The sequence below is a fragment of the Actinoplanes ianthinogenes genome (genome assembly GCF_018324205.1).
Classification (GTDB): Bacteria; Actinomycetota; Actinomycetes; order Mycobacteriales; family Micromonosporaceae; genus Actinoplanes; species Actinoplanes ianthinogenes.
This window is the reverse complement of the sequence record NZ_AP023356.1, coordinates 5,557,854-5,673,196: the sequence shown is the minus strand read 5'-3', so window position 1 is coordinate 5,673,196 and position 115,343 is coordinate 5,557,854. Positions and strand designations below refer to the sequence as shown.

General features: G+C 71.1%; 95 protein-coding genes and 1 tRNA gene (1 of these 96 only partly in view). 42 read left to right on the top strand and 54 right to left on the bottom strand.

Annotated features, from left to right (window positions below):
• The 4 genes from Aiant_RS25685 to Aiant_RS25670 form a co-directional block, all read right to left on the bottom strand.
• Positions 1-3,027: the 5' portion of a non-ribosomal peptide synthetase gene (locus Aiant_RS25685; protein ID WP_189329393.1), read on the bottom strand. The gene continues 738 nt to the left of window position 1, outside the view; the window shows 3,027 of its 3,765 coding nt (coding positions 1-3,027); its start codon is at positions 3,025-3,027; the stop codon falls past the left edge of the window.
• Between the two features lie 112 nt (positions 3,028-3,139).
• Positions 3,140-3,352, bottom strand: coding sequence for a phosphopantetheine-binding protein (locus tag Aiant_RS25680; protein WP_212846520.1), 213 nt, complete (start codon positions 3,350-3,352; stop codon positions 3,140-3,142).
• A 47-nt stretch (positions 3,353-3,399) separates the two neighbouring features.
• The gene (locus Aiant_RS25675) at positions 3,400-4,941 is read right to left on the bottom strand and encodes an NAD(P)/FAD-dependent oxidoreductase (RefSeq protein ID WP_189329391.1); all 1,542 of its coding nucleotides are present in this window, start codon (positions 4,939-4,941) and stop codon (positions 3,400-3,402) included.
• Positions 4,942-4,982: 41 nt separating this feature from the next.
• Positions 4,983-6,860, bottom strand: coding sequence for a hypothetical protein (locus tag Aiant_RS25670; protein ID WP_189329390.1), 1,878 nt, complete (start codon positions 6,858-6,860; stop codon positions 4,983-4,985).
• A 117-nt stretch (positions 6,861-6,977) separates the two neighbouring features.
• Between Aiant_RS25670 and Aiant_RS25665 the strand changes: the two genes are divergently transcribed.
• From Aiant_RS25665 to Aiant_RS25655, 3 genes are read left to right on the top strand one after another with little or no spacing between them, the layout of a single operon-like run.
• Positions 6,978-8,264 carry a cation:proton antiporter domain-containing protein gene (locus Aiant_RS25665; RefSeq protein WP_189329389.1) on the top strand — a complete coding sequence of 429 codons (1,287 nt, stop codon included), beginning with the start codon at positions 6,978-6,980 and terminating at the stop codon, positions 8,262-8,264.
• A complete protein-coding gene (locus tag Aiant_RS25660) occupies positions 8,261-8,482 on the top strand; it encodes an MbtH family protein (RefSeq protein ID WP_189329388.1) in 222 nt (73 codons plus the stop codon). Before Aiant_RS25665 ends, Aiant_RS25660 begins: the two co-directional genes overlap by 4 nt.
• A gap of 36 nt (positions 8,483-8,518) precedes the next feature.
• Positions 8,519-11,845, top strand: coding sequence for a non-ribosomal peptide synthetase (locus tag Aiant_RS25655; RefSeq protein ID WP_189329387.1), 3,327 nt, complete (start codon positions 8,519-8,521; stop codon positions 11,843-11,845).
• 71 nt (positions 11,846-11,916) lie between these two features.
• Here Aiant_RS25655 and Aiant_RS25650 read toward each other — a convergent pair whose 3' ends face one another.
• Positions 11,917-12,789, bottom strand: a complete 873-nt coding sequence (locus Aiant_RS25650; protein ID WP_229829889.1) for a ParB/RepB/Spo0J family partition protein — start codon at positions 12,787-12,789, stop codon at positions 11,917-11,919.
• A gap of 269 nt (positions 12,790-13,058) precedes the next feature.
• Positions 13,059-13,814: a leucyl/phenylalanyl-tRNA--protein transferase gene (locus Aiant_RS25645; RefSeq protein WP_189329386.1), complete on the bottom strand. Its 756-nt coding sequence runs from the start codon at positions 13,812-13,814 to the stop codon at positions 13,059-13,061.
• Between the two features lie 81 nt (positions 13,815-13,895).
• On the opposite strand from Aiant_RS25645, the gene Aiant_RS25640 reads away from it, so the two are divergent.
• Both Aiant_RS25640 and Aiant_RS25635 read left to right on the top strand, forming a co-directional pair.
• Positions 13,896-14,660 carry a thioesterase II family protein gene (locus tag Aiant_RS25640; protein WP_189329385.1) on the top strand — a complete coding sequence of 255 codons (765 nt, stop codon included), beginning with the start codon at positions 13,896-13,898 and terminating at the stop codon, positions 14,658-14,660.
• Positions 14,661-14,705: 45 nt separating this feature from the next.
• Entirely contained in the window at positions 14,706-15,716 is a 1,011-nt protein-coding gene (locus Aiant_RS25635; protein WP_189329384.1) for a fatty acid desaturase, read from the top strand.
• 124 nt (positions 15,717-15,840) lie between these two features.
• Here Aiant_RS25635 and Aiant_RS25630 read toward each other — a convergent pair whose 3' ends face one another.
• Positions 15,841-16,926 carry a branched-chain amino acid aminotransferase gene (locus Aiant_RS25630; protein ID WP_189329383.1) on the bottom strand — a complete coding sequence of 362 codons (1,086 nt, stop codon included), beginning with the start codon at positions 16,924-16,926 and terminating at the stop codon, positions 15,841-15,843.
• 339 nt (positions 16,927-17,265) lie between these two features.
• Between Aiant_RS25630 and Aiant_RS25625 the strand changes: the two genes are divergently transcribed.
• The 13 genes from Aiant_RS25625 to Aiant_RS25565 all read left to right on the top strand — a co-directional run bounded on the left by Aiant_RS25625 (position 17,266) and on the right by Aiant_RS25565 (position 29,980).
• A complete protein-coding gene (locus tag Aiant_RS25625; protein WP_189329382.1) occupies positions 17,266-17,862 on the top strand; it encodes a helix-turn-helix transcriptional regulator in 597 nt (198 codons plus the stop codon).
• 226 nt (positions 17,863-18,088) lie between these two features.
• Positions 18,089-19,018 carry a chlorinating enzyme gene (locus Aiant_RS25620; protein WP_189329381.1) on the top strand — a complete coding sequence of 310 codons (930 nt, stop codon included), beginning with the start codon at positions 18,089-18,091 and terminating at the stop codon, positions 19,016-19,018.
• A complete protein-coding gene (locus tag Aiant_RS25615) occupies positions 19,008-19,289 on the top strand; it encodes a hypothetical protein (RefSeq protein ID WP_189329380.1) in 282 nt (93 codons plus the stop codon). The genes Aiant_RS25620 and Aiant_RS25615 overlap by 11 nt, the downstream gene beginning before the upstream one ends.
• A gap of 56 nt (positions 19,290-19,345) precedes the next feature.
• Positions 19,346-20,275: a beta-ketoacyl-[acyl-carrier-protein] synthase family protein gene (locus Aiant_RS25610; protein WP_189329379.1), complete on the top strand. Its 930-nt coding sequence runs from the start codon at positions 19,346-19,348 to the stop codon at positions 20,273-20,275.
• Complete coding sequence (locus Aiant_RS25605) at positions 20,272-22,605, top strand: non-ribosomal peptide synthetase (RefSeq protein WP_212846518.1); 2,334 nt, start codon at positions 20,272-20,274, stop codon at positions 22,603-22,605. Before Aiant_RS25610 ends, Aiant_RS25605 begins: the two co-directional genes overlap by 4 nt.
• A 9-nt stretch (positions 22,606-22,614) precedes the next feature.
• Positions 22,615-23,505 (top strand): LLM class flavin-dependent oxidoreductase, encoded by an 891-nt coding sequence (locus Aiant_RS25600; protein WP_189329378.1) that lies wholly within the window; start codon positions 22,615-22,617, stop codon positions 23,503-23,505.
• A 75-nt stretch (positions 23,506-23,580) separates the two neighbouring features.
• Complete coding sequence (locus tag Aiant_RS25595) at positions 23,581-24,444, top strand: aspartyl/asparaginyl beta-hydroxylase domain-containing protein (protein ID WP_189329377.1); 864 nt, start codon at positions 23,581-23,583, stop codon at positions 24,442-24,444.
• A gap of 59 nt (positions 24,445-24,503) precedes the next feature.
• Entirely contained in the window at positions 24,504-25,049 is a 546-nt protein-coding gene (locus Aiant_RS25590; RefSeq protein ID WP_212846517.1) for a VOC family protein, read from the top strand.
• A 115-nt stretch (positions 25,050-25,164) separates the two neighbouring features.
• A complete protein-coding gene (locus Aiant_RS25585; protein WP_189329376.1) occupies positions 25,165-26,016 on the top strand; it encodes an L-tyrosine 3-hydroxylase in 852 nt (283 codons plus the stop codon).
• A 14-nt stretch (positions 26,017-26,030) separates the two neighbouring features.
• A complete protein-coding gene (locus tag Aiant_RS25580) occupies positions 26,031-27,044 on the top strand; it encodes a class I SAM-dependent methyltransferase (RefSeq protein WP_189329375.1) in 1,014 nt (337 codons plus the stop codon).
• 37 nt (positions 27,045-27,081) lie between these two features.
• Positions 27,082-27,492: a cupin domain-containing protein gene (locus Aiant_RS25575; RefSeq protein ID WP_189329374.1), complete on the top strand. Its 411-nt coding sequence runs from the start codon at positions 27,082-27,084 to the stop codon at positions 27,490-27,492.
• Positions 27,489-29,294 carry a gamma-glutamyltransferase family protein gene (locus Aiant_RS25570; RefSeq protein WP_189329373.1) on the top strand — a complete coding sequence of 602 codons (1,806 nt, stop codon included), beginning with the start codon at positions 27,489-27,491 and terminating at the stop codon, positions 29,292-29,294. Before Aiant_RS25575 ends, Aiant_RS25570 begins: the two co-directional genes overlap by 4 nt.
• A gap of 2 nt (positions 29,295-29,296) precedes the next feature.
• Positions 29,297-29,980, top strand: a complete 684-nt coding sequence (locus Aiant_RS25565; protein ID WP_189329372.1) for an FMN-binding negative transcriptional regulator — start codon at positions 29,297-29,299, stop codon at positions 29,978-29,980.
• Between the two features lie 366 nt (positions 29,981-30,346).
• Here the strand turns inward: Aiant_RS25565 and Aiant_RS25560 are convergent, their stop codons facing one another.
• Positions 30,347-31,114 (bottom strand): DinB family protein, encoded by a 768-nt coding sequence (locus Aiant_RS25560; RefSeq protein WP_189329371.1) that lies wholly within the window; start codon positions 31,112-31,114, stop codon positions 30,347-30,349.
• 204 nt (positions 31,115-31,318) lie between these two features.
• Between Aiant_RS25560 and Aiant_RS25555 the strand changes: the two genes are divergently transcribed.
• Complete coding sequence (locus Aiant_RS25555) at positions 31,319-32,050, top strand: phytanoyl-CoA dioxygenase family protein (protein WP_189329370.1); 732 nt, start codon at positions 31,319-31,321, stop codon at positions 32,048-32,050.
• Positions 32,051-32,398: 348 nt separating this feature from the next.
• On the opposite strand, the gene Aiant_RS25550 is transcribed toward Aiant_RS25555, so the two are convergent.
• From Aiant_RS25550 to Aiant_RS25520, 7 genes are all read right to left on the bottom strand, one after another.
• On the bottom strand, positions 32,399-36,187 hold the full coding sequence (locus tag Aiant_RS25550) for a non-ribosomal peptide synthetase (protein WP_189329369.1): 3,789 nt from the start codon (positions 36,185-36,187) through the stop codon (positions 32,399-32,401).
• Positions 36,184-41,178, bottom strand: coding sequence for a non-ribosomal peptide synthetase (locus tag Aiant_RS25545; RefSeq protein WP_189329368.1), 4,995 nt, complete (start codon positions 41,176-41,178; stop codon positions 36,184-36,186). The genes Aiant_RS25550 and Aiant_RS25545 overlap by 4 nt, the downstream gene beginning before the upstream one ends.
• Before the next feature lie 46 nt (positions 41,179-41,224).
• Complete coding sequence (locus Aiant_RS25540) at positions 41,225-43,018, bottom strand: ABC transporter ATP-binding protein (protein WP_189329367.1); 1,794 nt, start codon at positions 43,016-43,018, stop codon at positions 41,225-41,227.
• Complete coding sequence (locus Aiant_RS25535) at positions 43,015-44,817, bottom strand: ABC transporter ATP-binding protein (protein WP_212846516.1); 1,803 nt, start codon at positions 44,815-44,817, stop codon at positions 43,015-43,017. The genes Aiant_RS25540 and Aiant_RS25535 overlap by 4 nt, the downstream gene beginning before the upstream one ends.
• A 110-nt stretch (positions 44,818-44,927) precedes the next feature.
• The gene (locus Aiant_RS25530) at positions 44,928-45,155 is read right to left on the bottom strand and encodes an MbtH family protein (RefSeq protein WP_189329365.1); all 228 of its coding nucleotides are present in this window, start codon (positions 45,153-45,155) and stop codon (positions 44,928-44,930) included.
• Positions 45,152-46,918 carry a SidA/IucD/PvdA family monooxygenase gene (locus tag Aiant_RS25525; protein ID WP_189329364.1) on the bottom strand — a complete coding sequence of 589 codons (1,767 nt, stop codon included), beginning with the start codon at positions 46,916-46,918 and terminating at the stop codon, positions 45,152-45,154. The genes Aiant_RS25530 and Aiant_RS25525 overlap by 4 nt, the downstream gene beginning before the upstream one ends.
• A gap of 35 nt (positions 46,919-46,953) precedes the next feature.
• Positions 46,954-47,928, bottom strand: coding sequence for a fatty acid desaturase family protein (locus Aiant_RS25520; RefSeq protein ID WP_189329363.1), 975 nt, complete (start codon positions 47,926-47,928; stop codon positions 46,954-46,956).
• Positions 47,929-48,264: 336 nt separating this feature from the next.
• On the opposite strand from Aiant_RS25520, the gene Aiant_RS25515 reads away from it, so the two are divergent.
• Positions 48,265-50,472 carry an iron-containing redox enzyme family protein gene (locus Aiant_RS25515; protein ID WP_189329362.1) on the top strand — a complete coding sequence of 736 codons (2,208 nt, stop codon included), beginning with the start codon at positions 48,265-48,267 and terminating at the stop codon, positions 50,470-50,472.
• Between the two features lie 163 nt (positions 50,473-50,635).
• Here the strand turns inward: Aiant_RS25515 and Aiant_RS25510 are convergent, their stop codons facing one another.
• Complete coding sequence (locus Aiant_RS25510; protein WP_212846515.1) at positions 50,636-51,178, bottom strand: VOC family protein; 543 nt, start codon at positions 51,176-51,178, stop codon at positions 50,636-50,638.
• On the opposite strand from Aiant_RS25510, the gene Aiant_RS25505 reads away from it, so the two are divergent.
• Positions 51,168-51,329 (top strand): hypothetical protein, encoded by a 162-nt coding sequence (locus tag Aiant_RS25505; RefSeq protein WP_189329361.1) that lies wholly within the window; start codon positions 51,168-51,170, stop codon positions 51,327-51,329. The two genes, Aiant_RS25510 and Aiant_RS25505, sit on opposite strands and share 11 nt — an antisense overlap.
• Positions 51,326-51,733 (top strand): nuclear transport factor 2 family protein, encoded by a 408-nt coding sequence (locus Aiant_RS25500; protein WP_189329360.1) that lies wholly within the window; start codon positions 51,326-51,328, stop codon positions 51,731-51,733. The genes Aiant_RS25505 and Aiant_RS25500 overlap by 4 nt, the downstream gene beginning before the upstream one ends.
• Positions 51,734-51,867: 134 nt before the next feature.
• On the opposite strand, the gene Aiant_RS25495 is transcribed toward Aiant_RS25500, so the two are convergent.
• Positions 51,868-53,022 (bottom strand): acyl-CoA dehydrogenase family protein, encoded by a 1,155-nt coding sequence (locus tag Aiant_RS25495; RefSeq protein ID WP_189329359.1) that lies wholly within the window; start codon positions 53,020-53,022, stop codon positions 51,868-51,870.
• A gap of 207 nt (positions 53,023-53,229) precedes the next feature.
• Here Aiant_RS25495 and Aiant_RS25490 point away from each other — a divergent pair, with 207 nt between their 5' ends.
• Positions 53,230-58,149, top strand: coding sequence for an SCO7613 C-terminal domain-containing membrane protein (locus tag Aiant_RS25490; protein WP_189329358.1), 4,920 nt, complete (start codon positions 53,230-53,232; stop codon positions 58,147-58,149).
• A 10-nt stretch (positions 58,150-58,159) separates the two neighbouring features.
• Here the strand turns inward: Aiant_RS25490 and Aiant_RS25485 are convergent, their stop codons facing one another.
• The 3 genes from Aiant_RS25485 to Aiant_RS25475 are packed head-to-tail and all read right to left on the bottom strand — an operon-like array spanning position 58,160 to position 61,283.
• The gene (locus Aiant_RS25485) at positions 58,160-59,617 is read right to left on the bottom strand and encodes a cryptochrome/photolyase family protein (RefSeq protein ID WP_212846514.1); all 1,458 of its coding nucleotides are present in this window, start codon (positions 59,615-59,617) and stop codon (positions 58,160-58,162) included.
• 26 nt (positions 59,618-59,643) lie between these two features.
• Positions 59,644-60,141 (bottom strand): 5-(carboxyamino)imidazole ribonucleotide mutase, encoded by a 498-nt coding sequence (gene purE / locus Aiant_RS25480; protein ID WP_189329356.1) that lies wholly within the window; start codon positions 60,139-60,141, stop codon positions 59,644-59,646.
• On the bottom strand, positions 60,141-61,283 hold the full coding sequence (locus Aiant_RS25475; protein ID WP_189329355.1) for a 5-(carboxyamino)imidazole ribonucleotide synthase: 1,143 nt from the start codon (positions 61,281-61,283) through the stop codon (positions 60,141-60,143). Before Aiant_RS25475 ends, purE begins: the two co-directional genes overlap by 1 nt.
• A 192-nt stretch (positions 61,284-61,475) precedes the next feature.
• Here Aiant_RS25475 and Aiant_RS25470 point away from each other — a divergent pair, with 192 nt between their 5' ends.
• Positions 61,476-62,036, top strand: coding sequence for a Uma2 family endonuclease (locus tag Aiant_RS25470; protein WP_189329354.1), 561 nt, complete (start codon positions 61,476-61,478; stop codon positions 62,034-62,036).
• 3 nt (positions 62,037-62,039) lie between these two features.
• On the opposite strand, the gene Aiant_RS25465 is transcribed toward Aiant_RS25470, so the two are convergent.
• The 4 genes from Aiant_RS25465 to mca form a co-directional block, all read right to left on the bottom strand.
• On the bottom strand, positions 62,040-64,031 hold the full coding sequence (locus tag Aiant_RS25465) for a thioredoxin domain-containing protein (RefSeq protein ID WP_189329353.1): 1,992 nt from the start codon (positions 64,029-64,031) through the stop codon (positions 62,040-62,042).
• A gap of 98 nt (positions 64,032-64,129) precedes the next feature.
• The gene (locus Aiant_RS25460; protein ID WP_189329352.1) at positions 64,130-66,640 is read right to left on the bottom strand and encodes a putative bifunctional diguanylate cyclase/phosphodiesterase; all 2,511 of its coding nucleotides are present in this window, start codon (positions 66,638-66,640) and stop codon (positions 64,130-64,132) included.
• A 236-nt stretch (positions 66,641-66,876) separates the two neighbouring features.
• The gene (locus Aiant_RS25455; protein WP_189329351.1) at positions 66,877-67,227 is read right to left on the bottom strand and encodes a hypothetical protein; all 351 of its coding nucleotides are present in this window, start codon (positions 67,225-67,227) and stop codon (positions 66,877-66,879) included.
• A 17-nt stretch (positions 67,228-67,244) separates the two neighbouring features.
• Entirely contained in the window at positions 67,245-68,129 is an 885-nt protein-coding gene (mca, locus tag Aiant_RS25450; RefSeq protein ID WP_189329350.1) for a mycothiol conjugate amidase Mca, read from the bottom strand.
• Between the two features lie 111 nt (positions 68,130-68,240).
• Between mca and Aiant_RS25445 the strand changes: the two genes are divergently transcribed.
• A complete protein-coding gene (locus Aiant_RS25445; RefSeq protein WP_189329349.1) occupies positions 68,241-68,663 on the top strand; it encodes a DUF4307 domain-containing protein in 423 nt (140 codons plus the stop codon).
• Between the two features lie 136 nt (positions 68,664-68,799).
• Entirely contained in the window at positions 68,800-69,294 is a 495-nt protein-coding gene (gene greA, locus Aiant_RS25440; RefSeq protein WP_014687938.1) for a transcription elongation factor GreA, read from the top strand.
• Between the two features lie 9 nt (positions 69,295-69,303).
• Here greA and Aiant_RS25435 read toward each other — a convergent pair whose 3' ends face one another.
• From Aiant_RS25435 to Aiant_RS25415, 5 genes are read right to left on the bottom strand one after another with little or no spacing between them, the layout of a single operon-like run.
• Positions 69,304-69,681, bottom strand: coding sequence for a hypothetical protein (locus Aiant_RS25435; protein ID WP_189329348.1), 378 nt, complete (start codon positions 69,679-69,681; stop codon positions 69,304-69,306).
• Between the two features lie 11 nt (positions 69,682-69,692).
• Entirely contained in the window at positions 69,693-69,917 is a 225-nt protein-coding gene (locus tag Aiant_RS25430; protein WP_189329347.1) for a M48 family metalloprotease, read from the bottom strand.
• A 36-nt stretch (positions 69,918-69,953) separates the two neighbouring features.
• Positions 69,954-71,189 (bottom strand): threonine ammonia-lyase, encoded by a 1,236-nt coding sequence (gene ilvA / locus Aiant_RS25425; RefSeq protein WP_189329346.1) that lies wholly within the window; start codon positions 71,187-71,189, stop codon positions 69,954-69,956.
• Positions 71,190-71,221: 32 nt separating this feature from the next.
• Positions 71,222-72,580, bottom strand: coding sequence for an amidase (locus Aiant_RS25420; protein ID WP_189329345.1), 1,359 nt, complete (start codon positions 72,578-72,580; stop codon positions 71,222-71,224).
• A gap of 26 nt (positions 72,581-72,606) precedes the next feature.
• On the bottom strand, positions 72,607-73,758 hold the full coding sequence (locus Aiant_RS25415) for a cystathionine gamma-synthase (RefSeq protein ID WP_189329344.1): 1,152 nt from the start codon (positions 73,756-73,758) through the stop codon (positions 72,607-72,609).
• A 24-nt stretch (positions 73,759-73,782) separates the two neighbouring features.
• Here Aiant_RS25415 and Aiant_RS25410 point away from each other — a divergent pair, with 24 nt between their 5' ends.
• The 3 genes from Aiant_RS25410 (at position 73,783) to Aiant_RS25400 (ending at position 75,377) form a co-directional block, all read left to right on the top strand.
• Positions 73,783-74,229: an HIT family protein gene (locus Aiant_RS25410; protein WP_189329343.1), complete on the top strand. Its 447-nt coding sequence runs from the start codon at positions 73,783-73,785 to the stop codon at positions 74,227-74,229.
• Positions 74,230-74,231: 2 nt separating this feature from the next.
• Positions 74,232-74,894, top strand: coding sequence for a peptide-methionine (S)-S-oxide reductase MsrA (msrA, locus tag Aiant_RS25405; RefSeq protein WP_189329342.1), 663 nt, complete (start codon positions 74,232-74,234; stop codon positions 74,892-74,894).
• Positions 74,895-75,029: 135 nt separating this feature from the next.
• Positions 75,030-75,377, top strand: a complete 348-nt coding sequence (locus Aiant_RS25400; protein WP_189329341.1) for a hypothetical protein — start codon at positions 75,030-75,032, stop codon at positions 75,375-75,377.
• 10 nt (positions 75,378-75,387) lie between these two features.
• Here the strand turns inward: Aiant_RS25400 and Aiant_RS25395 are convergent, their stop codons facing one another.
• Positions 75,388-75,558, bottom strand: coding sequence for a hypothetical protein (locus Aiant_RS25395; RefSeq protein ID WP_189329340.1), 171 nt, complete (start codon positions 75,556-75,558; stop codon positions 75,388-75,390).
• A gap of 155 nt (positions 75,559-75,713) precedes the next feature.
• On the opposite strand from Aiant_RS25395, the gene Aiant_RS25390 reads away from it, so the two are divergent.
• From Aiant_RS25390 to Aiant_RS25375, 4 genes are all read left to right on the top strand, one after another.
• On the top strand, positions 75,714-77,147 hold the full coding sequence (locus Aiant_RS25390) for a CYTH and CHAD domain-containing protein (RefSeq protein WP_189329339.1): 1,434 nt from the start codon (positions 75,714-75,716) through the stop codon (positions 77,145-77,147).
• Between the two features lie 3 nt (positions 77,148-77,150).
• Entirely contained in the window at positions 77,151-78,104 is a 954-nt protein-coding gene (gene ppk2, locus Aiant_RS25385) for a polyphosphate kinase 2 (RefSeq protein WP_189329338.1), read from the top strand.
• A 286-nt stretch (positions 78,105-78,390) separates the two neighbouring features.
• On the top strand, positions 78,391-79,284 hold the full coding sequence (locus Aiant_RS25380; RefSeq protein ID WP_189329337.1) for a ribonuclease Z: 894 nt from the start codon (positions 78,391-78,393) through the stop codon (positions 79,282-79,284).
• A 210-nt stretch (positions 79,285-79,494) separates the two neighbouring features.
• Entirely contained in the window at positions 79,495-79,998 is a 504-nt protein-coding gene (locus tag Aiant_RS25375) for a GNAT family N-acetyltransferase (protein WP_189329336.1), read from the top strand.
• A gap of 529 nt (positions 79,999-80,527) precedes the next feature.
• Here the strand turns inward: Aiant_RS25375 and Aiant_RS25370 are convergent.
• Positions 80,528-80,821, bottom strand: a complete 294-nt coding sequence (locus Aiant_RS25370; protein ID WP_189329335.1) for a hypothetical protein — start codon at positions 80,819-80,821, stop codon at positions 80,528-80,530.
• A 201-nt stretch (positions 80,822-81,022) separates the two neighbouring features.
• Here Aiant_RS25370 and Aiant_RS25365 point away from each other — a divergent pair, with 201 nt between their 5' ends.
• Complete coding sequence (locus Aiant_RS25365) at positions 81,023-81,952, top strand: S1C family serine protease (RefSeq protein WP_189329334.1); 930 nt, start codon at positions 81,023-81,025, stop codon at positions 81,950-81,952.
• A 252-nt stretch (positions 81,953-82,204) separates the two neighbouring features.
• On the opposite strand, the gene Aiant_RS25360 is transcribed toward Aiant_RS25365, so the two are convergent.
• Positions 82,205-83,563 (bottom strand): cystathionine beta-synthase, encoded by a 1,359-nt coding sequence (locus Aiant_RS25360; protein ID WP_189329333.1) that lies wholly within the window; start codon positions 83,561-83,563, stop codon positions 82,205-82,207.
• 3 nt (positions 83,564-83,566) lie between these two features.
• A complete protein-coding gene (locus tag Aiant_RS25355) occupies positions 83,567-83,911 on the bottom strand; it encodes a YkvA family protein (protein WP_189329332.1) in 345 nt (114 codons plus the stop codon).
• A 183-nt stretch (positions 83,912-84,094) separates the two neighbouring features.
• On the opposite strand from Aiant_RS25355, the gene Aiant_RS25350 reads away from it, so the two are divergent.
• From Aiant_RS25350 to Aiant_RS25335, 4 genes are all read left to right on the top strand, one after another.
• Entirely contained in the window at positions 84,095-85,096 is a 1,002-nt protein-coding gene (locus Aiant_RS25350) for an SGNH/GDSL hydrolase family protein (protein WP_189329331.1), read from the top strand.
• 32 nt (positions 85,097-85,128) lie between these two features.
• Positions 85,129-85,917, top strand: a complete 789-nt coding sequence (locus tag Aiant_RS25345) for an SGNH/GDSL hydrolase family protein (RefSeq protein ID WP_189329330.1) — start codon at positions 85,129-85,131, stop codon at positions 85,915-85,917.
• Between the two features lie 45 nt (positions 85,918-85,962).
• On the top strand, positions 85,963-87,207 hold the full coding sequence (locus Aiant_RS25340) for an acetyl-CoA C-acetyltransferase (protein ID WP_189329329.1): 1,245 nt from the start codon (positions 85,963-85,965) through the stop codon (positions 87,205-87,207).
• A 130-nt stretch (positions 87,208-87,337) separates the two neighbouring features.
• Positions 87,338-87,799, top strand: coding sequence for a GNAT family N-acetyltransferase (locus Aiant_RS25335; protein WP_189329328.1), 462 nt, complete (start codon positions 87,338-87,340; stop codon positions 87,797-87,799).
• 292 nt (positions 87,800-88,091) lie between these two features.
• Here the strand turns inward: Aiant_RS25335 and Aiant_RS25330 are convergent, their stop codons facing one another.
• From Aiant_RS25330 to eno, 16 genes are all read right to left on the bottom strand, one after another.
• A complete protein-coding gene (locus Aiant_RS25330; RefSeq protein WP_189329327.1) occupies positions 88,092-88,397 on the bottom strand; it encodes a hypothetical protein in 306 nt (101 codons plus the stop codon).
• A 377-nt stretch (positions 88,398-88,774) separates the two neighbouring features.
• The gene (locus tag Aiant_RS25325; protein ID WP_189329326.1) at positions 88,775-89,653 is read right to left on the bottom strand and encodes a Bax inhibitor-1/YccA family protein; all 879 of its coding nucleotides are present in this window, start codon (positions 89,651-89,653) and stop codon (positions 88,775-88,777) included.
• 212 nt (positions 89,654-89,865) lie between these two features.
• A tRNA-Leu gene (locus tag Aiant_RS25320) sits at positions 89,866-89,948 on the bottom strand.
• A 55-nt stretch (positions 89,949-90,003) separates the two neighbouring features.
• The gene (locus Aiant_RS25315) at positions 90,004-91,374 is read right to left on the bottom strand and encodes an NAD(P)/FAD-dependent oxidoreductase (RefSeq protein WP_189329325.1); all 1,371 of its coding nucleotides are present in this window, start codon (positions 91,372-91,374) and stop codon (positions 90,004-90,006) included.
• Between the two features lie 98 nt (positions 91,375-91,472).
• On the bottom strand, positions 91,473-92,036 hold the full coding sequence (locus Aiant_RS25310; protein WP_189329324.1) for a hypothetical protein: 564 nt from the start codon (positions 92,034-92,036) through the stop codon (positions 91,473-91,475).
• A gap of 1 nt (position 92,037) precedes the next feature.
• Entirely contained in the window at positions 92,038-93,342 is a 1,305-nt protein-coding gene (locus tag Aiant_RS25305; protein WP_189329323.1) for a DUF58 domain-containing protein, read from the bottom strand.
• On the bottom strand, positions 93,335-94,336 hold the full coding sequence (locus tag Aiant_RS25300) for an AAA family ATPase (protein WP_189329322.1): 1,002 nt from the start codon (positions 94,334-94,336) through the stop codon (positions 93,335-93,337). Before Aiant_RS25300 ends, Aiant_RS25305 begins: the two co-directional genes overlap by 8 nt.
• Positions 94,337-94,349: 13 nt before the next feature.
• Positions 94,350-94,925 carry a hypothetical protein gene (locus Aiant_RS25295; RefSeq protein ID WP_189329321.1) on the bottom strand — a complete coding sequence of 192 codons (576 nt, stop codon included), beginning with the start codon at positions 94,923-94,925 and terminating at the stop codon, positions 94,350-94,352.
• Positions 94,922-95,614 carry a DUF4129 domain-containing protein gene (locus Aiant_RS25290; protein ID WP_189329320.1) on the bottom strand — a complete coding sequence of 231 codons (693 nt, stop codon included), beginning with the start codon at positions 95,612-95,614 and terminating at the stop codon, positions 94,922-94,924. Before Aiant_RS25290 ends, Aiant_RS25295 begins: the two co-directional genes overlap by 4 nt.
• Positions 95,615-95,665: 51 nt before the next feature.
• A complete protein-coding gene (locus Aiant_RS25285; RefSeq protein ID WP_189329319.1) occupies positions 95,666-96,418 on the bottom strand; it encodes a uracil-DNA glycosylase in 753 nt (250 codons plus the stop codon).
• A 70-nt stretch (positions 96,419-96,488) separates the two neighbouring features.
• Positions 96,489-96,896, bottom strand: a complete 408-nt coding sequence (locus tag Aiant_RS25280) for an LppU/SCO3897 family protein (RefSeq protein WP_189329318.1) — start codon at positions 96,894-96,896, stop codon at positions 96,489-96,491.
• A gap of 364 nt (positions 96,897-97,260) precedes the next feature.
• The gene (locus Aiant_RS25275) at positions 97,261-98,190 is read right to left on the bottom strand and encodes a Ppx/GppA phosphatase family protein (protein WP_189329317.1); all 930 of its coding nucleotides are present in this window, start codon (positions 98,188-98,190) and stop codon (positions 97,261-97,263) included.
• On the bottom strand, positions 98,187-98,681 hold the full coding sequence (locus tag Aiant_RS25270; protein WP_189329316.1) for an amino-acid N-acetyltransferase: 495 nt from the start codon (positions 98,679-98,681) through the stop codon (positions 98,187-98,189). The genes Aiant_RS25275 and Aiant_RS25270 overlap by 4 nt, the downstream gene beginning before the upstream one ends.
• The gene (locus Aiant_RS25265) at positions 98,675-99,175 is read right to left on the bottom strand and encodes a DUF501 domain-containing protein (protein ID WP_189329315.1); all 501 of its coding nucleotides are present in this window, start codon (positions 99,173-99,175) and stop codon (positions 98,675-98,677) included. The genes Aiant_RS25270 and Aiant_RS25265 overlap by 7 nt, the downstream gene beginning before the upstream one ends.
• A complete protein-coding gene (locus Aiant_RS25260) occupies positions 99,175-99,771 on the bottom strand; it encodes an FtsB family cell division protein (protein WP_189329314.1) in 597 nt (198 codons plus the stop codon). Before Aiant_RS25260 ends, Aiant_RS25265 begins: the two co-directional genes overlap by 1 nt.
• Positions 99,772-99,861: 90 nt before the next feature.
• Positions 99,862-101,145 (bottom strand): phosphopyruvate hydratase, encoded by a 1,284-nt coding sequence (gene eno, locus Aiant_RS25255; RefSeq protein ID WP_189329313.1) that lies wholly within the window; start codon positions 101,143-101,145, stop codon positions 99,862-99,864.
• Positions 101,146-101,362: 217 nt separating this feature from the next.
• Here eno and Aiant_RS25250 point away from each other — a divergent pair, with 217 nt between their 5' ends.
• The gene (locus tag Aiant_RS25250; protein ID WP_189329312.1) at positions 101,363-101,992 is read left to right on the top strand and encodes a hypothetical protein; all 630 of its coding nucleotides are present in this window, start codon (positions 101,363-101,365) and stop codon (positions 101,990-101,992) included.
• Positions 101,993-102,042: 50 nt separating this feature from the next.
• The gene (locus Aiant_RS25245) at positions 102,043-102,714 is read left to right on the top strand and encodes a hypothetical protein (protein ID WP_189329311.1); all 672 of its coding nucleotides are present in this window, start codon (positions 102,043-102,045) and stop codon (positions 102,712-102,714) included.
• A 118-nt stretch (positions 102,715-102,832) separates the two neighbouring features.
• On the opposite strand, the gene Aiant_RS25240 is transcribed toward Aiant_RS25245, so the two are convergent.
• The 4 genes from Aiant_RS25240 to mfd are packed head-to-tail and all read right to left on the bottom strand — an operon-like array spanning position 102,833 to position 109,887.
• Positions 102,833-104,449, bottom strand: coding sequence for a DUF885 domain-containing protein (locus tag Aiant_RS25240; RefSeq protein ID WP_189329310.1), 1,617 nt, complete (start codon positions 104,447-104,449; stop codon positions 102,833-102,835).
• Between the two features lie 10 nt (positions 104,450-104,459).
• Entirely contained in the window at positions 104,460-105,419 is a 960-nt protein-coding gene (locus Aiant_RS25235; RefSeq protein WP_189329309.1) for a nucleoside triphosphate pyrophosphohydrolase, read from the bottom strand.
• The gene (locus Aiant_RS25230) at positions 105,416-106,246 is read right to left on the bottom strand and encodes a hypothetical protein (RefSeq protein ID WP_189329308.1); all 831 of its coding nucleotides are present in this window, start codon (positions 106,244-106,246) and stop codon (positions 105,416-105,418) included. Before Aiant_RS25230 ends, Aiant_RS25235 begins: the two co-directional genes overlap by 4 nt.
• 32 nt (positions 106,247-106,278) lie before the next feature.
• Entirely contained in the window at positions 106,279-109,887 is a 3,609-nt protein-coding gene (gene mfd, locus Aiant_RS25225) for a transcription-repair coupling factor (RefSeq protein ID WP_189329307.1), read from the bottom strand.
• A gap of 179 nt (positions 109,888-110,066) precedes the next feature.
• Here mfd and Aiant_RS25220 point away from each other — a divergent pair, with 179 nt between their 5' ends.
• Complete coding sequence (locus Aiant_RS25220; RefSeq protein WP_189329306.1) at positions 110,067-111,851, top strand: enoyl-CoA hydratase-related protein; 1,785 nt, start codon at positions 110,067-110,069, stop codon at positions 111,849-111,851.
• Between the two features lie 173 nt (positions 111,852-112,024).
• A complete protein-coding gene (gene ppc, locus Aiant_RS25215) occupies positions 112,025-114,823 on the top strand; it encodes a phosphoenolpyruvate carboxylase (protein ID WP_189329305.1) in 2,799 nt (932 codons plus the stop codon).
• 114 nt (positions 114,824-114,937) lie between these two features.
• Here ppc and Aiant_RS25210 read toward each other — a convergent pair whose 3' ends face one another.
• The gene (locus tag Aiant_RS25210; RefSeq protein ID WP_189329304.1) at positions 114,938-115,180 is read right to left on the bottom strand and encodes an SMI1/KNR4 family protein; all 243 of its coding nucleotides are present in this window, start codon (positions 115,178-115,180) and stop codon (positions 114,938-114,940) included.
• Between the last annotated feature and the right edge of the window lie 163 nt (positions 115,181-115,343).

Sequence of the window (115,343 nt, the reverse complement as noted above, 5' to 3'; positions counted from 1 at the left end):
ACGCAGGATCGCGGTCGCGTAGCTCGCCGGCGTCCGATATTCCAGCATCAGCTGCAACGGCACCTCGCGGCCGAGTTCGCGGCGGAGGGTCGCGGTCGCACGCGGCACCAGCAGGGAGTGCCCGCCCTGGTCGAAGAAGTCGTCGGAGGCCGACAGCGGCCTGCCGAGCACGGCGGACCATGCCGCGACGACCCGTGCTTCGAGCCCGGTCGCGGGCGGCAGGTCCACTCCGGCGGGCGTGGTGGCGGTGGTGACCGGTGGCAGCGCGGCGCGGTCGATCTTGTTGTGCGCGGTCAGGGTGAATCGGGGCATCGTGACGAAGTGGTCCGGGCGCATGTACGCGGGCAGTGTCTCGCGGAGCATGTCGCGCAGCGCCCCCATGTCCACCGACCTGGCCGCCACGATGTAGGCGACCAGCGCGGGGCCGGTCGCCAGGGTGGCCCGGACGACCGCCGCCGCGGTGATGTCGGGATGGCGCAGCAGGGCGTGTTCGACCTCGCTGGTCTCGATCCGGAAGCCACGGATCTTGACCTGGTGGTCGGTGCGGCCGAGGAAGTCGATGGCTCCGTTCGGTAGGTAGCGGCCCAGGTCTCCGGTGCGGTACATGCGCGACCCGGGCGGCCCGAACGGATCGGGGACGAACGACGCCGCGGTCAGGCCGGGGCGGGCATGGTATCCCCTGGCCAATCCGTCGCCGGCCAGGAAGATCTCGCCGCGCATGCCGACCGAGACCGGCTGGAGGTCCTCGTCGAGGATGTAGGCACTCGTGTGCGGGATGGGGCGGCCGATCGGAACTCTGCCCGACCACGGCCCGCCTTCGAACACGGTGGCCAGCACCGTGCACTCGGTCGGACCGTACGACGCCACCACCCGGCAGCCGGGCAGGAGTCCCTCCACCAGGGCGAAGCTCCTCGGATTGACGACGTCGCCGCCGACGACGAGCTGGCGCAGCCCGGACAGGATGTGCGGATCCTGCTCGACGAGGATGTCGAGCTGCGGAGAGACCAGCTTGAGCGTGGTGACCTGGTGTTCGCACAGGACATCCCGCAGGCCGTCGAGGAGGGACCCGGGATCGGCGACCACCACCCGGCCGCCGTGGGCCAGCGGTGCCCATTCGAGCACGGCGACATCGAATGTCAGCGGACCGGTCTGGAGGAACACCGATCCCGGGCCTACCTCGAGATAGTGCGGTGCGCCTTCCACCAGCCGGCTCAGGGCTCGATGTGAGATCGCCACCGACTTGGGGTTTCCGGTCGATCCGGATGTCGATATCAGGTAGGCCAGACTGTCCGGAGCCGGGAGAGTCGGAAGATTGTCGGTGGCGTATCCGGTCAGGTCCGGGCTGCCGTCACCGATGGTGAGAACCGGCGTCTCCATCGAGGGCAGGCGGCCCAGAAGCGGCGAGCCGACGATCATCAAGACGGCGGCGGCATCCGACATCAGCAGACGGATCCGGTCGGCGGGGAAGTCGGGGTCGACGGGCAGGTACGGTGCGCCGCATTTGGCCAGCGCGAGCAGCACCACGAATCGTTCGACGGTGCGTTCCAGGCAGACGCCGACCACCTTCTCCGGTCCGACGCCCAGGGTCAGCAGGTGTCGGGCCAGCCGGTTCGCGCGTTCGTTCAGCTGCCCGTAGGACAGCGGGCCGCCGTCACCGACCACCGCCGGCGCGTCCGGCGTGCGGGCGGCCCGGGTCTGCAGACGTTCGACAACGGTGATCCCGGACGCCGGAGTCCGATCGTTGCCGCGCCGCAGCAGCGTGCGGTCGGCCCGGGTGAGCAGGTCGAAGTCGCGCATCGGCGCGTCCGGCGTCGCCACGCCCTGTTCGAGCGTGCGGAGGTAGCGATCCGCGAGCGTGGCGATCGTGGCCCGGTTGAACAGCGCGGTCGGGTACACGAACGTCGCCCGCAGCCGCCCCTCGACGATCCGGGTGGTGAGCGAGAGGTCGAACCTGGCAGTCACCGGCAGGTCGGGTTCCCACCACACCGGCGCGTCCGGATCCTCGGCCAGGTCATCCCGGTCGCCGGCGTGATTCACGACGACGTCGAAGATCGGGTTCCGGTGCGCCTCCGACCCGGCGTTGAGCGCACCCACGATCTGCTCGAGCCGCGCGTCCTGGTGCGCGTCCGCGGCCATCCAGGCGTCCCGGGTCCGGGTGATCGCCTCGCGAAAGGTCAGCTCCGTCGTGGTCAGGTCGACCCGCAGGATCATGGTGTTGATGAAGAACCCGATCAGATCTCGCAGGTCCGGGTGTGTCCGGTCGGACACGATGGCGCCGATGACGACGTCGGACTGGCCGCAGAAGGCCCGGAGCGTCGCGACGAACGCGGCACTGACCACCATCGCCGGGCTCGCGCGCGTACGCCAGGCCAGGGCGGTCATGGCCGCCGTGGCCTCCCTCGACAGCTCGAGCACGACCGTCTCGCCGACCGCGTCGACCGTCGTGGGCCGAGGCCGATCCAGGGGCAGTTCCAACGGTTCGTAGCCGGCCAGCGCCTCGGTCCAGTAGTTCAGCTGGGATCGGAGCAGGTCGTCGGTCAGGAAGTCGCGCTGCCACCTGGCGTAGTCGCCGTACTGGACGGGCAGCTCCGGAAGGCGCGGTGTCCTGGCCGTCAAGGCCGCCTCGTACAGCTCGAACAGATCCCTGGCGAAGACGTCCATCGACCACCTGTCGGTGATGATGTGGTGCATCGTCACCAACAGGCCGGGCCCGTCGGCCAACTCCGCGGCCACCGCTCGAACCAGCGGAGGCCGCGCCAGGTCGAACGGCCGCACGGCGGCCTGCTCGACGGCTTCCCGCCAGTCGGGGCCGGCCCAGACGAGCGGGATCTCGACATGGTCGACGATCTCCTGGGTGACCGTCCCGTCCGGCGACATGACGAACTTCGTCCGCAGGATCTCGTGGCGCCGCACCAGGGCGTCGAGAGCGGCGAGCAATGCCTCGCGGTTCACCTCCGCCGGAAACCGCCAGCCACAGCTGATGTGGTACTGGTCGTGCGACGAGTCCAGTTGGCGCAGCCACCACATTCGCTCCTGTCCCGCCGACAGCGGGAATGCGCTCGCCGTGCTGTCGCGAAACGGTGGGACCGGGTTCCTCGGGCGCGACTGGCGTGCCGGCATTGCTACCCCAAACTCGTGCCTATTTGCGCGAACTCTCAACCGCCGCGGAAATCGTGTTGATGCTGCGGAAGGTTGCCTCCTTGAGCGCCTCGTCCGGCAGCTCGATCTCGAACGTGTCCTCGATGGACAACATCAGGCCCAGGCACGTCAGGGATGTCATGCCCAGGTTCCAGAGATCATCGTCAGGGCGAAGATCCTGGCTGTACCCATTCAGGTTGAGCTGCTTCGTCACGAGGCTGCGAACGGTTTCCGCGACAGACGGTTGATGAGCCGGCATTGCTACCGCGTCCCCCCGGTGCCGGTTGTGGCCCCAGCCGGTTGGGTCACGTCGCCATCGCCCTTGAAGGTACGCAGATAGCGCGCGACACGACGTGCACCATGCAGGTTCCCCTGGGCGTACCAGAGAATGTCGGGGCCCAGGCCGTAATCGACGCCGAGCTGCTCATAGGTCTGCACGGCCATGGTGCGGTAGTAGTCGGTGAGCTGCGAGGTCGTCATCTGCGGTGCGGCCTGCGCGCCGGTCTCGAACCAGGCGGCGAGGCTGTGGGTGACATATTCATCGATCGACCATTCCACGGTCCTGGTCGCCACCGGCTTGCGCATCGGCTGGAAGATCGCGTCGATGATTCCGGACTTTCCCTGTAGTTCATTGGCGACGTGCTCGGCCAGCAGGGGCGCACAGTGGAAGCCGTCACGGTAGGTGCCCGTCATCAGATACAGGCCCGAGGGTGGCATCCAGCCGACCAACGGGAATCCGTCGAGCGTGACGGGACGGTTGCCGGAGCACCATTTCGTGACCTCGTGGATGGCTGCCCGCTCGTCGAGCTGTTGCATCGAGTACTGGGCCAAGAAACGGACGTCGGCCATCCAGGTGACACTGGAGATGGTGTTCACCAGGCGGTTGGTCGCGCCGTAGTACTCCAGCCCGCCGCCTTGCGGCACCACGTGCAGTCCGCAGGCGAACCCGCGATTCGGCGTCCGAACCACGCTGGTGAACGGTTCGCCTCCCGTCCGCTTGGCGATCATCGCGAAGCCGAGCCCCGGAAAGGTCGGCATCAGGTCGGGCACGTCGAACACGGTGCGCACCAGCGACTCGCTGTGGATGCCGGCGGCCACGACGACAGCGCCGGCTTCGATGAGATGGCCGTCGTCCAGCTCGACCCCGGTCACCGCCTCGTCGCTGCCGACCAGCTTCCGTACCGTCTGATCGAGAAGGATCGCTCCGCCGTGCCGCAATCGGCGTTCCAGCGCCGCCAGCACCCCGCGAGCATCCACGGCCCCCTCCGTCGGCAGATGAATGGCACGCAATGCGCGCGACTCCGTCCGGGGGTTGTAACCGGGGATGTCGGTCGGGTCGATCTCCGTCCACGGCTTGTCGTACTCGTCGAGGGCGTCGATGATCGCGGCGAAGTTCACCGTGTCCAGTTCGGCTCCGACGGCGTTCAGGATGATGTGCGATTCCGTCGTCGTCTGCAACGGCCGGTCGGACGGCGCGAACTCACCGAGCCGCCGCAGCGCCTCGGGCCATTTGTCATGGGCGGAGATGCCGAGCTCGAACCTCGTCCGCGCGGCGCCGGTCCGCAGCGATTCGGTCGTGGTCTCACCGAAACAGCCGAGCATCGCACCGGCCGCCTGGCTGGCGCCCGTGTCGCGATGGCTCGGACCCACCACCACCACTGATCCGACCTGGCGCTCGATCAACTCGTCGGCAAGAAACATGCCGAGCGCGCCGTTGCCGATGATCACCACATCAGCCTTGGTCGGCCTCTTGGCGCCGGCGGCGAATGCGAGATCAGGAGACTTCATGGTCGGATTGGACACCCCGGGCTCCTCAGATTTGGATGATGCCACTCAGCGCGTGATCAGAAGTCGAAGATGTAGAGGCCGAAGTTCCGGTCGGAGACCAGGACGTAGTTCTTTTCACCGATCTTGTGGACTTTGACGCCCCAGAAGTCGACGCCGGGCTCGCGGAAGGCGCCGACCTCCCGCAGGCCGTCGCTGCCGTAGCTCAGCACCCGGAGGCCGCCCGCGAAGAAGGTCGCGTACACCAGCCGGCGATCGGGGTCGATCGCCACGTGCGACGCCGAGAAGTCGCCGAAGCCGGTGCCGTACCTCGGGTCCTGTGACTCGGGGATGGCGTACGTGTCGATCTGGGTGACCGAGCCGGCGCCGCTGCCCGGGATGTCCGTCTTGAACAGCCGGAGGTAGCCCCAGCCGACGAACTCCGACTTGACATCGGTCGCGCAGACCACGGGATCGGCCGGTGTCGGGGTGGTGCCGGCGGTCTCCTCGGTCACGTCAGGCACACCGAGAAGCCGCAGACCCGTCAGGCGGTTGACGAACATCAGCGGGATCGTTCCCGTGGCCGCCGTGGGGAACTGCTGCATGGCGTCCGGCCCCTGGTGGTTGAAGATGATGCCCGCGCTGTAGCCGGCCGCGGTGATGGCATCGAGCTTCTCCTGGAACGCGCATCCCGGGGCCGACCCGCCGGTCAGGATCGAGGCGTCACGTTCGATGAGCGCGATCCCGCGCCCGGGCGGCACAGTGCCGGGGCAGCCGGAGCCGACAAAGGTGGGCGTACCGGAGATGGGGTGGTCGGCATCGACCGGTGCCGAACCCGGGCTCCAGGCCGCGATGTAATCGGTGCCGGCGTGCGGACCCGATGTGATCGTGCCGAGCAGGCGATAGGCTTCGATGTTCTCGTCGGCGCCCACCAGGTACTCGGCGTCGGGCGAGAGGTCGTGATGGTTGGCGTTGCCCTCCGGCCAGATCTGCTGCCCGCGCTTGGCACGCTCCTCGTCGAATTCGGCGTACTCGGTCCGGGCAATCAGCGAGACGTTGCCCGGCGTCGGGTCGGTGACGTCGAGCAGCACGTACCCGCCGTCCCAGTACGTCGCGGTCATGACGTACCGGTCGCCGACCTGGCGTACGTCGACGGCGTGCCCGAACACCGAGATGAGGCCCTTCGAAGGGTCTCCGGTCACATGGAACGGTGCAACCCTCAGGTCAAGGGCGTTGACCGTCACCGGGTTACGGGGATCAGTGATCTCCATGATGACGATGTCGGTGGTGGGCTTGTCGGTGACGAAACTGACGTAGGTGCGGTTGGTGGAGCTGTCCGTCCAGGCGCAGGTGTAGTACGCCGCCAGGGCCTGGTCCGCAGGCTCATTGTGCGCATCCGTGTAGTCGCCGGCGTGGGCGGCGAGGAGCTGGGCATTCTCCGGGTCGGAAATGTCCCAGATGCTGATGCCACCCCGCTGGCGCGGCTCGGTCGGATCGGGTGCATCGGCCAGGATGTAGTGCTCTTGGGGGTGGATCAACAGCGCACCACTGAAGTACTCGTTGGCGATCTCGATCACGCACGGACCCTCGCCGACGTAGTTGCCGTTCGTGGTCTCGACGAACGCGCTCTCGACCTCGAAGGGCGCTTTCGGGTCGCTGATGTTGATGACGTAGGCGCCTGTCCGCACACACGTCGGATGCCGGTATACCGTGAGGAACGCGTAATCGCCGTGGGCGGCCACGTCCGCGATGTGACGCGCGAGGCCCGCACCCGACGGGTTGGTGACCGTGGCCTTACCCACCAGCGTCACCCCGTACGAGACGGACGGCAGGTGCCCGTCAGGCTCCCGAGCGCGCCAGACGAAGCCCTCGCCCTGGACCACATCCGTGTCGGTCATGTGTGCCTCCCATGTATGCCTTCCGACCACGCGTGCCTTCCGACCACGCGTGCCGTCCAACGGAAGGATGCCGTCGGCGACCTTGGGCTGTCCCGTCGCCGGTTCACGTGACTGCGATGCCCCGGGTGGCGCGCCCTAGGGTCCATCTCAAACGGAGGCGGATGGGGAGACGGACGCGTGGACATCGGTACGCTCGCGACGCTCGTCCGCGCTGTACTCGTGATCATTGTGGTGGCCCGGCTGCTCGGGCTCCTGTGCCGGCGGTTCGGGCAGCCGGAGGTGATCGGCGAGATCGTCGGTGGCATCCTGCTCGGTCCGACCCTGTTCCACGGCGCGATCACCCAGGAGCTGTTCCCGGCCGACATCCGCCCGGCGCTCAAGATGCTCTCCACCGTCGGGATCTGCGTCTTCATGTTCCTCGTGGGGCTGCACCTGGCCCACGGCGGCCTGCGCGTGCAGGGCCGGATCGCCGTCGCGCTGTCGCTCGGCTCGATGGTCGTGCCGTTCGTGCTCGGCACCCTGTTCGCGATCGGCATCGCCGGCGACCGGTCCGGCCGGTCCGCGGTTCTCTTCTGCCTCTTCGTCGGTACGGCGGTGTCGGTCACCGCGTTCCCCGTCCTGGCCCGGATCCTGACCGACCGCGACCTGATCGACACTCCCATCGGCGGGTTGGCGCTCGCTACGGCCGCGGTCGGTGACGTCCTCGCCTGGTCGATGCTCGCGGTCCTGGTGGCCCTCTCTCACGCAAGCACGCTGCCGTGGCAGGTGCTGCTGGTCCTGCCATTCGTGGCGATCCTCGTCGGGGTGGTGCGACCGCTGCTGGCCAGGCTGGCGCAGCGCACCCCCCGGACCCCGGTACGGAGCCGGGCGGCCAGGGTGAGCCTCGATGCCGGACTGGCGATCGCGATCGCCGCAGCCCTGGTGCTGTCGTGCGCGGCGACCTCGTGGATGGGGCTGCACGCGATCTTCGGTGCCTTCCTGCTCGGTGCGGTCATGCCCCGCACGGGCGCGGCTGCCCTGCGCGCGTACGTGCTGCCGTGGATCGAGCGCATCGACCGAGTGGTGTTGCTGCCCCTGTTCTTCGTGGTCGCCGGTTTCGCGGTCAACCTGTCCGGGATGGACTCCCGCGAGGTGGGCCTGCTGCTGTTGATCCTGCTGGTCGCCATCGGCGGCAAGATGGCCGGCGTCTTCGGGGCCGCTCGGCTGTGCCGGGTGTCCGCCCGGCACAGCGCCGGGCTCGCCCTGCTGATCAACACTCGCGGCCTCACGGAGCTGATCGTGCTGGCGGTCGGCCTTCAAATCGGCCTGCTCGACCAGCGGCTGTACTCGCTGATGGTCGTCATGGCGTTGGTCACCACGTTGATGCCGGGCCTGCTGCTGCCCTTCGTCTACCCGAAGCAGGGGACACGGGAGCGCGAGTCCCGGGCGGTCACACCACTGCTGGAAAGGGAGTCGATGCCATGAATCCGTCCATTGAGGAGGTCGATGCCATGAACCCGTTCGACGACCCGGAGGGCCGATTCCTGGTGCTCGTCAACGACGAGGAGCAGCACTCGCTGTGGCCGAGCCGCCGGGCGGTACCCGCCGGCTGGCGCATCGTGTACGGCGAGGACAGCCGGCAGGCGTGTCTGGACTACGTCGAGCAGCACTGGACCGACCTGCGTCCGCTGAGCGTGCGCTGAGTGGACCCCGCGCCGCTCGCAGAGAAGGGACAGCCCGTGCGTGCGATTTCCGATCTCCTGGAGGAACTGCGCTCGGCCGGCATCCAGCTGTGGCTGCAGGACGGCAGGCTGCGATACCGGCCGGCCGGCGCACTGGACGGCGAGCGGTTGGCGGTGCTCCGTGAGCGGCGCGACGAGCTGATCTCCGCGATACGTGCCGACCCGGCGCCGGCGGCTCGGCCGGACAGCATTCCGCTGTCCGAGCACCAGCAGGGCATGTGGTTCCTCGATCAGATGGGCCTGCTGGGGCCGGCGTACAACCAGACGTCCCTGCACCGCATCGCTGGTGATCTGGACGTGGCGGCCCTGCGTGCGGCGATCACGGAGATCATGCGGCGACACGAGATCCTGCGGACCGCGTTTCCCGCGCGCGACGGGATCGGGGTACAGGTGGTGGAGCCGGCCGACGACCCCCGCTTCACCTTCCTGGACGTGTCCGGCCTGTCCGCCGCCGAGCAGGACCGGTGGTGGGACGACCGGAAGCGGATGTACGCGGAGTACCGGTTCGACATCTCCGTGGCGCGCAACTTCTGCACCGAGCTGATCCGCTTCGGCCCGGCCGAGCACGTGCTGGTCTTCCGCTCCTACCACCTGGTCATCGACGGGTCTTCGTACGCCCACCTCTTCCACGAGCTGCGCACGCTCTACGCGGCGTACCGGACCGGGATCCCGTCCCCGCTGCCCGAGCTGACCATGCAGAACGCCGATTACGCACTGTGGCAGCAGAGCCGGGACGGTGCCGAGGCGGAGCGGCACCTGGACTACTGGAAGGAGCGGCTGGCCGACGCGCCGCACGTCTTCGACCTGCCGACGGACCGGCCCCGGACGGCGGTCGCCGACCTCGCCGGTGGCATGGTCGAGCTGCCGGTGCCCGCCGAGGTGGCCGACGGGCTGCGCCGGCTGGCTCGGAGCGAGGACACCACGATGTTCATGGTGCTGCTCGTGGCGTTTCACACGCTGCTGTATCGGTGGAGCGGGCAGACCGACGTCAGCATCGGGATGATCACCGACGGGCGGGCGCACCCCGACGTCGCCGCCAACATCGGCCACTTCGTCAACCCGGTGGTGCTGCGGGCCGACCTGGCCGGGCATCCGACCTTCGCCGGGCTGCTCGGCCAGCTCCGGCCTCGGCTGGTCGAGGCCCTGGAGCACCGGCACGTGCCGTTCGACCGGCTGGTGGCCGAGCTCCAGCCGCAGCGGGACCTGGCGGTACATCCGCTTTTCCAGGTGCTGTTCACCTACCTGGCGGCAGAGCCGTTCGACCTCCTCGACGGGCTGACCGTCACGGAGATCGAGCCGGGCGAGCCGAAGGCGATGTTCGACCTCACGCTCTCGGTCTCGGAGACCGAGGCGGGGGACATGTCCGTCGGCATGGCGTACCGGACCGCGCTGTTCGATCGCTCCACCGTGCAGCGCCTGGCCGACTACCTGATCAACCTCCTCACCGCGGTCGTCGCCGCACCCGACGTGTCGATCGACGACCTGCCTCTGATGTCCGCCGCGCAGCGGCACGAGGTCCTCGAGGTCTGGAACGACACCGCCCACCGGTTCGACGACGGCAGCTGCCTGCACCAGGTGATCGAGCGGCAGGTCGCCGCCACGCCGGACGCCACCGCGGTGGTGTTCGAGGGCCGGTCGTTGACCTACCGCGAGTTGGACCAGCGAGCGAACGCCCTGGCCCGGCACCTGCGCGAGCTGGGCGTCGGCCCCGACGAACGGGTCGGCATCGCGCTACACCGATCGCTGGACATGGTGGTCGCCAACCTGGCGGTGCTCAAGGCCGGCGGAGCCTGTGTGCCGATCGACCCGACCTACCCGATGGCCCGCCAGCAGCTGATCGTCGAGGACGCGGCCCTGCGACTGCTGATCCGCGATCAGGACGGACCGGACAGGGCCGCCGACCCGCAGCCGGTGCTGGCGCTCGACGTGTTCGGCACACCGTGCGACGCGACCGGGCCGCCCAACCTGGCCGACCCGGCCAACATCGCCTGGGTGCTCTACACCTCGGGGTCCACCGGCCGGCCCAAGGGCGTGGCCATGTCACACCGGGCCCTGCACAACCAGGCGCAGTGGCAGCGGCGCCAGGGCCCCGGCGGACGCGGACGCACGCTGCAGTGGGCCGCGCTCAGCTTCGACATCTTCTACCAGGAGATGGTGACCACGCTGTCGGTCGGCGACACGCTCGTCCTGGTCAGCGAGGAGGTCCGGCACGACTTCGAACGGCTGCTCGACGTGATCTCCGAGCAGCGGATCGAGCGGATATTCATGCCGTTCGTGGCCCTGCGCGGGCTGGCCGAACTGGCCGTGCGCCTGGGCCGGATCCCGCGGTCGCTGCGCGCGGTGCTCACGGCCGGCGAGCAGCTCCAGGCCACCCCGGCGATTCGAGCCTTCTTCGCACAGATGCCCGACTGCACCCTGTACAACCAGTACGGACCGATCGAGGTGCACCTGGCCACCTCCCACCAGCTCGACCCCGATCCGACGACGTGGCCGGAGCTGCCGCCCATCGGCCGGCCCTTCGACAACGTGCGAGCGTACGTGCTCGACGCCGAGCTGCGGCTGGTGCCGCCCGGCGTGGCCGGCGAGCTGTTCGTCGGCGGCCTCGCGCTGGCCCGCGGCTACCTCGGCCGCCCGGAGATGACGGCGGAGCGGTTCCTGCCCGACCCGTTCGGCACGGGGGCCCGGATGTACCGCACCGGCGACCGAGTCCGCTGGAACGCCGTGGGCCAACTGGAGTTCATCGGCCGCTTCGACGACCAGGTGAAGATCCGCGGGTTCCGGGTGGAGGTCGCCGAGATCGAGGCCGTCCTCACCGGCTGCCCGGGCGTGCGGGAGTGCGCCGTCTCCGCCCACCGCCACGGCGCCGGCGACGTACGCCTGGTCGCCTATGTCGTGCCGAACTCGGACGCCCCGCCGACCGCCGCCGAGCTCCGCGCCTTCCTCGCCGACCGCCTGCCCGACTACATGGTGCCGGCCGCCTACCAGCCGGTGACCGAGCTGCCGCGTACGCCCAGCGGGAAGCTGAGCCGGCGGCTGTTGCCGCAGCTGTACGACGGGCCGGAGTGGGCCGGAGCGGCCCAGTACGAGTCGCCGAGCACGCCGATGGAGGAGCACATCGCCGCGATCTGGGCCGAGGTGCTGGCCGTGCCCCGGGTCGGCCGGCGCGACAACTTCTTCGAACTGGGCGGGCATTCGCTGCTGGCGGTCACCGTCGTCACCCGGCTCAGCGAGGTTGTCGGGCGCACGGTCGCCCTGCGCGTCCTCTTCGAGGCGCCGACGGTGGCCGCCCTCGCCAGCCGCCTAAGCGACGCCGAAGAGCGATGAGCGGCTCGGGCATCCGCGAGCCCCGGCACGCCGCTGGCATATCCGCGGCGGCTCCGGCTGAGGATCCGTGATCAGCCGTGCTGACCGCCCGCCTGGTCGTCCTCGAGCCCCATGGCGAGCTGGATCCAGGCCGCCGCACAGGCTCTCGCCAGCGCGCCGAGGTTGATCCGGGAGTGCGGCGGGATCTGGCGCAGCGGGAGCGGGATCTCGTCGGTCAGCAGCACCCGCGGACCGAGCCAGCGCAGCAGCATCCGGCCGGACTCGGTGTAACGCAGCGACGGATCGCTCTGCATGGTCTTGAGCAGCGACCGCAGCTCGTCGGAGGGGTCCGCCTCCGGCAGCTTCACGGTCATCTGCCGGTCCTCCGCCCGGTCGGCGCGGTCCGGCCGGGTCCGCCGGTCCAGTACCGGGTCCTCGCCGGCCCGCAGGCGCGCTCGGACGCTCCGCGCGGTCTCCACGGAGATGCCGGCGTCCTTCGCGATCTGGCGCAGGGTCGCGTCCGGGTGGCTGGCGATCAGCTCGGCCGCGATCCCCCGCCCGGCCGCGCCGTTGATCGGCCGGACCCGGCCGTCCCGGCCGATCCGCGCCTGTGCCTGCGGGCCGTCGATCTTGCGGCGCAGCGATCCGATGGTCTTCGCCGCCAGACCGGCGGTGAGGGCGATGGTCCGGTCCGACAGCCGCGGCTGAGCGCGGATGATCCGGACGGCCGCTGCACGCCGATCGGCCGTCGAGAGGGGCATGCCGTGTGACACGTTGAGCCGGACGGCGAGCAGGAACGCCTCGTTGTCGTCGCCGTCGAACAGCTTCGCGGAGATCTCCCGCTCGCCGCGCAGCCGGGCGGCGGTGAGCCGGTGCGCCCCGTCGATCACCCGCATCGTCCTGCGGTGCACCACGATCGGTGGCAGGTTCGCTTCCGTCTGCGCCAGTGATCTCGCGTGAGCCATGTCCACGCCCGCGGAGCGCGGCGAGTCGGCGTCGCGGACCGCGGAGATCGGCAGCCGTACGACGCCGTTGTCCCGGGCCGGGACCGGCTCGGCGGACCTCTGGCCATCGGCGGACGATCGGGGTTCGACTGGGGATCGAGAGGTGTCGACCGACACTGAGGAGCCCCCGTTCTTTGTCACGGCCACGGCAGTCGAGCGAAGACACGGCCTTCACTCATCCTGACCCTGCGGCCGGACGTAGGGGATTCACCTATTTTGGGGTCAACGACTCACTCGGCGGGCGTGCGCAGGAAGCCCAGGCGGCGTACCTCCTCCACGCCGCCGGCCAGCGGGACCGGATCGCCGCCGCGCGACAGGGCAGCGAGGAACTCCCGGCGCGGCACCGGCCCGGCATTGAGCCGCCGGCTCTGCTCGCTGTCCCACTCGACGTCCAGCAGCGTCACGCCGGTGCCGGCCAGCCGGCACTCCATGTCGAGCAGCGCCACCTTCGAGGCGTTGGTCTGCCGGTGGAAGCAGGTGTCCAGGGTGAACACCGTGCCGACGCCGATACCGGCGGCGCCCCCTACCAGCTCGTCGCCGTCCCAGACCTCGACGCTGTGGGCCCAACCCAGCTTGTGCAGCTCCACCATGCACTCGCACAGCTCGTCGGTGAGCCACTCGGGAGTGCGGTTCGCGCGGCACTCGGCGAGCACCCGGTCGAAGTGCTGGTTCGCGGTGGTGGTCCAGCGCAGCCGGTTACGCAACAGCTTCATCAGGCTGCGTGGCTTGGCGAGCCGCCCGTACGGGATGACCGGGCGCGGGTCCGGTGACCACCAGGTCAACGCGAACGGATCGGGGAGCGGCGAGTCGAGCACCGCGGTCGTCCCGGCCGCCACCGAATCCTCGTACAGGAAGTGGTTCACCTCGGCCTCGGCCGCGGACACCACCGGCATCGGAAAGACGCCGTGCCGGTAGCCGGCGAGGACGGTCGCCGGGTCGAGGCGGCCACCGATCGCGGCCGGCGCATCGCCCGGGGCACTATCCATCGCAAGTCCGTCCCACACGCATCCCTCGCAGCGAAACACATGTCGATTCTGGCCCCCGGCCACCGACCGACGGGACCCCTCATGACCGCACCCTCGACAGAGAGCACCTTCGAGGCATCGGCGCGGTGGCTGCGCCGGCCGCGTCCCTGCCACGACCCGGCGACCCGTCTGGTCTGTCTGCCGCACGCCGGCGGCACCGCCAGCGCGTACGCTTCCTGGGCCGCCCGGCTGCCGGCCCGGATCGAGCTGATCGCCGTGCAGTACCCCGGCCGGCAGGACCGGCTGGCCGAGCCCTGCGCGCGGTCCGTCCAGGAGATCGCCGACGCGCTCGTCGCGGCGCTGGCCCCCTACGCCGACCGGCCGCTGTACCTGTTCGGGCACAGCATGGGCGGCCTGGTCGCCTACGAGGTCGCGGCCCGGCTGGAGGCCGGCGCCGGGCCGGGTCCGGCGGGCCTGTTCGTCTCCGGCACGCTCGCCCCGCACCGGTTCCTGCCGCCCCGGGAGGTGCTCGACGACGCGATCATCGAGGCGGAGCTCCGGGCGTCCGGCTGGACCGATCCGATGGTGTTCGAGCACCCGGAGCTGCGCGAGCTCGTGCTACCGGCGCTGCTGGCCGACTTCCGGGCGGTGCTGTCCTACCGCCGCCGCGATCCGGCGCGGCTGCGGTGCCCGATCGTCGCTTACGCGGGCAGCGACGGTGCCGCCGACGTGCCTGCCCAGCTGGCCTCCTGGGGCGAGCTGACCTCTGGCCCGGCCGCCTGGCGGCGCTTCGACGGCGATCACTTCTACCTCCAGCCCCGGGAGGCCGAGCTGATTGCCGACATCCTGACCCGGATGTCTAAATGAGGAAACGCCTCAGTTAGACGCCTGTGAGCGAAGGAGGAGGGAACCGTGGCCGATTCGGATCTCGCCGAGCGGTACCGCTTCGCGCCGGACATCCTCGCCGAGGTCCGGGCGGCGTCCCGGCCGGACAACTGGCACGGCCCGCTGGAGGCCGTCGAGCATTGGACCTGGATCGCCGTCTGGTGCGCGGCGTCGGTGCTGGCGTGGCGGCACACCCCCTGGTGGCTGGCGGTGCCGGTGTGCATCGTGGCGATATTCTTCATCGGCGGCCGGCAGCGGGGCATCGCCGGCATGCTGCACATGGCCACGCACCGGGCGTTCATGGCCAACCATCGGGTCGGCAGCGTGATCGGGGCGGTCCTCGGCGGATACCCCGTGCTGCAGAGCTACACCGGATACCGGGCCTCACATCTCGGCGAGCACCACGGCCGACTGGGTGACCCCGATCGGGACCCGGACTACCGTCAGTACCGGGACAACGGGCTGTGCGGGGACGACCTGAGCCGCCGGGCGCTGCGCCGGTACCTGTGGCGCGTCATAACGCCGCGGGCGACCGCCTCGTACGTGCTGTACCTGCTGCGGCACCGCATCATGACAGCCAGCGAGCACCCGACCGAGCGAGTGCTCCGGGTGACCCTGCTGGCGGCGGTGCTCGCCTGGGCCGTCCTGGGCGGCTGGTGGCCCTGGTTGCTGCTGCTCTGGTTCGTGCCGCTCGTCACCACGCAGGTGTGGATCGGCGCGGTGTCGGAGCTGATGGAGCACTTTCCGCTCATCGAGACGGCTCCCCGGGTCGACATCTACATGTCCTGGAACCGGGTCTACGGACTGGGCACCCGGTTCCTGCTGGGTGAGAAGGACGGCGAAGGCTTCCACCTGGTCCACCACCTGTACCCCCGGACGCCGATGTGGCGGCTGCGCGAGGTCGACGCGATCCTGCGCCGCGACCCGGTGTACGCGGCCCTGCCCCGGCTCGGCGGCGCCCTGGGCGGCCTGGAGCAGATCTACCGATCGCTGCCCCCGCGGCGGGACCACACCGGTCCCGCGGTCGCCCGCACCTGACCAGCACAGTGGTCGCGGTCTACCCGGCATCGGCGCCACGCCGATCGAGCTTGCCGCCGATGGCCTGGTAGGGACCGTCAAGCCCCCGGAGACTCCCCACATGACCGTCGCCGGCAGCGTGGGGTCAGACGATGCGATGGACCCAGCCGAACTCGTCCTCGGCGCGGCAGTACTGGATGTCCAGCAGGGCGGAGCGCAGCGACATCGTCACCCGCCCCGACCCACCGTCACCCACGACGATCTCGCCGTCAGCGGACAGCAGCCGGGCGATCGGCGTGATCACCGCCGCCGTACCGCAGGCGAACATCTCCGTCAGCGCACCGCTCGCGGCGTCGGACCGGAACTCGTCGATCGAGTACAACCGCTCCTGGACGGTGAGCCCGCGGTGCCGGGCCAGGGTGATGACCGAGTCCCGGGTGATACCCGGCAGGATCGTGTCGGTCAGAGGCGGGGTGACCAGCGTGTCCCCGAGCACGAAGAAGACATTCATGCCGCCGAGCTCCTCGAAGTACCGGTGCTCCTTGGCGTCGAGGAAGACCACCTGCTCGCAGCCGTGCCGCATGGCCTCAGCCTGGGCCAGCAGACTGGAGGCGTAGTTGCCCCCGCATTTGGCTGCCCCGGTGCCGCCGGGGCCCGACCGGTTGTACTCCCGCTCCAGCCAGATCGAGCACGGCTTGGGCCCACCGGCGAAGATCGCCCCGACCGGCGAGGCCAGCACCAGGAACTGGTACTCCAACGCCGGCCGCACTCCCAGGTACACCTCGGAGGCGTACTGGATCGGCCGTAGGTAGAGGCTGGACTCCCCGCTGCCCGGAACCCAATCCCGGTCCTGCTCGATGAGAACTCGCAGCGAGTGGAGGAACAGCTCCGGCGGCAGCGGCGGCATCGCCATGCGCTCGGCGGACCTGGTGAACCGCGCGGCGTTGGCGTCGGGCCGGAACATCACGACCCCGCCGTCGGGCGCGCGGTATGCCTTCAGTCCCTCGAAGACTGACTGGGCGTAGTGCAGCACCGCGGTGGCCGGGTCCATCCGCAGCGGGGCATAGGGCTCGAGTCGGGCGTCGTACCAGCCCTTGCCGTCGGCATAACTGATCGACACCATGTGGTCGGTGAAGGTCCGCCCGAAGCCCAGGTTCGCCAGCAGCGCCTCCCGTTCGGCCACGGCGACGGGGGTGGGGTTCTGTCGAGTTTCGAACTCAAGGCTGCTCATGAGCTTCACCCTCAGGATGTGTCAAGGTGCGATCGCGCCTGGCCGGGAGCTTACCGTTCGCTCAGGCGGCCGCCAACGCCGTGGCACCAGGCAGTTCTACCGTGACTGGTCCCCGAAAGCAGCGACAAGCGTCGACAGATTCGCTTTGCTAGCGTCGGTACCTATCTTTGATCAACTTCTCCATTTGCCGTACGCGGGTTGCTATGTTCGACCACTATGGACGGCGGTAGAAGAAGTTGCTGACCGACCAAGAAGACGGCTGCCGGCGGTTGTGCCAGCAGCGACCGGCGCAGAGACCCAGTCGCCGAATAGGGACAGAATGTAAACCGGGGGGGCGAAATGATCCGCACCGACATTCTCGGCAATTCACCCATCTTCGTCATCGGCCTAGTCGACACCCTGACCAAGGCCGGCATCAAGGTCGTCGCCATGCGAACCTCACCCACAGTGGACGCCTCCTCCCTCGCGGATGCGGCTGTGATCGACCTCGACGCGCTTCGGATACCCCACGACCTGACGCATATCACCGAGGTGGCCAAGAGCGCGGCGGTCCTGGTCCTCAGCAACTCGGACTGCATCGAGGCCGAGATGTACCTACGGGCCGGAGCGTCGGGCGTCGTGAGCAAATTGGAGTCCTGTGAGGGCATCATCGGCGCGATCCGGGCGGTGACGTCCGGAAGCCGCGTCTGGCCGACCGAGTCCGGTGGCGAGCACACCGCGCTGCACGCCGACACAGCGGGCGCCCACCTGTCCAAGCGCGAGGCGCAGGTGCTGCGGCAGATCTCCCGTGGCCTGACCCACGGTCAGATCGCCACCCGGTTGGACATCAGCCCGCATACGGTCGACACCTATGTCAAGCGCATCCGGGCCAAGCTCGGCGTTGGCAACAAGGCGGAACTCACCCGGGCCGCGCTGCTCGGCCAACCTGCCGCCTAGAGCCGCAACACCCGGTCGCCCCCACGATCGGAGACCGTGTCGCTCATCGGGCAGGTTGCACGACGCCGCCCGGTGACGCGCACGGCATCCATCCCGGGGCGGCGGCTCGACCCTGGTTCCGGTGACAAGACGGCTCCAGCCGCCGAACCCTACGGTGTGCTCAACGCGTCCGCTGAGCTCAGACACGTCCGACCAGCGATCACGGTCAGTACGAGGAGGAATCACGGTGACTGAAAGCGTTGTCCAAAAGGCGACCCAGGGTCTGACGGCCGAACAAGTCCAGTTCTTCACGGAGAACGGGTTCATCGGCCCCTTCGACCTCTACTCCGAGGAAGAGGCTTCGCTGGTCTGGAGCCAGGCCATGATCGATATGGTCACGTCCGAGAACAAGCCGCACGACTCGACCATCATCAACTACGACCGCCATCTCGACTGTGAAGCGCTGTCCCGGCACATCGCCCAGCCGGCGATCGTCCACAAGCTGCGGAGCCTCATGGGCGACGACATCATGTGCTGGAAGACGCACATCTTCGAGAAGGAGCCCGGCGACTCGGGAACAGGCTGGCACCAGGTCGAGGCGTTCACTGTGTACAACGAGGCGGAAACCGTCTCGTATCCCTCGCTGCGTTACACCGAGGAGTCCACGGCCGCCACGCAGGAGCTGACCGTCTGGACGGCCTTCTCCGAGGCGGACAAGGAGCACGGCTGCCTGCGCTTCCTGCCCGGCAGCCACAAACAGTGGTACTACGACGAGTCGAAGCCGATGACGTACAACGTCGAGAACAAGGCCCACGACTTCTTCGGCTACGACTACGCGGAGCTCAAGCTCGACAAGGACTGGGATCCGAACAGTCACGAGATCGTCGACATGGAGTTGAAGCCCGGCCAGTTCGTCATCTTCCTGGCCAAGTGCGTCCACGGCTCGCGCCCCAACACGAGTACCACCAGGCGCGTGGGGTTGGCGTCGCGTTACGTCGCACCGTCCGTGCGGGTCTACGAGCACATCGACCGCCTCAGCGGGTTCGGCGACTCGATCGACCTCGACTACCACGGATGCGTCCTGGTGTCCGGCGAGGACAAGTACGGGCACAACCGGATGTACCAGGAGAACCTCAACGGCTTCCCCTTCCCGAAGGTCGAGTCCGATGACCACTGACGACCACCGGCAGAGGTTCGCCGAGATCCTCGCGACTCAACCTGTCGGCGACGGCATCACCTACGAGCAGGTCCTCCGGGCGCAATCGCGGCAGGACCTGGGCATCAGCTCGCTGAACATGATCATCGTGCTGATGAACTACATCAAGAAGTACACGGACGGCACCATCGCAGTCCGCCCGGAATGGGTCCCCCGGCTCAACGACATCGACGACATCGTCGCCGTACTCCGAGAGATCGATGCGATCGGCGTCGAACCGGCCCGGTCCTGACGTCGCCACCTCGCCGGGCCCGGCAATTCCCAACCCTCTGCCGATCGAAGGGAACCATGATCTCGGATCACGACGACATCGGCATCGGCTCGTTCGCGTGCGCCTTCGGCGATGTGGAATGCAAGCCGGAGAACATCCCTGATTTCGGCGCCCTCTGGGAGACCGTGTCGTTCGGCACCGACTTCCATGAGATGGGATGTACGACATACCGGAAAATGTCCGGACCGGTCGAAGACTATGTCGTGGACGCCGTGCGCCGAACCCTCCGGGACGCCGGCGTCGCCGCCGCGGACATCGACCACCTTGTGTTCGCGACCAGCGACCCGACCTTGGCTCTGTTGCCGTCCGACTTCGCAAGCCGAGTGCTACTCGCCCTGGGAATGGACAGCTGCGTCCCTCATGTCATCTCCTATCAGCGGTGCTGCAGCTCGCTGACCGCGCTTCGGCACGGTCAGCGGCTGTTGGCCGATCCGGAGGCGGCCCACGTGGTGGTCGTCGCCGTGGACTTCATTCCGCACGACCGCGACCGGGTGCTCCCCTACGCGATGTTCGGTGACGCGGCCGCGAGCTGCCTGCTGTCCCGCCGGCCGGGACTCGTGCGGCTGGTCTCGTCCGCGGTAAAGATCGACCCGGAGGGATTGCGCGGCCGCGACACGTTCATCTCGCGCCAGGCTGTCGCCGAACGGACGCTGTCCGCGGTGCTCCGGGCCGGTGGCCGGCAGCAGGCACAGATATCCAAGGTGTTCGCGGCCAACCTGCACAAGCCGCTGACGCTGTTCAACGCGACATCCGTCGGTCTGCGCCCGGACACCCTGCACTTCGCCGACACGCTCGCCGCCTACGGGCACTGCGGAAACGCCGACTGGATGATCAACCTGGCCGATTACCACGAGCGGTTCGGCATTCAGCCCGGACAGACGTATATGGCGCAGTCCCTGGCGCCGGGCTTCTACGCCTGCGGACTCCTCGAAGGAAGCGCGCAGTGACCGGGTATCTGTCCACAACGGATTGCATCGGACCGATCGCCCTGCCGGACGGCGTGCTGGAAACCCTGCACTCCCTCGCTCGGGCGGCCGGCGTGGACAACTTCGACCCGCTGTCCCTCTGCGCCGCTGTACTGGCCGAGCGGTTGCCACGCCCGGGCACCCGTTGCCGCATCCTGGTCACCTGGGGGCCGGTCGAGGCGATCGTTGGGACGACCGGCGCCCCGGACCTGTCCCTGACCTTCCGCGAGGCGCTCCGGCAGGCCCGCCGGCCGCGACCGGGGGGCGACGACGAACCGGTTGCCGTGACGATCCTGCTCGACCGGGCCGGCGAGCAGCTGTACGTCGAGACCATGACGGACTTGTCCGACCTGCCCACCGCGCAGGCCTGGGCGCGCTCCTTCCTGCAACTGCTGACCAGCATGGCGAACGAACCTGATCGGCCGATGCGCGACCATCCGCTGGTCGGCGCCGAGGAACGCGAGCGGATCCTGCACGGCCTCAACCCACAGCGCGACCCGGACATCCGATACCGCACGATGGCCGAACCGTTCCAGGAGCAGGCGGAGCGAACCCCGGATTCGGTCGCGTTGCAGGACGAGAACGGGGACACGGTCAGCTACCGGGAGCTGAACGAGCGCGCGAACCGGCTGGCCCACCACCTGCGCGAGTGCGGTGCCCGCCCGGGTACCCGGATAGGCGTCTTCCTCCTGCGCGGCATCCACCAGGTTGTCGCGTTCTACGCCGCGGTCAAGACCGGCGCCACCTACGTTCCCCTGGACGCCGACCTGCCGGACCAGCGCATCGCCCTGATGCTGGCGGACTCGGCGCCAAGCCACGTGCTGACCGATCCGGCCTGCCGCGCTCGCCTGCCCGGCGGCGCGTGGGAGATCCACGACGTCCACGCGGAGCGCACATGGTCCGGCCGGCCCGCGACGAATCCGGATCTCGACGGCGGCCCGGGTGACGTGGCCTCCGAGCCGGTCCACATCCTCTACACGTCGGGGACGACCGGCCGCCCCAAGGGCGTGGCCTCCCGCACGGCCGGCACCCTGGCCAACGTCTTCTGGATGCAGCGCCAGTACCCGTACGGTCTCGGCGACACGGCTCTGTACAAGACCTACACCGGGTTCGACGTGCACATCTGGGAGATCTTCTGGCCGCTCTACCAGGGGGCGCGGCTGGTGATCTGCCGGCCCGGCGGCGAGCGCGACCCGCGGCACCTCGCCGGACTCATCCGGGACCACAACGTGTCGATGATCTTCCTGGTGACGACGCTGGTGCCGGCTTTCCTGGACGAGATGTCCCGGGTCGGGGCCCACGCGCTGCGGTGGTTGGTGTGCGGCGGCGAGTCGATGAGCCCGCGGATCCCGGCGGCCTTCCACGCCGCGCTGCCCGGCAGCACCCTCGTCAACGCCTTCGGTCCCACCGAGGCCGGTTCGGTCACCGACAACGTCATCGAGCCCGGCTGGGACGGCGTCGTCGTTCCGGTCGGCCGTCCCGCGGACAACTTCCGGGTAACCGTCCTGGACACCAATCTCGATCTTGTCCCGGTCGGCACGCCCGGGGAGGTGTACATCAGCGGTGTCGTCGGCCTGGCGGACGGCTACTGGCGGCAGCCGGGCAGGACCGCGGAGCGGTTCGTCGCGGATCCCCACGGGCCGCCGGGGTCGCGGATGTACCGCACCGGTGACCTCTGCCGGCTTCGCGAGGACGGCGCGCTGGAGCACCTCGGCCGGATCGACCGGCAGGTCAAGATCCGTGGCCTGCGGATCGAACCCGGTGAGGTCGAGGCGGTGCTGGCCGCTCACCCCACGGTCGGCGACTGCGCGGTGATCGCCCACGGGCCGCCGCCCGTCCTGCTCGCCTTCGTCGTCCCCGCCGGCGGGCGCACCACCGCCGACCTGGACCCCGCGGCGATCCTCGAACTCGCGGCCGGACTGCCCCGCCAGATGCGGCCCGCGCAGGTCGTGCCCGTGGACCATCTTCCGGCGACGGTGAACGGAAAGCTGGACCACAACGAGCTGATCAAGATCTGGCAGGCGTCGACCGAGCCCGAGCGTACGGTCGTGCCCCCCGCCGACGAGCTGGAAGCCACTCTCGTCGAGATCTACCGGCGGGTCCTGGGGCGGTCGCAGATCAGCGTCCTGGACAGGTTCGTCGATCTCGGCGGCCACTCGATCCTCACGTTCCGGCTGCGCGACGAGTGCCAGGCGATCCTGCGAACCGCGCCCGACCTGACGAAACTCCTCGACGGGACGTTGCGCGACGTGGCCGCGACGATCCGCGGCGGAGGGCGCCCACCCGAGACGAGATCCGGGTTGGCCGGATGAGGGAAACACATGAGATTCGGCATCCAGATCGTCCCGGAGGACCGTTGGCAGACGGCGCGCGTGAAGTGGCGCCGGGCCGAGGAGATGGGATTCGATCACGCGTGGACCTATGACCACCTGAACTGGCGGGCGTTCCGCGCGAAGGACTGGTTCACCTTCGTCCCGACGCTGACCGCGGCGGCCGTGGAGACCGAACGGATCGGGCTGGGCGTCCTGGTCGCCTCGCCCAACCTGCGACATCCGGTGTACCTGGCCAAGGAAGTCGCCGCCATCGAGGACATCTCCGGCGGCCGCCTCATCCTCGGTCTCGGCGCCGGCGCCGAGGGCTTCGACGCCACCATGACCCGCCGGACCGCGTGGAGCCGGCGGGAGCGGACCGAGCGGTTCGTGGAATACGTACGGCTCACCGACTCGCTCCTGCGCCAGCCGGTCACTACCTTCGACGGCCGCTACTACGTCGCCGACGAGGTTCATTCGTACCCGCTGTGCCAGCAGCGGCCCCGCGTCCCGTTCGCCGTCGCCGCCGGCGGCGCCCGCGGCATGCGCTTGGCGGCCGAGTACGGCTCGTACTGGGTGACGACGGGCGAGCCCAACCGGGTCGAGAGCGCGCCGTACGAACAGGCGCTCCCCGTCGTCCGCCGGCAGGTGGAGGCGCTCGAGAAGGCCTGCGTGGAGGCCGGCCGTGACCCGGCCACGGTGGCCCGGTTGCTGGTCTGCGGCCCGTCCGTGGGCGGTGTCCTCGAGTCGCCGGCGGCGTTCTCCGATGCGGTGGGCCGATTCGCCGAAGCCGGCATCACGGATATCGTCGTGCATTGGCCTCGGCCCAGCGAACCCTATTCGGGAAAGGTGGAGATCTTGGAGAAAGTGGCCGAGGACCTGGATCGTCACCGGAACACGTGACCTGCGTACCGAAGCGGGAGTCGCCTAGCGTACCGAAGGAGCCCCGAATTCGGCTGAGAGGGATTGCGTGATCCGATGCGAACCCACTATGTAGCGGACACCCCACTCGATGACGTCCGCCTCGCCAAAGACCTCGAGCACAGCGATTCACTTCCGTGGTCCGAAGCGCACAGCGACTACCTTTCCCGCGGCGCCTACAAGAGCTGCATGCTCTGGACCCCGGGCGGAGCCGATGGCGACGGAGTGGTCACCAAATACGATCACCACCAGCCCGGCGCGTTCACGGAGTACGGCAACCAGCTTCCCTATCTCCGCGAGCTGATCAGCACGGTCGTCGATCTGGATCGGCTGAACTTCGTGCGGCTGGCGAAGGTACAGAACAGCGTGGCCTTGCCGCACCGGGACCTGCTCGAGCTCAGCGACATCCCGGACGACACCCGCAACGCCCACCGGGCGCACATCCCCCTCGTCACCAACGAGAACTGCTTGTTCAGCGAGGGCAACACCGTGTACCGGATGCGCCGGGGCGAGATCTGGTTCCTCGACGCCTCAGTGATCCACTCGCTGGCGGTGCTCTCCACCGAGGCGCGGATCCACCTCATGCTCGACTTCGTGAACGCGCCGTCCGAAAAGCCATTGATCACGATCCCTGGCCACAGCGTCGACGCCGGCATTCCGGAGGACCGGATAGTCAAACGACCACCGGTCACCGATGCCGACCGCGCCAGCCTATTGCGGCTCGCCGACGTCATGACAATGGAAACGGTCGACGAGATATTCAGCATCGTCATCAAAAAGCATTACCGGTACGACGGTGGCGACGACTTCGTGTGGCGAACGATGCTTGACATCGCGCGCGCTTGCGAGGACACCGAAATCCTCCCGCACATCGAGGAGCTGCGTCGCTACTTCACCATCGAACGGTCCCCCTACACATAACCACGCGAGCCGCCGGCTGCCCGAGAACTGCGGAACTCCTCCGAAGACAGGAAAGAACCTTGGCCCCAACCACATCTGACGTGGCCGCGCCGGGCAAGGCCTCGGCCCGCCCGGTTCCGCTGACCGGGGCGATCGACCACGTGGGCATCCAGACGATGGACCTGGAGAACGCCGTCCTCTGGTACCGGGAGTTTCTCGGCTGCACGGTCTCCTGGGAGATGAGCAGCGGCTTCTCCGACCTGAGTCGGCGGCGGCTCCCCGGCCTGACCCGCCTGGTCGAGGTGGCCGTGGGCGACATCCGCCTGCACCTGTTCACCCGCGACCGTGGTACGCACGGACCGCCGGCCGGCGAGGTGAACCAGTTCCAGCACCTGTGCATCCGGGTCGACACGCCGGAACAGCTGCGACTGTGGCGCGGCCGGTATCGGGAGCTGTACGAATCGGGCCGCTTCACCTTCGCTCGCGCCGAGCCGGCCACCGAGATCGACATCGACGGTCAGGGCATGCAGAGCTTCTACGCGTACGACGTGAACGGCCTGGAGCTCGAATTCACCTACCTTCCGGACACCTCCGAGGGAACGGATGCCGCCGATGCATCCGCTTGAGGCACCGGCCGTCGTCACCACCCTCCCGTCCGGCGCGGAATGGGAGTTCGGGGGTCATCCTTACGGGCTCGAGCCGCTGGCCCTGCCCTCCCGATGGGTATCCCCAACAGTGCCCGTGGACCCGACGCGGATCGAGGACCTGCGGGAACGGCTGGCGCACGCGTCACCCGCCTCGATCCACAACCTGCGTCCGGACAATGCCGAGGACATCGACCGTCTGTTCTGGTTCCGGTGGATCACCGCCCACCAGACCACCTTCCTGCTGTGGCAGATGCTCGGGGCCATCCTGCGGGAGAGTGAGGCGGAGCGGGTCGACCACGAGGAGCTCGCCACGCAGGCGCGATTGCTGGTGTGCGGCTATTCGCTGATGCTGATGTACGGAAGCTCCGCTCCCCGGCACATCTACGGACCGGTCATCCGGATGCCGATGGCCCGCCAGCACGTCAATCTCACCGGCGCCTGGGCCCGCGACTATCCAGCGGTCCGGCCGCTGATCCGGGGCAAGGTGACGATCGGCTCCGGCACCGTCGCGGAAGCCCTGCGCCACGAGTGCGAACTCAACGAGCAGGTTCACGAGGGGATCGCGGACAAGGTCCTGTCCACGGGAGAGGTGTCCTTGCTGCAGAGTCCCAAACCGAAGGGCCGGCAGCAGATCCCCCGGGACACCTTGATGTGGCTGTACGACGGCATCTTCCTGACCAACCGTACGGCGGCCGTCTCCCCGCTCGCTGTCACCAGCCAGCTGGTCCGCCGACTGCACGCCATCTTTCTCGACGTCACCGCGAACGGCCTGTACCCCTCCTTCGCGCCGAGCGCGCACGAGGAACCGCCCCGCCTGCGGACCCCGGAGGTGATGCGACGCAAGGCGGGACTGACGGACTGCGTCCTGGAGATCCTGAGCCTCGTGAGCGCGCCGGCTACCCAGGCCCACCCATCGAGAACGGTCCGGACCAGCTCCACGATGTGAAAGTTGAGGAAGACATGACCGCCGCGACAACCCCTCTGTCCAAGGAAGCGCGATACTGTGCGGACACCTTCAACGGTGCCGTGGCCGCAGCCGCTCTCGGCGCGGCCTGGGACATCGGCTTGTTGGACGAGCTCGCCGACCGGGACGCCGTCGACGTACCCGAATTCACCGCCCGCACCCGCACCCACCCGCAGGCGGTTGACCGGATCCTTGTCGCGCTGTCCAGCCGCAGGATCGTGGTCGTCGACGCCGAGACGAACCTGGCCCGGCGCGGACCGGGATTCGACGAGGCGTTCCGTACCCGGGGCTTCTTCTACTGGCTGACCAGGGGCTGTGGCGAGCTCTTCACCAATCTCACCACCCTGGTTCGCACCGATGAAGGCTCCGACCGCCAGATGCGCCGCGACTCGCGGGCGATCAGCGTGGCCTGCCGGAGCATCGCCCGCAATTTCTTCGACCCGCCGCTGCGGGATCTCCTCGACGGTATCGACTACACGACCGTCGCCGATCTCGGCTGTGGCAGCGGCGATCGGATCATCATGTTGGCCGAGCGGCAACCCGCGATCCGGGCCATCGGGGTCGATATCGCCCCGGGGGCGTTGGCGGTCGCGGGAGAGGCGATCCGGGATGCGAACCTGACGGACCGGATCACGCTGCACCGGGATGATGTGCTGAACATGTCGCCGAGGCCGGAGTACGCCGACGCCGAGCTGGTCACCTGTTTCCTCATGGGGCACGACTTCTGGCCACGGGACAACTGCGTGAAGACACTGCAGAAGCTCCGGGAGACCTTCCCCAACGCACGCAACCTCCTCCTCGGCGACACCTGCCGGTCCGTCGGCGTCGAAGGCCCGGACCTGCCCATGTTCACGCTCGGCTTCGAGACCGTGCACGCGATCATGGACCAGTACCTGCCCACGCTCGACGAGTGGTACTCGGTGATCGATGAGAGCGGCTGGCGTCTCGCTGATCAGCGGCTCATCGAACTTCCCGCGTTCAGCTTCATCTTCCACCTGACCCCGGCCTGATCCGTCCTCGACGCCGCCGTACCCGGAGGAACACCCCATGGACGCCCCTTCCGCAAGCTCCGCAGTCGCGGCCGCCACCCCGGCCTCCCGCATGGATCTTCCGCTGTTCCGTGAGATTCCCGGACATCACGCACCCACACCGTTCTACCTGACCGACGACATGTACGGCGGGCTGTGCCTGGAACTGGCCGGCGGCGAGCTCAGCGACAAGGTGGGAAAGCCGGTGGCCGATCCGCACACCCACGAGTGTCCCGAGATCTATCTGCTGCTGTCACCGAATCCGGGCGGTGGCGTGATCGAGGTGGTCGCCGACGGACAGCACCACACGCTGACCTCGCCGGCGACATTCTTCATCCCGGCCGGTACGGTGCACCACTTCGTCACCCGCAAGGCCGAACCGGGCACGTATTGTCTGGGCCTGCTGCTCACCGGGTCAACCCAGCGATGACCGTCCTGCGACCCCAGCTCACCGGTACCTCCGGCGCCGTGGCCTCGACGCACTGGTTGGCGTCCGCCGTCGGCATGAGCATCCTCGACCAGGGTGGTAACGCCTTCGACGCGGCCGCGGCCGCCGGCTTCGCCCTCCAGGTGGTCGAGCCGCACTCGAACGGGCCCGGCGGCGACGTCGTGATCTCGGTCTACCCGCGCTCGGCCGGCACGGTACGCGTCATCTGCGGACAGGGCCCGATGCCGCAGGCGGCGACCATCGAGCGGTTCGGCGCGCTCGGCATCGAGCAGATGCCCGCGGCGGGCCTGCTCCCCGCGACCGCGCCGGGCGCGTTCGGCGCCTGGATGCGCCTGCTCGCCGAGTTCGGCACGATGCCACTGGCCACCGTCCTGGAACCGGCGATCGGATACGCCTCCGGCGGCTACCCGCTGCTGCCCGGCGCCGCGGCGACGGTCGAGGCGATGGCTCCGCTGTTCCGGACGGAGTGGACCGCGTCCGCGCACACCTACCTGCCCGGCGACGCGGTACCGGCGGCCGGCGCCCGGATGCGCAACGCCGCGCTGGCCGGCACCTACGAGCGGCTGCTGCGCGAGGCGCAGGCCGCGTCGACCGACCGGGAGGGCCAGATCGAGGCGGCCCGGGCGGCCTTCTACGAGGGCTTCATCGCCGACGCGATCGACAGCTTCGCGCGTACCACCGAGGTGCTCGACTCCACCGGCGGCCGGCACCGCGGCCTGCTCACCGGCGACGATCTGGCGGCCTGGCAGCCTGCCGTCGAGGAACCGTGCGCGCTGCCGTACGGCGACTTCACCGTCTACAAGCCGGGGCCGTGGTCGCAGGGCCCGGTCTTCCTCCAGCAGCTGGCGATCCTGTCCGGCTGCGACCTGCGCGGCATGGGGCTCGGCACCGTCGACTACGTCCACACCCTCGCGGAGGCGGCCAAGCTCGCGTTCGCCGACCGCGAGGCCTGGTACGGGGACCCGGCGCACACACCGGTGCCGATGGCCGAGCTCCTGGCGCCGGAGTACACAGCGCTGCGGCGCTCGCTGATCGGCGACCGTGCGGCCCTCGACCCCCAACCCGGCCGGGTGGGCCCCGGCCAGCCCTGGATCCCGCAGGCCAAACCGGAGCAGCCGGGCGCCGACGAGCCGGACTGGATGACCCAGCTGCGCAGCGGCATACCCACCGTGACCGTCGGGGCGCCGCAGGCCGGCGCCGGGAACACCTGCACCGTCGCGGTCGCGGACCGGTGGGGAAACCTGGCCGTGGCCGTGCCCAGCGGCGGCTGGCTCAAGAGCTCACCCGTGATCCCCGATCTCGGCTTCCCGCTCGGCACCCGTGGCCAGACCGCCTGGCTCGTCGACGGCCACCCGAACTCGCTGGCGCCCGGCCGGCGTCCGCGCACGACGCTGAGCCCCAGTATCGTGCTGCGCGACGGCGAGCCGTTCCTGGCGTTCGGCACGCCGGGCGGTGACCAGCAGGACCAGTGGACGCTCCAGGTGTTCCTCGCGATCGCGGAGTTCGGGCTGGAACCGCAGGCCGCGACCGAGCTCCCCGCCGTCAACATCGACCACTTCGCGCAGTCGTTCGCGCCGCGCGCCTCCCGGCCGGGCGTGCTGGTCGCGGAGCGCTCGCTCGGGCCCGAGGTGCTCGCCGGCCTGGAGCGCAAGGGCCACCGGCTCGACGTGGTGCCGGCGTCCACCCTCGGCAAGGTCTGCGCCGCCGGTGTCGACCCGGATACCGGCTTCCTTCGGGCCGCGACCGGCCCGCGCGGCCGCCAGGCCTACGGAGTGTGTCGGTAGCCATGTTCGTGCCGAGCCACTACCGGATCAAGGACGAGGTCTGGCACCGCCGGATCATCGACGGCCACCCCCTCGCGACGCTCACCACGAACGGAACGACCGTTCCCCTGGCCACCCGCCTGCCGGCCCTGGTCGCGCCGGGTGAGCCCGAGTCCGGCCCGCTGGTCGGCACCGAGATCCTCGGCCACCTCAACCGCGCCAACCCGCACTGGAAGGCGCTCACGGACGGCACGTACGCCCGGCTGATGTTCGACGGGCCGGGCGGCTTCGTCACGCCGGCCGTCTACCCCGGCGACCCCTCCGCGCCGACGTGGAACTTCGCGGCCGTGCACGTCTGCGGCCGCCTCCGGTTGATCCGCGGGCAGGAGGAGACCCTCGAGGTCGTCCGGTGGACGGCCGCTCGCCTGGAGGATCGCTTCGGCGCGGGCTGGGACCAGACCTCCTCGGTCGACTACTTCCGCCGGATCGTGCACGGCGTCGGTGCCTTCCGGCTGACGATCGAGTCGGTGGAGGCGCTGTTCAAACTCAGCCAGGAGAAGCCGGCGGACGTGCAGGAGTCGGTGATCCGCCGCTACGAGGCGGATCCCAGCGGCGCCGGCTGGCCGATCGCCCGGCTGATGCGGGAGGCCGGGATGGGCGGCTCCGCCGGATCACCGGACGACACCGTGTCCTCCTGCCCCTTCTGACCTGCCCCACCGCACAAGACATCGAGCACCGGCTGGCCCGCGCCGGCGGCTCGGTGCCGCGCCGCGAGTTCCTCGCCACCCTCACCCGCCCAGGTGACCCGGTCCCGCCGGCCGGCGGCGTCGAGGTGCGCCGCCTGGATTCCTGCCAGCCGTGGTCGATCCGGTCGGCTCGCCGACAACAGATCAGAGCGGATGCCAGGCACAGGATTCCGGTGCAGTGGAAAGCGGCGGGCCAGCCGACGGAACCGGCTGGCCCGCTCCAGGCAGCGTTCGATGGCACTCACCGAGTAGTTGGCCGTGTTCGTGGCAGCCGCACTGCGGCGGGAAGTCGCCCGGCCGGTCAGCGCTCCTGCTCGGTGGGCGCCTTCACTCGGTTCGGGTATCGGCCTCGAGCACCGTGAGGTCGCGCACCGCGTACCGGTGATGCTCGGCCTCTTCCTTGAGCACGACGCTGAGGCAGCGGCGTACGACGTAGTCCTTGTCCGGGTAGTACTCGGCCGGCTTGCGACCACATACCCGGTCGAGCTCGGCCTCGGTGAGCTCGTCGACGACCCGGCGCACCGTGGCCATGCGGGCGAGCCGCGGCGCGAGTACCTCGTCAAGCGTCGGGGTGGCATCGAGGGTGAGCCCGAGCTTCGCCGACGCTTCGTCGGCCGGTATCCCGCCGCCAGGAATGCCCAGCGGGTGGTACGGCGCATCCTCCTCGAGCACGGCGCTGCCGATCCAGGCATCGCCGGCCATCAGCAGATGCCGCTGCGTCTCGACGAACGACCACTCGCCGTCGACCTGCTCGTGCAGCTTCGCCTCGGGTAGGCGCCTGGCGCGGTCGAACGTCTCCCCCCATTGCTTCTCGATGGCATCCCAAGCGGCCCGGTATTCGGCGGCGGACGCGGCCTCACGGGCCAGCACCCGGTTGGGATGCAGCCGGTCGAGCTCGGCCTCGACATAGGCGGTCACGTCGACGTCATTGACAACGACACGCTCGAAGCCGCCACCGAGGGAGACAGAACCCCCATAGCAGTCCACGATCTTCAGGCCGGTGACGTCGCAATCGCGAATCTCGAGGCTGGAGAGATCGCATTGGTAGATGCGGCCACCACGGAACTGATCACTTTCGGTGTACTCAGCAGGCATCGGGACATTTTCCCGTATCAATCCCGCCCCCGCAAGTGAATGGCACGACGTGAGGGTTGGGGTGTCGCACCGATGCAGACCCCCGTTTCAGTGACAAGACCCGTCCGTCCGCGCCGCCTACGGTTGGCACGACCGGCCCGCCCCGCATTCCTCGTTCCAGGCTTGTCCGGCTGGCGGATACCTCATCGAAAGAAGGGGGTCAAGGTGGCGGAAAGAACGAACGACCCGGCGATCCGAGGGCTGACGGCCGAACAGGTGGAATCCTTCAATCAGAACGGGTTCCTTGGGCCGTTCGACCTCTATGCCGAGGACGAGGCTCCGCAGGTCTGGAGCCAGGCCATGATCGAGATGGTTACGTCGGCGAACAAGCCGCACGACTCGACCACCATCAACTGCAACCGGCACCTGGACTGCGATACGTTGTCGCGGAACATTGCTCAGCCGGCGATTGTCCATAAGCTTCGCAGCCTTATGGGCGACGACATCATGTGCTGGAAGACGCACATTTTCGAGAAGGAGCCCGGCAGCCCGGGAACGGGCTGGCACCAGGTCGATGCATTCACTGCGTACAACGAGTCGGAAACCGTCTCGTATCCCGCGCTGCGCGACACCGAGGAGTCCCCGGCCGCCGCGCAGGAGCTGTTCGTCTGGACGGCCTTCTCCGAGACGGACAAGGAGCACGGCTGCCTACGTTTCCTGCCCGGCAGCCACAAGCAGTCCTACAACGTGGAGAACAAGTCCCACAACGGCTACGACTACGCAGAGGTCAAGCTTGACAGGGACCCGAACGATCACGAGATCGTCGACATGGAGTTGAAGGCCGGCCAGTTCGTCATCTTCCTGGACAAGTGCGTCCACAGCTCGTACCCCAACACGAGTACCACCAGGCGCGTGGGGTTGGTGTCGCGTTACGTCTCACCGTCCGTGCGGGTCTAGGAGCACATCGACCGCCTCAGCGGGTCCGGCGACTCGATCGACCTCGACCACCACGGATGCGTCCTGGTGTCCGGCGAGGACAAGTACCGGCACAACCGGATCCCCGGCTCAACGACATCGTCTCCGTGATCCGAGAGATCGATGCGATCGGCGTCGAACCGGCTCGGTCCTGACGTCGCCACCTCGCCGGGCCCGGCAATTCCCCACCCTCTGCCGATCGGCTCGTTCACGTGCGCCTTCGGCGAGCCCGTTGATTGGTCTGGGCCGCGAGGCCGGGGGTCAACGGCTCGCAGGAATCCCGGCGGCGGTACCTTCCGCGCACCGCCGCCCGCCCGCCGCCCGTCGCGCTCAGATTTCCTCGTAGCCCATCCGCCGGGCGATCGCGGCGCTGATCGCCTCCGCCAGTTGGTCGGCGTGCTCCTGGTCGAAGAGGCTCAGGTGGTTTCCCTTGATCTCGACGGTCGTCACCTCGGCGGCGACGGCGGACCAGCCGCGGTCGCCGTCCATGTAGCCGGCCGGGAACGGCGGCGCGTCGGCGGGCAGCGGGTCGCTCGCGCGCAGGAGGTCCACCTCGGCCGGGTAGTACTCCGGCCGGTAGTCGAGGAACGCCGCGCGGTTGCGTTCGACGGTCTCGGCCAGCTCGGCCTGCGTCGCCGGGGTGGCGTCGGCCCCCTCCAGGCGCAGCACGTCCAGTGCCCGGACCGAAGCCCGGACCCGGGCCGCGTCCTCCGCCGCGGACATGAACGCGGGCGGCGCCCAGGTGTCCAGCAGCAGGGTCGCGGCGACCCGTTCGTTGCGATGCAACCAGCGGCGGGCCATCTCCAGCGCCACGGCGCCGCCCATCGACCAGCCGGCGACCACGACCGGGGCGACGCCGCGTACCGCGTCGACCTCGTCCACGTAGCGGGCCGCGATCTCCTCGATCGACGCCGGCGGAACGTCCGGCGGCGACTGAAGCGCGTACACCGCGAACTCCCGCCCCAGCCGCTTGGCCACCTGGTAGAACGGCAGCACCGAACCGCTCGCGGCGTGCACGAAGACCACCAGCGGCGCGCCCGGGTGCTCGACCAGGCTCACCAGCGGCTCCACGCCCGCTGCGGGTCGCATCGCGCCCAGCGTCGCCGCCAGCGCGCGGACCGTCGGGCCGGTGAACACGTCCAGGACGCTCGGCTTCAGCCCGAACTCGCTCGCGCATTCCTCGATCAGCTTGAAGACCAGCAGCGAATGGCCACCCATGTTGAAGAAGCTCTCGGTGACCGAGACCGAGTCCCGGCGCAGGAGCCGGCAGAAGATCCCGGCCAGCCGCGCCTCCAGCTCGGTCTCGGGTGCGTCGGTGCGGTCAGCTTCCGTGTCGCGGTCCCGGAGGTCGAGCAGCGCGGCCACGTCGATCTCGCCGCTGCTTCTGCGGGGAATCTCCTCCACGACCGTGACGGTTGCCGGCATCAGGTACTCCGGCAGCCGCGCAGCGGCGCCGTCGACGAGTCCTCCCCCGGTCAGCTCACGTTCCCCGTTCGGCACCACGAAGGCGGCGAGGCCGCCGTCCGGCGCCGCGGTCACGACGGCGCGCCACACGCCGTCCTGGTCGGTGAAGGCCGCCTCGATCTCGGCCGGCTCGACGCGCAGGCCGTGGATCCGGACCTGCCGGTCGATCGGGCCGAGGTGCTCCAGCACGCCGTCCTCCCGGCGCCGGCAGAGCTCGCCGGTGCGGAACATGCGGGCGCCGGGGGCAGCGAACGGGTCGGCCACGAACCGGTGCGCGGTCAGCGCCGGCCGCCGGTGGTACCCGCGGGCGAGGCCGATCTCGCCGCCGACGTAGAGCTCGCCGGCCACGCCGATCGGCACCGGCGCCAGCGCCTCGTCCAGTACGTAGAGGGCACGGTCGCCGACCGGCCGACCCTGGTCGGTGACCCGTCCGGTCTCGGCCGGCCCGTAGCCGGCGACGAGGTCGCCCGTGAACCCGGCCACGTCCGGCACCATCGACGGTACGACCGAAAGCGTCGTGACGCCGTGTGCCTCCACATGGTCCGCCAGCCGCCGCGGGTCCCGGTACACCGCCGGCGGCGCCAACGCGACCGTCGCGCCCTGCGACAGCGGCCAGAAGCAGTCCTCGGGCGTCGTCAGGAGCGCCACGTCGCCGGCGCCGAGGGGATGGTCGTGCTTGAGTTGCGCCAGCTCGGCCAGCGCCCCCTCGACCGGGTACGCGATCGCGGCCGGCCGGTCGGTGGCGTGCGCGGCGTAGCGCAGGCACAGCAGGTCGTACCCCGTCGCCTCGACCGGCAGGTCGTCGGCGGGCGCCTCGGCCCACCCGCCGGACTCCGCAAACGAGTGCACCTGCCACGGCCCTGCCGGCACGCGGCCCGCCGTCGACCCGTCAACGATCACCGCAGCCGGGGCGGCATCGTCCAGCAGCGCCCGGAGCCGGTCCTCCTCCGGATCGAGCCTTACGTACGGGGCACCGACCTTAGCCGCGGCAAGCAGCGCGACCGTCTGGTCGACCCCGGGGGAAAGGTACAGCGCCACGACGTTTCCCGGACCGACCCCGGTGTCGCGCAGGAACCACGCCAGCCGGTTGGCCCGGGCGTTCAACTCGGCGTAGCTGAACTGGCCCTCGGCACCGCGCACCGCGATCGCGTCCGGGGCCCGCTGGACCTGCTCCTCGAACGGCTGCGCCAGCGTGCGGTACGCGACGTCCGGCCGGACGTCCCGGTCGGGCCCGTGCAGAACGCGCTCTCGTTCTGCCTGCGACAGCAGCGGCAGCTCGAACGCTCGCGCGTCCGGCCGCTCGGCGGCCGCGGCCAGCAGACCCTCGAGGACACCTGCGTATCGGAGCGCGGTCCCCCGGTCGAACAGGTCGCCCGAGTACAGCATGATGCCGTCGATCGCGTCGCCGTCCGGGTGCATGATCAGGGCCAGGTCTACCGGCATGGCGTTGGTGTTCAGCGCCACACTTTTCGCGGACGCCCGGCCCGAGCCGCCGACCGGATGCTGCAGAGTGACTATGGTCTGGAACACCTGGTGCACCCCGGACAGCCGGGGCAACCCCAGTGCGGCCACCACCCGGGCGTACGGTACGGCCTGATGGTCGTGGGCCTCCAGGAATGCCTCGTGCACCCGGCGGACGACCTCGCGGAACGTCGGGTCACCGGACAAGTCGGTGCGCAGTGGCACCGACCTCACGAAGCAGCCCACCATCGACTCGGCGACCTCGTGGTCCCGGCCGGCCAGCGGGACGCCGACGAGGATGTCCCGCTGCCCCGCCATCCGGGCCAGAAACAGCTTGTACGCGGCCAGGACGACAACGAACAGGGTGACCCCGTCGTCTGCCGCCAGCCGCTGCAGCCGAGTCAGCAACGGACCGGGAATCGTGACCGGCACGGTGGATGCGGCCCGGCTGGCCCGGGCCGGCCGGGGACGGTCCCTCGGCAGGTCCAGCACCGGCAGGTCACCGGTCAAATTCTGGGTCCAGTAGTCCAGGTCGCGCTGGACCCTCGCCTCGTCGGTGTTCTCGCGTTCCCAGGCCACGTAGTCGAGGAAGCCAACCGGCGGGGGCGGGTCGAGTGTCCGGCCGGCCAGCAACGCGTCCAGCTCCCGGACGACCTGCTCCCGGGAGATTCCGTCGGCGACCAGGTGGTGGAAGTTGGTCGCCAGCATGGTGCGCTCGCCGGGCAACGCGAATCCGATGATCGTGAAGAAGCACGGCTCGTCGAGCGGGATCGGACGCTGGGCGGCCTGGCTGCTGATCTCGGTGGCGCGCGCCGCCGCCTCGTCCGCCGGCAGGTGCCGCAGGTCGTGCCAGGTCACTGGCGGCTCGATCAGGCCGCAGTCCTGCTGCATCGGGACACCGTCGCGCTCGAACATCCGCACTCGCAGGATGTCGTGCCGGGCCATCAGCTCCGCCGTGGCGGCGCGCAGTGTCGCATGGTCCAGCGCCCGCTCCAGGACCTGCAGGTCCGGAATGCTGTACTCGCTGCTGTCCGGGTACTGCCGGCAGGTGAACCAGATCCCCGCCTGCGGCGGGTTGAGCGGAACAGCGGTCCCCGGCGGCACCGGGGTGATGCGCGGCACTTCGACCGCGGTGGCCCGCTCGCGCAGCAACTTCATGAGCAGCCGCTGCTTGTTCGCGTCCAACGTGGTCATCGGCTTACCTCTCCCGTATCGCCGAGCCGCTCGGCGACGTCGTCGTCGGACATCGTGGCCACCTCGGCGGCCAACGCCGTCTCCAGGCACCCGGCCACGCCTGCGATCGTCGGTGCGTCGAAGAACTGCCGGACGGTGATTGATATCCCGAACCGGGTCTTGATCCGGTGCAGCATCTGCAGGGCCGACAGTGAGGTGCCGCCGACGGAGAAGAAGTTCTGGTTGCGACCGACCTGGTTGACCTGCAGCAGGTCGCACCACACCTCGGCGACTTCCGCCTCGATCGCCGAGGTGACCTCCGAGACACCGGTCCGAGCCTCCCGGTCCCGGATGGTGGGAACGGGCAGCGCCTGCCGGTCCACCTTGCCGGACGGGGTCAGCGGCAGGGCATCCAGCTTCACGTACACCGCCGGCAGCAGATACTGGGACAGGTATCCGCCCAGGTACTCGGCGACCTCGGGGATGAAGGCGTCCGGCCCGACCACATAGGCCACGATCTCCTTGACGCCGGGCTCGTCCTCCCGGATCGCCACCACGGCCCGCTCGACCGCCGGGTGGCTCTCCAGCACCGCCTCGATCTCGCCGGGCTCCACCCGTACGCCCCTGACCTTGGCCTGGTTGTCCGCCCGGCCGGCGTAGTGCAGCAGGCCGTCGTCGTCCAGGCTGGCGAGGTCACCGGTACGGTACAGCCGCTCCCCCGGCACCACCGGGCAGGGGTGCGGCAGGAACCGTTGCGCCGTCAGCTCCGGCTGTCCGAGGTAGCCGCGGGCCAGGCCGTCCACGCCGGCGACGTACAGCTCGCCGACCACGCCCGGCGGGATCGGCCGGAGCGCTTCGTCCAGCACGTACAGCCGGTAGCCGTTGACCGCACGGCCCATCGGGACGCCGCCGCCGGCCGGCCAGGAGCGCCCGGTCCAGAGCGCGACCTCCGAGGTCTCCGTCTGGCCGTACGCGTTGTGCAGGTCGAGATCGAAGTGGGCGACGAACCGCTCCAGAAGCGCCGCCGGCACCGCCTCGCCGGAGGTCTGCACGCAGCCGAGGTCCGGGTACTTGGTGGCCGGAACGGTGGCCAGGTACATGTCCAGCATCGACGGTACGAAGTGGGCCAGCACCGTGCCCGGCTCGGCGAGCAGCTCGGCCAGGTACGGCACGTCCGTCTCCGAGCCCGCCTCGGCCAGCTCGATGGTGGCGCCGGCGGCGAGCGTCGCGAAGATCTCCCAGATCGCGACGTCGAAGATCAACGGCGTCTTGTGCACGACTCGCCGGCCGGGCTCGAGCTCGTACCGCCGGGCGATCCACTCCACTCGGGACGCCGCGCAGCCGTGGTCGATGACGACGCCCTTGGGCCGGCCCGTGGACCCGGACGTGTAGTAGACGAAGGCCGTGTTCCGCGGGTGGATCCGACGGTGACTCCGGTCCGGCGCGGCCGCGTCGACGACCGGCGCGGCCGCGTCGACGATCGGCAGGCCCTCCAGCCCGGCCGGCGGCGGCCCCGTGGCGATCACCGCCGCCATCTCGCAGTCGGCGGCTATCCAGCGCAGGCGGTCGGCCGGGTAGCCGGCATCCAGCGGTACGAAGCCGGCACCCGCGCGGAGTACCCCGAGAAGCGCCACGATCGACTCCACCGAGCGCGGGACGCACACCCCGACCAGGGACTCCGGCCCGATGCCGGCGGCCGCCAGCGCGGTCGCCACCGCCTCGGCGCGGGCGTCCAGGTCGGCGTAGCTGACCGAGCTCGTCCACGCCTGCACGGCCACCGCGTCCGGGTCCCGGGCCAGCGCGGCATGGAAACCGTCGTGCAGCAGCGTCCGGGCGGCGCCGCGGTCCTCGTGGCCGGCGTTGATCGCGGCCAGCTGGGCGGTGGCCGAGGCGGCCGGCATCAGCGGCAGCTCGGCCAGCTGGGCCGACGGGTCCGCCAGTGCCGATTCGAGGAGCGTCAGCAAGGCTTCCTGCCAGCGGCCGGCGGACGGGCGGTCGAAGCGGCGGGTGGCGTACTCCACCTCGCCGACCAGCGTCCCGCCGCCCAGCCGCATCGTGCAGGTCAGCGCGACCTTGGCGGTACCGGAGTGGATCAGCTGCTCGGTGATCTGAAGGCCGTCGATCTCGCCGCCGCCGTCCATCGGGGTGGACTCGAAGACGAACATGGTCTGGAAGACGGGGTTGTCGGCCCCGCCGGGGGACATACCGCCGACCATCTCCACGAACGGCAGGTCCTGCCGGGACAGCGCCTCGGCCAGCGCCGCGTCGGTGCGCTCCACCAGGTCCCGGAAGCGCATGCCGGGGGTGAATCGCATCCGCAGCGGCACGGTGTTGACCAGGTAGCCGATCAGGTCCTCGGTACCGGGCCGGACCCGGCCGGCCATCGGGACCCCGACCACCACGTCGTCGGCGCCGCCGGTCATCCGGTGCAGCGTGCCGAGGAAACCGGCCAGCAACACGCCGAACGGAGTAGATCCATGAGCGCGGGCCACCCGCTCCACCGCGGCCAGGCCGACGCCGGCGAGCTCGAGCGGTATCGAGAACCCGTCCTGCCCCTCCGCCCCGGTCGGCCGGCCGGGTTCCAGCACCGGCGGGTCGCCGGCGAGCTGCTCCTCCCAGTACCGCCGTTGCTCGGCCGCCTCCTCCGAGCCCAGCCAGCGCTCCTGCCAGGCCACGTAGTCGGCGAACCGCACGGACGGCGTAGGCAGCGGGCGGTCCTGGTACAGCGCGGCGAACTCTCGCCAGAACACTCCCAGCGACCATGCGTCAAAGACGCTGTGGTGCACATCGAGCAACCACAGGTGCTGCTCGTCGTCGACCCGGTAGCAGCAGGACCGCACCAGCGGTCCGGCGGACAGGTCGAACGGCCGGGCCGCCTCGGCCTCGGCCAGGCGCGCCGCGGCCGCCCGGTCGGCGACGGATCTCACCTCGGTACGGACCGGCTCTGGCGGCTGGAGCCGGGACCAGACACGGCCGTCCCGTTCCGCGAGGGTGGTCCGCAACGCCTCGTGCCGCTCCACCAGCGCGGTGAGCGCGGCATCCATCCGCTCGATGTCGAGCGGTCCGGAAATCCAGTATCCGAGGGGTACGGCGTAGGTCGCGACACCCTGCTGCAGCCGGTCCAGGTACCACAGCGCTGCCTGGCCGCGCGAGGCCGGCCGCCATTCGTCGTGCTCGCCGGACGCCGCGACGACTCCGCCGCCGGTGTCTCGCCGGCTGGTCCCCTTGACCAGCGCGGCGAGGGCGGTCACGGTCGGGGCGGAGCGCAGCTCGTTGAACGACAGAGCCGCACCGGTGGCCCGGGCGATGCCGCTGAGCAGTTGCAGACCGCGCAGGGAGTCGCCGCCGGCCGCGAAGAAGTCCTCGTCGGCGCCGGCCGGCCGGCCCAGCACGTCGGCGACGAGTCGCGCGACGACGCCTTCCACACCGGAGGACGTGGCCGCGTCGGGCTCGCCCGCGCCGTCCAAGGGGAGGTCGGCGGGTGGTGGCGGCGGCAGCTCGGACGGCAGCACCTTTCTGTTCAGCGGGGACCGCGGAATCCGGTCCAGCCAGACGATGGTCCGCGGGAGCATGACGGCGGGCAGCCGGTCGGCCAGTTCGGCGCGGAGCGCCGCATCCGCGGCCGGCGTGTGTTCCCCCTCGACATATGCGATCAGCCGGGCGCCGGAGACCGGGTCGTCGGCCGCGACCACGACGGCGTCGCGGACGCCGGCACAGGCCCGCACCGCGTTCTCCACCTGGCCGGGCTCGACCCGGAACCCGCGAATCTTGACCTGGCGGTCGGACCGGCCGAGGAACTGCAGGTTCCCGTCCGGCATCCGGTTGGCCCGGTCACCGGTCCGGTACATCCGGGTGCCGGGCGGCCCGAACGGGTCCGGCCAGAACCGGTCGGCGGTGGTGGACGGCGCACCCAGATAGCCGCGGGCCAGCCCGAAGCCGGCGATCCACACGTCCCCCGGTTCCCCGTCGGCCACCGGCGCCAGCTCGTCGTCGAGCAGGTGCACGGTCACCCCGGGCAGTGGCCGGCCGATCGGCACGAGTCCCACGTCGGGCAGGTTCGCCGGGTCCGGCCGGTAGGTGGTGCAGCTGATCGTGGTCTCGGTGGGCCCGTAGTCGGCGACGAAGTCCACGGGTCGCGAGCCGACAGCCTCCATCCAGAGGGCGAGCCGGTCCATCCGCAGCTTGTCCCCGCCGACGAACACGGTGCGCAGGCTGTCGGGCAGCGACACGATCCCGGCGACGAGGTCGTCCGCCCACTGGTGCCAGTAGTTGCTGGGGAGGCTCACCATGGTCGCCCCGCGGGCCTTCATCACGTCGGTCAGCTCGACGCTCGTCGGACGGGGCGTATCCGGCAGCACGACCGCGGCGCCGGCCAGCCACGCCGGCAGCACCTCCTCCAGCGAGGCGTCGATGTGCATCGAGGTGAACTGCAGGAACCGGTCGGACGACCGCAGGCCCAGCTCCGCCCGAATCGCGGCGGCGTGTTCGGCCAGGCTGGCATGCGAGACCCCGACGGCCTTCGGCCGGCCGGTCGAGCCGGAGGTGAAGGCACAGTACGCGAGATTGCCGGGCCACAGCGCCGGCCGGGCACCGGTCGGGCCCGGTTCGGCCGAGCCGGCCGGTTCGTCCAGGAGGTCGGCCAGGTCGACCACCGAGAACCCGGCACCGTCGAACGTTCTCTCCGGTCCACCGCGGAGCACCAGCTCGACCTCGGCGTCGGCAAGCATCCCCGCCACCAGCCCGGCGGGCAGCGCGGCGTCCAGCGGAACGTAGACGCCACCGGCCTTCCACACCGCGAGCACCGTCACCAGCCAGCGGGCGGACTGTTCGACGGCGACCCCGACCCGGACCTCCGGCCGCACACCGCGCACAGCGAGCCGGTCGGCCAGCTCGCCGGCCCGCTCGTCGAGCTGGCGGAAGCTCAGGACACCGTCACCGGACATGATCGCGGGCGCGTCCGGGGTGCGCGCCGCCTGGGCCTCGATCAACTGATGTACGCAGAGATCGGACATCGATCGCCTACCTCCTTCCGTGCTGTACAGATGAAATGCGTCGGGGTCAGGCGACCGTGCCGGCGGCCGTGGAACGCCGCCAGCTGTCGTACAAGCCGGTGTAGACACCGCCCGCCGCGAGCAGCTCGTCGTGCCGGCCGCGTTCCACCAGCCGGCCGCCGTCGAGCACGATCACCTCGTCGGCCCGTTCGGCGGTGGCCAGCCGGTGTGCGACGGTCAACGACGTGCGGCCCGCGGTGAGCCGGCGCAACGCCTCGATGAGCGTCAGCTCGATCCGCGGGTCCACGGCCGAGGTCGCCTCGTCGAGGATCAGGCAGGCCGGGTCGGCCAGGTGTGCGCGGGCCAGCGCGACCAGCTGCCGCTCGCCGGCGGACAGGCTCTCGCCGCGCTGCCCGACCGGGGTGTCCAGGCCGCGCGGCAGGCCGGCGAGAAACGCTCCCGCACCCAGATCGTGGAAGGCCCGCTCGACGTCGGCACGGGTGGCGGACGGTCGCCCGTACCGGACGTTCTCCTCGACCGTGGTGTCGAAGAGGAACGGTTCCTGCGGCACGACCACCACGCGCGAGCGCAGCGACTCGGTCGCGATTTCCCGTGTGTCCACGCCGCCGATCAGGATGTGGCCGCGGTCAGGGTCGGCCAGCCGGGCGATCAGCTTCGTCAGCGTCGTCTTGCCCGATCCGGTGGCGCCGACCAGCACGACCTGGCGACCGGCCGGCACCTCGAACGACACGTCGGTCAGGGCCGTGCCGGCGTTCGGGTAGCCGAAGGTGACATTCTGTACGACCACCGCCGGCGGGCTGGCCGGCAGCTGCCGGCCGTCGACCGGCTCGGTGACGTCCTCGACGATGTCCAGCAGTGCCAGCACCCGTCGCCAGCCGGCCACGGCATTCTGCGTGAAGTCGATGACCTGGGTGAACTGCCCCACCGGCCCCAGGAACAGGGTCACCAGCAGGAGGAACGCGACCAGATCGCCGGCGGTGTGCCCGGTCGACGGGCCGATCGCCAGGCCCACCGCGACGACGCCGACCACCACGATCGCGGCGAACAGCTCGGCGAGGGAGAACAGCACGCTGCCCAGATAACCGGCGCGGGCCTTCGCGTCCCGCCAGCGGTGGATGGTCGCCGTGGTCCGCCGCAGGCTCGGCTTCGTGATGCCGTAGGCGCGGATGACGGCCGCGCCCTGGATCGTCTCCGAGGTCACCGTGAGCAGATCGGCGACGCGGCCCCGGACCGCGGAGTGCGCGGGCCCGAGGCGCCCGGTCAGCACGTGGATGAGGACGACCATCGGCACGATCAGCGCAACCGTGACCAGCGTCAGCCAGACGTCGTAGTACAGCATGCCGATGAGGGCAGCCAGCATGGCGGCGCCGTTCACCACCCAGGCGATGCCGCCCCACTGCAGGAACTGGCTGAGGGTCCCGACGTCGGAGGTCACCCGGGACACCAGCTTCCCGCGCGTCTCGGCCGAGTGGTACGCCACGCTGAGCCGGTGCACGTGGCCGAAGGCGCGGATCCGCAGCCCGCACAGTGCGCGCTCGCTGGCGATCGCAAGGCGCAGCAGGCTCACCCAGTTGACCACGGCGGTGCCCACCACCGCCACGCCCGCCAGCGCGCCCAGGCGAACCAGGTGGCCGACGTCGATGTGTCCGGTGCTGAGTCCCCGGTCGAGGAGTTGCTGGACGAGGACCGGTATGGCCAGCCGGCCGAACCCGCCGACCAGTGCGAGGACGAGCGTCAGGGCCAGGCCGTCGCGGATCTCCGGGATGGCGGCGAAGCCGCGCCGAAGCACCGCGGGCGTCGACCCGGCAACACCGTCGGGGTCGACCGCGAACGCACTCATGCCACTACCTGCTCTCGCTGGAATCCCCGGATCAGCCGGTCGTAGTCGTCGATCCGGAGCAAGTCCCCATGGGCGCCGACACCGGCCACGCGGCCGCCGTCGAGGTACACGACCGCGTCGGCCCGGGCCAGCGTCGCGGCGCTGGTGGTGACGACGATCGTGGTGGTGGATGGCAGGCTGGTGGCCAGCCCGCTCATGATCTCCTGCCGGGTGGTCGCGTCGACCGCGGACGTGGCCTCGTCCAGCAACAGCACCCGGGGCCGACGGACCAGGGCCCGGGCCAGCGCGAGGCGTTGTCGTTCGCCGCCGGACAGCCTCGCCCCACGCTCGCCGACCCGAGTCGCCAACCCGTCCGGCTGGCGCTCGACGATGGCGGTGGCCCGGGCGAGGCGGAGCGCCTCGTCCAGCCGCTCCCGGTCAGCGTCCGCGGGTGCTTCCGACGGGGTGTCGTCGAAGTCGAGTCGGACGTTCTGGGCCAGCGTGCCGGCGAACAGGAACGGCTCCTGGAAAACCGCCGCACAGGCCGCCGCCCGGTCGGCTGCGGCGACCCGGTACAGGTCGACCCCGTTCAGCAGCACCGTGCCGCCGGTCGGGGGCAGCAGGCCGGCCAGCGTCAGCAGCAGCGTGCTCTTACCCGACCCGGTGCTCCCGGTGATCGCGACGGTCGCACCGGCCGGGACGTCGAAGCTCACATCGGAAAGGACCGCCGGGCCGTCCGGGTAGGCGAAGCCGAGACCGCGGACGCTGAGGCCGAGCGGACCGTTCGGCAGCGGTTGCGGATCCACCACATCCGGCGGTGGCGTCTCGCCGAGCACCTTCTGAACCCGGTCGTATCCCGCCAGCACGTGCGGCACGTGGGCCAGCACGTTGCCGATCACGCTCAGAGGCACCGCCAGCAGGGCGAACAGGTTGACGAAGCTGACCAGTTGGCCGACCGTGATCGCGCCACTGTTCACCCGCCACGCCCCGACCACCAGGATGACCAGCGACGTGACGGCCGGGATCAGATCGAACAGCTCGTTCATCAGCCATTCCCGACCGGCCAGCTTGATGTTCGCATCGCGGAGCCGGGCCGATTCGGCGCCGAACCTGTCCTGCTCGGCACGGTCCCGGCCGAGCGTCTTCACCAGGAACGCGCCGTCGAAACTCTCGTGGGCGACTGCGGTCACCCGCCCCAGCTGCTGCTGGGCCTCCACGGCGAGCCCTTCGACCCGTTTCTGGTACACGGAGTTGACCAGCAACAGCGCCGGGATCGAGGCACCGCCGATCACTGCCAGGATCGGGTCCACCGCCAGCATCCAGCCGGCGGTGACCAGGAACATCAGGAACATGCCGAGCACCTGCGGCATGCGGGCCGGCAGGTCCGCGGCCGCCTCCGGATCGGTGGTCACGTGCGCCAGCTTCTCGCCGGTCGGGTGGGCCTGATGGTAGGCAATCGGCAGCGCGTCGTACCGCTCGACCACGGCCTCGCGCAGGGTGGCATCGAACCGGGCCCGGGTCGCGGTGGCGGTCCATCGCAGGATCAGCCCTGCCGTGCCCTTGACCACGCCGATCGCGAGCACGACCAGGACCACGGCGAGGACGGTGCCGGTGGCCACCTGGCCGCCCTCGAACCTCGGTATCACCACGTGGTTGACCAGCTCGCCGAGCGCGACGGACCAGACGGTCAGTCCCGCTCCGTACAGCATCGCGGCGGCCAGCCCCCAGCTCATCGGACCCGGATGGGCGCGGAAGGCGGCGAGCAGCAACGTGCCCGACCGGCGCAGGAGTTTGGGCCGTGCGGCTGGTTCCTGATCCACTATCGCCACTTCCTCATCATTCGCTGTCGTCATTGCTGCTCAGCGGTACGAGTGGAGACCGACCCGGTGGGATGGAGGAGCTGACCGGAGACCCGGACGCGTACTCGGGCTCAGCCACTGTGCGTCCCTTGCTCCTCAGCGGAGGCGCTCATGGCGGCCCGCAGGCTGGCCGGGCGCATGTCCGTCCACAACTCGCCGATGCGCGCGAGACAGTCGTCCCGGGACGCCGGCTCGCCGACCGGCTCCCACCCGGCCGGTACCGGCCGACCCGACCGCCAGATCGAGTACTGCTCCTCGTGGTTGCGGACAATCACGTACATCTCGTCGGTGTCGGTCATGACTGCCTCTCGCTCTCGGCCGGGACCGCACGCGGCTCCGATGACAGGGGGAACCGGCTGGAAAGGGTCTCGATCTCGATCTCGATCCGGACCGAACCCCCGGTGGGTGCGGCCGTCCCGGAATCCGCCGGGTCAACGGGAGCAAGATGCGCCACCAGCCGGTCCCGGTCGGTCACCACCCGGGCGCATCCGCGAACGTCGATCACCATCGAGTCCCCGTCCGGCTGGAATATCACCAGCACCTTGGCGCCGTCCGGCAGCTGCGGATCGGTCCGGTCGAGCACCCCGAAGAGGACGCCGTTGCGACCACGGTCGCGATCCAGCACCAGCGGCAGCCGGGTCGCCACCGGGAACTCCCCCGCACCGGTGCTCACCAGCGTTCCGGAGCCGCATCGCTCGATCAGCTCCACCAGCGTCGCGGCGGCCGGCCCGGCGTCGTGCCCCGCCGGCGGGAACGCGCGAGCCAGCGAACCACCGTCCTTGGCGATGGCTGTGATGATCTGCTTGGACCGGAAGGGCAGCAGCGACAACAGCGTGTCGCCGAGCCCGTGCGTCGCCTCGGCGAAGCCCTGCACGTACAGGCCACAGGTCAGCTCGTCGGTCGTGCGCACGCGGTGTTCACGGGAAACCGCCAGTCGGCCGTCGGCGTCGGTGTCCAGGTAGGGAAGAACGTCGCGGTACATCACCGAGTCCAGTTCGCGCCGGTACCCGGTGGCCAGCACCAGGCCGTCAACTCGGAGCACACGGCTCCCGCCGCCGAAGCGGGCGTCGACCCCGATCCGGATGCCCGTGCCGTCGGCCCCGGCCTCCACCCCGGTCAGCCGGGAGCCGTCGTGCACCACGAGGCGGGTGCGGCCGCGGACCTCGTCGGCGTAGACCAGCCGGTACAGCTCGTCGAGAAAACTCGCCTCCACCACGCCGTAGTTGGTGGTTCGCAGGCCGGCGAAGTAGTCGCGCCGGTTCGCCTCGTTGCGGGAGTAGAAGTCGGCGGCGTTGGCCTCGAAGAACTGCTCGTTCGCGAACGGGTTGTTGTCGGTGGCACGCAGCGAGTACCCCGGCAGGATCAGGTGCACGCGGGCGTTGCGGTACCGATCCAGCAGGTAGTGGGTGATCTCGCCGGCGCTTTGCCCGTCGCCGGCGACCGCGAACTCCCACTCGCGGTCGTGGTCGGTGAACGTCTCGGGGACCGTTGGCAGGAACGCGCTGGAGTGCACCACGGTCGGGCCGAGCGTCACTCCCTCCGGCACGCGGGGTACGCCGCCGAGCGCGTGCACGATGTTGCGGGCGTGGTACTCGACGACGCCGCCGGTCGCGGTGTCGGTCGCGGTCACCCGGAACAGCGACAGCGTGCCGTCATCGTCGCGGACCGCGGTCACCTCGCGGACCGCGGAGCGGTAGCGCACCACGTCGGCGAACTGTGCGGCGACCCACCTCAGGTAGTCCTGGAACTCCAGGCGGGTCGGCCGGAACTCGGCGAGGTTCACGAACCTCTCCAGCCGGCCCTTGGCCTTCTCGTACTGGAGGAAGGTGAATGGGCTGGTCAGGTTCCGCAGGGACACCAGGTCCTTGAGGAAGGAGATCTGCATCCGGGCGCCGTCGATGAGCATGCCCTCGTGCCAGCGCGTGTCGCCGGAGCGCTCCAGGAACAGGCAGCTGCGATCCGGCGCGATCTCCTGGGCAGCGATCGCGAGTGCGATGTTCGACGGTCCGAAGCCCAGCCCCATCACGTCGTACGGATCATCCGGCGTGCCGAGATTCCGCACCTACCGCTCCCCTCCTCGACGTCTGCCCGGCTGGTTCATTGGGTGGCTCGGGTCGCTGAGGAGCGTTGGGCGATCCGGTCAATGCGACCGGTGTCCAGGAAGCCGACCACGGGTGGCACCGTGGACACGACACGACCGGCCTCGTCGAGCCGCTCCTGATACTGCGACGCGACCTCGGGAAGCCGGGTCCAGTGCGTCGTGGGGCGCAGATGGTGTTCCTGGTGGTACCCGTCGTTGAAGGTCAGCCGGTTGTACAGCCGGCTGTAGTAGCTCACGGAGTTCGCGTACCGGCTGTCCGGCTCCGCCCCGAAGTGCCGGTAGTAGTTCTGGACGTTGACCCAGGTGAACGCGGCCGCTACCGCCGGCAGGTAGCACAGCAGCAGCCACTGCCACGAGAGGACGGCGAGCAGCACGATGAAACTCAGGTGTGCCAAGCGGTCATAGCGGACCTGGGCGAGCTCGGCCGCGCGCCGGTCCGGATGCCGGGCGGCCCACCCAAGCAACGTGGTCTCCGCCGGGCCGACGCCGCACAACCGGCGCAAGGACGCCCAGGTGCCCACGAACTCCCGGGCCGAGGCGGCGAGGCTGAAGGCCAGGTACCGCCAGAGCGGGGCGTGGTCGTCGTCCCGGCTGTATCGGTACGTGGAGCTGAGGTCGGCGGTGACCCCGTCGCGCTTGCGGTCGTTGTTGTACCGGTGGTGGTTGCGGACGTGACTCAACTGGTACGCCTGTACCGACTGCGCGATGTTCGCCGAGTTCATCAACGACACGAGCGCGTTCAGCCGTTGGTCGGTGAACCAGGGCTGGTGCACGAACATGTGGTTAACGATGAGCACCGAGTAGGTGATCATGGCGGTGACCAGGATCGCCGAGCCGAGCCGCGGCCACAGCCCGTCCGGCGTCAGCACGGCCAGCGCAATCGTCCCTGCGAACTGCACGATGCAAATCCCGAGCAGGATGGCGTCGACCGGGCTGTTGCGCCATATCCGTCCGGGCTCGCGGTCGATCATCTCACCGTCCCCTTTCCCGAGTCCTCTTCGACGTCGACGAAGCCCGGGCACGCCTGCCGGCTGACCTCGGCGGGCCCGACCCGTGAGGCGGTTCGACCCGGGTGAATGCCGCTCGTCGCTCATGAACTCTGACCGACCGTACGCAGCTCCGGCTGTCCAGCGCAGTCACGTGAACCGGCGACGCGGCGCCCGGCCCGCTTCGCGGACCATGGGCGCGGGCGGGGGGCTGTTTTACGGGACACAGTCCCCCACTGGCCCGGCGTTAGATTTCTTGGCAGGAGGTTCGGCCGGCTTCTTGCCGCAATGCCGTGCACCATTCCCCGCTGTGCGAGGGCGGTGGCTCGCGGTGGTCCTTCTGCGTGCGAGTGCCAGGTTTTCGACGTAGGAAGAGGAAGAAGCGCGATGCGTCCATCTACCCGAGGTTCTGATCAGGCGGTGGACGACCCGACGGCGCTGCCGATCCAGACGGTGTTCGCCCGCGCGTGTGACCCCGAGAGCACGCCACTGCCCGACACCCTGCGGGACGCGATCGTTGCGGAGTTGGACCGCGGCTGCGCCGACGATCGCGGTTCGCGGGTCCCGCCGGCCGACCTCGGGCCGTCGGTCGCCGCCTGGGCCGCCACGCAACGCTTGCGCTTCGAGGCACTGTTCGCCGCGGCGGAACGCGAGGGCCGCGCCGACGTGCTCGTCCGCCGGGCGGTCCTCGCGTGTGCTCCCTTGGCCTCGCTGTCCGGTGCCTGGCTGCAGTGGATGAGCGAGCCGGGCAACGCCGAGGAAGCAGTCACCATGCGGGTGCTCTCCCTGTTCGCGGGCGACGTCGGCGCCGGGCATCCGCGGGCGTCCCGAGGCAGCGTCTACCTCTCTCTCATGCAACACCTCCGGGTGGCCGTGCATGCGCATCCGGCGAGCCAGCTGGCGCAGGACCGCCGAATCGCCGACCAGTCCTTCTACCTACCGGCCGTCGCGTTGACGATGAGCCGGCGCCCGGACGCATACCGGGGCGAGATCATTGGACTTGACCTTTGCCTGCGTGAGGTCGGCCTGCTCCCGCCGCTCGACGGTGTTCAGACCCGGCTTCCGCACGCGATCGGATGGGACGCGCTGGATCCGAGCCGCGCGCGCACGCCGGACGGGCCGCCGCCGGTCGAGGATGCTCGGGCCGTGGCGGCCGCGTTCGTCGAATTAGCCGGTGCGGCCGGCGCGACCGCGGTCGAGCGCGGCTTCGCCTGGGCGTTCGGCGCGCTGCGACGGTGGTGCGACGAGGTGGCCGAGGAGCTGGACGCCGCTCGCGACCCGGGTTTCGAGATGGCGGAGCTGGTGCGGTCCCGGGCCAGGGAGGCGTCCGTCTATCACGACCGGTTCAACGTGCAGGGCCGGCCGCTGCAGGAGTGGCTCTCCGAGGCGCGCACCGACCCGATCCCGTTCCTGACCGCGCTGGCGAACAGCCGCCTCATCCGGCCGGGCAATTCCGACGCCAGCCGCCTGACCGGCACGCTCGTGTCGGAGAAGGGCCGGATGTTCCGGATATTCCCGGACAACGAACTGGACACGATCAAGCGATGGATCGACGCGCTGCCGGCGGATCCCGCACAGCGGGCAGGGTGGCGACCGCCCGCCCATCAGCCCCGGCGGATCACGCTCCGGCCGGCCTCGGAAAGCTCCCACGATGACGGCGACGCTCCCGCGGACATCCGGCAGGCATACATCCGTCTGTTGCGGCGCACGATCACACCGGCGACCCGCCGGTATGCCCTGCGATACGTGGAGAAGCGGCTCGCCAGATCCCGCCAGGGCATGGAGTCGTCCGCCCAGTCACTGCCGGACGAGCACCCGGTGGACGGTCTGCGGTCGTGGCTGCTCGACCAGCACGACCTCCACAACAGGGAGTTCCACAACGGCCTGGGCGATCCCTTGCCGGACCGCGCCGAATTGATCGACTCGAGCGTGCAACTGGCGCCGCTCACCCTGATCGACGGTGCCTGGCTGACCGGCTACACCGACTATCAGCTCGCCTCCACCGAGCGCGGGCACTTCCTGTTCGACACCTACTGGGACGAGCTCGGCAACAGCGACCTGAGCCTGAACCATCCGCTGATCTACCGTGCCGTGTTGCGGGAGATGGGCATCGACCTCCCACCGACTCGCTCGCCGGAGTTCGCGACCTGGTCCGGGTTCCGGGACCAGTCGTTCGATACTCCGGTCTACTGGCTGGCGATCGGCCGGTTTCCGCGCACGTTCGAGCCGGAGATTCTCGGCCTGAACCTGGCGATGGAGCTGTCAGGGGTCGGCGGCAACTATCGCCGCGGCCGGCAGACGCTCCAGAAGCACGGCTTCAGTACCGCGTTCGTCGACATCCACAACACCATCGACAACGTCGCGACCGGCCACTCCGCCTGGGCGGCCGACGCCATCGACGGATACCTGGCCGAGCAGGCGCCGACGGCTAGCGCCGACGCATGGGACCGGATCCGGGCCGGATACCGATCGCTGAACGCACCATCCGGACTCCTGGCAGGCAACGGGGCCCGCCAAGCCGAAACCTGAGCGACGGTCGCACGTCTGAGCCGTCTGCGACAGCCGCCTCGATCATGCTGACCGCCGTCGGCTCGGGCCCACTCGTCTGTGTTGCCGAGCAGTTGACGCCAGGCCGAAGCGGTGCGGTGTCCCCGCACAACGCTCCGCACCGCTTACCGATCCGTTGGTCGCCCTACGGCCAGGCGAGACAGAAGGTGTGGCCGGCCGGATCCGCGTAGACCCGGAACCCCTTCCGTGCGGCCGGATCATCGACCGCCTTCAACAGCCGCCCGCCCAACTTGAGCGTCTTCTCGTGCGCGGCCTCGAGGTCCTCGAGGTAGAAGTCGAGGTGGACCTGCTGTGACGGTCCGCCTTCGGGCCACACGGGTGGCACATGATCGGGCACGAGCTGGACCGCCAGGTGCCAGTCGCCGTCGACCCAGACGTTGTGCCAGCCGTCCTTCGCCTCGACGGAGCCGTCCAGGAGTCCCGCCCAGAATGCGCTCTCCGCCTCGATATCGGCCGCCTCGAAAACGATCGTCCGACGCTTGAAATTCACAAGGCCACACCCTTTCTGGCTGATTTGTACGTCCATCCGCCTGATGTCGAATTCCGCCCGCTCATTCTCGCCGCTCCGGCGGCAGCGTGATGGCCCCCTGTTCAGGTGACTGCGCCGGTCCGGCCGACGTTGCCTACGTTCGACCGGACGCTCGTGGAGGTGAATCGTGACCAGCACCGGCCACACCCCGGTTCGGGTCGCCGGCGGCCGCCGCACCCACAAGATCGGCTACACGAAGCACATCCTGTTCACGGACCGGAGCTTCGGTCTCCACGTCTTCGACATCGGATCACGCACCGACCACCGCACCCGCCAGGAGCCCGCATGAGCACCACCGTTCAGCCGCCCGACGAGCAGGTGACCACGGACCTGCACGCCATCGAGCAACGCCGGCAACGAGCGCTCGTCGACGTGGATCTGGAGACACTCGATGACCTCTTCGACGACACGCTCGTACACACCCACGCGCACGGCATCACCCACACCAAGACGCAGTTGCTGGAGCACACCGCCAACCGCCGGCCCTACCTCCGCATCACCCGCGGCGAGCTCACCATCCGGCTCATCGGCGACGTCGCGGTCATGACCGGCCCGCTCACCAACCTGATACGAACACCCGACGGCGGTCAACGCACCCTCGCCGGCGTGGCCACCCAGGTCCTGCGCCGCGACAACCACCGCGGCTGGCGGTTCGTCAGCTTCCAGATGACGCCCTACAGCGAGCAGACCTGACCCGAGCTGCCCTCAGGGCCAACGCCGCCGCCTGACCTTCAGCTGTCCACATCGGATCAACGTGGACGGACACAGAAAGTGGCCGGGCGCGCACGCCCGGCCACAAAATATCTGAGCTGCTCAAACAGCCGCTTTCAGCCCTTCAGAAGCTGCCGCGCCATCACGATCCGCTGCACCTGGTTGGTGCCCTCGTAGATCTGGGTGATCTTCGCGTCCCGCATCATCCGCTCGACCGGGTAGTCGCGGGTGTACCCGTACCCACCCAGGATCTGCACCGCGTCCGTGGTGATCTCCATGGCCACGTCCGAGGCGAAACACTTCGCGGCCGCGCCGAAGTAGGTCAGGTCCGCGTCGCCGCGCTCGCTCTTGCCGGCCGCGGCATAGGTGAGCTGCCGGGCCGCCTCCAGCTTCATGCCCATGTCGGCGAGCATGAACTGCAAGCCCTGGAACTCGGCGATCGACTTGCCGAACTGCTTACGGTCCTTCGCGTACTGCAGGGCGAAGTCCAGCGCGCCCTGCGCGATCCCGATCGCCTGCGCCGCGATCGTCACCCGGGTGTGGTCCAGGGTCTTCATCGCCGTGGCGAACCCGGTGCCCTCCGCGCCGATCATCCGGTCCGCCGGGATCCGCACGTTGTCGAAGTACACCTCGCGGGTCGGCGACCCCTTGATCCCCAGCTTCTTCTCCGGCGCCCCGAAGCTCACGCCCGGGTCGGACTTCTCCACCACGAACGCCGAGATGCCCCGCGACCGCGCGGCCGGGTCGGTGACCGCGAACACCGTGTAGAACTCCGACACCCCGGCGTTGGTGATCCACCGCTTCACGCCGTTGAGGACCCAGAAGTCGCCGTCACGCACGGCCCGGGTGGTCATCGACGCGGCGTCGGAACCGGCCTCCGGCTCGGACAGGCAGTAGGAGAACATCCCCTCGCCGGCCGCCACCTTCGACAGGTACTTCTGCTTGAGCTCCTCGGAGGCCGACAGGATCAGCGGCAGCGAGCCGAGCTTGTTGACCGCCGGGATCAGCGACGACGAGGCACAGGCCCGCGCCACCTCCTCGATCACGATGGCGGTGGCCAGGGCGTCCGCGCCGGCCCCGCCGTACTCGACCGGGATGTGCGGTGCGTGGAAGTCGGAGGAGCGCAACGCGTCGTACGACGCCTTGGGGAACTCCCCGGTCTCGTCGGCCTCGGCGGCATTCGGAGCCACCCGGGCGTCACAGACCTCGCGCACCGCGGCGCGGATGGTCTCGTGATCCTCCGGCAGCCGGTAGACATCGAAATCAGTCATGCTCGCCTTAACCTTCCCTCAGCAACGGACCCGGCCGCAATGTTACTGGCGCGTAGCGTGCCGTGGGCAAGGGAACCGGCTCTGTGCCGAATATCGCTGCCGGGTTCGGGGTCGTTTCAGTAGCTCTCCACCCGCTTGAGACTGTTCTAATGGTGTCGCAACCGGGCATGCTCTAACTACGGAGCGAAGCGCTGGCGAGGAGGTCCCGTGGCCAAGGCTGACGAGCCCGACTATCAGGACGAACTGGCTCGGATCGACGCCTCGATCGCGGCGCTCAAGGTGCAGGACATGGACGCCGCCGCCACCCGCACCAAGATCGCCAGCAAGATCCAGGCCGCTCAGTTCCAGCGCGACATCCTGGCGCACGCGCAGAAGCAGAAGGCGGGGAAAACCCGCCGGCCGCGACCGGACACCGGTGACTACCCGCCACCGCCGCCACCCGGCACCCGTGCGACCGGCCCGGAGGAGCCGCCACCGCCCCCGCCGCGGACCGGCCCGCCCCGCCGTCCGGCCACCCCGCCCGGCGGCGAGCGCCGCCCGCCCCGCGAGCCGCTCGCGCCGATGGAGCACCCGCCGGAGGCGTCCACCCAGTCCGTGCAGAACCTGCTGCTCGGCCTCGGCGCGCTGCTGATCGGCGTGGCCGCCGTGGTCTTCGCCGGGGTGGCGTTCTCCAACCCGGTCGCCCGGGCCGTGATCCTGGCCCTGTTCACCGCGATCGCGCTGACCGTCGCGCCCGGCGTGGCCCGCCGCACGCTGACCTCGACCGCCGAGACGATCGCCGCGATCGGCCTGATCCTGCTGCCGATGACGCTGTACACGCTGCACGGCAGCGCGCTGGCCGGCGGGCCGGACGTGGCCACCCCGCTCTATCTGGGGATCACCTTCGCGGTCGCCGCGATCGCCAGCTTCGTCTACGCCGGCGCCACCCGCCTGGCCATCCCGCGGTACGCCACGGTGATCTTCACCCAGCCGGTGGCGCCCCTGCTGGCGTACCCGTTGATCGAGAGCCCGGCCGGCTGGGGCATGGCGCTGACCGTGGTGGCCGTCCTCGACCTGCTGCTGCTCACCCGGGTGATCCGCCGGGGCCGGCTGGTGCCGCGCTGGCCGCTGGGCCGGCCGACCACCGCCGACCGGCTCCCCGAGTCCGGGACGGAGGCCCGCCCGGATAGCGCCACCCGGCCGGAGTCCCTGCCGGAGGAGCCGGACCTGGTCATCCCCGGCCTCCAGCCGAAACGCCGCCGCTGGATCCCGACCCGGATCTTCCCCGGCCCGCGGCCGGAGGGCGCCGAGGCGGCCGGGTCCGTCCCACTCGCCCCGCCGGCCGTCCCACCGTCCGCGAACTGGCTGCGCGAGCTGACCTTCGCCCTGCTCTGCCTCGCCTCGGCGGCCGCCCTGTTCTTCTCCTCGGTGGCCCTGCTCCAGGCGCAAGCGGTGCCGGACGCGCTGCGCTCCGGCCTGATCCTGATCGCCGCGGCGGGCACCGTGGTGGCCGCCGCCCAGCTGCTCGACCACCCGCTGGCCCGGCACATCGCCGGCGGCGTGCTCACCCTCGCGGTGATCGGCGCGGCGGCCCGGGTGGCCGCGGTGATCGACCCCCGCTGGACACTGGTGATCGCGGCCGCCGCGGTGGCGCTCACCGGCGCCGTGGTCGGCCTGCTCCCGGCGAACGTGCGCAGCGGCCCGCAGTATGCCTCCACCGCCGCCCTGGGCCTGATCGGCCTGCTGGTGGCGCTCGACGCGATCCGCGCCGCGATCGCCCCGGTGGCCGCGGCCCGCCCGATCTGGCACGCCGACGCCGCCGAGTACACCCGGACGATGGCCGAGGCGGTCGGCCCGGCCGGCTGGCTGCTCGCGTTCAGCGCGCTGCTGGTGACGATCGCCGCGGCCCTCGCGCTGCCGGCATCCATCCGGCACGAGGGCGCCGTGATCGGCATCGCGATGACCGCCCTGGCGCTGCCCGTCTCGCTCGGGCTGAACTGGTCCGAGGCCCCCTGGCCGCTGGTGCTGGCGTCGATCGGGCTGGGCGGGGCCGGCCTCTGGGCCAGCACCCACCGGATCGCGATCACGCACGTCGCCGCGGCCGGCGTGGTCGGCCTGTTCGGGGCCGGTGCCGCGCTCGCCGCCACCTGGCTGACCGCCGCGGTGCTGACCGCGCTGGCCGGCGCCGGCGTGATGGTGACCATCGCGGCCCGGCAGATCCCGGTCCGGTTGTTCGCCTGGGTGGTCGGGGACTGGGCTTCCGGAGCGGCCGCGCTGGCCATCCCGGGCGCCGCGGTGACCGCCGCCCTGGCCATCTCGGACACCGGGCAGGGTCCGCCGCCCACCGCCGCGGCCACCGTCCCGGCGCTGGCCGCCGGGTTCCTCGCGGTGGCCGGCACGCTCAGCTACGCCGCGGTGTTCCAGGTGGCCCGCCGGGAGATCAGCTTCCCGCTGACCGTGGGCACCGGCGTCGGCGCGCTCGCGATGGCGGCGGCCGCGCTGTTCGCGCCCGGCCGGACGATTCCCGACGTGTGTGTCGGCGCGCTGCTGCTCGGCGCGGCGGTGCTGCTGTTCCTCGCCAAGACGATCGACAACCGGGGTCGTACCGATCGGGACCTGGACGGCCCGGACCTGGCCGCCGCGGCCGCCACCGTGGCGATCTGCGGCGCGCTGGCGCGGGTCGCCGCGCTCGCCTTCCCGAACGCTCCGCTGGCCGTGGCCGGCGTGGTCGTGCTGCTGGTCGGCATGGGCGTGACCGTGCTGATGGACGACTGGAAACGCGGTCCGTCCCGCGGCCTGGCGATCGCCACGCTGGTGGTCGCCGGGCTGGCCGGCTGGCAGGCGGTCGGCGGCAGTCTGCGGATCCTGTCCGCGCCCGGCCCGCTGTGGGACTTCGACGTCGACACCTTCGTCACCAACCCGCCGGCGGGCGCCTGGCAGGCCCCGTTCGCGCTGGTCATGGTCGCCATCACGGCCGCCATCGCGCTGCCCAAGCCATGGTCGCACTACGCCTCCGGGATCTGCGCCGCGCTGGCCGCGATGGGCACCCCCTGGGCGCTCGGCCTGCCCTGGTGGTCCCCGCTGCTGATCGGCGCCGCGGTGGCCACCGCGTACGCGATGGCCGCCCTGGCCACCACCGACCCGCACGCGGCCCGGGCCCGTGCCACGGTCGCCGGCGTGGTCTTGCTGCACGCCGCCGCGGTCGGCCTGGCCCGCCCCTGGTCGACCGGGATGGCCCTGCTCACCGTGGTGCTGCTCGGCTCGCTGGTCGCGGTCACCGCCCGGATCCCCCAGGTCCGCGACGCGGAATACGGCCTGCTCCCCGACCACCGGGCCCAGATCGGCGGGGCCGCCACCGGGGCCGTGCTGCTCGCCCTGCCCGGCGTGTTCGCCGCGTTCGCCGCCGACCGGAGCCCCGACGCCCAGGTGGTGCTGACCGCTGCGCTGGCCGGTTCGGCCCTCGGGCTGGCGCTGCTCGCCCTGTTCGGCCGGCACGTCCCGCAATACCTGCCCTGGGCCACCATCGGCCTGGTGCTCGGCTCGACGGTGACCGCACTGGTGTCGGTCGGGACGGACTACCCGACGGCGCTCTACGCGGCGGCTGCCGCCCTGCTCGGCGTGCTCGCCGAGATGCTGCGCGGCGCCGTCCCGATGCCGCTGCGGCCGTCGGTGGTCGACGAGTTCCCGGCCGGCGACATCCGCTACCACCGGGCCCGCCGGTTCCGTGGCGGCGGTCTGTACCAGCGCTGGCTCCAGGACCCGGCCACCGGCGCGGTGATGCTCGCCCTGCTGCCCACCGTGCTGGCGCTCTTCTCGCTCGCCCCGGCCCTGCGCGCGGCGCTGCTCGACCCGATGAAACAGCTCAGCGCCATCTGGCAGGGCCCGGTCCCGGCACTGGTCACCCCGGACGCGGGGAACGTCGACGCGACCAGCGCCCTGGCCGCGGTGCTGCTCACCGGCGCGGCCGCGTTGGCCGCGCTCGGCTTCGGCGGCCGCCCGGCCGAGACCGTCCCGGTGATCCTGCCCGGGGTGGCGCTCACCCTGCTGATCACCCCGATCGCGCTGCACGCCGGCTTCCCGGCGGCGACCGGCGCGGCGCTGGTGGTCTTCACCATCTCGATGCTCGGCCTGGCGCTCACCCTGCCACCCGCCGCGAGCCGGGCGCCGCTGCTGCGCGGCACCCGCACCGTGGTGTTCGTGATCGGCCTGCTCGCCGGTGGCGCCGGGCTGGCCGGCAGTCTGGCCACCGACGAGCTGACGCTGTTCACGCTGGGCAGCGCGGTCGGTGTCGGCCTGGTCGGCGCCATCGCCGGACGCACCTCGACGGCCCGCCTGCTCGGCTGGTTGTTCGCCGCGCTGATGGGCCAGATGTTCGTGCTGGCCGGCGCGATGGCACTGGGCCTGGACCGGCACTGGGCGGCATTCGGGGTGCTCGCCGTGGGCGCCGGGTTGCTCGCCCTGGAGGCGCTGCTCCCCCGCCTCGGCCTGGCGCAGTACCGCGCCGAGGCGGTCACCGTGGAGTGGAGCGGTTACGCCTCGGCCGCGATCGCCGGCGCGCTCGCCTTCGACTCACCGGCGCACCTGGCCGCGCTGCTGGCCGCCTGGGGCGCCGTGCTCGGCCTGACCGCGTCCCGCCCGGACCGCACGCCGAGCCAGCGCCGCTTCATGTTCTGGCTGGCGGTGGGCTTCGAGATCGTCGGCTGGTGGCTGTTCATCGCGCTCGCCGAGGTGGCGCTGCCGGAGGCGTACACGCTGCCGTTCGCGGCCCTGGCCCTCGCGGTCGGGATCGTCGAGGCGCACCACCGCCCCGAGCTGAGCAGCTGGGCGGCGTACGGCCCGGCCCTGCTGGCCGCGTTCGTCCCGACCATCGGCATCGTCCTGGCCGGCGGCGACCAGGACATCCGGGCGCTGCTCCTGCTGCTCGGCGGCGTGGCCACCCTGATCATCGGCTCCCGCACCCGCCAGCAGGCCCCGGTCGTGATCGGCACCCTCGCCACCGTGGTCGCGGCCCTGAAGTTCGTCTTCAGCCTGGGCGGCCCGTGGGTGACGCTGGTCCCGGTCGGCGTGATCCTGATCTTCCTGGGCGCGACCAGCGAGAGCCGCCGCCGCACCCAGGAACTCCGCACCCGCGTCTCCCAGATGCGCTGACCGGCGAGGCTCAGGGGGCCCGCGATCCGCGGGCCCTCTCCTGCTCCAGCACCGCCTCCAGGTCGCCGAGGCGGCGCAGGCCCTGCAGCGGCCGGCGCAGCCGATGGTTGCCGGCCAGCTCCGGCTCGTGCCGGGCCAGGAAGGTCCAGTACCCGGCCGTGTACGGGCAGGCGTCCGCGCCCACCCGGACCTTCGGGTCGTACCGGCAGCCGCCGCAGTAATCGCTCATCCGGTGCAGGTAGGCGCCACCGGCCGCGTACGGCTTCGTGCTCATCCGGCCGCCGTCGGCGTACTGGCTCATCCCGACCACGTTCGCGGTCATCACCCACTCGTACCCGTCGACGAAACTGCGGTGGAACCAGTCAGCGACCGCGCCGGGCCGCCAGCCGCGCTGCATCGCGTAGTTGCCGAGCACCATCAGCCGCGGGATGTGGTGCACCCAGCCGCGATCCCGGACCCCGGCCAGCACATCGGCCAGGCAGCGCGCCTGCACCGCGTCGGCGTTCAGCTCGGCGAACCACTTCGGCAGCTGTCCGCGGGCGGCCAGCTCGTTGGCCGCCCGGTACTCCGGCTCGAAATACCAGTAGAGGTGCCAGACGAAATCGCGCCAGCCGAGAATCTGCCGGATGAACCCTTCGGCACCGGCCAGCGGCGCGTCCCCGGCCCGGTACGCCCGCTCGGCGGCGTCGATCACCTCGACCGGATCGAGCAGGCCCAGGTTGATCGCCGGGCTGAGCATGCTGTGCGCCATCCAAGGGTCGCCGGCCAGCATCGCGTCCTCGTACGGCCCGAACGCCGGCAGCCGGTGCTCGACGAAGTGCCGCAGCCGGGCCAGCGCCTCCGCCCGGGTCGCCGGGAACAGGCGCGGCCCGTCCCGGCCGACGAAGGTGATCCCGTCGTCCCGCGCCCACCGGTCCAGATCGGTCCGGACCTGCTCGTCGATCTCGTCCTCGACGATCGGGGGCGGCGGCGGGACGTCCAGCCGGCCGGCGCCGCGCGGCGGCGGTTCCCGGTTCTCCTCGTCCAGGTTCCACCGGCCGCCGGCCGGTTCACCGCCGTCCATCAGCACCTCGTGGCGCCGCCGGGCGAACCGGTAGAAGTCCTCCAGCCGCAGATGGTCCCGCTCGCCCGCCCAGCGCACGAAGTCCGGCGGGGCGGTGACGAAGCCACGCGGCGGCAGCATTTCCACGTCCGGCAGCCGCCGGACCAGACCGCGGGCGGCCCGGGAGGTGGGATGGCACACGGTGAGCGGTTCGGACACCGCCTCGGCGTACGTCTCCGCGCGCACCAGCCGCACGTCGCCGTCCCGGGCCCGGTGCCGCAACGCGGAGAGCACCAGATGAGCCTTCTGCCGGTGGAAGGCCCGGCGCCGGAACACCGCCTTGGACTCGATCAGCAGCACCGGCTGATCCGGCGCGTCCAGGAAGTGCGGCCCGAGCTGATCGGCGAACAGCCAGCGACGTCTCACCGGCACCATGCTGCCGGATCGGCGGCCTAGTCGAGCAGTTTGTCGCGCAGCGCGGCGTCCTTCTCGGCGACCAGTTTCTCCAGCCCGGACTGGAAATCGATCATCTTCTGCCGCAGTGTCGCGTCGGACGCCCCGAGGATCCGGACCGCGAGCAGCCCGGCGTTCCGCGCGCCGCCGATCGACACGGTCGCTACCGGCACGCCGGCCGGCATCTGCACGATCGACAGCAGCGAGTCCATCCCGTCCAGGTGCTTCAACGGCACCGGAACCCCGATCACCGGCAGCGGGGTGAGCGCCGCGACCATGCCCGGCAGGTGCGCCGCGCCGCCGGCCCCGGCGATGATCGCCTTGATGCCGCGCCCGGCCGCCGACTCCGCGTAGTCCACCATCTTGCGCACGGTCCGGTGCGCGGAGACCACGCCGACCTCGAACGGCACCTCGAACTCGGCCAGCGCCAGCGCCGCCGCCTCCATGGTCGGCCAGTCCGAGTCGCTGCCCATGATGATGCCGACGGAGGGAGCCATCACTTGCCTTCCTGAAGCCACTGAGCGGCCCGCGCGGCCCGCGCACGCACCGATGCCAAGTCGTCGCCGAGCACCGTGACGTGCCCGATCTTGCGGCCCGGACGGACCTGCTTGCCGTACAGGTGCACCCGCGCGTCCGGAACCTCGGCGAACAGGTGGTGCAGCCGCTCGTCGATGGAGATCCCACCGGGCCGGCCGCCCAGCACGTTCGCCATCACCACGACCGGGGCGGTCAGCGTGGTGGCACCCATCGGATAGTCCAGGACGGCCCGCAGGTGCTGCTCGAACTGCGAGGTCCGGGCCCCCTCGATGGTCCAGTGCCCGGAGTTGTGCGGGCGCATCGCCAGCTCGTTCACCACGATGCCGGCGTCGGTCTCGAACAGCTCGACGGCCAGCAGGCCGACCACGCCGAGCTCGTTGGCCAGGTCGATGGCGAGCTGCTGGGCGTCGAGCGCACGCTCCTCGGCCAGGTCCGGCGCCGGGGCGATCACCTCCACGCAGATCCCGTCCCGCTGCACGGTCTCCACCACCGGGTACGCCGCGACCTGCCCGAACGGCGACCGGGCCACGAGCGCCGCGAGCTCCCGCCGCAGCGGCACCCGCTCCTCCACGATCAGCGAGATCCCGGTCGACACCAGGTCCTCGGCCGCCTCGCGGGAGCCGACCATCCAGACGCCACGACCGTCGTACCCGCCGCGGGTCGCCTTGGCCACGACCGGCCAGGACCCGCCGGCGAACGCCTCGATCTCGTCCGCGGTGCTGACCCGGGCCCAGCGCGGCACCGGCGCGCCGAGCGCCGCCAGCCGCTCCCGCATCATGCCCTTGTCCTGCGCGAAGACCAGCGCTTTCGACCCGGGGAAGATCTTCACACCCTCGGCCTCGAGCGTCTCGATGTGCTCGGTCGGCACGTGCTCGTGGTCAAACGTGACCGCGTCGCACCCCTTGGCGAACTCACGCAGAGCGGCAAGATCGGTATGCGTGCCGATCGGCACGTCCGCGGCGACCAGCGCGGCGGAGTCGTCAGGCTTCTCACTGAGCACGCGCAGTGACTGACCGAGAGAAATCGCGGCCTGGTGGGTCATCCGGGCCAGCTGCCCGCCTCCCACCATGCCGACCACAGGCAGACCGGTTCGGGTATCCATCGCCCGCCCAGCCTAGCGACGCGATCCCGGCCTCCGGAAATCAACCCGGCGCCGTCCCACTTCCGGCCACCACTTCAAGATCAAAACCTGTTTCCGGTACGACCGGAGCCCCGCCCGCGGCCCTCCCCGCCAGACGCCGGACGACCCCGAACGATGGAGGAATGCAGCCGGCGCAGCCACTAGCATGGCGGTATGAGCGCAGAGGCAATCGGCCGGTTGATGCCCGCCATCGTCACGCTCGACGATCTGACCGCCATGATCCGGGCAGACATGCACGGCCACCGATACGAGACGAGTACACAGGGAGCTCTCTCCGTGGTTCCGCCCCCCGACGGTGATCACGCCAAGATCGCTACTCGCCTGATGTCATGGCTCCTCAAAGCGGGCTGGCCCGAGGATCAGCTCATGCAGGTAGCCGGTATCCGCATCCCGAGCCCAACCGGATTCGCCGGCCGCATCCCTGACCTCACCGTCTGGTCGACTGATCCGGGAAACGCGGTGTGGTACGACGTCCAGGGCCTGCTCCTGGTCATCGAGATCATCTCTCCCGGGTCCGAGGCGACGGATCAGGTCACCAAAGTCGCCGAGTACGCCACCGTAGGCATTCCGCTGTACTGGATGGTGGCGCGTGACACGGCGAACACCGTCACCATGCACCGGCTGGTCAACGGCGCCTACCAGGTCGTCGACCAGAAGCCGCTGCGCTGGCTCCTGAATTCGGAGCCCGGCAACCACCTGCCGATGGAACACTGACCCTCACCGGACGAGGCGGGCCAGGAGGTCCTTCGGAGAGGTGACCGGGCGGTCGCAGACGAAACCACGGCAGACGTACGCGGTCGGTTTGCCGTCGATCATCGGGCGGTCGGCCAGCAACGGCACGCCAGGCAGCTCAGGGGCGCCGGCCACGATCACCGTTCCGGCCGGGGCCTCCCGATAAGCCTCGGTGACCAGCGGATCGTCCAGGTCGTCGGTGGCGATCGCGATCTCGTACGGCCCGGCCAGCGCCGCCTCCGCCACCATCGCCGAGTACCCGGCGAACCGCGGGTGCCCCTCGATCAGCGGCCCGACCGTGGCCAGGGCCGCGTCCGCCGCCTCCCGGTACGCCGTCTCCCCGGTCAGCGCCGCGTAGCTCACCAGCGCGGAGCAGATCGCGGCCAGCCCGGACGGCGTGGCGTTGTCGGTCGGGTCGGCGGGACGGGTGAGCAGCTTCTCGGCGTCGTCGGCGGTGTCGTAGAAGCCACCTGACGGCGTACGGAAATGGGCCAAGGCAACATCCAGCAAGCCGCCCGCCAACCGCAACCACCGCGGATCCGCGGTGATCTGATGCACGGCCAGGAATCCCTCCGCGACGCACCCGTAGTCGTCGAGCACCCCGACCGGCGCACCGACGCGGCCGTCCCGGGAGACGCGCCGCAGCCGCCCGTCCACCAGGTGCCGCTCGGCCAGCACTCCGGCGAGCGAGATCGCCGCGGCGCGGGACGACGCGGACCCGGTCAGCACCCCGTGCTCGGCCAGCGCGGTGATCGCGAGCCCGTTCCAGGCGGCGACCACCTTGTCGTCGCGGGCCGGCTGCGGCCGCTCCGAGCGGGCCGCGAGCAGCCGGGTGCGGACGTCCTGCCAGCGCTCGACCAGCTCCGGGTCGGCGGCGTCGATGTCCCGGCCCAGCACCAGCACGCTCTTGCCGTGCTCGAAGGTGCCGGCCACGGTCACCCGGAACAGGTCGGCGGCCCACTCGCCGTCCTCGGCGCCGAGCGCCTCGGTCAGCTGGACCGGGGTCCAGGCATACGTCAGACCCTCCTCGCCGTCGGTGTCCGCGTCCAGCGCGGACGCCAGCCCACCGGCGGGCGTGCCCAGGTCGCGCAGCAGGAACTCGGCGGTCTCGTCGGCCACCCGGCGGGCCAGCACGTCGCCGGTGAGCCGCCAGAGCTGGGTGTAGACCCGCAGCAGCAGCGCGTTGTCGTAAAGCATCTTCTCGAAGTGCGGCACGGTCCAGTGGGCGTCCACCGCATAGCGCGCGAAGCCGCCGGCCAGCTGGTCGTAGATGCCGCCGCGGGCCATCTGCTCGCCGGCGTGCCGGGCCAGCTCCAGGGCCTCGGCCGAGCCGGTGCGCTCGTGGTGGCGCAGCAGGAAGAGCAGGTTCATGTGCGGCGGGAACTTGGGCGCGCCGCCGAACCCGCCATAGGTCTGATCATGCTCCTTGGCCAGCCCCTCGGCGGCCGCGGCCAGCAACTCCGCCGAGATCGGCGCGGTCGGGCCGCCGACCAGCTGGGCGCCGCCGACCGCCTCGACCACCGCCGCGCCCTGCTTGACCACCTCGTCCCGCTGGTCCCGCCAGGCCGTGGTGACCGAGGTGAGCAGGCGGCCGAACTGCTGTTTCGGGAAGTAGGTGCCACAGAAGAAGGGGTCGCCGCCGGGCGTGGCGAACACCGTCATCGGCCAGCCGCCCTGCCCGGTCATCGCCTGGGTGGCGGTCATGTAGACGGCGTCCACGTCGGGCCGCTCCTCGCGGTCCACCTTGATCGCCACGAAGCCCTCGTTGAGCTGCGCGGCGATCGCCTCGTCCTCGAAGGACTCGTGCGCCATGACGTGACACCAGTGGCAGGCCGCGTATCCCACCGAGATCAGCACCGGCACGTCGCGCCGGCGGGCCTCCGCGAACGCCTCGTCGCACCATGGCCACCAGTCGACCGGGTTGTCGCGGTGCTGGAGCAGGTAGGGCGAGGTGGCGTCGGCGAGACGGTTGGCCATGTCTCCAGCCTCTCACGCCGGCCGGAAAGCGACGATCAACGAGCGATCGTCCGGGCGCGGCGATCGGGCACCGCGCCGCCATGACGCAGCGCCGGGCGTCAGGAGGCGCCGTCCGCGCGCAGCGGGGTGACCGTCGCGGACGACGACGTCCGCAGCTGGGACAGTGCCTGCACGATCTTGTCGGCGGGCATCGGCTTGCAGAAGTGATAGCCCTGCGCGGACGGGCAGCCGAGCGCGATCAGCGCGGCCCGCTGCTCGATCGTCTCGATCCCCTCGGCGACCACCCGGACCCCGAGGCGCGCGCCCAGCTCGACCGCGCCGCGCACCACCGCGCCGGCCGCCGGGGAGTCGATCATCTCGTCCACGAACGACCGGTCGATCTTGATCTCGTCGACCGGCATCCGGGTGACCGAGGCGAGCGAGGAGAACCCGGTGCCGAAGTCGTCCAGCGAGACCTGCACCCCGCCGGCCCGCAGCCGGGCCAGCACCTCGTCGACGATCTCCTGCTCGCTGACCGCCACCGACTCGGTGATCTCCAGGACCAGCCGGGAGGCCGGCGTCCGGTGCCGCCGCAGCGCCTCGGTGACCTGCGCCGGGAAGGTCGGATCGGTCAGGCTGCGGGCCGACACGTTGACCGAGACCGGCACGTCGATGCCGTGCGCCGTCCAGTCCGCGGCGGCGGCCAGGGCCAGGTCGAGGACCCGCCGGGTGAACGGGATGAGCAGCTCGCTGCGCTCCACCGCCGGCAGGAACTCGGCCGGGGAGAGCTGGCCGCGGCGCGGGTGCCGCCAGCGGACCAGGGCCTCGCAGCCGGTCGGCTCGGCGGTGATCAGGTCGACCGCGGGTTGCAGGTGCAGCGTGATCTGGTCGTCGGCGGCGAACGCGTCCTGGAGATCCGCGAGCAGCGCCAGCCGGTCGGTGCTGCTCGCCTCCTGGCCGCTGTCGTACGTCCCGACGGTCAGCCCCTGCTCCTTGGCCTGCCCGGCGGCCAGCGCGGCCCGGCGCAGCAGCTCACCGACCTCGACCTGACCGGCCGGGGCGACCACCGCGCCGACCGTCACCTCGACGGCCAGCCGCACCCCGGCCACCCGCATCGGCAGCCGCAGCTGCTCGACCAGCTCACGGGCGCGGCGCAGGGCCTGGGAGAGCGAGTGCGGTGCGCCCGAGGCGCCGGCCAGCGTGGTCAGCCCGGGCAGCAGCAGCGCGAACTCGTCGTCGCCGGTCCGCGCGACCAGCTCGCCGGGCCGGGCCTGCTCGGTGAGCCGCTCGGCGATCACCCGCAGCACCTCGTCGCCGCCCCGGTGCCCGAGCGTGCTGTTCACCTCGCGGAACGCGACCACGTCGAGCAGCAGCAGGGCGGCCGGGCGGCCGCGGTCACCGCCGCGCAGCACCGCGTCCCCGTCGCTGACCAGCGCCGACCGGTTGATCAGGCCGGTCAGCGGGTCGTGCACCCGGTCGTGCGCGGCCCGCGCGTCCAGCTCGGCGATCCGCTGGTGGGCGGCCGCGTCGCGGAGGGCCCCGGCCAGCGCCTCCCCGTACGCCGTGAGCGCCGCCTCGTCGTGCGCCACCGGCAGGGCCGGCTCGCCGAGCCAGACGGTGAGCTCGCCGACCGGTCGGCCGGCCACCGCCATGCTGCGGGTGACCGCAGGGCCGGTGTGCGACGCGTCCGGGCTCTGCCCCGGCCCGTCCTGGGTGTATTTCCGGTTGCCGTGCTCGGAGCGCAACTCCAGCTGCACGCGGCGGGCGCCGAAGACGTCCAGCGCGCCGCGCAGCCCGGCTCGGGCCACCTCGGCCTCGCTGACGCCGGGCAGCCGCGCGGTGGCCGTGGCGAACGCCTCCCACATCCGGCGCTCCTCGGCCGCGCGCAGGTGGAAGCGGTAGGTGCGGTGCAGCAGCCACAGCACCGGGCCGAAGGCGAGCAGCCAGAGCGGCTCGCGGACCATGGCGAAGACCGCGCAGAGGCCGACGATCACGTTGCCGGCCGACATCGGCGCCTTGGCATAGAGCACCTTGGCGGCGACCTGGCTCGGCGGGGCGCCCCGCTGGAGGGTCAGGGTCAGCACCACCAGGCCGAAAGTGATCAGCAGGTAGGTGCCCGCGCCGGCCACCAGGGCCAGCGCCAGCCGCCCGCCGCGCACCCCGGCGTCGCCGGCCAGCAGCGAGGTGACCAGGGCGGCCGCGGACACCCCGAGGGTCATCGAGGCGACCAGGTGGACGATCTCGGCGGGGTTGCGCACCCCGGTCAGCCAGGCCAGCAGCAGCCACGCGGCGCCGACGCCGGCCAGGGTGGCGGCGGGCAGCCAGCCGGCCGGGCAGATCACCAGACCGACCACCACGGCCGCCTCGGCCCAGCTCACCGAGACCGCGTCCGGGCCGAGCCGGAAGCGCAGCCCGGCCAGCTGGGCGATGGCGGCCAGCACGGCGGCCACGCAGGCCCCGTCGATCGGTGACAGCGGGCTGCCGGCCCGCAGGTGCGGAGTTTGCAGGAGACCGAGGAACACGGCGGCGACAGCGGCGACCACGATCGTGACGGTCAGGACGCACATCGGCCGGGAACGCCCGGTCAGGGCGGTCCACGCGCGACGGTGCAGTGCGGATGGACCGCTCATGATGGCGCCCGTCGGCGTGGCACGGGAAGATGCACGTGCAAATGGTCCAGCGAGACTCGGCGCCGGAGTGCACTCATCTCGGCGCCCCCTTCCGCGCAGGGTCCCGGGAGCCGTGTGGCCCCCGGGCGGAAGGCTAAATCAATACCGATGAACGCAACAGGGCTTGACGGCGGGCGACCGGCGCCACTCGTCGCCCATCGCGAGCCGGACGGCCGGAACGATGGGCGACGCAACGATCACCGAGCGGTCCGGCCGCTGTCCGATGCGGACTCGCTTTTGTCCTCGGCGACCGCCGCCACCTCGGACTCCGCGGCACTGTCGGGCTTGGCCGATCGATCCGCTTCGACATCAGCGGCGGCATCGCCGCCGGAACGCTCGAGATCCTCATTGAGCCGCGCGATTTCCGCCACACGTTCGCGCTCGGCTTCGGCATCAAAACTGTCGGGAAGCCGACGAATGCGCTTGTTCATGTTGCGGATCAACGCGACCGTCGCAATACACATCAGGACGATCAGGAACAGGCCCATGGGACCGGCGAGCCCGCCGTCCCGGGTGTCCCCGAAGTTGTTGACCGCGATAATGTCCACGCCCCCAAGCGTACTGCTCAGGCGGCCTCGACCTTCTCCCGGATGCCCGCGAACAGGTCGGACTCCGGAACCGGGCTGTCCACCAGTGAGCGGGCCAGCTCGAAGTCCTCGGTCGGCCACACCTTCTGCTGCATCTCCAGCGGGATGTGGAACCAGAATCCGTCCGGGTCGACCTGGGTGGCGTGCGCGCGCAGCGCGTCGTCACGGATCGCGAAGTACTCCCCGCACTCGACCCGGGTGGTGATCTTGTCGCCCCGGTCCTGCCGGTCCGACCACTTCTCCAGCCACTCCGCGTAGGGCGACTCCAGCCCCGCCGCGAGCATCCCCTCGTGCAGCGCCAGCATCCGCGCCCGGGTCCAGCCGGAGTTGTAGTACAGCTTGAGCGGCTGCCAGGGCTCACCCAGCTCCGGGTACAGCTCCGGGTCACCGGCCTGCTCGAACGCGACCACCGACACCTTGTGGCACATGATGTGGTCGGGGTGCGGATATCCACCGTTCTCGTCGTAGGTGGTCATCACGTGCGGGCGGAACTCGCGGATCAGCTTGATCAGCGGCTTGGCCGCCTCCTGTGGGTCCTGGAGGCCGAAACACCCCTCCGGCAGCGGCGGCAGCGGGTCACCCTCGGGCAGCCCGGAGTCGACGAAACCGAGCCAGGCCTGCCCCACACCGAGGATCTCCCGGGCCCGGTCCATCTCCTTGCGCCGGATCTCGGTGATGTTCGCCAGGACGTCGGGGTCGTCCTTCAGCTTCGGGTTCAGCACGCTGCCGCGCTCACCCCCGGTGCACGTGGCGACGAGCACGTCAACGCCCTCGGCGACATATTTCGCCATGGTGGCGGCACCCTTGCTGGACTCGTCGTCCGGGTGGGCGTGCACGGTCATGAGACGAAGCTGCTCTGCCACGGTGATTACCCTCTCGACCAGGCCTGCCGTCGGCGGGCCGGGATCGGCTGCGAAGATGACTCTGTCATTCTGGCCGATCCCCCCGACAACAAACGCACGAGAGGTCGTCAGGTGAGCGAGACGCGCGCCACAACCCCGGTTTTCCCGCCCGGCCGTTACGGCCGGCGCCGGGAGGGTGGCCGCCGCCGCTCGCTCCCGCTGATCGTGGCCGCGGTCCTCTTCGGGATCGCCGCGCTCGGGTTGGCCTGGGCTTATTATCAGAAATTCGGGCAGACCAACTACAGCCCGGAGATCATCGGCTGGAACGAGCCGGCCGACACCGCCATGGTGATCAAGTTCCGGGTCCGGGTGCCGGAGGGCGAGGCCGCCTCGTGCGTGCTGCGCGCCCGCGACTTCCAGGGATACGAGTTGGGCACCCGCACGATCACCGTGCCCGCGCCGGACGGCGGCGGCGAGGTCGTGGTCTCCGAGACGGTGCCGACGACCGCGCGTGCCGCGGTGGGCGACGTGATGAGCTGCCGCCCGGCCGGCTGACCCCGGCCGGAGATCGACCGATCCGGTGCGGCGCGTACCGCTGGTAAGGTTGGTGATTCGCTGCGTTTCCGACGCACTCACGTTTTGCCCTGCCCGTTACAGCTTTTCGCACTTCCGTCCAGCAAGGAGATCGACCGTGTCCAGTTCCGAGGCGCCGAAGACCTGGCTCTCCCAGGACGCATACGACCGGCTGCAGGCCGAGCTCGACGAGTTGATCGCAGGCCGGCCGGCTATAGCGGCGGAGATCAATGCCCGGCGCGAGGAGGGTGACCTCCGGGAGAACGGCGGCTACCACGCGGCCCGCGAGGAGCAGAGCCGTCAGGAGGGCCGGATCCTGTACTTGAAGGAGTTCCTGCGCAACTCCGAGGTCGGCGAGGTCCAGGCCGCCGACTCGGTGGTGCCCGGCTCGGTCGTGACGATCTACTTCGACGACGACCAGGCCGACACCGAGACGTTCCTGCTCGGCTCTCGGGAGATCTCCTCGACCACCGACCTGACCGTGTACAGCCCGGAGTCGGCGCTCGGCAAGGCGATCCTCGGCGCCCGCCCGGGCCAGACCGTGACCTACACGGCGCCCAGCGGCGCCGACATCAAGGTCACCGTCGTCAAGTTCGGCGCGTTCGAGGGCTGAGACCCCGCGTCACGTGGTGACGAGCTCGCGACGCACCCGCTCGTAGTGCGTGGCGAGCTCGTCGTCCATCCGGGCCTGCTCCGCCTCGGTCATCACGACCGCGGCCGGCTGCGCGGCCCGTCCGGCGATCAGCCCGGCCCGCAGACCGGACGGCGGGTGCGAGGCGAAAAGCGATGCTTCGGTACGCCGACTGAGCTGCCGATATGCCGGAACGTCCAGCGACATCCCGGTCCGCGCCGCGCCCGCCGCCGCCCGCCAGGCCGCCGCGCCGTTCCCGGCCCGCGCCTCCCGCCGCGTCCGGGCGACGAAGTCGACCACCATCTCGACGAAGCCGCTGCGGCGTCCGCGGGGCGCCAGCAGGTACGCCACCTGTCCGAGAATGGTCACCGCAGCCTGGGTCACCAGCCCCCGCCCGGCATCGGCGCGCCGATCGCCGTGGCGACCCGCTCGATCGTCGCGAACAGGGCCGGCGCGGTCGCCCGGTCCAGCTCCTGCGCGTCCGCGGTGAGCCGGGACAACCGCCCGAGCCGGGGCCGGAGCACCACCGCGATCAGGACCAGCAGCGCGCCGATCAGGTTGACCGGCGCGAAGAAGTCGTAGGTGGCCAGCCAGATCCCGGTCACCAGCAGCGGGTCACGGACGCGGTCGGCAACCCCCGTTCAGGGGGTCGCGTCGGCCAGCAGCGAGACTCGGTAGCCGGCGTCGCGCAGGGCGCTGATCAGCGCCGACGAGTGGGCCGGCCCCCGCGTCTCCACCGACAGCGCCACCTCCACCTCGCCGAAGCCCAGCCGCGGGCTCTGCCGGGAGTGCACCACGTCGACGATGTTGGCCCGCTGCTCGGCGATCTCCCGCAGCATCCCGACCAGCTGGCCCGGCCGGTCGGTGCAGCGCACCGCCAGGCGCAGGTATCGGCCGGCCGAGGCGAGACCGTGCTCGATCACCTTCAGCAGCAGCATCGGGTCGATGTTGCCGCCGGACAGGATCGCCACCACCGGGCCGCCGTCGCGCGGCGGCACGTACGCCCCGGTGAGCAGGGCGGCCACCGCGGCGGCGCCGGCCGGCTCGACCACCATCTTGTGCCGTTCCAGGAGCACCAGCAGGGCCGCCGACAGGTCCTCGTCGGTGACCGTGACGACCTCGTCGACCAGCTTGGCGACGTGCGCGAAGGTCAGGTCGCCGGGCCGCAGCACCGCGATGCCGTCCGCGATGGTGGCGCACGAGTCCAGCTTGCGCGGGGCGCCGGCGGCCAGCGAGGGCGGGAACGCGGCCGCCCCGCTCGCCTGCACCCCGACGATGCGCAGGTCGGGCCGGAGGGCCTTGGCCGCGACCGCGAGACCGGAGATCAGCCCGCCGCCGCCGACCGCGGTGATGATGGTCGTCGCCTCCGGGCACTGCTCCAGGATCTCCAGCGCCACCGTGCCCTGCCCGGCGATCACGTCCGGGTGGTCGAACGGGTGGATCAGCACCGCACCGGTCTGCCGGGCGAAGTCGCCGGCCGCGGCGAGCGCGTCGTCGACGCTGGTCCCGGCGTACTCGACGGACGCGCCGTACCCCTTGGTCGCGGTGACCTTGGGCAGCGGGGCGCCCTCCGGCATGAAGACGGTCGCCTTGATGCCGAGCAGCCCGGCCGCGAGCGCCACCCCCTGCGCGTGGTTGCCGGCGCTGGCCGCGACGACCCCGCGGGCGCGGTCCGCGTCGGAGAGGCGGGAGATCCTGGTGTACGCCCCGCGCACCTTGTACGACCCGGCCCGCTGCTGGTTCTCACACTTGAGCCAGACCGGCACCCCGGTGATCTCACTGAGCGGCCGGGAGGTCACCAGCGGCGTGGTCTTCACGACCCCGGCGAGCAGATCCCGGGCCGCCTCGACATCGGACAGGGAGAGCAGGTCGGTCATGGGGACCAATCGTGCCACCCGCCCAGAATCGCTCACACGAGGGCGTGCCGCTGCCAGGGATTCTGCACCTCGAACTGCCCGGCCACCGAGAGCAGCAGCAGCTCCGAGTCCGGCGGGCCGACCAGCTGCACGGCGAGCGGCAGCCCGTCGGGCCGGAACCCGACCGGCACCACGATGGCCGGCAGCCCGGCGAAGTTCCACGGCGCGCAGTAGGGCGCGTACCGGGCGTTGGCCTGCATGTTCGTGGACCACGCGATCGACGAGTACTGCAACGCGGGTGGTGGGCTGGCGGCCAGCGCCGGGGTGAGCAGCAGGTCCAGGTTGCGGTCGGCGAAGAACCGGATCGACCGCTCCCGCCACGCCGCCCGCTGCGACTCGCGGACCAGCCCGGCCCGGGTCACGGCCCGGCCCAGCCCGATGTGCCGCCGGGTGCGCGGTTGCAGACCCCGAAGATCAAGACCTTCGGAGTTCTTGTACGCCCCCGCGAACCACGTGGCCAGCACACCCAGTTGCACCCCGGTCGGGTACCTCGGGTCCGCGTGCACCGTGTCGTGCCCGGCGTCCACCAGCAGCTTCGACGCCTTGCTGACCGCCGAGACGTTCGGCTCGTCCGGCTTGACCCCGGAGATCGGCGAGCGCAGCGACACCCCGACCCGCAGTTTCGCCGGCTCGACCAGCTTGGCCGGAGCGGTCCCGGCCAGCACGCTGAAGCCGAGCGCGGCGTCCGCCACCGTGGTGGTCAGCACGCCGTTCTCCACCAGGCCGAACCAGTCCTTGTCGCCGAAGTCGACCGGCACCACGCCGCGCCCCGGCTTGAGCCCGACCAGCCCGCAGCAGGCCGCCGGGATCCGGATCGAGCCCAGCCCGTCGTTGCCCTGTGCCATCGGGACCAGCCCGGCGGCCACCGCGGCGGCCGAGCCGCCGGACGAGCCACCGGGCGTGCGCTCCAGGTCCCAGGGGTTGCGGGTGGGCCCGTTCTCGTCGTCGGTGACCGCCCAGAGGCCCATCTCGGGCATCTTGGTGACGCCGACGACCACGGCGCCCGCCCCGCGCAGCCGGCGGACCACCTCGTGGTCCTCCTCGGCCACCTCGCGGGTGCGGGCCCCGGCCGAGCCGTGCCAGGTCGGCAGGCCGGCCACCGCGGTGTTCTCCTTGACCGCCACCGGCACCCCGGCCAGCGGCAGGTTGGCCAGGTCCTCCTGCTCGTCGACCTTCTCCGCCTCGGTGATCGCCTCACCGCCGCGGACCACCCGGAACGCGCCGAGGGCCGGGTCGGAGATCGCGATCTGCTCCAGGTGATCGGCCACGACCTGGGTGGCGTTGGTATCCCCGCGCCGCACCGCCCGGGCGATCTGCTTCGCGGTGGCGCCCACCCAGGTCGTCGTGTCCATGACCGAATCTCCCGCGGTTCCGATGCCTAGCCGAGCGCCTGCTCCAGGTCGGCGAGCAGATCGTCAACGGTTTCGATGCCGACAGACAGTCGCACGAGATCGGCGGGAACTTCAAGCGCTGAGCCCGCAGCCGACAGATGTGTCATCTGCCCCGGGTGCTCGATCAGCGACTCGACACCGCCCAGCGACTCGGCGAGCACGAACAGCTTCGCCCGGTTGCAGATCTCCACGGCCTGGTCCCGGCCGCCGGACACGCGGAACGAGACCATCCCGCCGAACCGGCTCATCTGCTTGGCCGCCGTCTCGTGCCCGGGGTGGCTGTCCAGCCCCGGGTAGAGCACGCTGGCGACCTTCTTGTGCTCGCTCAGGTACGCGGCGATCCGCTCGGCGTTGTCACAGTGCCGGTCCATCCGTACGCCAAGGGTTTTGATCCCGCGCAGGGTCAGCCACGCGTCGAACGGACCGTTCACCGCGCCCATCGCGTTCTGGTGGAACGCCAGCTCGTCGCCGAGCCCGGTGTCCGACACGACCAGCGCGCCGCCCACCACGTCGGAGTGGCCGCCCAGATACTTCGTGGTGGAGTGGATCACCACGTCGGCGCCCAGGGCGAGCGGCTGCTGAAGGTACGGCGAGGCGAACGTGTTGTCCACCGCGAGCAGCGCGTCGTACTCGTGAGCGAGCGCCGCCAGTGCCGGGATGTCGGCGATGTTCAGCAGCGGGTTGGTCGGCGTCTCGGCCCAGATCATCCGGGTGTGGCCGGGGCGGAACGCGGCCCGCATCCCGTCCAGGTCGTCCAGCGGGGCGGCGGTCCAGTCCAGGCCCCAGCACTCGGCGACCTTCGCGAAGAGGCGGTACGTGCCGCCGTACGCGTCGTTCGGGATGACGACGTGGTCACCGGGCCGGCAGACGGTCCGCAGCAGGGTGTCCTCGGCCGCCAGGCCGCTGGCGAAGGCCAGACCGCGCCGGCCGCCCTCGATCGCGGCGAGGCACTCCTGGAGGGCGTCCCGGGTCGGGTTGCCGGACCGGCTGTATTCGTAGCCCAGCCGCGGGGCGCCGACCCCGTCCTGTGCGTAGGTGCTCGTCTGGTAGATCGGCGGAACCACCGCGCCGGTGCGGGGGTCCGGGTCCTGGCCCGCGTGGATGGCGAGGGTGTCGAACCCGTACTGATCGGTTGTCATGTAGCGCAAGGCTAGTCTCACTCTGTGGCCGACTGCGTGTTCTGTGGAATCGTGGCGGGCGATGTCCCGGCATTCAAGGTCGCCGACGAGGAGGCCGGGCTGGCTTTTCTCGACACCCGGCCGGTTTTCAAGGGCCACGTTCTGGTCGTGCCCCGCCCGCACGTCGTCCAGCTTTCCGACCTGCCGTCGACGCTCTTAGAGGACTATTTCGGATTTGTCCAGAAAATCGCGACGGCGGTGCCGGCCGCCCTCGGCGCGCAGGGCACCTTCGTGGCGATGAACAACATCGTCTCCCAGTCCGTGCCGCACCTGCACACCCACGTCGTCCCCCGGACCAAGGGCGACGGCCTGCGGGGATTCTTCTGGCCGCGCCACAAGTACGCCGATGACGAGGAGGCCGCGGAGTTCGCCGCGAACATCGGTAAGGAATACCGCCGCCCCAGCGTTACAGACAGCGGACGAAGGGAGTGACCGTGTTCCTGCGGCACAAGAAGCTTGACCTGCCCACCGCCGAGACCGCCCTGCCGGGCCGGCTGATCTCCATGCCGGTCGCCGACAAGCACGAGGTCCTCGGCACCCCGCTGGAGGGCCCCTGGCCGGCCGGCTACGAGGTCGCGGTCTTCGGGATGGGCTGTTTCTGGGGCGCCGAGCGGATCTTCTGGCGGCTGCCGGGCGTCCACTCCACCTCGGCCGGGTACGCCGGCGGCTTCACCGCCAACCCGACCTACGAGGAGGTGTGCTCGGGCACGACCGGCCACACCGAGGTGGTGCAGGTGGTCCACGACCCCACCAAGATCAGCTATGAGCAACTGCTGAAGACGTTCTGGGAGAACCACGACCCGACCCAGGGCATGCGCCAGGGCAACGACGTGGGCACCCAGTACCGCTCGGCGATCTACACCACCACCGAGGCGCAGGCCGAGACCGCGCGGGCCTCACTGGCCGCGTTCCAGCCGGTGGTCACCAAGGCCGGCCTGGGCGAGATCACCACCGAGATCCGCCCGCTCGGCGAGTACTACTACGCCGAGGACTACCACCAGCAGTACCTGGCCCCGACCAAGAACCCGAACGGTTACTGCAACCACGGCCCGAACGGCCTCTCCTGCCCGATCGGCGTCGCCAAGACCGGCAACTGATCGTTGCCACGCCGCGCCGGGCTTCCCGGCGCGGCGGAGTTTGACCGGAAGTGTTCACGCCGTCGGGGTACAAAAATCGACATGTCCCGACCTCCCCCCGCACACTCGAAAGTGAGACGAGCGGGAGGTGGATCAATGTCAGCGAGCCTATTTCACCACGACGAGCGATTTCGCAATCCTGACGAGCGCGACGCCTGGGCGCAGGCCGAGGCCATGCTGGAGCAGGCTCGGGCGATGATGCGCGAGGCCGAGAACGCGCTGAACATGTGGAAGACCGGCAAGGAGATGAACCGGCTGCGCTGCGAGCGCCGGGGCATCGGCACCACGGACGCGGAGATCCGCTGGTCGGCGTCGACAGCCGCGAAGAACGCGATCACCAACAACAATTTCTACGTGTCGCTGGCCGCGATGTATTACGGCGCGGCGTCGGCCAACTATTCGCGCGCGCTGTATCTGCACACGAGCGGATCGACGCCGATCTGAGGTAAAAGGATCAGCGGTCCGGGTTCGGGGTGTCGTGCTCGGCCACCGGGGCGGAGTCCGCACGCGGCGGCGCGGCCTGCACCGGGCCGGCCGGGGCCGCGAGCGCCAGCCCGAGCGCCGCGCCGGCCCCGATCAGGCGCAGCCCGGCGAGCGAGACCTGGCGACGTTCCGACTTCTCCATGACCGCGACTCCTCGTCTCGTCTCCCGGGATCCTGACCATGCCGCGGCCCCGGCCGGATCCCGAAAACGACCTGAGCCGAGGCAGAATTTCACGATGCCAGGGCAACCTGAGACATCGCTGTGTCGACGGCGTTCTGGCGGGCACCATTGATCGGGTGGAGACCGCGACCGAGACCGAACGCAAGTACGACGTCCCCGAGTCCTTCGAGCTTCCGGACCTGACCGGTGCCGCCGGCATCGCGCGGGTCGACGGCGCCGAGACCCACGATCTCGACGCCACGTACTTCGACACCGAGGACCTCCGGTTGATGAAAAATCGCCGGACTCTTCGCCGCCGCTCCGGCGGGCACGACGCGGGCTGGCATCTCAAGACGCCGGCCGACGGGAACGGCCGCAAGGAGCACCGGATGTCCGGCGCGAGCGAGCAGGTGCCCGACGAGCTGCGCGCCCTGGTCCGCACCTACGTCCGGCGTCACCCCCTGGGGCCGGTCGCCCGGCTGCGGACCCACCGCGTGGAGACCCCGCTGCGCGACGAGGCCGGCCGCACCCTCGCGCTGATCGCCCAGGACCAGGTCCGGGCCGAGTCCGGCGACGACCACAGCGCCTGGCAGGAGATCGAGGTCGAGCTCGTCGACGGCGACGAGAAGGTCCTCGCCGCAGTCGAGAAGGTGCTGCTCGCAGCGGGTGCCACGCCCGCCGCGGGCCCGTCCAAGGTGGCCCGCGCGCTGGCCGGCCGGCTCTCCGCGACCCGGCAGGACCCGAAGACCGAGATCAACCCCGTTTCCCGGTACGCCCGCGAGCAGCGTGACGCGATCCTCGAGCACGATCCCGCGGCCCGGCAGGGCGAGGAGGAGGCCGTGCACAAGATGCGGGTGGCCACTCGCCGCCTGCGCAGCACGCTGAAGAGTTTCCGCCGCTGGTTCCCCGAGCGGGAGACCGCCGAGCTCGGCGACGAGCTGCGCTGGCTGGCCGGAGCGCTCGGCGCGGTCCGCGACCCGCAGGTGCTGGAGGGCAAGCTGCTGGCCGGCATCGACGAGTCCGTCCCCGAGTTCCGGGCCACCGCGCACCGGATCCGGGCGGCCCTGGAGCACCGGGTCGCCCACGGCCGCGAGGAGCTGGTCGCCGCCCTCGACTCGGACCGCTACCTGGACCTGCTGGACCGGATCGACGCGCTGGTCGACGCCCCGCTGCCGGACACCGGCAACCCGGCGGCGCGGGCCCGCAAGGTGCTCGCCAAGGCCGACGACCGGCTGGACACCGCGCTGGCCGACGGCGTCGACGAGGAGGTGCACGCCGCGCGCAAGAAGTACAAGCAGGCCCGGTACGCCGTGGAGCTGGTCGCCCCGGAACACGGCAAGCGGGCCAAGCGGCTGGTCAAGGCGCTGACCGCGTTGCAGGACGGGCTGGGCGCCCACCAGGACTCCTCGATCGCCCGGGAAACACTGCGTGAAATCGGGCCGGACAGTTTCCACTTCGGCGTCCTCTACGGTCGACAGGAGGCTGTGGGTAAGGAGACGCTCATCGCCGTCCCCGCGTTGGTGCGGGCGTCACGGCGCAAAAAGGTTCGTCGTTGGCTGGTGAAGGCGTGAAACATGAGCACTGAAGTCGAGCCCCAGTACGAGGAGGCGATCACCCACCCCTACGCGGGGCCGATCGCCGAGCTGACCGGATACCGGGTGGTGGACGACGAGGACGACGACCCGCGACTGCTGAAGGCGGACGGGACCCCGGTCGACACCTGGCGGGAGGATTATCCGTACGACGAACGGTTGTCCCGCCTGCACTACGACCACCACAAGCGACTGCTCCAGATCGAGCTGCTGAAGCTGCAGAACTGGTGCAAGGACACCGGCGAGCGCCTGGTCATCCTCTTCGAGGGGCGGGACGCGGCCGGCAAGGGCGGCACCATCAAGCGCTTCATGGAACACCTCAATCCGCGAGGTGCGTCCGTGGTCGCGCTGGAGAAGCCGAACCAGCGGGAGAGCACCCAGTGGTACTACCAGCGGTACATCAAGCACCTGCCGTCCGCCGGTGAGATCGTGCTCTTCGACCGGTCCTGGTACAACCGGGCCGGCGTCGAGCGGGTGATGGGCTTCTGCGACCGCAAGGAGTACCTGGAGTTCCTCCGGCAGACCCCGGAGCTGGAGAGGATGCTGGTCAACTCGGGCATCAACCTGGTCAAGTTCTGGTTCTCGGTGACCCAGAAGGAGCAGCACACCCGGTTCGCGATCCGCCAGGTCGACCCGGTCCGGCAGTGGAAGCTCTCGCCGATGGACCTCGAGTCGCTGGACAAGTGGGACGACTACACCGAGGCCAAGGAGGCGATGTTCTTCTACACCGACACCGCCGACGCGCCGTGGACCGTGGTGAAGAGCAACGACAAGAAACGCGCCCGCCTGGAGGCGATGCGGCACGTGCTGTGCCGGTTCGACTACACCGGCAAGGACGAGGAGGTCGTCGGCAAGCCCGACCCGCTGATCGTCGGCCCGGCCTCGCTGGTGGTCGAGACGACCGAGGACGGGCCCCGCGTATTCCCGCGGCTCTAGTGATTCAAAACCGTTGGCGGTGACGGCGGCGGGTGGTTAACGTGGCCGTACACGTGAAGGGAGGTGGTCCGAAGTTGTATAGCAACGGGACTCGTGAGGTGGCTGTCCGCTAGCCGCTGTCCTTGACAGCTTCGTTTTGAATGCGTCGAGACCGTGTGGCAGCGGCCCGGCGAGTACCAGACAGCCACCCGACCCCCGGGGATCCGGCCTTGTCCGACCGGACCACGATCCTTCGTGATCGTGGAAGTCCCCGGGGGTCGCTTCATTTCCGACCGGGGGCCGCTCGATGCGTGAGCTGATAGTGCTGGGCACGGCCAGCCAGGTGCCGACCCGGCACCGCAACCACAACGGCTACCTGCTCCGCTTCGACGACGAGGTGATCCTCTTCGACCCAGGCGAGGGCACCCAGCGCCAGCTGCTGCTGGCCGGCCTCCCGGTCACCCCGATCAAACGGATCTGCGTCACGCACTTCCACGGCGACCACAGCCTCGGCCTGCCCGGCATCCTCCAGCGGATCTCGCTGGACCGGGTGCCGCACCCGGTGTCGGTGCACTACCCGGCCGGTGGCCAGGAGTTCTACGACCGGCTGCGGCACGCCACGAGCTACTGGGACAACGCCGACATCGTGCCGTCGCCGGTGGGCGCGGCGTTCGTCGCGGAGACGTCCGCGGGGCGCCTCACGGCCCTGCCGCTGCGGCATTCCATCGAGACGTACGGCTACCGCCTCACCGAGCCGGACTCGCGCCGGATGGTCCCGGAGCTGCTGAGCGCGCACGGGATCAGCGGGCCGGCCGTCGGCGAGTTGCAGCGCACCGGTCACGCCGGCCCGGTGACCCTGGAGCAGGTCAGCACGGTGCGCCCCGGCCAGAGCATGGCGTTCGTGATGGACACCGGCCTGTGCGACAACGTCTACACCCTGGCCCAGGGCGTGGACATGCTGGTCATCGAGTCGACGTTCCTGGCCGAGGACGCCGGGATGGCGGCGCAGGTGGGTCACCTGACGGCCGGGCAGGCGGCGGCCGTGGCCCGGGAGTGCGGGGTGCGCCAGCTGGTGCTCACCCACTTCTCCCAGCGATACCAGGACTCGTCCCGGTTCCTGGAGGAGGCCCGCAAGGAGTTCGACGGCCCGATCACGATCGCCGAGGACCTCCTGCGCGTCCCCTTCCCCGCCCGCCGCTGACCACGTCCGCCCCAACGCACAGGCCCGCCCGCACGCACAGGCCCGCCCCAGGGCACAGGCCCGCCCCCCACGCACAGGCCCGCCCTCCCTGGGGGTTGCCCCCGCTGGACAGTCTGGCGGGGGAAGCTGACATTCCCGGGACGCCCTGTGGACAGAGCGCCGTTGTGGACAACCAGCTTCGCCGGGCGGCGCGGCACTAGTCTCGTCCGCATGAGCGTTCTGCTGCGTCCCGCCGGCGAGGCGGATCCGGTTCAGGTCGGTGTCCTGCACCAGCGGTCCCGCGTGGCCGCCTACTCCGGCTTCATCAGCCGGGAGGTCCTGGAGGCGCGGAGCGCGGAGTCGTTCGGCGAGTGGTGGGCCGAGCGCTGGCGCTGGGAGCGGGAGACGCACCGGATGACGCTCGCCGAGGTGGACGGCGAGCTGGCCGGGTTCACTTATCTGGGACCGAGCGAGACTCCGGGCGCCGCCGAGCTCTACGCCATCCACGTCGACCCGGATCACGTCGGCACCGGCGTCGGGCGCGCCCTGATGATCCACGCGCTGAAGGAGTTGCCCAGCCTCGGCGGCGACCGCGCGGTCCTCTGGGTTCTGACCGAGAATCATCAGGCCCGCCGCTTCTATGAGCGCGGCGGCTGGCACCCCGACGGCGCCACCCGCACCGAGCCCGTCAACGACGTCCCGGTCCCCCAGCTCCGCTATTCCCACCCACTGTGAGAGTCGGCCCGGAATCGCGCGCATCGGCGGACAGAGGCGTGGCTCGGGCAAGGAGAGCTGCGAGGAGGCGGGTTTGATCTCCGGAACCACCCGCGGACAATGAAGGGCTCGGAGATCGCCCTGGACGCGCCAGCGGCCAGATCTCCGAGCCCGGCCCGCGCGGGAGCATGCGGTCCGGACCACAGCGGACGCGCGTAAAAGAAGATCGTGCAATTCTTGCCGGGAAATGGCGAGTCCCGTTGCTGAAGCAACGGGACCGCTGGTTGGGCGGGAACGCGCGACCGAGTGAATGCGGGGGAACCTGTAGTCACGCGCTCCCGCCAACCGCCCCGCTCGAACCGGTGCGCCTGGCCGGAGGCGCGGGATCAGCGGAGGCGTGCTGATCCCGGCCCGGCTCGGAGCGGGCTTGGGCGCGGGAATACCGGAGCGCTGGCGGGGCGCCCCGGCGTCACCGCCGGGAGACGTTCGCCGGGCCGGGAAGCCAAGGCTTGCCGGGGGACGGTCAAGCTCGTCGGCGAACGTCGAAGTCTCAGTCCAGGTACCTCCGATGATGGTGGTTGCGATCCGGGCGGCCGCGATCGGTCATCGTGGCCGGCAGACTGTTCCGGTCGTGCCGCAGGGTCCAGGCCTCGCGCCAGGGCCGGCGGGACACGGCGTCGGCCCGCTCCGCGAGGCGGCGGGCCGAGCACGGCCAGCGCCATCCACACCAGACACAGTTGCCGTCCGGTCCGGCCGTCAGGTGCCGGCCGAGCATCTGCTGCGCGTCCTGCCACAGCAGGCGGTCCACGATGTCGGCAGGCGGCGCCTCGTCGACGTCGACCATCCCCTACCCCTTCGTCCGGGAGTGGCTCATAGCTCCGTCACGACACATACAACCGCATCGGGTCCTCCGCAGGTCGGACTGTGTGTGCGACTGTGGCGACTATCTGTAACCGCTGATGTCCACAGTGCTCCCGTTGTCGTGTTCGCCGACGGCGGACGATCTACCGGCATCGACGTCGCGGATCCGGGTGTTGACCCGGACATGGACACCGAAGAATCCGAGGCGCTCGATGCCTACAGCCGCATCGTCACCGGTGTGGCCGGCCGTCTCCTGCCCTCGGTGGCGGCACTCACCATTCGTTCCCCGCGCGGCGGCGCCGGCTCCGCGGTCACCTTCACCGACGACGGTTTCCTGCTGACGAACGCGCACGTGGTGGCCGGCGCCGCCACCGGCTCGGCGGCCTTCGCGGAGGGCACCGAGACGCCCTTCGACGTGGTCGGCGCGGACCCGCTCTCCGACCTCGCGGTGGTCCGGGTCCACCACCCGGCCGCCCCGGCCGCGCCGCTCGGCGACGCCGACCGGCTGCGGATCGGTCAGCTCGTGGTGGCGGTCGGCAATCCGATGGGCCTGGCCGGTTCGGTGACCGCCGGGGTGGTCTCCGGGCTGGGCCGCTCGCTGCCGGCCCGGGACGGCCGCCGGGTCCGGATCATCGACAACGTCATCCAGACCGACGCCGCGCTGAACCCGGGCAACTCGGGCGGCGCGCTGGCCGACTCCACCGGCACGGTGGTCGGCGTCAACACCGCGGTCGCCGGGTACGGCCTCGGCCTCGCGGTCCCGATCAACAACACCACCCGGTCGATCATCGGCGAGCTGGTCGCCACCGGCCGGGTCCGGCGCGCCTGGCTCGGGGTGGCCGGGGTGCCGACCCCGCTGCCGCCGCAGCTGGCCGACCGGCTCGGGCAGAAGCAGGGTCTGCGGGTGGTCGAGGTGGTGCCGGGCAGCCCGGCCGGCCTGGCCGGCATCTACCTGGGCGACGTCCTGCTCACCGCCGGTGGCCGCCCGATCGCTTCGGTCCAGGCCTTGCAGCGCCTGATGCTGGGCCCGGCGATCGGCGTCAACCTGCCCATCACCCTGCTCCGCCGCAACGCCCTGGTAGACGTCCTAACCGTCCCCACCGAACTGACCTGACAGCCCACCACCGTGGAGCCGACCCGCCAGGCACCATTCGCCGCCGGTTCGGCAGACGTCCTCACTCCCCCACGAGTGAGCAGACGCTTTTACTTGTGCCCACGGAGAGACCTGACAGGTCGCAATTCGCCGCCGGTGAGATGGGCACGGCTTTTCCGACGCCGCGGGGTGTGCGGTGCCGGAAAAGTCGCGCCCATCTCACCGGTTACAAGGCGAATTGCCGCGGAGCGAAGCGGAGCCAGCCAGCTCAGCTCAGCTCAAATGCGCCAGCAAATCCTGCCGGGTGAGGACCCCGGCCGGCTTGCCGTCGACCAGAACCATCGCAGCGTCCGCTTTCTCCAGCAGCGACACCGCCTCGCTCACCGACTCGCCCCCACCGATCATCGGCAGCGGGTCACCCATGTGCCGCTCGATCGTGTCGTGCAGGTGTGCCTGCCCGGTGAAGAGCGCGTCGAGCAGCGCTTTCTCCGAGATCGAGCCGGCCACCTCACCGGTCACCACCGGCGGCTCGGCCTTGAGCACCGGGAGCTGGCTGACCCCGTACTCCCGCATGTAGTCGATCGCGTCGCGAACCGTCTCGGTCGGGTGCACGTGCACCAGCGGCGGGATCTCCGCGCCCTTGGCGGCCAGCGCGTCGGCCACCGTCGGCGCGTCACCGGGGGTACGCAGGAACCCGTACCGGGCCATCCACTTGTCGTTGAAGATCTTGGAAAGGTAGCCACGGCCACCGTCCGGCAGCAGCACCACGATCACGTCGTCCGGTCCGGCCTTGCGGGCCACCTCGAGCGCCGCCACCACGGCCATCCCGCACGAGCCGCCGACCAGCAGCCCTTCCTCGCGGGCCAGCCGGCGGGTCATCTCGAACGAGTCCGAGTCGCTCACCTCGATCACCTGGTCGGTGACCGTCCGGTCGTACGCGGTCGGCCAGAAGTCCTCGCCGACGCCCTCCACCAGGTAGGGCCGGCCGGTCCCGCCCGAGTACACCGAGCCCTCCGGGTCGGCCCCGATCACCCGGACGTCGCCCTGCTCCTTGAGGTAGCGCCCGACGCCGCTGATCGTGCCGCCGGTGCCCACCCCCGCCACGAAGTGGGTGATCTTCCCGGCGGTCTGCTCCCAGATCTCCGGGCCGGTCTGCTCGTAGTGCGACCGTGGGTTGGCCGGGTTGCTGTACTGATCCGGTTTCCAGGCGCCCGGGATGTCCCGGGTCAGCTGGGCCGAGACGTTGTAGTAGGAACGCGGGTCCTCCGGGGCCACCGCGGTCGGGCAGACCACGACCTCGGCGCCGTACGCCCGCAGCACGTTCTGCTTGTCCTCGCTGACCTTGTCCGGGCAGACGAAGACGCACTTGTAGCCCCGTCGCTGCGCCACCAGGGCCAGGCCGACCCCGGTGTTTCCGCTGGTCGGCTCGACGATCGTGCCGCCGGGCTTGAGCAGCCCCGCGGCCTCGGCGTCCTCGACCATTCGCAGGGCGATCCGGTCTTTCACCGAACCGCCGGGATTCATGTACTCGACCTTGGCCAGCACGGTGGCACTGATGCCTTCGGTCACGCTGTTCAATCGGACCAGCGGGGTGTTGCCGATGATCTCGACTACGTTGTCGTAATAGCGCACGCTTCAGCCTACGACGACGTGCTTGGTCACCCGCTCCCACTCCAGGAACCGCTCCGTCTCGCTGAGCACCGTGCCGGCCAGCCAGGTGATCGCGACCGCGTCGTCGACCAGGCCGAAGACGAAGAGGAACATCTCCGGCACCGCGTCGATCGGGGAGACCACGTAGGCCGTGGCGACGGCCATCATGGCCAGCCGCATGCCGCCGTCGTACTCACCCCTGGCGGTGGCCACGAGCATCCGCGGGATCGCCGCGAGTCGCCTGCTCAGCGACGGTCCGCCCCGGGTGCCGGCCATCAGGGCGCGGCCCAGGGCGGTGAACGCCGCCGTACGCTTCAGAGTTTTGGCCATGTCTGTTCCCCTTTCCGCAACTCCAGCATGACTTGGATGCGCCATGATTGCCTCTCGCCATCGCGAGTTAGCCTCGAATCCCGACGCCAGGTGCCGATCTAGGCCGTGCCGGACGGCTCCCCACCACCCCGGGGGGCGAACGCCGCGCCGGTTAGTTCCCTTCGGACGACAGCGAGGGAGACTGTGAACAGCTTTTTCATCAGCAGCGACGCCCGGCAGCGGATCAAGGCCGCCGGCGCACTCGCCGGGGCGCTCGCCGGCGTCACCGCCCTCTCCGCCGGGCTCCTGCTGCGGCAGGCCGCCGACGCGCGCCGGATCATCCCGCTGGCCGAGGCCCCGCCGCCCCGCGGCGACGGGCTGTACGGCGCCAAGCTGCCCGGCAAACCACTCAGCCTGGTGATCCTGGGCGACTCGTCGGCCGCCGGGTACGGCGTGCACCGCCCCCGGGAGACACCGGGCGCGCTGTTCGCCACCGGCATCTCCCGCCGCCTGCACCGCCCGGTACGCCTGCACCGCCTGGCCGTGGTCGGCAGCGTCTCGTCGGGCCTGCCCTGGCAGGTCGACGCCGCCCTGGAATATCAGCCGGACCTGGCCATCATCCTGATCGGCGGGAACGACGTCACGCACTTCTCGGCCCGGGCGTCCGCGGTCCGCCACCTCGGCGACACCGTGCGCCGGCTGCGCGAGGCCGGCTGCCGGGTGGTCGTCGGCACCTGCCCGGACATCGGCGCGATCCAGCCGATCAAGCCGCCGCTGCGCTGGCTGGCCCGGCGCTGGAGCCGGCAGCTCGCGGCCGCGCAGACGGTCGCCGTGGTCGGCGCCGGCGGCCGGACGGTGTCGATCGGCAACCTGCTCGGCCCGATGTTCGAGGCGGATCCGGCCCGGATGTTCGGCTCGGACCGTTTTCATCCGTCCGCCGAGGGGTACGCACGAGCAGCGGCCGTCATGATGCCGACGGTGATGGCTGCCCTGGGCGAGGACGACCGGCCCGCCGTGCCGGTCGCCGAGGCGGTGCGCACCCTGCCGGAGGCGGCCGACGAGGCGGTCCGCGCGCCGGGCACCGAGGTCAGTCCGCTCCGGGCCGGCGCTCGCTGGGCACAGTTGCGCCGGCACCCGTGGTTCGGGGAGTCACGGCACTGGTTCGGCTCTGGTTCGAAGCCGGGTGCACCGAGCGCCGTAGGGTAGACGAAGATCGAGCTGACGCAGGGAGGCGGGACATGGCTGGGCTGCCGGAACGATTGACCAGGGCTGCGGCCACGAGCCTGCTCGCCGGTGCGCTGGGCGGCGCCGCCCTGCTCGCCGGGGAGATGCTGGCCGCCAAGGCCCGCCGCTATGCGAAACCCACGATGGGCCTGGCCCTGCGCACGTCGATGGGCCCGGCCGGCGCGCCGCCGCTGCGGCTGGTGCTGCTCGGCGACTCGGCCGCGGTCGGGGTCGGTGTGGAGTGGCTGGCCGACACGGTCGGCGGGCAGCTGGCCCGGCTGGTCGCCGACGGCACCCCGGAGACGGGCCCGCGGCACGTGCTGCTCTCCAGCGTCGGCGTGGCCGGTTCCCGGTCGATGGACCTGGCCACCCAGGTGGCCCGGGCGCTGCTCGGCGCCCGGCCGGACGTGGCGGTCATCCTGATCGGCTCACACGACGCCACTTCGCTGCGCGACCCGGAGGAGGCGGCCGGCCACCTCGGCCAGGCGGTCCGGCGGCTGCGGTCGGCGGGCGTGCAGGTGGTCGTCGGGACCTGTCCCGACCTGGGTGCCATGCGCTCGATGGCGCCGCCGCTGCGGCAGCTCGCCGGGCTGCTCGGCCGCCGGATGGCACGGGCCCAGGCCAGGGCGGTGACCGAGGCCGGTGGCTCGGTGGTCGACCTGGGCGCGGAGACCGGGGCGGTGTTCCGGGCCGACGCGGGGACGCTCTGCTACGACGGGTTCCACCCCTCGGCGGACGGTTATCGGGTCTGGGCGCACGCGCTTTTCCCGGCGGTGGCCAAGGCGACGATGACAGGAGTGTGACGAATCCACACTTCCGACCATGTTACTGGTAAGTAAACTGGGCCCATGCCGGAAGCTGTCATCGTCGCCACTGCCCGCTCGCCGATCGGCCGCGCCCACAAGGGCTCGCTCAAGGATCTGCGCCCCGACGACCTCACCGCCACCATCGTCGACGCCGCGCTGAACAAGGTGCCCCAGCTCGACCGCACCCTGATCGAGGACCTCTACCTCGGTTGTGGTCTGCCCGGCGGTGAGCAGGGCTTCAACATGGGCCGCGTGGTCGCCACCAAGCTGGGCCTGGACGGCCTGCCGGGCGCCACCATCACGCGGTACTGCTCGTCGTCGCTCCAGACCACCCGGATGGCGTTCCACGCCATCAAGGCCGGCGAGGGCGACATCTTCATCTCGGCCGGGGTGGAGACCGTGTCCCGGTTCGCCCGGGGCAGCTCCGACGGCCTCCCGTCGGCCGCGCAGGCCCTCGTCGGCGGCGGCTGGGAGAACCCGGCGTTCGCCGAGGCCCAGGCCCGCACCAAGGCCACCGCGGCGGCCGGCGCCGACTGGCACGATCCGCGCGAGGACGGCCAGCTGCCGGACATCTACATCGGGATGGGCTACACCGCGGAGAACCTCGCCCGGGTCAAGAACATCTCCCGCCAGGAGATGGACGAGTTCGGCGTCCGCAGTCAGAACCTCGCGGAGAAGGCCATCGCCAACGGCTTCTGGGCCCGCGAGATCACCCCGGTGACGCTGCCCGACGGCACCGTCGTGTCGAAGGACGACGGCCCCCGCGCCGGCGTCACGATGGACGCGGTCGCCGGGCTCAAGCCGGTGTTCCGGGAGGACGGCCGGGTCACCGCCGGCAACTGCTGCCCGCTCAACGACGGCGCCGCCGCGCTGGTCATCATGAGCGACACCAAGGCGCGGGAGCTGGGCATCACCCCGCTCGCCCGGATCGTCTCGACCGGCGTCACCGCGCTCTCCCCGGAGATCATGGGCCTCGGCCCGGTCGAGGCCTCCAAGCAGGCGCTCAAACGGGCCGGCATGACCATCGACGACGTCGACCTGGTCGAGATCAACGAGGCGTTCGCCGCCCAGGTCATCCCCTCCTACCAGGACCTGGGCATCCCGCTGGACAAGCTGAACGTGAACGGCGGCGCGATCGCGGTCGGCCACCCGTTCGGCATGACCGGCGCCCGGATCACCGGCACCCTGATCAACTCGCTCGACTGGCACGACAAGTCGATCGGCCTGGAGACCATGTGCGTCGGCGGCGGCCAGGGCATGGCCCTCGTCATCGAACGCCTCAGCTGACCGGCACACCGGCAGACCGCTGTCACACCGGGCCCGACGCCGCGGCGTCGGGCCCGTCCGTTTCTCTTTCGGTACGCCCGGAGCACCGTCCCGGGTCGACGGGCGCGAGCGCGTCGGCGAGGCTGGGCCGGTGAGCGTGACGATCAAGCGGGTGGCTGCCGGCGATCCCGGGTTCGGCGAGTTGGCGCGGCTCTTCGACGAGTACCGGGTGCACTACGGCGAGATGTCCGATCCGGCCGGGACCGCCGCCTGGCTGTCGGAGCAACTGGGCTCGGGCCGGCTGCGGGCCGCGGTGGCGTTCGGGCGTGTCCCCGGCCGGGCCGCCGGGTTCGTCACCAGCGCGGTACTGCCGGCGTCCCTGCGGCTGGCCACGTTCTGGTTCGTGCGAGACCTGTTCGTGAGCCCCGCCGAACGACGTGGCGGCACCGCCCGCGCCCTCCTGGACGACGTCGTCACCGCGGCCCGCGCCACCGGCGCCCTCCGCGTCTCCCTCCAGACCGAGCCGGACAACCTGGCCGCCCTGGCGCTCTACCGCGCCGCCGGCTTCCACCCGGTCGAGGGCCTGACCAGCCTCAGCCTCCCCCTGACCTGACCTCCTGAGCCCGCCGCGCTCTCAGCCCACCACGCCCGGTCCGGCACGCCCCCAGCCCACCGCTCACCAGACCGCCGCTCGGCAGACCGCCGCTCGGCAGACCGCCGCTCGGCAGACCGCCGCCCGCCAGATCCCGCCCCGCAGACCGCCGCCCGCCAGATCCCGCAACCGCCGCCCGGCAGACCGCCCAGCGCCGCCGCTCGCTCGCCCGACAGACCTCGCGCTCCGGAACCGCCTCCTGGGCGGCACCCTGAGGCGCCTCCGGGGAGACGTGGAACCGAGTACCGGGGGGTCAGAGTGTCCGGCGGACCTCGTCGACGGCGGTGGTGGCCCGGGCCAGCAGGTCGTCGGCGGGCTCGGCGGTGATGAGATCGTCGGCGACGACCCGCAGCTGGTCGGGCAGCACCAGGTCGTGCGCCCGCGGCACCGGGCGCGGTGCCCGCCCCTCCGCCTCGGCGCCCAGGTCAGCCAGCCGCTGCACCAGAGCGTGGGCCAGGTCGCCCCGGGTCCCGTCACCGGCGCCGGCCGCCCAGCGGCTCTCCTCCCAGTGCCGCACCAGGGTCAGCAGCCGCTCGACTGAAGTCGCGAATTCGGACACCCGCCGAGCCTACAAGTCACTTCGTCCTCATCCGGCACTCCACCCACTGGTGACCGTTTCGTTACGGCGGGCGACGGCCTTGGAATGCGGCGATCGGCGGGACTTCGTGTCGTACCGGAAAGCGTTTTGCCGAAAAGCGGCCACGCGGGGAACAGCGGTCTGAGCATCGGCGAATCCGGAAGGGAAAAACGCGCGATCGGCGACTTCCGGAACTGCCGGAAAAGAAGAACGGGGGCGAAAAGGGATGGCTGGACAGGAATGAGAAAAGGGCGACGCCCGGACCGCGAGGCGGGCCGGGCGCCGGGTGGAGCGGGGGCAACGCCCGGACCGCGGGGAGTCGGGCCGGGCGTTGCGAGGTGGTGACTCCTGACGAACCGTCAGTCGTCGCCCTGGAGATAGCTGAGCAGGCGCAGGATCTCGATGTAGAGCCAGACCAGGCCGACCAGGATGCCGAAGGCCGCGGTCCACGAGTAGCGACGCGGGAGGCCGGCGCGGACACCCTCCTCGATCTCGTTGAAGTTCAGGATGAAGCTCAGCGAGGCGACCACGATGCAGACCAGGCTGAAGATGTAGCCCAGCGGGCCGTTGTCGCGCAGGCCGGTGTTGACGTCGAAGATCGCCAGCACGAAATTGATCAGCATGACCATGAAGAGACCGGCCATCACCGAGATCATGATGCGCTGGAATTTCGGCGTGGCGCGGATGACCCGGGCCTTGTAGAGCGCCGCCATCAGGAAGAAGACGCCGAAGGTGGCGACCACCGCCTGCAGGACGATGCCGTCGTAACCGAAGATGTTCTCGAACGCCTTGCTGACCATGCCGACGAAGACGCCCTCGACCACCGCGTAGGCGATGACGAGCGCCGGGTTGGCGATCCGCATGAACGAGATGATCAGGCCGAGCACCAGGCCGACCATCGCGGCGCCGATCCAGGCGACACCGGTCAGCTCGAGCGGGATCAGGTTCCACGCGGCGATCGCGGAGGTGCCGGTGATGCCCAGCAGGGTGACCGTCTTGACCACGACGTCGTCGATGGTCATCGGCTGCACGGAGGGCGGGGCCGCGTAACCATCAGCAGTCGGGTACGCCTGACCGTAAGCGGGCTGGCCGTAGCCCGGCGCGCCGTAGCCCGGCTGGCCGTAACCCGGCTGACCGTAACCCGCGTGCCCGGCCGGCCCGTGTGGCCCGTACCCGGCCGTCCGCTCCCGCTCGGCCGCCTGGCCGAGGCGCGAGAGCACCGGGTTAGAAGTCTTCACTGTGTCCAGCCTCCCTTGAGGGTTCGGCACAACAATGCCTGTCGCTCCAGGGTAAGCGCTGTACGCCGACAGTGCCGCTCTCGGAAGCTGTGAGCAGGCTGAAAATGACAGGTGTCATGGGTGCCCGGGAACAGACGGTGGTAACCGCGCGAGCACAAACGCCCACAAAGCAAAACGGCCGCGACGTCCGTCGCGACCGCTTCGTTCATCCGTGCCCGGGGCGGGTCTCGAACCCGCACGCCTGTGAGGGCAGCCGCTTTTAAGGCGGCCGTGTCTGCCATTCCACCACCCGGGCGGGGCCTGCGAACACCGTAGCTGGTGCCACCCGGGCGGTGGGAACGGCCTTGCCGTCAGCGGGTCGAGCCGACCTTGTCGGGCGACTTCTCCTCCGCCTTCGGCTTCGGCGCCACCGGCGGGGTCACCTCCAGGAACTCCTCACGCGGCGCGTGCAGCTGGCCGAGCGCCACGGTCTCCCGCTTGAGCACGAAGGCCAGCACCCAGTCGGCGAGCACCCGCACCTTGCGGTTGAACGACGGGATCCGGCTGACGTGGTAGAAGCGGTGCATCAGCCACGCCGGGTAGCCCTTGACCTTGATGCCGTAGACGTGCGCGACACCCTTGTTGATGCCCAGGCCGGCGACGCCGCCGACGTGCTTGTGCCGGTACTCCTTCGGCGCGCCGCCGAGGACCACCTGAGCGATGTTGTCGGCGAGCACCTTGGCCTGCCGGACCGCGTGCTGGGCGCTCGGCGAGCACCAGCCACCCGGGTTGGTCAGGTCGGGGACCTGCGCGCAGTCACCGGCCGACCAGGCGCCCTCGAGCACCTCGCCCTCCAGCGTGGCGACCTGCAGGGTCGGCAGGCAGTTGACGTGCCCGCGCGGGCCCAGCGGCAGGTCGGTGTGCTGAAGCATCGGCGACGGCTTGACACCGGCCGTCCAGACCAGGGTCTCGGCGCGGAACGAGTCACCGTCGGAGAGCTCGATCTGGCCGTCGACACACGAGTTGAGGAAGGTGTCGAGGCGCAGGTCGATGCCGCGGGCGGCGAGCTGACGGGCGGCGTAGGCGCCCATCTCCGGACCGACCTCGGGGAGGATCCGGTTGGTCGCCTCGACCAGGATGAAGTGGACCTCCTTCGGGTCCAGCTCCGGGTAGTACTTCAGCGCGTCGGCGACCACGTCCTGCATCTCGGCGAGCGCCTCGATGCCGGCGAAGCCACCACCGACGAAGACGAAGTTCAGCGAGGCCTTGCGCACCTCGGGGTCCGGCGTCACGGCGGCGACGTCGAGCCGGTCGAGGATGTGGTTACGCAGGTAGATGGCCTCACCGATGGTCTTGAGACCGATACCGATCTCGCTGAGGCCGGGGATGGGAAGGGTCCGTGAGACCGAGCCGGGCGCGACGATGATGTGGTCGTACGCCATCTCGTAGGAGGGTCCGTCGATCGGCTGGATGGTCACGGTCTTGCTGGCGTGCTCGACCTTGGTGACCTCACCGGAAACGATGCGGCACTTCTTCAACTCACGACGCAGCGGCACAACGGCGTGGCGCGGCGAGATGCTACCGGCCGCTGCCTCGGGCAGGAACGGCTGATAGGTCATGTGCGGGACGGGGTCGATGACAACGACCTCGGCGTGGTTCCGGTTCAGCTTCTTGGACAGGCGTAGGGCCGTGTACAGCCCGACATGACCTGCACCTACGACGACTATGCGCGGCGGATTCACGCCCCTATTCTCGCGCGCGACGGGCTGTTCATGCGTCGTTCTGTGACCATCGCAACCTTGAAAGTCAAGTGTCGAAGGCCACATAAAGTCCCCGGAATTCAACTCCGCCTGGTAAGGCGAACCAAAATAATCGTCACACCCGTCGCAGCAGCCAATCCCACCAATGTGGCCAATTGGAACGCTTCTCCATCAAGGTCCGCGGTGAGCCCCAGAGCCAGCACCGTCACCACCGCCGAGATCAGCACGACGATCAGCGCGCGGCCCAGCCAGAGGCCGGGCACGTCGAGGTTGACGACCGAGTCGTACGGCAGGACGGCGGCCAGGGCGGTCAGCGTGTGACCGAGATAAAGCAGGGTGGCCAGGCTCAGCACCCGCCACAGGGCGACCCGGGAGTCGTACCCGGCGGTGTCGATGATCCAGCCGCCGACCGTCACGAGCGCGGCGAACGTGGCGCCACGGCCGCGCGGGGCGACCGCCGGCCAGATCGCGATCACCAGCAGGATCACGACGAACTGGCTGGCCAGCAACTCGGTCGGCCACGCCACCGCGGTGGCGAGCAGCGCACACAGCGCGACGCCGCCGCGGACCAGGAGCGGCAGCACGGTGGCCCGCCGCACCATGGTCGGTATCCGGCTGAGCCGGCGGAACAGCGTGGTCAGCACGTCAGCGCCCCCTCGGCGCGGCGGCCATCCGGGCCACGTCGCGCAACACCAGGTCGAGGCTGCCGGCGCCGGCCCAGGAGACCACCGGCACGCCGTGCTCACGCAGGCGGCCCAGCACGTTCTCCCGTTCCAGCCGCCAGAGCCGGGTGCCGAGCGGGCTCCACTGGTTGCGGACCGGCGGGGCGGCGTCGGGGGGCAGCGTGTCGACCGCGACCACGAACCGGCCCGCCTGGGTGAGCTGGGCCAGCATGTCGGCGGCCCGCGGGTCGATCAGCGGGGTGAGCACCACGACCAGCGCGGAGGTGGAGATCTGGTGCGAGCCGAGGGCCGGCTCGTACTCCTCGTCGACCGGGTCGGCGTGCACGTCGAGCAGCCACTCCAGGACGGTCAGGTACTGCCGGCGGCCGGACGCGGCACGCAACCGGCGGGCGGTGGCGCCGTACTCCAGCAGCGAGACCCGGTCACCGCGGTGCAGGTAGTGCTCGCTGATCGCGGCGGCGGCCCGGACCGTGGTGTCCAGCACCGACGAGGTGCCACCCACGCCGCCGGAGAGGCCGACCTCGCCGAGCAGATCGAGCAGGATCAGCACCTCGGCGTCCCGGTCCGAGAGGGTGGACGCCACGTGCAGGTCGCGGGTGCGCAGCGACACCCGCCAGTCGATGCGCCGCAGCCGGTCGCCGGGCGCGAACTGCCGGACACCGGCCAGCTCGCCGCCCTCGCCGAGCCGCCGCGAGCGGTGCGCGCCGACCAGGCCGGCCGCGGCCGGCATCGCCTCGGTGGCCTTGAACGGCTCGGTGATCGGGTAGACCCGGACGCCGTGCGCCGGGGTGACCACCGGGCGGCAGGAGAGCAGCCCGCCGCAGGCGGCCGCGGCGGCGGCCGCCGGGCCGACGTCCTGCCGGCCCCAGCGCAGCGCCTCGCCGGGCAGGTCGATGGCGGCCCAGCCGTCCGACGGGACGGTGATCGCGAACGGCCGGTCGGCGTGCTCCAGGCGCAGCCACGGCGACGTCTTGGTGCGGACCACGACCAGGTCGTAGCCGAGCGCGTCCGGGTTGGCCACGGTCAGGCCGGCCTGCACCGCGCCGCCCTCGACCAGGTACGCCTCGTCGGCCGTGATGGTCACCTCGGGCACCGACTGCGGGATGCGGCGCAGGTTCAGCGCCGCGCCGATCGCGAACGGGGCGGCCAGCAGCACCAGATCGACCCGGCCGAGCGCCACCCCGAGCAGCAGGAACAGGCCGGTGAGCAGCACCGAGCGGCCGAGCGCCCGGGTCGGCACCCAGCTCGGAGCGACCGGTTCAGTCATGCCGCGCGTACGTGGGGAGCGCCCCGCTGGCCGGGGCCGGCACCGCGCTGAGCACCTCCTGCACCACGAACGCCGGGTTCACCTGGCGCAGCCACATCTCCGGGCGCAGCGTGATCCGGTGGGCCAGGGCCGGCACCGCGACGTCCTTCACGTCCTCCGGCACCACGTAGTCCCGGCCGGACATCGCCGCCCGGGCGCGAGCCAGCAGCAGCAGCGCGAGCGAGCCGCGCGGGGACGAGCCGACCAGCACCGCGGTGTGCTCGCGGGTGGCCGCGGCCAGCGACACGATGTACCGGCCGATCGAGTCCTCGACCGTCACCGACTCCAGCGCCGCCTGCATCACCTGGAGCGTCCGCGAGTCCACCACCGGGGCGAGCTGGGCCTCCTCCTGGCGCCGGGACATCCGGCGGCGCATGACCTCCCACTCCTCCTCGGCGGTCGGGTAACCGAACGACACCCGGAGCAGGAACCGGTCGAGCTGGGCCTCGGGCAACGGGTACGTGCCCTCGTACTCGATCGGGTTGGCGGTGGCCAGCACGTGGAACGGCGGGTCCAGGCGATAGGTCACGCCTTCCACCGACACCTGCTTCTCCTGCATCGCCTCGAGCAGGGCGGACTGGGTCTTCGGCGGCGTCCGGTTGATCTCGTCGGCCAGCAGCATGTTGGTGAAGACCGGGCCGGCCCGGAACGCGAAGTCACCCTTGCGCTGGTCGTAGAGGAACGAGCCGGTGACGTCGGCCGGCAGCAGGTCGGGGGTGAACTGCAGGCGGCGGAAGTCGAGCCCGAGCGCCTGGGCGAAGGACCGGGCGGTCAGCGTCTTGCCCAGGCCTGGCAGGTCCTCCAGCAGGACGTGCCCGCCGGCCAGGATGCCGGCCAGCACCAGCTCGAGGGCCTCCCGCTTGCCGACCACGACGCTGTTCACCGCGTCGAGGACCGCACCGGCCAGCCGCCCCACCTCGTACGGGGGAAGAGCCTGCACGCCTTGCTGCGTCACCGGCGCACCTTTCTCACAGTCGTTCCATCGCTTGCACGTACGTCTCCAGGTCCCGCGTCTTGAGCCCGCGCCGGCCGGGGTCGGCGAGCACCGCCCAGGCCTGTTCGCCGAGCAGTTCCCGGGCGCGACGCGGATCGCTGGTCCGGGTCAGGCCGTGGCGCAGCCGCAGCCGCTCGTCGGCGATCTCACCGAGCACCGGCAGAACGTTACGCGCATAGGTGTCCGGGTCGGAGTGCGCCTTGTCCAGTGTCCGCTCCCAGCGGCGCACGGTGGCCCGCAGCGAGTCGGTGGCCCGGGCCGAGCCGCCGCCGGCGCCCGCGCCGCCCTTACCGCGTTTCGGCGGACGGACCGCCGCGGCCGCGATGGTGACCAGGCGCAGTCCGGCGATCAGGGCGATCACCAGCAGCAGCGGGGCGCGCACCGAGCCGGCCCGCAGCGCGGCCACCACGACCACGGTGGCCGCGGCGACCAGGACCACGTTGCCGACGATCCGGGCGGCCGGCGAGCGCCGCCGGCGCATCCGCGGCGCGGTCTCCCTCGCCGGCGCGCCACCGTCGGAGAACAGTCCGCTGAGCCCCTCATCGCTCATGTCAGCGCCCCCAGGTCGGCCCGCAAGCGCTCCAGCGCGTACCGGGCCTGCTGGCGCATCCGGTCGTCGACGGCGTGCGTGGCATACCGCGCCTCCCGGTACACCTCCATGAGCGCGGCCAGCACGGTCGCGTCCACCTGCTGCTCGGCGAGCAACCGGCCGACCAGGTCGGTGGGGCTGTCGCCGGGGTGCCGCGGGGTGCCGGCCGCGGCGGCCGCCTGCTCCAGGCGCACCCAGCAGGCGATCACCGCGCGGCGCGGGTCGCGGTCGGTGTCGGAGAGCTCCTCCAGGCCCGCGTCCAGCGCGGCGACCAGGTCCTCGGCGGTCTGCCCGGCGCGGCGCGGGACACGGCGGCCGGTCCGGTTCCTCCGCCGGCGGCCGGCGTCGCGGATCAGCGCCCAGGAGAGCACGACCACCATGACGACGACCAGGATCACCAGGATCACGGTGGTCGCGGTGCCGATCCAGTCCGGCAGTCCCTGGGCGGGCTCGGCCTGCGGCGGCGCGCTCTGCTCCAGCGTCGGGTGCTGGGTCGGCGGCAGCAGCGGCGCCTGGGTGGGCGTCGCGGTGGTCCGCGGGGTGATCCGGTCCAGCTGCGGCGCGGACCGGGTGGCGGCCAGCGAGAGCACGAAGAGCAGCCCGATGACGGCGGCCAGCGGCCACCAACGGCGCACGATCATGAGGTCCATGCGGGCGGTTTCAGATCCGTGACTCGAGGAGGGAACCGGACAGGTCTCGCATCATGCCAGGCCCGCCAGATCCTTCGCACGGGTGAACACCTCGTCGAGCATGGCGGGGGTGAGCCGTCCGGTGAAGGTGTTCTGCTGGCTGACGTGGAAGCAGCCCAGCACCGGGGGCACGCCGGGCAGGTGCACCTCGGCGCCGTGCCCGAATTTCGGACGGGGGACGGGCGGGCTCACGGCGTACGCGAATCGCATTGCCGGCCACCAGGCGGCCCAGGCGAACGCGCCCAGCGTGACCACAGCCTTCAGGGTGGGTTTGATGAGCGTCAGCTCACGCTGGAACCAGGGCGCGCACGTGTCGCGCTCCTCCGGGGTGGGTTTGTTGTCCGGCGGCGCGCAGCGGACCGCCGCGAAGATCCGGGTGTGCCGCAACGCCAGGCCGTCGTCGGCGGCGACGCTGGTCGGCTGGTTGGCCAGGCCGGCCCGGTGCAGGGCGGCGAAGAGCACGTCACCGGAGCGGTCGCCGGTGAAGATCCGGCCGGTCCGGTTGCCGCCGTGCGCGGCGGGCGCGAGGCCGAGGATGCCGATCGAGGCGTCGGCCGGGCCGAAGCCGGGCACCGGGCGCCCCCAGTACTGCTGGTCACGGAACGCGGCGCGTTTCACGGTGGCGACGTCGGTGCGCCACGCGACCAGGCGGGGACAGGCGAAACAATCCGCGACGCGGGCGTCGAGCGCGGTCAGCGAGGCGGCCGCGGCCGCCTGTGCGGCAACCCCTTCTGGGGTACGCGGTGAGCCCTCGGACGGTTGCACCGGACCAGAATGCCACCGGGGGTGGCACGCCGTGACGACGCACCACCCCCGGGGACCTCCGCGAGGTGCCTTACTTGGTCTTCACGCAGAGCAGGTAGCCCTTGCCCTTGTCGCTGGAGAGCACGGCGCCCTCCTCGCCCTCCTTGAAGAACTTGTCACACGCGGTGCTGTTCACGTCGCTGACGCCGTCGACGCGGCCGATCACGGTGAACTTGGCGTCCGACGAGGAGCACTCGACGATCTTGGCGTCGGTGTCCGACGCCTCGTCCTTGAGCGCGCTGTTCACCGAGATGCAGTCGCCGACCTTGGCGTCCTCGGTCGGGTCCGAGGCGAGCGCGGTGCGCAGGCCGAACTTCAGCCCGGCGATCACGATGATCACGGCGATCACGCCGAGGATGCTGAGCACCTTCTTGCCGGCCGACTTCTTCGGCGCGGCCGGCGGCATGCCGGGGGGCGGGCGGGAAGCCCGGGGCGCCACCGGCCGGCGGGAAGCCCGTGGCGCCGGGGGCCGGCGGGTAACCGGGAGCGCCGGCGTTCGGCGGCGGGAAGGCCTGGCCGCCGGGGGCGGGCGGGACGTTCGCGCCGTACGGGTTCGGCTCGACCGGGTTCGACATTGTCGCTTCCTTTCACGCACGATCGATGCCCGATCGCTTGGCAGGCGAGGATAACGACCCGCCGATGGATCGCGCGACCCCACTTCACCTGCGGTTATCGACGATCACAGAACGCGCCCTGAGACTTTCCTGGGAAAATGACGCAGGGTGCCCCTCCCGCAACACGGGGGTGACGAAAAGTGGCCGAACCGGCAATCCGGCCCGCCCGTTCGGGGGAGGTCCGGTGCGTCAGACGGCCAGACCGAAAGCGATCCCGTCGAGGATGTCGTGCTCCGAGGCGATCACCGTCTGATGGCCGGAGCGCTCCATGACGACGCGCATGATCAGCGCCCCACCGCCGATCACATCGGCCCGGCCCGGGTGCATCACCGGCAGCGCCCGCCGCTGCTCGACCGTCATCCGCAGCAGCTCGTCGGTGACCCGGCTGACCTCGTCCCGGCTGACCCGGCTGTGGTGGATGCGGGCCGAGTCGTACTCGGGCAGGTCGTGCGCCAGGGCCGCGACGGTGGCGACCGTGCCGGCCAGGCCGACCAGGGTGCGCGCCGCCCGGCCGGAGACGGCCGCCAGGGCGGTGTCCACGGCCGCCGTGACGTCCTTCTCGGCCGCCGCGAGCTCGTCCGCGGCCGGCGGGTCGCCGTGCAGGTGCCGCTCGGTCATCCGGACGCAGCCGATGTCCATCGAGATCGCCCGCTCGACGGTGTCCGTGCCGGTGACGAACTCGGTGGAGCCACCGCCCAGGTCGAAGACCAGGTAGGGGCCGGGGGCGTCGAGCCCCTTGACGGCGCCGAGGAAGGAGAGGGTGGCCTCCTCCTCGCCGGTGATCACCTCGGGGTCGATGCCGAGCACGCCGCGCACCATGTCCCGGAAGTCCTGCGCGTTCGACGCGTCCCGGGAGGCCGAGGTGGCGCACATCCGGGTCCGCCGGACGCCGGCGGCGGCGATCTCCGCGGCGTAGTCCGCGAGCGCGGCCCGGGTCCGCTCGATCGCGGCAGGCGACAGCATCCCGGTACGGTCCACGCCCTCGCCCAGCCGGACGATCTCCATCCGGCGGCTGACGTCGGTCAGCCGGTCACCGTCGACGTCGGCGATCAGCAGGCGGATCGCGTTCGTCCCGCAGTCGATGGCGGCGACCCGCACGGGTACGGCGCCCGCCTTCATAGGTGCAGCAGCATTCGCTTGTTCCCCAGCGTGTTCGGCTTGACCCGCTCCAGGTCCAGGAACTCGGCGACGCCCTCGTCGTAGGAGCGCAGCAGCTGCTCGTAGACGGCGTGCGGCACCGGCGCCCCGTCGATCTCGGTGAACCCGAAGGAGCCGAAGAACCCGGTCTCGAAGGTGAGGCAGAAGACTCGGCGTACGCCCAACTCGCGCGCCTGGTCGAGAAGCGCCGCGACGATCTTGTGGCCGATCTTGTGACCGCGCTTGTCCGGGTGCACCGCGACGGTGCGAATCTCGGCCAGGTCCTCCCACATCACGTGCAGGGCACCGCAGCCGGTGACCGTGCCGTCCTCGTCGGCCGCCACCCAGAACTCCTGGACCGACTCGTAGAGGGTGACCGTCGCCTTGCTGAGCAGCCGCCGGTCCGTGGTGTACGTGTCGACCAGGGCACGGATCGCCTTGACGTCCCCGGTCCGGGCGCGGCGGATCAGCATTCGTCGCGCTTGACGCAGGGGCCCTCGGCCCACCACGGCTCGACGGCGTCGCGCACCTCGTCGCCGAACGGGTTCACCCCGCGGCCGGCCGCGAGCGCGTGCCCGAGGTGCACGTGCAGGCACTTCACCCGGTCCGGCATGCCGCCGGCCGAGATGTCGTGGATCTCCGGCACGTCGTCGATCGCCTGGCGGCGGTCCAGGTAGTCCTGGTGCGCCCGGGCGTAGTGCGCGGCCAGCTCCGGGTCGGTGCTCAGCCGCTCCTGCATGTCGCGCATCACGCCGGCCGACTCCAGCCGGGAGCAGGCGGCGGTGGCGTGCGGGCAGGTCAGGTAATACATGGTCGGGAACGGCGTGCCGTCGTCCAGCCGGGGCGAGGTCTCCACCACGTCCGGGTTGCCGCACGGGCAGCGGTGCGCGATCGCCCGGGTGCCGCGGGGGCGGCGGCCGAGCTGGGCCGCCACGATGTCGAGGTCGGCGGGGGTCGGTGCTTCCATCAGTTCGAGGGCTCCGCGTTGGCGGCTTGGACGCTGTGCCACAGCGTGTCGTACCAGCGGTCGGGAGCGGCCGCCGGGGATTTCTGATCGGACTCACGGGCCGCGGCGTCCGGGTCGGAATAGACCCGCAGCGGCGTCTCACCGGGGCGCACGAAGAAGTTCTGCTCCCGGGCCTGGATCCGGATGTAGTCGTCGTCTCGCCATTTCGCCAGTTCCTTGCGGGTCTCGGCGATCTTGGCCGCTTGGGCGGACTGCGCTTGCTCCATCTCCGCGATCTGCGCCTCCTGCTGCAAATAGACCCGCAGCGGGTAGGTGTAGGCCAGAGCGAGGACCACGAAGATCGCGAGAAGCACGGTGGCGCGGCTGGTCAGCGAGCGTGGGCGGGGCGCGGCGGTGCGCTTGGCGGCCGGGCCGCCGGACTGCGACGTGCGCCGGGAGCCGGCCGGCCGGGCGGTGCGCGACGGGACCCGGACGGTCGGGCGGGCCTCGGTCCGGATCGGACCGGTCGCCCGGGTCCGGGACGTGCCGGGACGGCCGCTCGCGCCACCCGTGCGGCGGGACGGGCCCTGACCGCTCGGCATGCGCCGCTGCGTCATCTCACCCCTCCCCCCGCTCGATGCGACCGTCACGGATTGTGGCACCCGCCGGCGGGTGGGTGCCACACTCCATGATCTGCCGGTCCGGTGTTACGCGACCCGGTAACGCGGGAACGCGCCCGCACCGGCGTACCGGGCGGCGCTCTCCAGCTGCTCCTCGATGCGCAGGAGCTGGTTGTACTTGGCGACGCGGTCCGAGCGGGCCGGGGCGCCGGTCTTGATCTGGCCCGAGCCGACCGCGACGGCCAGGTCGGCGATCGTGGTGTCCTCGGTCTCACCGGAGCGGTGCGACATCATCGTCTTGAAGCCGGCCCGGTGGGCCAGGTCCACGGCGTCCAGGGTCTCGGTCAGCGAGCCGATCTGGTTCACCTTGACCAGGACCGCGTTGCCGGCTGCCTCGGCGATGCCGCGCGCGATGCGCTGCGGGTTGGTGACGAACAGGTCGTCGCCGACGATCTGGATCTTGTTGCCGAGCTGCTCGGTGAGCGAGCTCCAGCCGGCCCAGTCGTCCTCGGCCAGCGGGTCCTCGATGGAGACGATCGGGTAGTCGGCGGCGAGCTTCGCGTAGTAGGCGATCATCTCGTCGGTCGACTTCGGCGAGCCCTCGAAGACGTACGCCCCGTCGGAGTAGAACTCGGTCGCGGCGACGTCCATGGCCAGCACGATGTCGCTGCCCAGGGAGAAGCCGGCGGCCTGGACGGCCTCGGCGATCAGGTCCAGCGCGGCGGCGTTGGCCGGCAGGTTCGGCGCGAAGCCACCCTCGTCGCCCAGGCCGGTGGAGAGGCCCTTCTTCTTCAGCACCGACTTGAGCGCGTGGTAGACCTCGGCGCCGGTGCGCAGGGCCTCGCGGAAGGTCGGGGCACCGATCGGGGCGATCATGAACTCCTGCACGTCGACGTTCGAGTCGGCGTGGGCGCCACCGTTGACGATGTTCATCATCGGGACCGGCAGGACGGCGGCGTTCGGGCCACCGACGTAACGGAACAGCGGGAGCTCGGCGGAGAGCGCGGCGGCCTTGGCGACCGCGAGGGAGACGCCCAGGATCGCGTTGGCGCCCAGCTCCGACTTGGTGTCGGTGCCGTCCAGGTCGAGCATCTTCTGGTCGATCAGGCGCTGCTCGCTCGCCTCGTAACCGATCAGCTCGTCGGCGATCTTGTCCTCGATGTTGGCGACGGCCTTCTCCACGCCCTTGCCGAGGTAACGGCCCTTGTCGCCGTCGCGCAGCTCGAGCGCCTCGAACGCGCCGGTGGAGGCGCCGGACGGGACCGCCGCGCGGCCGACCGTGCCGTCGTCCAGACCGACCTCGACCTCGACGGTCGGGTTGCCCCGGGAATCCAGGATCTCGCGGGCGACGATCGCTTCAATGGTGGCCATTTGTGGTGTCGCTCCCTAAGCGTTGTACGAATACCGTTTCGGTCCGCGACCCTGCGGGCCGACCACGCCTCTGAGCGTATCGAGCCCACCTGTCGCATGTTCGCCCGGCCGGTCAACTTCACCGGCCGGTATGCGATGGAGTTCGTCGTCCCGCCGGCCAACTTCACCGGCCGGTATGCCTCAAAACCGCGGCCCGCCTGCCGAAACAGGGGGCACTATGAGCAGCAGCCTGTTTCCCGAGGACGGCTCACGCATCGAGATGGAGGCCGGGGGCGAAACCCACCCCGGTGTCCGTGTCGTGGCCGCCTCCGCCGCGGCCGTGACCGTCTCGCTCCCCCGTGCCCAGGTGCCGCTCGCCGGCGCCACGGTGACCCTGCGCTGGTCGGCCGCGCCCCGGGGCCGGTTCGTGGTGTCCGCCGCGGTCGCCGCGGTCGACGAGAACCGGGCCGAGTTGCGGCTGATCGGCGAGCCGCAGATCAGCCAGAGCCGGCTCTACGTGCGCGGCGGCGGCGGTGAGCCGGTCGTGATGACCCGGCCGGACCTGCCGGACGCGATCGGCTGGATCCACGACATCAGCGAGCGCTCGGTACGCGCCCACTTCACCGACGTCGAGGTGCGACCCGGCCACGAGGTGGCGTTGCAGGTGCAGCTCGGGCCGGACGTGGTGGACCTGACCGGCACCGTGATCAAGGCCAGCGCGATGCGCCAGCAGGTGCCGGTACGCGGGCCGCTCTCGGTGGAGATGGTGGCGCTGTACGACCCGGAGGAGTGGCAGGCGAAGATCATTCGCCGTTATGTCATGCGGTATCAGCTCCTGATGCGCACCAAAACGGCGGAGTCCGCCTGAACAAAACGATTGTCTTCGTCGTTTCATTGATCGCCGGATATCGTTTGCGCGTGGCCGCGGGGGTGCACCAGGGTGTGACCGTGGCCCGCCGTCGTTCGCTGAATGGATTACTGGCCGCGGGCGCGCTGCTCGCCGTGACGGCCTGCACCGGCATCGATCCGGCCGGCGCCGCCGGGGTCGGTCCGGCCGACGCGGTGGCCACGCTCGCCGGTCAGCTCGCCGACTCCGCCACGGCGACCTACACGGCGACGTACCGCCTGGCCGGGGGCGACACCGCCACGGTGGTCCGGGCCCAGGACCCGGCGCGGACGGTGTATCGCTGGCCCGCCGGCCGCCTCATCGTCAGCCCGGCCGACACGACCCGCTGCGACACCCGGGCCTGCGTGATCACCGCGAAGGCGGATCCGCAGCTGCCCCCGGCCTCCGGGCTGATCACGCCGGAGGCGGTCGCCACGATGCTGCGCTCGGCCGAGGCCGACCCGGCGCTGACCATCGCTCAGCGGGACACCACGATCGCCCAGCGGCACGCGTCCTGCGTCCGGTGGGGCGGGCCGTCCGGTTTCGAGGCCTGCGTGACCGGCGACGGAACGCTGGCCGCTTTCAGTGGCACCGTGGCCGGGACGAGGCTGGAGGTCACGCTCACCGACCTCACCTCCACCGCTGATCCCCGCGGCTTCCAGCTCCCGCCCGGCGTTCCGGTGCTCGACCATCGGTCCAGGTGATCGCCTTCCTTTCCGGCTCGAGGCTTTCCCGGCTCCCGATCACCACCCTGCCCCGGCGGCTCGCCCGGCACGAGATGCCATAGGTCCCGACCGGCCCGCCGGTCGGGCACCCTGTCTCTCAGACGCCGAGCAGCGCCCGGAGGTGGCGGGGCGGCGGGGAGCCGTGCGCCAGCATCGCGTCGTGCCAGGCTTTCGGCGTCGCGCCGAAGGGCCGGGCCGCGGCGAGCGCGGACACCTCCGTGTAGCCGACGAAGTAGGTGGAGAGCTGCGTCGAGGTCAGCAGGGCCCGCCGCCACTTGCCGGCCGCCTCGCCCTCCTCCTGGAAACCGCGCTCGGTCATCAGCGCCATCGCCTCGGCCTCGGCCAGCCCGTCGCAGTGCACCAGCTGGTCGATGATCGCGTTCAGACTCATCCGGAGCTGCATCTTGAGCTGCTGGAGTTTCACCGCCGGGCCGCCGAAGCCGAGGCCGGCCATCAGCTCCTCGGTGTAGACCGCCCACCCCTCGACGAACGGGCCGGACCAGCCGAGCGCCCGCACCTTGCTGCTCCCCCGGAACCGCCGGGCGTGCGCCAGCTGGAGGAAGTGCCCGGGCATCGCCTCGTGCACGGTGAGATTCCGGATCATCTCGTGGTTGTACTCCCGGTAGAAGCTGCGGACGCGCTCGGCGGGCCAGCTCGACGGGGCCGGGGAGATGCAGTAGAACGTCGGCACGTCGGCGGTCTCCAGCGGGCCGGGCGGATCGCAATAGGCCACCGCGACGCCGCGGGCGAACTCCGGCATCTCCTCGATCACGCACGGGTCGTCCACCAGCGACACCACGTCGTGCTCCCGGACGAACGCGGTCGCCTCGTCCATCGTCAGCTTGGCCAGGCCGACGATCGTGTCGTTGTCCGGATGCCGCTCGGCGATGGTGTCCAGCGCCCGGCGCACGGTCGCGTCGTCGGCCGGGCCGCCCACCAGCTCGGCGGCGAGGGTGCGCAGCTCGCCACCGACCCGGTCGAGATTGGCCTGGGCGCGGGCGAGCACCTCGGCCGCCGAGAGCTCGGTGTCCAGGGTGTGCCAGAGCCGCGCCTCCCACAGGCGGCGGCCGAGCCGGGGGTCGCGGCCGGGCTCGCCGCTCTCCAGCCGGCCGCGCAGCCAGCCGTCGAACTCACCGAGCGCCGCCAGCGCGGCGTCGGCGGCCGGCTGGACCGTCTCGCGCAGCCCGGGCTCCTGGGCGAGCAGCACCGGCACCTCGTCGCGGATCAGCCCCGCGGTGCCGGCGAACTGGCCGGCCGCCGTCTCGGCGTGCACCCGTGGCACGCCGCGCAACACCGACCGGGCGGTGGCCAGCGCGTCGGGCAGCGCGGCGAGCCGGCCGCGCAGGCTCTCCAGCCGCTCGGCGGCCGGCGCGAACGGCCGGGACAGCAGGCCGTGCAGCAGCGGGCCGGGGTTGTGCTCCAACGGGTTCCACTCGTGCTCGCGGACGTCGGTGAGCTCGAACAGCCCGCGCTCCACCTGGGCGGTGAGGATGGCGTGGTCGACCTGCTCCTCGGGGTCGAGCGCGTCGGCGTCGATCCCGCTGAGCGCGTCGGCCGCGTCGCGCAGCATGGCGACCCGGGCCTGCACCGCGCCGGCGGAATGGTCGGGCAGGCGATCGTCGAAGCGATGATCGCCTGCGTAGAGAGCCGTCACGGGGTCGCTCTCCAGCAGAGCGTCGGCGATGCGGTCGGCGAGCGGCACAAACTCGGGCATGCCGAGAAAACTACTCGGCGGGTCCGACAATTTCCGCCGCACGCACGGCTTCGGCGTACGCCAAAGTGGCCCGCCGCAATTCGGCCTCCGGATCCCGGCCCGCCGCACGCGCCTCGGCGACCAGCCGCAACAGCGCCGGACCGAGGTCGTCATCGGCCGGCAGCGGCACCTCCACCCCGCCCCGGCCGGCCCGTTGCAGGACCTTGGCTGCCAGCGCCAGGGCCGGCTGGCTCAGCGCCACCCCGTCCAGGACGGACTCCCGCGCCTTCTCCTCGCGCTTGATCCGCTCCCAGTTGGCGGTGATCTCCTCGATGTCCTCGACCCGCTGTCCCGCGAAGACGTGCGGGTTGCGCCGCACCATCTTCTCCACCAGGGTCCCGGCGACGTCGTCGACGTTCCACGCCCGCCCGTCCGGCAGCTCCTCGGCGAGCCGGGCGTGCAGCACGATCTGGAGCAGCACGTCGCCCAGCTCCTCGCGGAGCTCGTCCAGGTCGCCGCGCTCGATCGCGTCGTACGCCTCGTAGCTCTCCTCCAGCAGGTAGGGCGCGAGGGTGCGATGGCTCTGCGCCCGTTTCCACGGGTCGCCGCCGGGCGAGAGCAGCCGGTCCATCACCGCGACCGCGTCCAGCAGCCGGGCGCCGGGCGGGTCCCAGGAGCCGTACATCAGCTCCAGCTCGGCCAGGCCGGGCTCGCGGGCCAGGCGCAGGCCGAGCTGGCGGGCGAACGGCTGGTCGCCGTGCGGACCGGCCAGCCAGACCGCGAGCGGGGCGGCGCCGATCGCGTCGAGCAGCCCCTGCGCGTCGGTGTCCAGCACGGTGACCGGCACGCCGGCCGCCCGCAGCGCCACCGCCTGCTCGGAGTCGGCCGCGGCGAACACCGGGCCGGAGCGCACGGTGTCCCACGCCTCCGCGGTGAGCAACCCCGCCGGCAGGCGCGGCGAGGTGACCAGCAGGACGATCCGGGTGCTCAAGAGAGGTCGGTGACCGGCAGGCCGGACCGCTGGTCGCCCAGGGGCGCGCCGACCAGGTCGAGCGCCGGCGCGTTCTGGAGCGGGTACGAGTAGGTGACGATCTCCATCGGCTGGTACCGCGGGTTGATCGTGATGTGCAGCGGCCCGGCCACCGAGGTGAGCTCGTTGCGCAGCGCCACGCCGTTCTTCAGGTCCTCGGTGAACTGGGCGTTCAGCCCGCTGCGGAAGGACTCGAAGGTGGTGCCGGGCCGGATCGCGTTCCGCTTCTCGGCGCGCTGGAAGACGTCTTTCAGGTCGGCGTCGCTGAGCGCGGCGGCGCCGGTCAGCGACTGCGAGACCAGGTATTGCAGGACCGCGTTCTGGGTGTAGAGCCGGACGTACTCGGTGGAGGCCGGCAGTCCGACGGCGGCGCCGGCCCGGTCGTACGCCAACTCGGCCGGGAGCGAGACGCTGTGCCGCTGGGCCAGCTGGTCGTACAGTTTCCGGCTGACCAGGACGCTGACCACGTCGGCCCGCTCGATCGGCATCCGGGTCGGCACCTGCGCGAGCGCGTCCTCGGCCGTCTTGACGTCCAGCTCGGTCGCCTGGCCGGTCGCCAGCTGCGCCTTCGCGTCGTCGACGGCTTTGCGCGCCTCGGCGAGCTTGGCCTCGGCGTCCGCGTCGAACGCCGCCCGGGCGTCGTCCCAGATGTCCTGCACCCGGCTCTCCGGGATCTGCGCGTCGCCGACATAGGCGGCGACGGTCGGGGCGGAACGGCAGGCGGACAGGCCGGCGATCGCAAGGGACGCGACGACGACCATGGATGCGAGTCGGCGGGTACGCTGCATGGTCAACACTGTCTCACGCACAATGTGATCCGTCACACGCGGGCCGGGACGGGCGCGTCGCCGAGCACGTCCTTGAGCAGCTGGGCGCACCACTGGAGCAGCTCCTGGTCGCGCAGCGGCTCGCCGCCGACCCGCCGGGTGCTCGGCCGCGGGACGCTGACCTGCTCGTTCGCCGCCTTGTAGACCGAGTCCGGGTGGTACCGCTTGAGCCTCAGCTGCTTGGAGTCGGGCAGGTCGAGCGGGGCGAACCGCAGATGCTTGCCCTGCATCGAGACGTCGGTCAGCCCGTACGCCCGGGCCAGCTGGCGGAACCGGGCCACCGCGATCAGGTTCACCACCGGGGCGGGCGGCTCGCCGTACCGGTCGGTCATCTCGGCGATGACCTCCTCCAGCCGGACGTTGTCCCGGGCCTCGGCGAGTTTCCGGTACATCTCCAGGCGTAGCCGCTCGACCGCGATGTAGTCGGTGGGCAGGTGCGCGTCGACCGGCAGGTCGATCTTGACCTCGGGCTCCTCCTCGGGGCGCTCGCCCTTGAACGCGCTGACCGCCTCGCCGACCATCCGCACGTACAGGTCGAAGCCGACGCCCTCGATGTGGCCGGACTGCTCGCCGCCGAGCAGGTTGCCGGCGCCGCGGATCTCCAGGTCCTTCATCGCCACGTACATCCCGGCGCCGAGCTCGGTGTGCTGGGCGATGGTGGCCAGCCGCTCGTGCGCGTGCTCGGTGAGCGGTTTGTCCCGGGGGTAGAGGAAGTACGCGTACGCCCGCTCCCGGCCCCGGCCGACCCGGCCGCGGATCTGGTGCAGCTGGGCCAGGCCGAGCAGGTCGGCGCGCTCCAGGATCAGCGTGTTGGCGTTCGGGATGTCGATGCCGGACTCGACGATCGTGGTGCAGACCAGGACGTCGAACTCCTTCTCCCAGAAGCCGACCATCACCTTCTCCAGCTGCTCCTCGCTCATCTGGCCGTGCGCCACCGCGACCCGCGCCTCGGGCACCAGCTCGCGCAGCTTGCGCGCCGCCCGGTCGATCGACTCGACCCGGTTGTGCAGGTAGAACACCTGGCCGTCGCGGAGCAGCTCGCGGTGGATGGCGGCGGCGACCTGCTTGTCGTCGTACGCCCCGACGTAGGTCAGCACGGGGTGCCGTTCCTCCGGCGGGGTCGCGATGGTGGACATCTCCCGGATGCCGGTGATCGCCATCTCCAGGGTCCGCGGGATCGGGGTGGCCGACATGGTCAGCACGTCCACCGACGCGCGCAGCGCCTTGAGCTGCTCCTTGTGCTCGACGCCGAACCGCTGCTCCTCGTCCACGATGATCAGGCCGAGGTTCTTGAACCGGGTCGACTTGGAGAGCAGCCGGTGCGTGCCGATCACGATGTCGGCGGTGCCGTCGCCGGCCTGCTCCAGGGTGAGCGCGGCCTCTTTCGGCGTCTGGAACCGGGACAGCTGCTTGATCTGCACCGGGAACTGGCTCATCCGCTCGGTGAACGTGTTGAAGTGCTGCTGGGCGAGCAGCGTGGTGGGCACCAGCACGGCCACCTGCTTGCCGTCCTGCACCGCCTTGAACGCCGCGCGCACCGCGATCTCGGTCTTGCCGTACCCGACGTCGCCGCAGATCAGCCGGTCCATCGGGGTCTGCAGCTCCATGTCGTGCTTGACCTCGTGGATGGCGGCCAGCTGGTCCGGGGTCTCGGTGTAGGGGAAGGCGTCCTCCAGCTCGCGCTGCCACGGCGTGTCCGGCCCGAAGGAGTGGCCCTTGGAGGCCTGGCGGGCCGCGTACAGCTGGATGAGCTGGGCGGCGATCTCCTTGACCGCCTTCTTCGCCCGGGCCTTGCTCTTCTGCCAGTCGGCGCCGCCCATCTTGTGCAGCGTGGGCTGCTCGCCGCCGACGTAGCGGGACAGCTGGTCGAGCTGGTCGGTGGGCACGTAGAGCCGGTCGCCGGGCTGGCCGCGCTTGGACGCGGCGTACTCGATCACCAGGTACTCCCGGTCGGCGCCGTTGACGGTGCGCTGCACCAGCTCGATGTAGCGGCCGATGCCGTGCTGCTCGTGCACGACGAAGTCGCCCATCTTGAGCTCGAGCGGGTCGATCGTGTTGCGCCGGCGGGCCGGCATCTTGCGCATGTCCTTCGTGGACGCGCCGCGGCCGCCGGAGATGTCGTTGCCGGTGATCACCGCGAGCCGGGACGCCTCGTCGACGAAGCCGTGGTTCAGCCCGCCGCAGGTGACCAGCAGCTGGCCGTCCTGGATCGGCGTGCTGATCGAGTCGGCCGGGGTGACCCCGAGACCGGCGTCGCGGAGCAGCTCGGTGGCCCGCTGCGCGGTGCCCTTGCCCTCGAAGACCAGCGCGATCGCCCACCCCGCGGCGGACCATTGGGACAGATCGCCGGCCAGGCGAGCCGTGTCGCCGTGATAGAGCGGAACGGGCTGAGCGGCCAGGGCGACCGCGTCACCGGAGTCCGGCGAGACCTCCACGGAAGGCGCGTCCTCCCACGGCAGCGGCTGCTCCGAGTCGGCCGTGGCCAGCCCGAACGGCGACAGGGTCCACCAGGGCTGATGCAGGGTCGCCGCGTGCGCGCGCACATCCGCCAGGCTGCGGAAGGCGACCGCGCCGACGTCGATCGGCGCCTCGCCACCGACGGCGGCCGCCGCCCAGGACGCCTCCAGGAACTCGTCGGAGGTCCGGGTGAGGTCGTGCGCCCGGGTCCGGATCCGCTCCGGGTCGCAGAGCAGCACGTGCGTCCCGGCCGGCATGCAGTCGATCAGCAACTCCATGCTGTCTGTGCCGTCCAGCAGGGCCGGGGCCAGCGACTCCATCCCCTCGACCGGGATGCCCTCGGCCAGCTTGTCGAGGATCTCGGCCAGCTCGGGGTGCCGCGCGCCGAGCGCCGCGGCCCGCTCCCGCACCGCGGGCGTGAGCAGCAGCTCCCGGCAGGGCGGTGCCCAGAGGCGCTCCACCTGCTCGATCGTCCGCTGGTCGGCGACCGCGAAGGTGCGGATCTCCTCCACCTCGTCGCCCCAGAACTCCACTCGGGACGGATGCTCGTCGGTGGGCGGGAAGACGTCCAGGATGCCGCCGCGGACCGCGAACTCGCCGCGCTTGGTGACCAGGTCGACCCGGGCGTAGGCCATGTCGGACAGTCGGCGCGCGACGTCCTCCAGCCCCGCCTCGCGGCCGGTGACCAGCTCCACCGGCTCCAGGTCGCCGAGACCCTTGAGCTGCGGCTGGAGCAGCGACCGGACCGGCGCCACGACGACCTGCAAGGGCTGCTCGCCCGGGTGGGCCAGCCGGCGCAGCACGGCCAGCCGCTTGCCGACGGTGTCCGAGCGCGGCGACAACCGCTCGTGCGGCAGCGTCTCCCAGGACGGGTAGACCGCGACCCGGCCCGGCTCGAGCAGGCAGCCGAGCGCGTCGGCCAGGTCGTCCGCCTCGCGGGAGGTGGCGGTGACCGCGAGCACCGGGCGCTGGGCGCCGCCGACGTCGCCCGGACCGGCCACCGTGGCCACCACGAACGGGCGCAGCGAGACCGGCGCGGTCAGGTCCAGCGCGTCCGAGTCGACGAAGCCCTTGCGGGCCAGATCACGGGCTCGGGCGAGGCCGCGGTCGCGCAGGGCGGCCGGGAGCAGACCGGCGAGTTGCATGACGAAGACCCCCCGAGGGCACGACGAACAACCCCGGTCGCCCGGTGGGGCGGGGGTCTGTGTCACACAGCTTAGTCCGGCCCACCGACACTTCCCGCGGCGTGCGCCTTATCGCACCGCATGTCCGACATGCGGGCGACGGCCCGGCGAGACTTCCTGGCGGACCTAGGGGAGGCAACGTGCGGATCCTGCTGCTCGTCAGCGCGTTCAACGGCTTGAGCCAGCGGATCTGGTGCGCGCTGCGCGACGCCGGGCACCAGGTCGGCCTGGTGATCGCCGGGAACGACGAGCAGATGGCCGACGAGGTGCACGCCGCCGACCCGGAGCTGATCCTCTGCCCGTTCCTCAAGCACCGGGTGCCGGCCGCGATCTGGCAGCACCGGCGCACGGTGATCCTGCACCCCGGCCCGGTCGGCGACCGCGGGCCGTCCTCGCTGGACTGGGCGATCACCGAGGGCGCGCGGACCTGGGGCGTCACCGCGTTGCAGGCGGTCGAGGAGCTGGACGCCGGGCCGATCTGGGCGACCCGGACCTTCCCGGTGCCGGCCGCCCCGCCGCGCAAGTCCGCGCTCTACGCCGGCCCGGTCGCGGACGCGGCGCTGGAGTGCGCCCTCGAAGTGGTGGCCAAGGCCGCCGACCCGGCGTTCACGCCGGTTCCGGCGGAGAACGCGCCGACCCTGGCGCCCGGCGCGGGGCCCCGGCCGCTGATGCGGCAGTCCGACCGGGCCTTCGACTGGAGCGAGTCGACCGACACGATCCTGCGGCGGATCCGCGCCGCGGACGGCGCGCCGGGGGTGCTGACCGAGGTGGGCGGGCTGCCGGCGTACGTCTACGACGCGCACCGCGGCGTGGCCCGGAGCAGCCGGCCCGGCGCGCTGCTGAGCCGCCGCCAGGGCGCGGTGCTGGTGGCGACCGGGGACGGCAGCCTGTGGCTCGGTCACCTGCGTACCCGGGAGACCGGGATCAAGGTGCCGGCCACCACGGCGCTGGCCGAGCGGCTGCGCGGGGTGCCCAACTCGCCGCTCGCGGCGGAGCAGGAGCCGGAGGCGGCGCACACGTACCGGCAGATCCGCTACCGCCGCACCGGCGCGGTCGGCTGGCTGCACTTCGACTTCTACAACGGCGCGATGGCGCCCGGGCACTGCCGCCGCCTGCTGGCCGGGCTGCGGCACGCGGCCGCGCAGGACACCCGGGTGCTGGTGCTGCGCGGCGGGACCGAGGCGTTCAGCAACGGCATCCACCTCAACGTGATCGAGGTGGCACCGGACCCGGCCGGCGCCGCGTGGGCGAACATCCGGGCGATCAACGAGGTGTGCCGGGAGATCATCACCTGCACCCGGCAGGTGGTGGTGGCCGCCTACGCGGGCAACGCCGGGGCCGGCGGGGTGATGCTCGGGCTGGGCGCCGACGTGGTCGCGGCCCGGGACGGGATCGTCCTGAACCCGTACTACGACATCGGGCTGTACGGCTCCGAGCTGCACACCTTCACCCTGCCGCGGCGGGTCGGCGCAGATCGCGCCCAGCGGCTGGTCGACGAGAAGCTGCCGGTGAGCACCGCCCAGGCGGTCCGGATCGGCCTGGTCGACGAGGTCGGGCCGCGGCACCCGGAGGCGTACGCGCAGTGGCTCGCTCTGCTGGCCGAGCGGCACGCGGACCCGCGGACCGCACGGAAGCGACGGGCCGCGAAGGCGCGGCGGCTCGCGGCCGAGCGGGTGCCGCTGGAGGTGTACGAGACCCGCGAACTCGCCGAGATGAGCCGGGACATCTTCGGGGACCGGTCCGGTTTCGCGGCGGCCCGGCGCGCGTTCGTCACCAAGGCCGGGACCGGGGGGACGCCGCGCAAGCTGCTCCTGGCCGGGAACACCGGACCGGTGATCGGCGCGCGACCGCGTCCGGGCAACGCCGGGCCGGGCGACCGGCGGGTCCCCGTGACGGTGCGTCCCGCGGTCCCGGTGACCGCCTGACCGGGCGTACCGAAAATCGGTCTTGATCTTGATGATGGCCGGACCAGCACGGGGACCGGCTGAACGACCGTGAGACTCTTGACTCAATTCACCCCCGCGCCGGGGGACGCCGATACGATCGGCGAAGTCGGGACAGCGCCGTCCTGGAGCCATCCGAGCGAAGGAGCGCCCCGATGACAGAGCAGCCTGCCCATCTCGACGAGCGAGAGGGGCCCGACGCGGAGCTACGTGCCGACATCCGCCGGATCGGCACGTTGCTCGGGCAGACCCTGGCCCGCCAGGAGGGCCGTCCCCTGCTCGACCTGGTCGAGGAGATCCGCGCCCTGGTCCGCCAGGACGCGCCGGCGGCCGCCGAGCGGCTCGCCGCGATGGACATCACCACCGGGACCAAGCTGGCCCGGGCCTTCTCCACCTACTTCCACCTGGCCAACATCACCGAGCAGGTGCACCGCGCCCGGGACCTGCGGCGGCGCCGCGCCAAGGAGGGCGGCTGGCTGGACCAGGCCGCCAAGCGGATCGCCGAGCAGGGTGTCCCGGCCGACGAGATCGCCGCGGCCGCCCGCCGGCTCGCGGTCCGCCCGGTCTTCACCGCGCACCCGACCGAGGCCGCCCGCCGCTCGATCCTGAGCAAGCTGCGCCAGGTCGCCGACTCGCTGGACGCCGAGTCGGCCGCCGCGGTGCTCTACGGCGACACCGACACCACGGTCTCCACCAAGCGGTTCGCCGAGCTGATCGACCTGCTATGGCAGACCGACGAGCTGCGCCTGGACCGGCCGGACCCGCTGGACGAGGCGCGCAACGCGGTCTACTACCTCAAGGACCTGTACGCCGAGGCCGCCCCGCAGGTGCTCGACGACCTGGCCGAGACGCTGCGCCGGCTGGGCGTGGAGACCGCGCCCACGTCGCGCCCGCTCACCTTCGGCTCGTGGATCGGCGGCGACCGGGACGGCAACCCGTTCGTCACCCCGGCCGTCACCCGCGACGTGCTGCTCATCCAGCACGAGCACGGCATCCAGGCCGCCGAGAAGGTGATGGACAAGCTGATCGAGGAGCTGTCCGTCTCCCGCCGGCTGCGCGGGGTCTCCCTCGACCTGTCCGCCAGCCTGGCCCAGGACCTGGACAACCTGCCCGAGGTGGCGGCCCGGTTCCGCCGGGTCAACGCCGAGGAGCCCTACCGGCTGAAGGTCCGGGCGATCAAGGCGAAGCTGGCCAACACCCGGGCCCGGCTGCAGAGCGGCACCCCGCACGTGGCCGGCCGCGACTACCTGGGCAGCGACGAGCTGATCGCCGACCTGGAGCTGATGCGTGCGTCGCTGGCCCGCAACTCCGGCCAGCTGTCCGCGGTCGGCGTGGTGGCCACCGCGATCCGGCAGGTGTCGGCGTTCGGCCTGCAACTGGCGACGCTCGACGTGCGCGAGCACGCGGAGAAGCACCACGAGGTGCTCCAGCAGATGTACACCCAGGTCGGCGAGGTCGAGGACTACGCCACCCTGGACCGCACCGAGCGCACCAAACTGCTCGCCACCGAGCTGACCGGGCGGCGGCCGCTCTCCAGCGCCGACACCCCGCTCACCGACTCGGCGCGCAAGACCTTCGACGTCTTCCACACGATCCGGGACGCGCAGGACCGGTTCGGCATGGACGTCATCGAGACCTACATCATCTCGATGACCCTCGGTGTCGACGACGTGCTCGCCGCGGCGGTGCTGGCCCGCGAGGCCGGCCTGATCGACATCCAGACCGGGCGGGCGCGGGTCAACATCGTGCCGCTGCTGGAGACCCCGGCCGAGCTGGACGCCGGTGGCGACCTGCTGGACGAGATGCTGTCGATGCCGGCGTACCGGGAGATCGTCCGGGCGCGCGGCGACCTGCAGGAGGTCATGCTCGGCTACTCGGACTCCAACAAGGAGGCCGGGATCACCACCAGTCAGTGGCGGATCCACAAGGCGCAGCGCTCGCTGCGTGACGTGGCCGCGCGGCACGGTGTCCGGCTGCGGCTGTTCCACGGCCGGGGCGGCACCGTCGGCCGGGGCGGTGGCCCGACCCACGAGGCGATCCTGGCGCAGCCGTACGGCACGCTGGACGGCGCGATCAAGGTGACCGAGCAGGGCGAGGTCATCTCCGACAAGTACACCGTGCCGGCCCTGGCCCGGGAGAACCTCGAGCTGACCACGGCGGCGGTGCTGCAGGCCACGCTGCTGCACACCACGCAGACGGTCGACCCGGCCCGGCTCGCGGTGTGGGACTCGACCATGGACACCGCCTCGGACGCGGCGTTCCAGGCGTACCGCGCCCTGGTGGAAAACCCGGACCTGCCGGCGTACTTCTGGGCGGCCACCCCGACCGAGCTGCTCGGCGCGCTGAACATCGGCTCCCGCCCGGCCAAGCGGCCGAACGCGGACGCCGGGCTCGGCGGCCTGCGGGCCATCCCGTGGGTGTTCGGCTGGACCCAGACCCGGCAGATCGTCCCCGGCTGGTTCGGTGTCGGCTCCGGCCTGGCCGCGGTCCGCGCCGCCGGCCAGGGCGACGTGCTCGGCGAGATGCACGAGAACTGGCAGTTCTTCCGCACGTTCCTGTCGAACGTGGCGATGATGCTGGCCAAGACCGACCTCTCGATCGCCCGTCGTTACGTCGAGACGCTGGTCCCGGAGAACCTGCACCCGATCTTCGCCACCATCGAGGCGGAGTACGACCGGACCGTCCAGGAGGTCCTGGCCATCACCGGCGAGCCGCAGATCCTCGCGGCCCAGCCGGAGCTGTCCCGCACCCTCGGCGTCCGCGACACCTACCTGGAGCCGCTGCACCACCTCCAGGTGGCCCTGCTCCGTCAGTACCGCGACCTGGGCGACGGCGGCCGCCAGCTGCCGACCGCGCCGGGCACCCGCCGGGGCCCGTCGGACTCGACGGCTCTGGAGCGCGCCCTGCTCACCACGGTCAACGGCATCGCCGCCGGCATGCGCAACACCGGCTGATCTTTCTGATCAAGCGGCCCGGGAGCGTTCGGCTTCCGGGCCGCTTTCTTTTGTGGCCGCCGTCTTTTGTGGCCGCTTCCTTTTGGGGCCGCTTCCCGCACGGTCCGCTCGGCCTCACCGCCTACTTTCCCGTCGCCGCCCCGCGCCACCCCGGCTCACCTGCAGCAGAAACGACCGATACTCCCCCGGCAGCTCGCTCCCGATCTGCCCCTCCACCTCGGCCAGCTCCGCCGCCGTCAGCGGCGGCTCCAGCATCCAGCCGTGCCCCAGCCGCCCGCCGAACACCTCAGCGCCACCCGGATGCGCGGCGAGGGCCGCCACCCGGGCCCGAACATCCGTCCAATCCATCCCCGTCACGCCGCAACCTACAAGCACCCACCGACGAAACCGCGGCGTCGCCTTTCACCACGACCAGCCAAGGCGGGATGCGACCCGGTCAAATCCGGGCGCATGACCGGTTCCGGTCCGCCGCCCCCCGCGGTCCGACCACGACGACCCGCCCTTTCCGTACGCCCCTGAA

What these genes read in the sequence shown, in the direction of transcription:
- Aiant_RS25660 (WP_189329388.1), top strand. Translation starts at nt 8,261, where the DNA reads ATGAATCCGTCCATTGAGGAGGTCGATGCCATGAACCCGTTCGACGAC.
- Aiant_RS25650 (WP_229829889.1), bottom strand. Translation starts at nt 12,789, where the DNA reads ATGGCTCACGCGAGATCACTGGCGCAGACGGAAGCGAACCTGCCACCG.
- Aiant_RS25645 (WP_189329386.1), bottom strand. Translation starts at nt 13,814, where the DNA reads ATGGATAGTGCCCCGGGCGATGCGCCGGCCGCGATCGGTGGCCGCCTC.
- Aiant_RS25640 (WP_189329385.1), top strand. Translation starts at nt 13,896, where the DNA reads ATGACCGCACCCTCGACAGAGAGCACCTTCGAGGCATCGGCGCGGTGG.
- Aiant_RS25630 (WP_189329383.1), bottom strand. Translation starts at nt 16,926, where the DNA reads ATGAGCAGCCTTGAGTTCGAAACTCGACAGAACCCCACCCCCGTCGCC.
- Aiant_RS25625 (WP_189329382.1), top strand. Translation starts at nt 17,266, where the DNA reads ATGATCCGCACCGACATTCTCGGCAATTCACCCATCTTCGTCATCGGC.
- Aiant_RS25615 (WP_189329380.1), top strand. Translation starts at nt 19,008, where the DNA reads ATGACCACTGACGACCACCGGCAGAGGTTCGCCGAGATCCTCGCGACT.
- Aiant_RS25610 (WP_189329379.1), top strand. Translation starts at nt 19,346, where the DNA reads ATGATCTCGGATCACGACGACATCGGCATCGGCTCGTTCGCGTGCGCC.
- Aiant_RS25600 (WP_189329378.1), top strand. Translation starts at nt 22,615, where the DNA reads ATGAGATTCGGCATCCAGATCGTCCCGGAGGACCGTTGGCAGACGGCG.
- Aiant_RS25595 (WP_189329377.1), top strand. Translation starts at nt 23,581, where the DNA reads ATGCGAACCCACTATGTAGCGGACACCCCACTCGATGACGTCCGCCTC.
- Aiant_RS25580 (WP_189329375.1), top strand. Translation starts at nt 26,031, where the DNA reads ATGACCGCCGCGACAACCCCTCTGTCCAAGGAAGCGCGATACTGTGCG.
- Aiant_RS25575 (WP_189329374.1), top strand. Translation starts at nt 27,082, where the DNA reads ATGGACGCCCCTTCCGCAAGCTCCGCAGTCGCGGCCGCCACCCCGGCC.
- Aiant_RS25570 (WP_189329373.1), top strand. Translation starts at nt 27,489, where the DNA reads ATGACCGTCCTGCGACCCCAGCTCACCGGTACCTCCGGCGCCGTGGCC.
- Aiant_RS25565 (WP_189329372.1), top strand. Translation starts at nt 29,297, where the DNA reads ATGTTCGTGCCGAGCCACTACCGGATCAAGGACGAGGTCTGGCACCGC.
- Aiant_RS25560 (WP_189329371.1), bottom strand. Translation starts at nt 31,114, where the DNA reads ATGCCTGCTGAGTACACCGAAAGTGATCAGTTCCGTGGTGGCCGCATC.
- Aiant_RS25550 (WP_189329369.1), bottom strand. Translation starts at nt 36,187, where the DNA reads ATGACCACGTTGGACGCGAACAAGCAGCGGCTGCTCATGAAGTTGCTG.
- Aiant_RS25545 (WP_189329368.1), bottom strand. Translation starts at nt 41,178, where the DNA reads ATGTCCGATCTCTGCGTACATCAGTTGATCGAGGCCCAGGCGGCGCGC.
- Aiant_RS25540 (WP_189329367.1), bottom strand. Translation starts at nt 43,018, where the DNA reads ATGAGTGCGTTCGCGGTCGACCCCGACGGTGTTGCCGGGTCGACGCCC.
- Aiant_RS25530 (WP_189329365.1), bottom strand. Translation starts at nt 45,155, where the DNA reads ATGACCGACACCGACGAGATGTACGTGATTGTCCGCAACCACGAGGAG.
- Aiant_RS25520 (WP_189329363.1), bottom strand. Translation starts at nt 47,928, where the DNA reads ATGATCGACCGCGAGCCCGGACGGATATGGCGCAACAGCCCGGTCGAC.
- Aiant_RS25500 (WP_189329360.1), top strand. Translation starts at nt 51,326, where the DNA reads ATGAGCACCACCGTTCAGCCGCCCGACGAGCAGGTGACCACGGACCTG.
- Aiant_RS25495 (WP_189329359.1), bottom strand. Translation starts at nt 53,022, where the DNA reads ATGACTGATTTCGATGTCTACCGGCTGCCGGAGGATCACGAGACCATC.
- purE (WP_189329356.1), bottom strand. Translation starts at nt 60,141, where the DNA reads ATGGCTCCCTCCGTCGGCATCATCATGGGCAGCGACTCGGACTGGCCG.
- Aiant_RS25475 (WP_189329355.1), bottom strand. Translation starts at nt 61,283, where the DNA reads ATGGATACCCGAACCGGTCTGCCTGTGGTCGGCATGGTGGGAGGCGGG.
- Aiant_RS25470 (WP_189329354.1), top strand. Translation starts at nt 61,476, where the DNA reads ATGAGCGCAGAGGCAATCGGCCGGTTGATGCCCGCCATCGTCACGCTC.
- Aiant_RS25465 (WP_189329353.1), bottom strand. Translation starts at nt 64,031, where the DNA reads ATGGCCAACCGTCTCGCCGACGCCACCTCGCCCTACCTGCTCCAGCAC.
- Aiant_RS25460 (WP_189329352.1), bottom strand. Translation starts at nt 66,640, where the DNA reads ATGAGCGGTCCATCCGCACTGCACCGTCGCGCGTGGACCGCCCTGACC.
- ilvA (WP_189329346.1), bottom strand. Translation starts at nt 71,189, where the DNA reads ATGACCGACCTGCTCTCCCTGTCCGATGTCGAGGCGGCCCGGGATCTG.
- Aiant_RS25420 (WP_189329345.1), bottom strand. Translation starts at nt 72,580, where the DNA reads ATGGACACGACGACCTGGGTGGGCGCCACCGCGAAGCAGATCGCCCGG.
- Aiant_RS25415 (WP_189329344.1), bottom strand. Translation starts at nt 73,758, where the DNA reads ATGACAACCGATCAGTACGGGTTCGACACCCTCGCCATCCACGCGGGC.
- Aiant_RS25400 (WP_189329341.1), top strand. Translation starts at nt 75,030, where the DNA reads ATGTCAGCGAGCCTATTTCACCACGACGAGCGATTTCGCAATCCTGAC.
- Aiant_RS25395 (WP_189329340.1), bottom strand. Translation starts at nt 75,558, where the DNA reads ATGGAGAAGTCGGAACGTCGCCAGGTCTCGCTCGCCGGGCTGCGCCTG.
- ppk2 (WP_189329338.1), top strand. Translation starts at nt 77,151, where the DNA reads ATGAGCACTGAAGTCGAGCCCCAGTACGAGGAGGCGATCACCCACCCC.
- Aiant_RS25380 (WP_189329337.1), top strand. Translation starts at nt 78,391, where the DNA reads ATGCGTGAGCTGATAGTGCTGGGCACGGCCAGCCAGGTGCCGACCCGG.
- Aiant_RS25375 (WP_189329336.1), top strand. Translation starts at nt 79,495, where the DNA reads ATGAGCGTTCTGCTGCGTCCCGCCGGCGAGGCGGATCCGGTTCAGGTC.
- Aiant_RS25370 (WP_189329335.1), bottom strand. Translation starts at nt 80,821, where the DNA reads ATGGTCGACGTCGACGAGGCGCCGCCTGCCGACATCGTGGACCGCCTG.
- Aiant_RS25365 (WP_189329334.1), top strand. Translation starts at nt 81,023, where the DNA reads ATGGACACCGAAGAATCCGAGGCGCTCGATGCCTACAGCCGCATCGTC.
- Aiant_RS25355 (WP_189329332.1), bottom strand. Translation starts at nt 83,911, where the DNA reads ATGGCCAAAACTCTGAAGCGTACGGCGGCGTTCACCGCCCTGGGCCGC.
- Aiant_RS25345 (WP_189329330.1), top strand. Translation starts at nt 85,129, where the DNA reads ATGGCTGGGCTGCCGGAACGATTGACCAGGGCTGCGGCCACGAGCCTG.
- Aiant_RS25340 (WP_189329329.1), top strand. Translation starts at nt 85,963, where the DNA reads ATGCCGGAAGCTGTCATCGTCGCCACTGCCCGCTCGCCGATCGGCCGC.
- Aiant_RS25305 (WP_189329323.1), bottom strand. Translation starts at nt 93,342, where the DNA reads ATGACTGAACCGGTCGCTCCGAGCTGGGTGCCGACCCGGGCGCTCGGC.
- Aiant_RS25295 (WP_189329321.1), bottom strand. Translation starts at nt 94,925, where the DNA reads ATGAGCGATGAGGGGCTCAGCGGACTGTTCTCCGACGGTGGCGCGCCG.
- Aiant_RS25290 (WP_189329320.1), bottom strand. Translation starts at nt 95,614, where the DNA reads ATGGACCTCATGATCGTGCGCCGTTGGTGGCCGCTGGCCGCCGTCATC.
- Aiant_RS25275 (WP_189329317.1), bottom strand. Translation starts at nt 98,190, where the DNA reads ATGAAGGCGGGCGCCGTACCCGTGCGGGTCGCCGCCATCGACTGCGGG.
- Aiant_RS25270 (WP_189329316.1), bottom strand. Translation starts at nt 98,681, where the DNA reads ATGCTGATCCGCCGCGCCCGGACCGGGGACGTCAAGGCGATCCGTGCC.
- Aiant_RS25265 (WP_189329315.1), bottom strand. Translation starts at nt 99,175, where the DNA reads ATGGAAGCACCGACCCCCGCCGACCTCGACATCGTGGCGGCCCAGCTC.
- Aiant_RS25260 (WP_189329314.1), bottom strand. Translation starts at nt 99,771, where the DNA reads ATGACGCAGCGGCGCATGCCGAGCGGTCAGGGCCCGTCCCGCCGCACG.
- eno (WP_189329313.1), bottom strand. Translation starts at nt 101,145, where the DNA reads ATGGCCACCATTGAAGCGATCGTCGCCCGCGAGATCCTGGATTCCCGG.
- Aiant_RS25250 (WP_189329312.1), top strand. Translation starts at nt 101,363, where the DNA reads ATGAGCAGCAGCCTGTTTCCCGAGGACGGCTCACGCATCGAGATGGAG.
- Aiant_RS25240 (WP_189329310.1), bottom strand. Translation starts at nt 104,449, where the DNA reads ATGCCCGAGTTTGTGCCGCTCGCCGACCGCATCGCCGACGCTCTGCTG.
- Aiant_RS25230 (WP_189329308.1), bottom strand. Translation starts at nt 106,246, where the DNA reads ATGCAGCGTACCCGCCGACTCGCATCCATGGTCGTCGTCGCGTCCCTT.
- mfd (WP_189329307.1), bottom strand. Translation starts at nt 109,887, where the DNA reads ATGCAACTCGCCGGTCTGCTCCCGGCCGCCCTGCGCGACCGCGGCCTC.
- ppc (WP_189329305.1), top strand. Translation starts at nt 112,025, where the DNA reads ATGACAGAGCAGCCTGCCCATCTCGACGAGCGAGAGGGGCCCGACGCG.